This is a genomic window from Mesorhizobium sp. M1348, assembly GCF_040317925.1.
In the GTDB taxonomy this organism is placed as follows: domain Bacteria; phylum Pseudomonadota; class Alphaproteobacteria; order Rhizobiales; family Rhizobiaceae; genus Mesorhizobium.
Genome location: NZ_JAMYLH010000006.1, coordinates 1 through 108621, shown reverse-complemented (window position 1 = coordinate 108621; position 108621 = coordinate 1). Strand labels below are relative to the sequence as shown.

121 protein-coding genes and 3 pseudogenes (1 of these 124 only partly in view) are annotated in these 108621 nt (G+C 63.3%); 45 read left to right on the top strand and 79 right to left on the bottom strand.

What is annotated here, in order from left to right; translation table 11 throughout:
• Together gntR and NKH13_RS13075 are read right to left on the bottom strand one after the other, a co-directional pair.
• Positions 1 to 426 carry the 5' portion of an HTH-type transcriptional regulator GntR gene (gene gntR / locus NKH13_RS13080; RefSeq protein ID WP_352716938.1) on the bottom strand. Its footprint begins 603 nt before the window's first position, so 426 of the gene's 1029 nt are visible here — the first part of the coding sequence; it begins with the start codon at positions 424 to 426; its stop codon lies beyond the left edge, outside the window.
• A gap of 174 nt (positions 427 to 600) precedes the next feature.
• Entirely contained in the window at positions 601 to 1833 is a 1233-nt protein-coding gene (locus NKH13_RS13075) for an MFS transporter (RefSeq protein ID WP_352912704.1), read from the bottom strand.
• A 175-nt stretch (positions 1834 to 2008) separates the two neighbouring features.
• Here NKH13_RS13075 and NKH13_RS13070 point away from each other — a divergent pair, with 175 nt between their 5' ends.
• The 4 genes from NKH13_RS13070 (at position 2009) to mocR (ending at position 5205) form a co-directional block, all read left to right on the top strand.
• A complete protein-coding gene (locus NKH13_RS13070) occupies positions 2009 to 2296 on the top strand; it encodes a DUF3175 domain-containing protein (protein WP_023721237.1) in 288 nt (95 codons plus the stop codon).
• 119 nt (positions 2297 to 2415) lie between these two features.
• Positions 2416 to 3327, top strand: a complete 912-nt coding sequence (gene iolE, locus NKH13_RS13065) for a myo-inosose-2 dehydratase (RefSeq protein ID WP_352912703.1) — start codon at positions 2416 to 2418, stop codon at positions 3325 to 3327.
• Between the two features lie 200 nt (positions 3328 to 3527).
• Positions 3528 to 3734, top strand: a complete 207-nt coding sequence (locus NKH13_RS13060; protein WP_352912702.1) for a LacI family DNA-binding transcriptional regulator — start codon at positions 3528 to 3530, stop codon at positions 3732 to 3734.
• 4 nt (positions 3735 to 3738) lie between these two features.
• Positions 3739 to 5205, top strand: coding sequence for a rhizopine catabolism transcriptional regulator MocR (gene mocR / locus NKH13_RS13055; protein ID WP_352912701.1), 1467 nt, complete (start codon positions 3739 to 3741; stop codon positions 5203 to 5205).
• Positions 5206 to 5372: 167 nt separating this feature from the next.
• Here mocR and NKH13_RS13050 read toward each other — a convergent pair whose 3' ends face one another.
• Together NKH13_RS13050 and NKH13_RS13045 are read right to left on the bottom strand one after the other, a co-directional pair.
• Positions 5373 to 5816, bottom strand: a complete 444-nt coding sequence (locus tag NKH13_RS13050) for an SRPBCC family protein (RefSeq protein ID WP_352912700.1) — start codon at positions 5814 to 5816, stop codon at positions 5373 to 5375.
• Between the two features lie 169 nt (positions 5817 to 5985).
• Positions 5986 to 7230 carry a DegT/DnrJ/EryC1/StrS family aminotransferase gene (locus NKH13_RS13045; RefSeq protein WP_352912699.1) on the bottom strand — a complete coding sequence of 415 codons (1245 nt, stop codon included), beginning with the start codon at positions 7228 to 7230 and terminating at the stop codon, positions 5986 to 5988.
• Between the two features lie 363 nt (positions 7231 to 7593).
• On the opposite strand from NKH13_RS13045, the gene NKH13_RS13040 reads away from it, so the two are divergent.
• The 5 genes from NKH13_RS13040 to NKH13_RS13020 all read left to right on the top strand — a co-directional run bounded on the left by NKH13_RS13040 (position 7594) and on the right by NKH13_RS13020 (position 12834).
• Entirely contained in the window at positions 7594 to 8568 is a 975-nt protein-coding gene (locus NKH13_RS13040; protein WP_352912698.1) for a polysaccharide deacetylase family protein, read from the top strand.
• Positions 8569 to 8635: 67 nt separating this feature from the next.
• Positions 8636 to 9604: a rhizopine catabolism ABC transporter substrate-binding protein gene (locus NKH13_RS13035; RefSeq protein ID WP_352571758.1), complete on the top strand. Its 969-nt coding sequence runs from the start codon at positions 8636 to 8638 to the stop codon at positions 9602 to 9604.
• A 148-nt stretch (positions 9605 to 9752) separates the two neighbouring features.
• Positions 9753 to 10868, top strand: coding sequence for an ABC transporter permease (locus NKH13_RS13030; protein ID WP_352912838.1), 1116 nt, complete (start codon positions 9753 to 9755; stop codon positions 10866 to 10868).
• A 14-nt stretch (positions 10869 to 10882) separates the two neighbouring features.
• Positions 10883 to 11695, top strand: a complete 813-nt coding sequence (locus NKH13_RS13025; protein ID WP_352912837.1) for an ATP-binding cassette domain-containing protein — start codon at positions 10883 to 10885, stop codon at positions 11693 to 11695.
• A 32-nt stretch (positions 11696 to 11727) separates the two neighbouring features.
• On the top strand, positions 11728 to 12834 hold the full coding sequence (locus NKH13_RS13020; protein WP_352912697.1) for a Gfo/Idh/MocA family protein: 1107 nt from the start codon (positions 11728 to 11730) through the stop codon (positions 12832 to 12834).
• A gap of 21 nt (positions 12835 to 12855) precedes the next feature.
• On the opposite strand, the gene NKH13_RS13015 is transcribed toward NKH13_RS13020, so the two are convergent.
• The gene (locus NKH13_RS13015) at positions 12856 to 13629 is read right to left on the bottom strand and encodes a FadR/GntR family transcriptional regulator (RefSeq protein ID WP_352912696.1); all 774 of its coding nucleotides are present in this window, start codon (positions 13627 to 13629) and stop codon (positions 12856 to 12858) included.
• 30 nt (positions 13630 to 13659) lie between these two features.
• Positions 13660 to 14661, bottom strand: a complete 1002-nt coding sequence (locus tag NKH13_RS13010; protein WP_352912695.1) for a LysR family transcriptional regulator — start codon at positions 14659 to 14661, stop codon at positions 13660 to 13662.
• Positions 14662 to 14771: 110 nt separating this feature from the next.
• On the opposite strand from NKH13_RS13010, the gene NKH13_RS13005 reads away from it, so the two are divergent.
• Positions 14772 to 15386: a nitroreductase family protein gene (locus NKH13_RS13005; protein ID WP_352912694.1), complete on the top strand. Its 615-nt coding sequence runs from the start codon at positions 14772 to 14774 to the stop codon at positions 15384 to 15386.
• Positions 15383 to 16240, top strand: a complete 858-nt coding sequence (locus tag NKH13_RS13000) for an EamA family transporter (RefSeq protein WP_352912693.1) — start codon at positions 15383 to 15385, stop codon at positions 16238 to 16240. Before NKH13_RS13005 ends, NKH13_RS13000 begins: the two co-directional genes overlap by 4 nt.
• 17 nt (positions 16241 to 16257) lie before the next feature.
• Here NKH13_RS13000 and NKH13_RS12995 read toward each other — a convergent pair whose 3' ends face one another.
• The 3 genes and pseudogenes from NKH13_RS12995 to NKH13_RS12985 all read right to left on the bottom strand — a co-directional run bounded on the left by NKH13_RS12995 (position 16258) and on the right by NKH13_RS12985 (position 17308).
• Positions 16258 to 16554 (bottom strand): hypothetical protein, encoded by a 297-nt coding sequence (locus NKH13_RS12995; RefSeq protein ID WP_352912692.1) that lies wholly within the window; start codon positions 16552 to 16554, stop codon positions 16258 to 16260.
• A pseudogene (locus NKH13_RS12990) lies at positions 16551 to 16745 on the bottom strand (IS1 family transposase); the annotation flags it as partial. The pseudogene NKH13_RS12990 and the gene NKH13_RS12995, both read right to left, overlap by 4 nt.
• Before the next feature lie 170 nt (positions 16746 to 16915).
• On the bottom strand, positions 16916 to 17308 hold the full coding sequence (locus NKH13_RS12985) for a hypothetical protein (RefSeq protein ID WP_352912690.1): 393 nt from the start codon (positions 17306 to 17308) through the stop codon (positions 16916 to 16918).
• A 148-nt stretch (positions 17309 to 17456) separates the two neighbouring features.
• Here NKH13_RS12985 and NKH13_RS12980 point away from each other — a divergent pair, with 148 nt between their 5' ends.
• Positions 17457 to 17945, top strand: a complete 489-nt coding sequence (locus NKH13_RS12980; RefSeq protein WP_352912689.1) for a nucleoside deaminase — start codon at positions 17457 to 17459, stop codon at positions 17943 to 17945.
• A 50-nt stretch (positions 17946 to 17995) separates the two neighbouring features.
• Here the strand turns inward: NKH13_RS12980 and NKH13_RS12975 are convergent.
• Positions 17996 to 18124: pseudogene (locus NKH13_RS12975) on the bottom strand (IS5/IS1182 family transposase); the annotation flags it as partial.
• A gap of 490 nt (positions 18125 to 18614) precedes the next feature.
• Positions 18615 to 19097: a MarR family winged helix-turn-helix transcriptional regulator gene (locus tag NKH13_RS12970; protein ID WP_352912688.1), complete on the bottom strand. Its 483-nt coding sequence runs from the start codon at positions 19095 to 19097 to the stop codon at positions 18615 to 18617.
• A gap of 108 nt (positions 19098 to 19205) precedes the next feature.
• Here NKH13_RS12970 and NKH13_RS12965 point away from each other — a divergent pair, with 108 nt between their 5' ends.
• A complete protein-coding gene (locus NKH13_RS12965; protein WP_292658994.1) occupies positions 19206 to 19610 on the top strand; it encodes a VOC family protein in 405 nt (134 codons plus the stop codon).
• A 100-nt stretch (positions 19611 to 19710) separates the two neighbouring features.
• Here the strand turns inward: NKH13_RS12965 and NKH13_RS12960 are convergent, their stop codons facing one another.
• On the bottom strand, positions 19711 to 20607 hold the full coding sequence (locus tag NKH13_RS12960) for an NAD-dependent epimerase/dehydratase family protein (RefSeq protein ID WP_352912687.1): 897 nt from the start codon (positions 20605 to 20607) through the stop codon (positions 19711 to 19713).
• A gap of 146 nt (positions 20608 to 20753) precedes the next feature.
• On the opposite strand from NKH13_RS12960, the gene NKH13_RS12955 reads away from it, so the two are divergent.
• A complete protein-coding gene (locus NKH13_RS12955; protein ID WP_352912686.1) occupies positions 20754 to 21692 on the top strand; it encodes an NAD(P)-dependent oxidoreductase in 939 nt (312 codons plus the stop codon).
• Positions 21693 to 22558: 866 nt separating this feature from the next.
• Here the strand turns inward: NKH13_RS12955 and NKH13_RS12950 are convergent.
• Complete coding sequence (locus NKH13_RS12950; RefSeq protein ID WP_352564321.1) at positions 22559 to 23338, bottom strand: FadR/GntR family transcriptional regulator; 780 nt, start codon at positions 23336 to 23338, stop codon at positions 22559 to 22561.
• 146 nt (positions 23339 to 23484) lie between these two features.
• The gene (locus NKH13_RS12945) at positions 23485 to 24474 is read right to left on the bottom strand and encodes a sugar-binding protein (RefSeq protein ID WP_352912685.1); all 990 of its coding nucleotides are present in this window, start codon (positions 24472 to 24474) and stop codon (positions 23485 to 23487) included.
• Between the two features lie 428 nt (positions 24475 to 24902).
• On the opposite strand from NKH13_RS12945, the gene NKH13_RS12940 reads away from it, so the two are divergent.
• From NKH13_RS12940 to NKH13_RS12890, 11 genes are all read left to right on the top strand, one after another.
• Positions 24903 to 25643, top strand: coding sequence for an ATP-binding cassette domain-containing protein (locus tag NKH13_RS12940; protein WP_023675804.1), 741 nt, complete (start codon positions 24903 to 24905; stop codon positions 25641 to 25643).
• Between the two features lie 34 nt (positions 25644 to 25677).
• Positions 25678 to 26676, top strand: a complete 999-nt coding sequence (locus NKH13_RS12935) for an ABC transporter permease (protein ID WP_352912684.1) — start codon at positions 25678 to 25680, stop codon at positions 26674 to 26676.
• Positions 26677 to 26952: 276 nt separating this feature from the next.
• Positions 26953 to 27780, top strand: a complete 828-nt coding sequence (locus NKH13_RS12930) for a helix-turn-helix domain-containing protein (protein WP_352912683.1) — start codon at positions 26953 to 26955, stop codon at positions 27778 to 27780.
• Positions 27781 to 27887: 107 nt separating this feature from the next.
• Positions 27888 to 28340: an SRPBCC family protein gene (locus NKH13_RS12925; RefSeq protein WP_352912682.1), complete on the top strand. Its 453-nt coding sequence runs from the start codon at positions 27888 to 27890 to the stop codon at positions 28338 to 28340.
• Between the two features lie 21 nt (positions 28341 to 28361).
• Positions 28362 to 29156 (top strand): FAD binding domain-containing protein, encoded by a 795-nt coding sequence (locus NKH13_RS12920; protein ID WP_352912681.1) that lies wholly within the window; start codon positions 28362 to 28364, stop codon positions 29154 to 29156.
• 49 nt (positions 29157 to 29205) lie between these two features.
• Positions 29206 to 29688 (top strand): (2Fe-2S)-binding protein, encoded by a 483-nt coding sequence (locus tag NKH13_RS12915; protein WP_352716983.1) that lies wholly within the window; start codon positions 29206 to 29208, stop codon positions 29686 to 29688.
• Between the two features lie 14 nt (positions 29689 to 29702).
• Positions 29703 to 31070, top strand: coding sequence for a xanthine dehydrogenase family protein molybdopterin-binding subunit (locus NKH13_RS12910; protein WP_352716985.1), 1368 nt, complete (start codon positions 29703 to 29705; stop codon positions 31068 to 31070).
• A 1-nt stretch (position 31071) separates the two neighbouring features.
• Positions 31072 to 32076, top strand: a complete 1005-nt coding sequence (locus NKH13_RS12905; protein ID WP_352912680.1) for a xanthine dehydrogenase family protein molybdopterin-binding subunit — start codon at positions 31072 to 31074, stop codon at positions 32074 to 32076.
• A gap of 9 nt (positions 32077 to 32085) precedes the next feature.
• A complete protein-coding gene (locus NKH13_RS12900) occupies positions 32086 to 32967 on the top strand; it encodes an AAA family ATPase (protein WP_352912679.1) in 882 nt (293 codons plus the stop codon).
• A gap of 146 nt (positions 32968 to 33113) precedes the next feature.
• A complete protein-coding gene (locus NKH13_RS12895; protein WP_352912678.1) occupies positions 33114 to 34232 on the top strand; it encodes a vWA domain-containing protein in 1119 nt (372 codons plus the stop codon).
• Positions 34232 to 35119 carry an amidohydrolase family protein gene (locus NKH13_RS12890; protein WP_352912677.1) on the top strand — a complete coding sequence of 296 codons (888 nt, stop codon included), beginning with the start codon at positions 34232 to 34234 and terminating at the stop codon, positions 35117 to 35119. The genes NKH13_RS12895 and NKH13_RS12890 overlap by 1 nt, the downstream gene beginning before the upstream one ends.
• Before the next feature lie 45 nt (positions 35120 to 35164).
• Here NKH13_RS12890 and NKH13_RS12885 read toward each other — a convergent pair whose 3' ends face one another.
• The 21 genes from NKH13_RS12885 to NKH13_RS12785 form a co-directional block, all read right to left on the bottom strand.
• Positions 35165 to 35572, bottom strand: a complete 408-nt coding sequence (locus tag NKH13_RS12885) for a carboxymuconolactone decarboxylase family protein (protein WP_352465276.1) — start codon at positions 35570 to 35572, stop codon at positions 35165 to 35167.
• Between the two features lie 358 nt (positions 35573 to 35930).
• Entirely contained in the window at positions 35931 to 37427 is a 1497-nt protein-coding gene (locus NKH13_RS12880) for a sugar ABC transporter ATP-binding protein (RefSeq protein WP_352912676.1), read from the bottom strand.
• The gene (locus NKH13_RS12875) at positions 37427 to 38485 is read right to left on the bottom strand and encodes an SMP-30/gluconolactonase/LRE family protein (protein WP_352912675.1); all 1059 of its coding nucleotides are present in this window, start codon (positions 38483 to 38485) and stop codon (positions 37427 to 37429) included. The genes NKH13_RS12880 and NKH13_RS12875 overlap by 1 nt, the downstream gene beginning before the upstream one ends.
• Complete coding sequence (locus NKH13_RS12870) at positions 38482 to 40605, bottom strand: ABC transporter permease (protein ID WP_352912674.1); 2124 nt, start codon at positions 40603 to 40605, stop codon at positions 38482 to 38484. Before NKH13_RS12870 ends, NKH13_RS12875 begins: the two co-directional genes overlap by 4 nt.
• Before the next feature lie 83 nt (positions 40606 to 40688).
• Entirely contained in the window at positions 40689 to 41714 is a 1026-nt protein-coding gene (locus NKH13_RS12865) for a sugar ABC transporter substrate-binding protein (RefSeq protein ID WP_023721271.1), read from the bottom strand.
• Between the two features lie 59 nt (positions 41715 to 41773).
• Positions 41774 to 42760: an ABC transporter permease gene (locus NKH13_RS12860; protein ID WP_352716998.1), complete on the bottom strand. Its 987-nt coding sequence runs from the start codon at positions 42758 to 42760 to the stop codon at positions 41774 to 41776.
• A gap of 280 nt (positions 42761 to 43040) precedes the next feature.
• A complete protein-coding gene (locus NKH13_RS12855; RefSeq protein ID WP_352912673.1) occupies positions 43041 to 44483 on the bottom strand; it encodes a DHA2 family efflux MFS transporter permease subunit in 1443 nt (480 codons plus the stop codon).
• 225 nt (positions 44484 to 44708) lie between these two features.
• On the bottom strand, positions 44709 to 45509 hold the full coding sequence (locus NKH13_RS12850; RefSeq protein WP_352912672.1) for a 3-methyl-2-oxobutanoate hydroxymethyltransferase: 801 nt from the start codon (positions 45507 to 45509) through the stop codon (positions 44709 to 44711).
• Positions 45510 to 45546: 37 nt separating this feature from the next.
• On the bottom strand, positions 45547 to 45861 hold the full coding sequence (locus tag NKH13_RS12845; RefSeq protein ID WP_352912671.1) for a MocE family 2Fe-2S type ferredoxin: 315 nt from the start codon (positions 45859 to 45861) through the stop codon (positions 45547 to 45549).
• Positions 45862 to 45890: 29 nt separating this feature from the next.
• Positions 45891 to 46979 carry a fatty acid desaturase family protein gene (locus NKH13_RS12840; protein ID WP_352912670.1) on the bottom strand — a complete coding sequence of 363 codons (1089 nt, stop codon included), beginning with the start codon at positions 46977 to 46979 and terminating at the stop codon, positions 45891 to 45893.
• Between the two features lie 91 nt (positions 46980 to 47070).
• Positions 47071 to 48252: an aldose 1-epimerase family protein gene (locus NKH13_RS12835; protein WP_352912669.1), complete on the bottom strand. Its 1182-nt coding sequence runs from the start codon at positions 48250 to 48252 to the stop codon at positions 47071 to 47073.
• Between the two features lie 34 nt (positions 48253 to 48286).
• Positions 48287 to 49069: an ATP-binding cassette domain-containing protein gene (locus tag NKH13_RS12830; RefSeq protein WP_254820537.1), complete on the bottom strand. Its 783-nt coding sequence runs from the start codon at positions 49067 to 49069 to the stop codon at positions 48287 to 48289.
• Positions 49066 to 50070 carry an ABC transporter permease gene (locus NKH13_RS12825; protein ID WP_352912668.1) on the bottom strand — a complete coding sequence of 335 codons (1005 nt, stop codon included), beginning with the start codon at positions 50068 to 50070 and terminating at the stop codon, positions 49066 to 49068. Before NKH13_RS12825 ends, NKH13_RS12830 begins: the two co-directional genes overlap by 4 nt.
• Positions 50071 to 50131: 61 nt before the next feature.
• A complete protein-coding gene (locus NKH13_RS12820) occupies positions 50132 to 51073 on the bottom strand; it encodes a sugar ABC transporter substrate-binding protein (protein WP_352717007.1) in 942 nt (313 codons plus the stop codon).
• A gap of 37 nt (positions 51074 to 51110) precedes the next feature.
• Positions 51111 to 52025: a sugar phosphate isomerase/epimerase family protein gene (locus tag NKH13_RS12815; protein WP_352717008.1), complete on the bottom strand. Its 915-nt coding sequence runs from the start codon at positions 52023 to 52025 to the stop codon at positions 51111 to 51113.
• Positions 52026 to 52051: 26 nt separating this feature from the next.
• A complete protein-coding gene (locus tag NKH13_RS12810) occupies positions 52052 to 53140 on the bottom strand; it encodes a Gfo/Idh/MocA family protein (protein WP_352912667.1) in 1089 nt (362 codons plus the stop codon).
• A 35-nt stretch (positions 53141 to 53175) separates the two neighbouring features.
• Complete coding sequence (locus NKH13_RS12805; RefSeq protein WP_352717011.1) at positions 53176 to 54237, bottom strand: ABC transporter ATP-binding protein; 1062 nt, start codon at positions 54235 to 54237, stop codon at positions 53176 to 53178.
• 1 nt (position 54238) lies between these two features.
• The gene (locus NKH13_RS12800) at positions 54239 to 55330 is read right to left on the bottom strand and encodes an ABC transporter ATP-binding protein (RefSeq protein ID WP_352717012.1); all 1092 of its coding nucleotides are present in this window, start codon (positions 55328 to 55330) and stop codon (positions 54239 to 54241) included.
• Entirely contained in the window at positions 55327 to 56286 is a 960-nt protein-coding gene (locus tag NKH13_RS12795) for a carbohydrate ABC transporter permease (protein WP_352717013.1), read from the bottom strand. The genes NKH13_RS12800 and NKH13_RS12795 overlap by 4 nt, the downstream gene beginning before the upstream one ends.
• Positions 56283 to 57143, bottom strand: a complete 861-nt coding sequence (locus tag NKH13_RS12790; RefSeq protein ID WP_292661980.1) for a carbohydrate ABC transporter permease — start codon at positions 57141 to 57143, stop codon at positions 56283 to 56285. The genes NKH13_RS12795 and NKH13_RS12790 overlap by 4 nt, the downstream gene beginning before the upstream one ends.
• A 79-nt stretch (positions 57144 to 57222) precedes the next feature.
• Complete coding sequence (locus tag NKH13_RS12785) at positions 57223 to 58836, bottom strand: extracellular solute-binding protein (protein ID WP_352717015.1); 1614 nt, start codon at positions 58834 to 58836, stop codon at positions 57223 to 57225.
• Between the two features lie 373 nt (positions 58837 to 59209).
• On the opposite strand from NKH13_RS12785, the gene NKH13_RS12780 reads away from it, so the two are divergent.
• Positions 59210 to 60241 (top strand): LacI family DNA-binding transcriptional regulator, encoded by a 1032-nt coding sequence (locus NKH13_RS12780; RefSeq protein WP_352912666.1) that lies wholly within the window; start codon positions 59210 to 59212, stop codon positions 60239 to 60241.
• A gap of 65 nt (positions 60242 to 60306) precedes the next feature.
• On the opposite strand, the gene NKH13_RS12775 is transcribed toward NKH13_RS12780, so the two are convergent.
• Genes NKH13_RS12775 through NKH13_RS12750 form a run of 6 tightly spaced genes read right to left on the bottom strand, consistent with a single transcriptional unit; the run spans position 60307 to position 65720 of the window.
• Entirely contained in the window at positions 60307 to 61326 is a 1020-nt protein-coding gene (locus tag NKH13_RS12775; RefSeq protein WP_352912665.1) for an aliphatic sulfonate ABC transporter substrate-binding protein, read from the bottom strand.
• Positions 61327 to 61363: 37 nt separating this feature from the next.
• A complete protein-coding gene (locus NKH13_RS12770) occupies positions 61364 to 62272 on the bottom strand; it encodes an ABC transporter permease (protein ID WP_352912664.1) in 909 nt (302 codons plus the stop codon).
• 13 nt (positions 62273 to 62285) lie between these two features.
• Positions 62286 to 63122 (bottom strand): ABC transporter ATP-binding protein, encoded by an 837-nt coding sequence (locus tag NKH13_RS12765; protein ID WP_352912663.1) that lies wholly within the window; start codon positions 63120 to 63122, stop codon positions 62286 to 62288.
• Positions 63123 to 63139: 17 nt separating this feature from the next.
• On the bottom strand, positions 63140 to 63463 hold the full coding sequence (locus tag NKH13_RS12760; RefSeq protein WP_352912662.1) for a 4Fe-4S dicluster domain-containing protein: 324 nt from the start codon (positions 63461 to 63463) through the stop codon (positions 63140 to 63142).
• Positions 63460 to 65094: an FAD-binding protein gene (locus NKH13_RS12755; protein WP_352912661.1), complete on the bottom strand. Its 1635-nt coding sequence runs from the start codon at positions 65092 to 65094 to the stop codon at positions 63460 to 63462. The genes NKH13_RS12760 and NKH13_RS12755 overlap by 4 nt, the downstream gene beginning before the upstream one ends.
• Positions 65095 to 65132: 38 nt before the next feature.
• Complete coding sequence (locus NKH13_RS12750; RefSeq protein WP_352912660.1) at positions 65133 to 65720, bottom strand: thioredoxin family protein; 588 nt, start codon at positions 65718 to 65720, stop codon at positions 65133 to 65135.
• A gap of 224 nt (positions 65721 to 65944) precedes the next feature.
• On the opposite strand from NKH13_RS12750, the gene NKH13_RS12745 reads away from it, so the two are divergent.
• Positions 65945 to 66241, top strand: coding sequence for an SIP domain-containing protein (locus NKH13_RS12745; RefSeq protein WP_352717026.1), 297 nt, complete (start codon positions 65945 to 65947; stop codon positions 66239 to 66241).
• Here NKH13_RS12745 and NKH13_RS12740 read toward each other — a convergent pair.
• The 10 genes from NKH13_RS12740 to NKH13_RS12695 all read right to left on the bottom strand — a co-directional run bounded on the left by NKH13_RS12740 (position 66238) and on the right by NKH13_RS12695 (position 75069).
• Positions 66238 to 66660: an aconitase X swivel domain-containing protein gene (locus NKH13_RS12740; protein ID WP_352717027.1), complete on the bottom strand. Its 423-nt coding sequence runs from the start codon at positions 66658 to 66660 to the stop codon at positions 66238 to 66240. The genes NKH13_RS12745 and NKH13_RS12740 overlap by 4 nt on opposite strands.
• On the bottom strand, positions 66657 to 67907 hold the full coding sequence (locus tag NKH13_RS12735; RefSeq protein ID WP_352912659.1) for an aconitase X: 1251 nt from the start codon (positions 67905 to 67907) through the stop codon (positions 66657 to 66659). Before NKH13_RS12735 ends, NKH13_RS12740 begins: the two co-directional genes overlap by 4 nt.
• A gap of 79 nt (positions 67908 to 67986) precedes the next feature.
• Positions 67987 to 69054 carry an ABC transporter ATP-binding protein gene (locus NKH13_RS12730; RefSeq protein WP_352912658.1) on the bottom strand — a complete coding sequence of 356 codons (1068 nt, stop codon included), beginning with the start codon at positions 69052 to 69054 and terminating at the stop codon, positions 67987 to 67989.
• The gene (locus NKH13_RS12725; RefSeq protein ID WP_352912657.1) at positions 69054 to 69842 is read right to left on the bottom strand and encodes an ABC transporter permease; all 789 of its coding nucleotides are present in this window, start codon (positions 69840 to 69842) and stop codon (positions 69054 to 69056) included. The genes NKH13_RS12730 and NKH13_RS12725 overlap by 1 nt, the downstream gene beginning before the upstream one ends.
• Positions 69842 to 70711, bottom strand: coding sequence for an ABC transporter permease (locus tag NKH13_RS12720; RefSeq protein WP_352912656.1), 870 nt, complete (start codon positions 70709 to 70711; stop codon positions 69842 to 69844). Before NKH13_RS12720 ends, NKH13_RS12725 begins: the two co-directional genes overlap by 1 nt.
• Before the next feature lie 66 nt (positions 70712 to 70777).
• The gene (locus NKH13_RS12715; protein ID WP_352912655.1) at positions 70778 to 71839 is read right to left on the bottom strand and encodes an ABC transporter substrate-binding protein; all 1062 of its coding nucleotides are present in this window, start codon (positions 71837 to 71839) and stop codon (positions 70778 to 70780) included.
• A gap of 39 nt (positions 71840 to 71878) precedes the next feature.
• Positions 71879 to 72865: a PfkB family carbohydrate kinase gene (locus tag NKH13_RS12710; protein WP_352717035.1), complete on the bottom strand. Its 987-nt coding sequence runs from the start codon at positions 72863 to 72865 to the stop codon at positions 71879 to 71881.
• Positions 72862 to 73917: an ADP-ribosylglycohydrolase family protein gene (locus NKH13_RS12705; RefSeq protein ID WP_352912654.1), complete on the bottom strand. Its 1056-nt coding sequence runs from the start codon at positions 73915 to 73917 to the stop codon at positions 72862 to 72864. Before NKH13_RS12705 ends, NKH13_RS12710 begins: the two co-directional genes overlap by 4 nt.
• A gap of 3 nt (positions 73918 to 73920) precedes the next feature.
• Complete coding sequence (locus NKH13_RS12700; protein WP_352912836.1) at positions 73921 to 74646, bottom strand: GntR family transcriptional regulator; 726 nt, start codon at positions 74644 to 74646, stop codon at positions 73921 to 73923.
• Between the two features lie 168 nt (positions 74647 to 74814).
• Entirely contained in the window at positions 74815 to 75069 is a 255-nt protein-coding gene (locus NKH13_RS12695; RefSeq protein WP_352912653.1) for a hypothetical protein, read from the bottom strand.
• A 274-nt stretch (positions 75070 to 75343) separates the two neighbouring features.
• On the opposite strand from NKH13_RS12695, the gene NKH13_RS12690 reads away from it, so the two are divergent.
• Positions 75344 to 75676, top strand: coding sequence for a hypothetical protein (locus NKH13_RS12690; protein WP_352912652.1), 333 nt, complete (start codon positions 75344 to 75346; stop codon positions 75674 to 75676).
• 145 nt (positions 75677 to 75821) lie between these two features.
• Here NKH13_RS12690 and NKH13_RS12685 read toward each other — a convergent pair whose 3' ends face one another.
• Complete coding sequence (locus NKH13_RS12685) at positions 75822 to 76490, bottom strand: hypothetical protein (RefSeq protein WP_352912651.1); 669 nt, start codon at positions 76488 to 76490, stop codon at positions 75822 to 75824.
• Between the two features lie 440 nt (positions 76491 to 76930).
• On the opposite strand from NKH13_RS12685, the gene NKH13_RS12680 reads away from it, so the two are divergent.
• On the top strand, positions 76931 to 77242 hold the full coding sequence (locus tag NKH13_RS12680) for a hypothetical protein (RefSeq protein ID WP_352912650.1): 312 nt from the start codon (positions 76931 to 76933) through the stop codon (positions 77240 to 77242).
• Between the two features lie 159 nt (positions 77243 to 77401).
• Here the strand turns inward: NKH13_RS12680 and NKH13_RS12675 are convergent, their stop codons facing one another.
• The 4 genes from NKH13_RS12675 to NKH13_RS12660 form a co-directional block, all read right to left on the bottom strand.
• On the bottom strand, positions 77402 to 77632 hold the full coding sequence (locus NKH13_RS12675) for a DUF2934 domain-containing protein (RefSeq protein WP_352717044.1): 231 nt from the start codon (positions 77630 to 77632) through the stop codon (positions 77402 to 77404).
• A gap of 86 nt (positions 77633 to 77718) precedes the next feature.
• A complete protein-coding gene (locus NKH13_RS12670; protein WP_352452715.1) occupies positions 77719 to 77931 on the bottom strand; it encodes a hypothetical protein in 213 nt (70 codons plus the stop codon).
• Positions 77932 to 78053: 122 nt separating this feature from the next.
• Positions 78054 to 78359 carry a DUF1236 domain-containing protein gene (locus NKH13_RS12665; RefSeq protein WP_352717046.1) on the bottom strand — a complete coding sequence of 102 codons (306 nt, stop codon included), beginning with the start codon at positions 78357 to 78359 and terminating at the stop codon, positions 78054 to 78056.
• 377 nt (positions 78360 to 78736) lie between these two features.
• Positions 78737 to 79033, bottom strand: coding sequence for a hypothetical protein (locus NKH13_RS12660; protein WP_352912649.1), 297 nt, complete (start codon positions 79031 to 79033; stop codon positions 78737 to 78739).
• 167 nt (positions 79034 to 79200) lie between these two features.
• Between NKH13_RS12660 and NKH13_RS12655 the strand changes: the two genes are divergently transcribed.
• Complete coding sequence (locus tag NKH13_RS12655) at positions 79201 to 79476, top strand: hypothetical protein (protein WP_352912648.1); 276 nt, start codon at positions 79201 to 79203, stop codon at positions 79474 to 79476.
• Between the two features lie 50 nt (positions 79477 to 79526).
• Here the strand turns inward: NKH13_RS12655 and NKH13_RS12650 are convergent, their stop codons facing one another.
• The 3 genes from NKH13_RS12650 to NKH13_RS12640 all read right to left on the bottom strand — a co-directional run bounded on the left by NKH13_RS12650 (position 79527) and on the right by NKH13_RS12640 (position 80900).
• On the bottom strand, positions 79527 to 79826 hold the full coding sequence (locus tag NKH13_RS12650; RefSeq protein ID WP_352465306.1) for a hypothetical protein: 300 nt from the start codon (positions 79824 to 79826) through the stop codon (positions 79527 to 79529).
• A gap of 258 nt (positions 79827 to 80084) precedes the next feature.
• On the bottom strand, positions 80085 to 80489 hold the full coding sequence (locus tag NKH13_RS12645; protein ID WP_352717050.1) for a hypothetical protein: 405 nt from the start codon (positions 80487 to 80489) through the stop codon (positions 80085 to 80087).
• Between the two features lie 3 nt (positions 80490 to 80492).
• The gene (locus tag NKH13_RS12640) at positions 80493 to 80900 is read right to left on the bottom strand and encodes a hypothetical protein (RefSeq protein ID WP_352717051.1); all 408 of its coding nucleotides are present in this window, start codon (positions 80898 to 80900) and stop codon (positions 80493 to 80495) included.
• A gap of 376 nt (positions 80901 to 81276) precedes the next feature.
• On the opposite strand from NKH13_RS12640, the gene NKH13_RS12635 reads away from it, so the two are divergent.
• Together NKH13_RS12635 and NKH13_RS12630 are read left to right on the top strand one after the other, a co-directional pair.
• On the top strand, positions 81277 to 82095 hold the full coding sequence (locus tag NKH13_RS12635; protein WP_352717053.1) for a class I SAM-dependent methyltransferase: 819 nt from the start codon (positions 81277 to 81279) through the stop codon (positions 82093 to 82095).
• A gap of 235 nt (positions 82096 to 82330) precedes the next feature.
• Positions 82331 to 82636 (top strand): hypothetical protein, encoded by a 306-nt coding sequence (locus tag NKH13_RS12630; RefSeq protein WP_023675713.1) that lies wholly within the window; start codon positions 82331 to 82333, stop codon positions 82634 to 82636.
• 76 nt (positions 82637 to 82712) lie between these two features.
• Here the strand turns inward: NKH13_RS12630 and NKH13_RS12625 are convergent, their stop codons facing one another.
• The 3 genes from NKH13_RS12625 to NKH13_RS12615 all read right to left on the bottom strand — a co-directional run bounded on the left by NKH13_RS12625 (position 82713) and on the right by NKH13_RS12615 (position 84824).
• Positions 82713 to 83066 carry a hypothetical protein gene (locus tag NKH13_RS12625; protein WP_352516633.1) on the bottom strand — a complete coding sequence of 118 codons (354 nt, stop codon included), beginning with the start codon at positions 83064 to 83066 and terminating at the stop codon, positions 82713 to 82715.
• A 298-nt stretch (positions 83067 to 83364) separates the two neighbouring features.
• Positions 83365 to 83796, bottom strand: coding sequence for a DoxX family protein (locus tag NKH13_RS12620; RefSeq protein ID WP_352912647.1), 432 nt, complete (start codon positions 83794 to 83796; stop codon positions 83365 to 83367).
• 275 nt (positions 83797 to 84071) lie between these two features.
• The gene (locus NKH13_RS12615) at positions 84072 to 84824 is read right to left on the bottom strand and encodes a tryptophan 2,3-dioxygenase family protein (RefSeq protein ID WP_352717055.1); all 753 of its coding nucleotides are present in this window, start codon (positions 84822 to 84824) and stop codon (positions 84072 to 84074) included.
• A gap of 157 nt (positions 84825 to 84981) precedes the next feature.
• On the opposite strand from NKH13_RS12615, the gene NKH13_RS12610 reads away from it, so the two are divergent.
• On the top strand, positions 84982 to 85458 hold the full coding sequence (locus NKH13_RS12610) for an Lrp/AsnC family transcriptional regulator (RefSeq protein ID WP_245274655.1): 477 nt from the start codon (positions 84982 to 84984) through the stop codon (positions 85456 to 85458).
• 5 nt (positions 85459 to 85463) lie between these two features.
• Here NKH13_RS12610 and NKH13_RS12605 read toward each other — a convergent pair whose 3' ends face one another.
• Positions 85464 to 85937 carry an Lrp/AsnC family transcriptional regulator gene (locus tag NKH13_RS12605; RefSeq protein ID WP_352717056.1) on the bottom strand — a complete coding sequence of 158 codons (474 nt, stop codon included), beginning with the start codon at positions 85935 to 85937 and terminating at the stop codon, positions 85464 to 85466.
• 111 nt (positions 85938 to 86048) lie between these two features.
• On the opposite strand from NKH13_RS12605, the gene NKH13_RS12600 reads away from it, so the two are divergent.
• Positions 86049 to 86615 carry an RBBP9/YdeN family alpha/beta hydrolase gene (locus tag NKH13_RS12600; RefSeq protein ID WP_352717057.1) on the top strand — a complete coding sequence of 189 codons (567 nt, stop codon included), beginning with the start codon at positions 86049 to 86051 and terminating at the stop codon, positions 86613 to 86615.
• A 60-nt stretch (positions 86616 to 86675) separates the two neighbouring features.
• Here the strand turns inward: NKH13_RS12600 and NKH13_RS12595 are convergent, their stop codons facing one another.
• Both NKH13_RS12595 and NKH13_RS12590 read right to left on the bottom strand, forming a co-directional pair.
• Positions 86676 to 87635, bottom strand: coding sequence for a prohibitin family protein (locus NKH13_RS12595; RefSeq protein WP_352912646.1), 960 nt, complete (start codon positions 87633 to 87635; stop codon positions 86676 to 86678).
• Between the two features lie 122 nt (positions 87636 to 87757).
• Positions 87758 to 87928, bottom strand: a complete 171-nt coding sequence (locus NKH13_RS12590; protein ID WP_352912645.1) for a hypothetical protein — start codon at positions 87926 to 87928, stop codon at positions 87758 to 87760.
• Between the two features lie 122 nt (positions 87929 to 88050).
• On the opposite strand from NKH13_RS12590, the gene NKH13_RS12585 reads away from it, so the two are divergent.
• The 5 genes and pseudogenes from NKH13_RS12585 to NKH13_RS12565 all read left to right on the top strand — a co-directional run bounded on the left by NKH13_RS12585 (position 88051) and on the right by NKH13_RS12565 (position 89859).
• Entirely contained in the window at positions 88051 to 88305 is a 255-nt protein-coding gene (locus NKH13_RS12585) for a hypothetical protein (protein WP_352717063.1), read from the top strand.
• Positions 88302 to 88609, top strand: a pseudogene (locus NKH13_RS12580) (hypothetical protein). Before NKH13_RS12585 ends, NKH13_RS12580 begins: the two are co-directional and overlap by 4 nt.
• Before the next feature lie 11 nt (positions 88610 to 88620).
• Positions 88621 to 88803 (top strand): DUF3606 domain-containing protein, encoded by a 183-nt coding sequence (locus tag NKH13_RS12575; RefSeq protein WP_023675702.1) that lies wholly within the window; start codon positions 88621 to 88623, stop codon positions 88801 to 88803.
• 201 nt (positions 88804 to 89004) lie between these two features.
• Positions 89005 to 89202 (top strand): hypothetical protein, encoded by a 198-nt coding sequence (locus NKH13_RS12570; protein ID WP_031211486.1) that lies wholly within the window; start codon positions 89005 to 89007, stop codon positions 89200 to 89202.
• A 45-nt stretch (positions 89203 to 89247) separates the two neighbouring features.
• Entirely contained in the window at positions 89248 to 89859 is a 612-nt protein-coding gene (locus NKH13_RS12565) for a hypothetical protein (RefSeq protein ID WP_352717064.1), read from the top strand.
• 15 nt (positions 89860 to 89874) lie between these two features.
• Here the strand turns inward: NKH13_RS12565 and NKH13_RS12560 are convergent, their stop codons facing one another.
• Positions 89875 to 90780: a S1C family serine protease gene (locus tag NKH13_RS12560; protein WP_352465364.1), complete on the bottom strand. Its 906-nt coding sequence runs from the start codon at positions 90778 to 90780 to the stop codon at positions 89875 to 89877.
• A gap of 259 nt (positions 90781 to 91039) precedes the next feature.
• On the opposite strand from NKH13_RS12560, the gene yghU reads away from it, so the two are divergent.
• Positions 91040 to 91927 (top strand): glutathione-dependent disulfide-bond oxidoreductase, encoded by an 888-nt coding sequence (yghU, locus tag NKH13_RS12555; protein ID WP_352717067.1) that lies wholly within the window; start codon positions 91040 to 91042, stop codon positions 91925 to 91927.
• On the opposite strand, the gene NKH13_RS12550 is transcribed toward yghU, so the two are convergent.
• The 4 genes from NKH13_RS12550 to NKH13_RS12535 all read right to left on the bottom strand — a co-directional run bounded on the left by NKH13_RS12550 (position 91924) and on the right by NKH13_RS12535 (position 94990).
• Positions 91924 to 92727: a hypothetical protein gene (locus NKH13_RS12550; RefSeq protein ID WP_352912644.1), complete on the bottom strand. Its 804-nt coding sequence runs from the start codon at positions 92725 to 92727 to the stop codon at positions 91924 to 91926. The genes yghU and NKH13_RS12550 overlap by 4 nt on opposite strands.
• Before the next feature lie 329 nt (positions 92728 to 93056).
• The gene (locus NKH13_RS12545) at positions 93057 to 93311 is read right to left on the bottom strand and encodes an exopolysaccharide production repressor protein (RefSeq protein WP_352717071.1); all 255 of its coding nucleotides are present in this window, start codon (positions 93309 to 93311) and stop codon (positions 93057 to 93059) included.
• Between the two features lie 150 nt (positions 93312 to 93461).
• The gene (locus tag NKH13_RS12540; protein WP_352717107.1) at positions 93462 to 94607 is read right to left on the bottom strand and encodes a KamA family radical SAM protein; all 1146 of its coding nucleotides are present in this window, start codon (positions 94605 to 94607) and stop codon (positions 93462 to 93464) included.
• Between the two features lie 218 nt (positions 94608 to 94825).
• Entirely contained in the window at positions 94826 to 94990 is a 165-nt protein-coding gene (locus NKH13_RS12535; RefSeq protein ID WP_352912643.1) for a hypothetical protein, read from the bottom strand.
• A gap of 124 nt (positions 94991 to 95114) precedes the next feature.
• On the opposite strand from NKH13_RS12535, the gene NKH13_RS12530 reads away from it, so the two are divergent.
• Positions 95115 to 95546: an SAM-dependent methyltransferase gene (locus tag NKH13_RS12530; protein ID WP_352717075.1), complete on the top strand. Its 432-nt coding sequence runs from the start codon at positions 95115 to 95117 to the stop codon at positions 95544 to 95546.
• A 63-nt stretch (positions 95547 to 95609) separates the two neighbouring features.
• On the opposite strand, the gene NKH13_RS12525 is transcribed toward NKH13_RS12530, so the two are convergent.
• From NKH13_RS12525 to NKH13_RS12515, 3 genes are all read right to left on the bottom strand, one after another.
• A complete protein-coding gene (locus NKH13_RS12525) occupies positions 95610 to 97232 on the bottom strand; it encodes an ABC-F family ATP-binding cassette domain-containing protein (protein ID WP_352717076.1) in 1623 nt (540 codons plus the stop codon).
• A 162-nt stretch (positions 97233 to 97394) separates the two neighbouring features.
• A complete protein-coding gene (locus tag NKH13_RS12520) occupies positions 97395 to 97946 on the bottom strand; it encodes an isochorismatase family protein (protein WP_352912642.1) in 552 nt (183 codons plus the stop codon).
• Between the two features lie 160 nt (positions 97947 to 98106).
• Entirely contained in the window at positions 98107 to 99012 is a 906-nt protein-coding gene (locus tag NKH13_RS12515) for a LysR family transcriptional regulator (protein WP_352912835.1), read from the bottom strand.
• A 100-nt stretch (positions 99013 to 99112) separates the two neighbouring features.
• On the opposite strand from NKH13_RS12515, the gene NKH13_RS12510 reads away from it, so the two are divergent.
• From NKH13_RS12510 to NKH13_RS12500, 3 genes are all read left to right on the top strand, one after another.
• Positions 99113 to 99853 carry an SDR family oxidoreductase gene (locus NKH13_RS12510; protein WP_352912641.1) on the top strand — a complete coding sequence of 247 codons (741 nt, stop codon included), beginning with the start codon at positions 99113 to 99115 and terminating at the stop codon, positions 99851 to 99853.
• A 34-nt stretch (positions 99854 to 99887) separates the two neighbouring features.
• A complete protein-coding gene (locus NKH13_RS12505) occupies positions 99888 to 100091 on the top strand; it encodes a tautomerase family protein (RefSeq protein ID WP_352912640.1) in 204 nt (67 codons plus the stop codon).
• A 96-nt stretch (positions 100092 to 100187) separates the two neighbouring features.
• Positions 100188 to 100652 carry a GFA family protein gene (locus NKH13_RS12500; RefSeq protein ID WP_352912639.1) on the top strand — a complete coding sequence of 155 codons (465 nt, stop codon included), beginning with the start codon at positions 100188 to 100190 and terminating at the stop codon, positions 100650 to 100652.
• A gap of 39 nt (positions 100653 to 100691) precedes the next feature.
• On the opposite strand, the gene NKH13_RS12495 is transcribed toward NKH13_RS12500, so the two are convergent.
• The 6 genes from NKH13_RS12495 to NKH13_RS12470 all read right to left on the bottom strand — a co-directional run bounded on the left by NKH13_RS12495 (position 100692) and on the right by NKH13_RS12470 (position 107435).
• The gene (locus NKH13_RS12495) at positions 100692 to 101462 is read right to left on the bottom strand and encodes an exodeoxyribonuclease III (protein ID WP_352912638.1); all 771 of its coding nucleotides are present in this window, start codon (positions 101460 to 101462) and stop codon (positions 100692 to 100694) included.
• A 9-nt stretch (positions 101463 to 101471) separates the two neighbouring features.
• The gene (locus NKH13_RS12490; protein WP_352912637.1) at positions 101472 to 102116 is read right to left on the bottom strand and encodes an alpha/beta hydrolase family protein; all 645 of its coding nucleotides are present in this window, start codon (positions 102114 to 102116) and stop codon (positions 101472 to 101474) included.
• A 216-nt stretch (positions 102117 to 102332) separates the two neighbouring features.
• Positions 102333 to 103364, bottom strand: coding sequence for a tetratricopeptide repeat protein (locus NKH13_RS12485; protein WP_352912834.1), 1032 nt, complete (start codon positions 103362 to 103364; stop codon positions 102333 to 102335).
• Between the two features lie 59 nt (positions 103365 to 103423).
• The gene (gene ku, locus NKH13_RS12480) at positions 103424 to 104335 is read right to left on the bottom strand and encodes a non-homologous end joining protein Ku (protein WP_352912636.1); all 912 of its coding nucleotides are present in this window, start codon (positions 104333 to 104335) and stop codon (positions 103424 to 103426) included.
• 221 nt (positions 104336 to 104556) lie between these two features.
• On the bottom strand, positions 104557 to 107055 hold the full coding sequence (gene ligD / locus NKH13_RS12475) for a DNA ligase D (protein ID WP_352912635.1): 2499 nt from the start codon (positions 107053 to 107055) through the stop codon (positions 104557 to 104559).
• Positions 107056 to 107210: 155 nt separating this feature from the next.
• Positions 107211 to 107435, bottom strand: a complete 225-nt coding sequence (locus NKH13_RS12470; protein WP_352799302.1) for a hypothetical protein — start codon at positions 107433 to 107435, stop codon at positions 107211 to 107213.
• A 304-nt stretch (positions 107436 to 107739) separates the two neighbouring features.
• On the opposite strand from NKH13_RS12470, the gene NKH13_RS12465 reads away from it, so the two are divergent.
• The coding region (locus NKH13_RS12465) for a hypothetical protein (protein ID WP_352912634.1) at positions 107740 to 108621 on the top strand (882 nt) is incomplete at its 3' end.

The window sequence follows — 108621 nt, the reverse complement described above, 5'->3', positions numbered from 1 at the left end:
TCGCGACGCCGGCGTCTGGTCGATGCCGGCCACGATCAGCGCCGCCGGGCGTTGCGGCCCAAACACCTGCAGCAGCCGCTCTTCCTCGAGGCCGGAATAGTGGGTGTTTCCGAGCTGGATGCGGAAGGGGCCGTTCGACAGGCTGTCGTAGATGCCGCGCACCACTTCGGCAAAGACGTTGTTGGTAAGCGACGGCACCAGGACGCCAAAGACCTCGGCGCGCGCCGAAGCCAGCGCCCGCGCATTCGGGTCGGGCACATAGCCGAGCTCATTCACGGCGGACTCGATCTGGCGGCGCAGATCTTCCGAGACACGCCCCGGCTCGCGCAAGGCGCGCGAGACGGTAATGGCGCCGACGCCGGCCTTGCGCGCGACATCGGCGATGGTCGGGCGGCCGCCGCCGCGGCGCGAGCGCGGCTTGATCACCGTACTGGTCCCGACACCGGGCAACCGCCCAGACGCGACCGTGAAACGATGTTCAGCGTTTTTGCCACTGCTGCCATGCCAACCTGGCCCGTTGCCACACCTTGTCTGGCGTCGCGCAGCCTTCGGCTATTGTCAAGCGACGGCCGGGAGAGACTGTACCCGTACCGCCGTGCTTCAGGCCGTCACGGCAGCGCTGCTCCGGGCCTTCCACAGCAGCAGCACCATGGCCGAAATGTTCAGCAGGTTCCAGGCGATGCCGTTGAGGAACGCGGCGGCATAGGAACCGGTCAAATCGTAGATCCAGCCCGACATCCAGCCACCGATCGCCATGCCGAAGATGGTCGCCATCATGACGATGCCGACGCGCTGGCCAGCCTCCTTGGCTGGCATATATTCGCGCACGATGATCGCATAACAGGGGACGATGCCGCCTTGCGACAGGCCGAAGACCAGCGAGACGACATAGAGCGAGGCAAGCCCGTCGAACGGGATATAGAACAACAGCGACAGGCATTGCAGCACCGAGCCGATCAGCAGGGTTTTCACGCCACCGATGCGATCGGCAAGGAAGCCCGAGCCTAGCCGGCTGACGACGCCCGCCGCCAGCATGATCGACAGCATATCGGCGCCATGTGCCACACCGTAGCCGAGATCCATGCAGTAGGCGACGATATGGACTTGCGGCATCGACATCGCCACGCAGCAGCCGAGCCCGGCGACGATGAGCAGCGCCTGCAAGGCCGCCGGCGACAGTGAGATCGGCTGGACCACGCGGCTGCCCGGCGATCCCGGAGCCGCCTGGGGCGGTGCGCCGCGCCGGAGCAGCAGGATCAAGGGCACCATGGTGACCAGGCAGACGACGCCGATCGCGGCATAGGTGAAGCGCCAGCCTTCGGTCTGCATGACATAGGGCATCGCCGTCGGCCAGATCGCTCCGCCGAGATAGTTGCCGGATGCGGCAGCCGTCACCGCGACGCCGCGGCGCCGGTTGAACCAGTGCGAGATATCGGCGATCAAAGGGCCGAAGATCGCCGACGAGCCGACGCCGATCAACAGGCCCTGGACGAGGGTGAACTGCAGGATCGAACTGGTCAGCGACGCCAGCAGGAAACCGGCGCCAAGTGTAATCGCGGCAATCAGCGCCGGAACCCAGTACCCAATGCGGTCGATGGCGCGGCCGAACAGCACATTGCCGGCGGCAAAGCCGACCATGGTCGCGGTGTAGGGCATCGAGGCAGCGGCGCGATCGACGCCGAATTCTGCCTGCACGGCAGGCAGCACCACGACCACCGCCCACATGCCGACCCCGCCGATCGTTGCCAGCAGCATCGAGATGCCCAGCCGTATCCAGGCATAGGCACTGTCGATGCCGGAACTTCCTGCCTGGCTTGAGACGATTGGGGTCAAGAGCGTTTCCTGTCCGCAGTTCTTGAATCGGCGGTTCTGACCACTATCGGCGCATTCGCATAGCCGAGCAGCGCCACGACAGGCAAATCCGTGGCTCCAGGGATTCGGGCCGAAGTGGAACAGCGGTGCGCCATAAGGCGTTTTCCCGGCAACGACCTAGTGGAAGGAGTTTGCCATGACCGCGCAACGGAAATGGTCCGCCGACGTCACCGAGCATAGCGACGCGCTGGACCTCGAGGAACACATCTTCGAATCCCACGATCCAAGGAAAATCGCCGCCTCGTTGAAGCGATCGGCCGAGCACAGCGATCGACGCAAGGCAGGGCCGTTTCAATCCGCCATGTCGATGCTGAATTTCTACATCAACCGAGCCGGCAAGAACCTGCCGGCGGCGCAAAAGAAAGTGCTGGAGGACGCAAAGGACGAACTGCGCGTCCTTTTTGGCCGCCCAAAGGAAGACTAGAATCGGTCACCATTGATTGGTTCTGCCAAATGCGGCTGAACTGGACCTAGTGACGGGTCCTCTTTGCCGCCAGTCTGCAGGCTCGGCTTGTATTCCCAAGCCTGCAAAAGTCTGGCGCCATGACGGTCAAGATCGGCATCAATCCCATCACCTGGAGCAATGACGATGTTCCCGCACTTGGCGGCGATACGCCCCTGGAGACCTGCCTGTCGGAAACCGCACAGGCCGGCTATCGCGGCACCGAGCTCGGCGGGAAATTTCCGCGCCAGGCTGAAGTGCTTGGCCCGATCCTGTCCTCCTATGGCCTGGAACTCGTCTCCGGCTGGTATGATGGCCGCATTCTCGACCGTACAGTCGACGAGGAATTCGCGGCGATCACCCCACATCTGCAGCTGTTGCGCGACCTTGGCGCCAAGATCGTCGTCTACGCCGACACCTCGCGCGGTCGCCATGACGGCATTTTTGCACCGATCTCCGAGCGTCCGCGCCTCGCCGACAGCGACTGGCCGTCCTATGGCGAGAAACTGACCGCCCTCGCCGACCGCATGGTCGCATTCGGGGTCGGCATGGCCTTCCACCACCACATGGGCACCATCGTCGAGACGGACGATGAAGTCGACAGGCTGATGGCGGCGACGGGCCGAAGCGTCGGCCTTTTGTTCGATACGGGCCACTGCCTGTTTTCGGGCGGCGACCCGCAATCGCTGTTGCAACGGCATCTCGACCGTATCGTGCATTTCCATTGCAAGGACGTTCGCAGGCCGGTGCTGGAAAGGGCACGCCGCGAGGACATGAGCTTCATGGCGGCGGTAATGGACGGCATTTTTACCGTGCCCGGCGACGGCTCGGTCGATTTCCTGTCATTGCTGAAACCCCTCGCGGCGCGCGGCTATGAAGGCTGGATCGTTGTCGAGGCCGAGCAGGATCCGGCCAAGGCGCATCCGCTGACCTATGCCAGCAAAGGCTATTTCTCGCTGCTTGCCACCGCCCGCGAGGCCGGCTTCGAAGTGGCGACGCGGCAGGCAGACTGACCGGCCCGCATTGCGAGCCGGAGGAACATAATGGGCGCGCGCCTCGATGGGGTTAGCGACGCGAAAGCGCCCGGCGATCCGCGCCGTCTTGCTCCCTGCGCGGCGCGGATCGCAGAATCCCTGCTCTGGATTTCAAACCCCGACTTTCAAGCTTGAGGCCGGCCGGAAGCCGTGCCTTGATGCAACCGAGGAGGAGCGACATGGCTTTCGAAGCTGCGCTTGGCATGGAACGGCTTTGCACCATCCGGGAGATCGCCGAGAAGGCAGAACTTGGCGCCGCCACCGTGCATCGCGCGCTGAAGAACAGTCGCGAGATCCGCCCCGAAACAAAGCAGCTAGTGCTCGACACCGTCTGCCGGCTCAACGAGGAAAAGATCGCCCGCGCCGCCCGGTTCGTCGGGGGATAGTGCCTTGGCCGACCACATGCGCCTTTCCCTCGACATCATGTCGGTCGACCGCGCTTCGGAAGAACCGATGCATCGTCAGATCTACGGCGCCTTGCGACGCTTCATCCTTGACGGCCAAATCCCGCAGAACACGCTGCTGCCGTCGACGCGCTCGCTGGCCGAGGATCTGAAGGTCGGGCGCAACACGGTCATCGCCGCCTATGACCAGCTCCTTGCCGAAGGTTTTATCGAGGCGCGCGCCGGATCGGGCACCTGGGTGGCGCCGATCCAGCAGAACCGCCCTTTGGCATCCCTGCGCGCCGGACTGGCAGCGCCGCAAAAGCTGTCGCGGCGCGGCCAGACCATCGTCAACGGCCCGCAACCGCCGCGCAATGCCGGCGTTATCAATTTCCATCCGGGCGTGCCCGAAACGGCGTCGTTTCCGTTCACCATCTGGTCAAGTCTTCTGGTGCGCAATGCACGCAGCCGCGACGAGAGCCTGCTTGGTTATCTCTCCTTTGCCGGCCACCCCGGCCTGCGTCAGGCCATTGCCTCGACCATCGGCCTGTCGCGCGGCATCAGCTGCACCGCCGACCAGGTGATCATCGTCACCGGTGCGCAAGCAGCGCTCGATCTCGTCTCGCGCGTGCTGATGGACGAAGGCGACCATGTCTGGATGGAAGAGCCCGGCTATCTCGGCGCCAAGAGCGCCTTTCTCGCCAGCGGCGCCAAATTAGCACCGTTGAAGGTCGACAGGCGCGGCTGGCATCTTGCCGATCCGGAGCTGCCGCCGCCGCGGCTGATCTATGTGACGCCATCCTGCCAATGGCCGTTCGGCACCATCATGCGCATCGAGGAGCGGTTGCAGCTGCTCGACATCGCCGAACGCAACGGCGCCTGGATCGTCGAGGATGACTATGACGGCGAATACCGGTTTCGCGGCCGGCCGGTGCCGGCGCTACGCGGGCTCGATCATGCCGATCGCGTCGTGTATATCGGCAGCTTCGGCAAGACGCTGATCCCGGCGCTGCGCATCGGCTATCTGATCGTGCCGCGCGAATTGTCGGTGCCGTTCGACCGGGCGGTGAGCATCACCGGCCAGTTCGCGCCGCTGATCCTGCAGGCAACGGTCAACGACTTCATCACGCAGGGCTATTTCGCCACGCACCTCAAGCGCATGCGCCGGCTCTATGCGCGCCGGCAGGCGAACTTCGTCAAGCTGTGCCAGGAGCATCTGGCCGAATGGCTGACCGTCACGGAAAACGATTCCGGCATGCAGCTGCTGGCGAGCTTCCTCAGGCCCTATAAGGACAGTGACGTGGTCGCCGCCGCCCTCAAGGAGGGGCTCGACGTCCAGGGCATCTCGATCAACTACCATTCCACAGAACCCGAGCACGGCCTGCTGCTCGGCTATGCGGCGATGGACGAACGCCAGATCCTGCGCGCAGTGCTGGCGCTGCGCGCCGCGTTCCTAAGGTTGGATAGAAGCTAGGGCAAGCTTCGCCATCCGGGCTTTCCGGCGCCGGCGCATGTTGCCTGGGAAGACCGGGAATTCCTTGGAACCCGGCTAGGGACGCCGATGCAGCCAAGGCAGCGCCCGCTTCGCTCTCTCGGTGCGACGAGATCGCCCCCATGGATCAGCCACGCGCGCGCTTTACCCTACTGCTTGATCTCGGGTTCAACGAGCTTCGCCAGATTTCGCAGCGACTCCTGCCAGCCGAGATAGCAGGCCTCAACTGGGATGACGTCTGGAATACCGGCCTGCGTGATATTCACTTCGGTGCCGACCGATACTTTCTTCAATGTCACGGTCACCTCGATCTCGCCGGGCAGGTTGGGGCCGTCGAACCGGTCGGTGTAGCGCAGTTGCTCATTGGGCACGAGCTCGACATATTCGCCGCCGAACGAGTGGCTGTCGCCGGTGGTGAAGTTGCGGAAGGACATTTTGAACGTACCGCCGACTTTCGCCTCGAAGTGATGAACCGTGCAGGTGAAGCCATTCGGCGGAAGCCATTTCGCAAGTGCATCCGCTTCGAGGAACGCGCGGTAGACTTTCTCCGGGGTTGTTGTCAGAACGCGGTGCAGCCGTACGGTGCCGGGCATATCGTTAATCCTCCGTGTTGGTGATCGATGCCCCCTAGGACGAGCGGAGCCCGGCCTATCCGACACGGGCCTGCGGATTTTTTGACGACCGGTTATGCCGGCCGGAATCCTCGCCCGGCTGCCGGACATGGAACTCGGCCGCAGGGTAGCAAACCGCGTCGGAACTGGTCTAGTTCACACTGTCGAACTTCTGCAGATCAACCGGTGCCGCCTTGCGCAATTCGACATCATCGAGCGAAGCATTCTCCAGCGCCACCCGCGCCGCCGCGTCGATGTTGTGGATCATGTCCTGAATATCGGTATCGCTGTGCGCCGGGTTCATGGCGACCATCACGGTGCGGTTGAGGATGTCGAGCGAGCGCTTGCCGAGGTCGTCGGAATAATCCAGCCGCAGGCCCTGGTTCTCGGGCAGTGCGTAAGGATTGAGCGCCGGATGATGCGCGCCTTCATGCATCAGCACCTGGTCCCACTGGGTGAAATTGTGGCGGCCGGTCTTACCGGCAACGACACTGGGAATGGTCTTCGAAAACGTCTGCGCCGCCTGCTCGCTCGGCAGCAGATACATCACCTGAGCGGCGCAATCGTCGTCCGGGCTGTTCATCGGCGACGGCGTCAGACCAAGATTGCCGAGGTGGCGGGTGCCGGCCAGCACCTTCTTCTTCTCGGCCCGCATCGCCTCGATGATGCCGTCCAGCCGGTCGAGCTGGACGTTGAGCATCGCCCCCATCAGTTCGGAAGCACGCGCGCCGATGCCGGCGAAGGGTTTGATGCTGTCGCTCCTGCCCTGCCAGTAGAAATGGCAAGGGTCGATGGCGCAGCGCGCCCGCTCCGCTACCTTCGGGTCGCTGGTGGCGATGCCGCCGCCCTCGCCCGATGTCATATTCTTGAAGTAGTTGAACGAATAGGCGCCGGCATGGCCGATCGAGCCGAGCTTGCGGCCCTCATAGCCGCCGCCGATTCCCTGGCAGACATCCTCCAGCACCAGCAAACCGCGCTTGGCCGCAATGTCCATGATTGCATTCATGTTGCAGGCGGCGCCCCACATATGCACCGGGATCACCGCCCTGGTGCGCGGCCCGATGGCATCGCGCAAGGCGATGGGATCGATGGTCAGGCTCTCGTCGATGTCGATGATGACGGGAATGGCCCCGACCGAAAGCACCGCGGTCGCGGTCGCCATATAGGTGTGCGCAGGCACCAGCACTTCGTCCCCCGGGCCGATGCCGAGGCCGATCAGGCCGGCGGCGAGCCCATAGGTGCCGCTGGCGGCAAGCGCGAAATGCTCGACGCCGAGGTGCTGCGCATAGCGGGCCTCGAAGCGGTCGCATTCGCTGTCCTTGCCGTAACGAAACAGCGCGCCCGAGCGGATCACCCTGGCAATGGCTTCGATTTCCTCTTCGCCGGCGGTGTACATGACAGGCCTCCAAGTTACTTGGTAGTTTGGGTCACTTGATAATGTGGTCGCTTGATGGTGTGGACAGCTGTAGGCTTGTCGGCACAGTTTGAAAGAACCACTCCGCCGCTATTCGACCAAGCCATCTGCGCCCGGAAGACGGTTCCTATGACTGGTTTTGAACCCTGATTGGGGAAATCGGCAGCTAAGTGTCTCAGCCGGCAGGCAAATTGTACCCATCCGAATTCGCCAAAGTGGCCCTGTCGGAAAGGCAGGTTTCGGCGTTCCATTCCGGCCAGTTGGGCAAACGGTTGGTTCCATGAAAGACGGGACACACTTTGGAAGACCCCCGAAGCCGGTATGCCGGCGGGAAGGCGGCCATTCGTGAACGCCGCCGGCTCCAGCAAACGGATCGTGCTCCACGAGGACGATGTCGGCATGTGCCACGGCGCCAACAGCGCCTTCCTTGAATTGAGCGGGCTGGGTGTCTGCAGTTCCGGCGCGGTGATGGTGCCATGCCCCTGGTTCCTCGAAATGGCCGAAAACGCCGTCGCCAACCCTGGCCTCGACCTCGGCGTCCACCTGACGCTGAACAGCGAGAAACAGCATTACAAGTGGCGGCCGTTGACCGCGCCGTCGCGGGCGGCCGGCCTGACCGACGAGTTCGGCTTCTTATGGCCCGATGTGGCGACCACGCGCCGCAAGGCGGTGCCGCAGGCGGTCGAGGCCGAGCTTCGCGCCCAGATCGACACCGCCTATCGCGCCGGCATCGACGTCACCCACCTCGACGCGCATATGGGCGCGGCATTGTCGCCGGAATTCTGCGACATCTACATCAAGCTCGGGCTGGAATATCAGTTGCCCGTGCTGCTGACCAAGACCCTGTCCGCCTATTCCCCCAACGACAATCTGGTCGGCGTCACCGAGGAGGCGTTCCAGCGTGGCGTGGCACTGGGCCGTGCCGGCGGCTTTGCCATTTTCGACGCCGCCATCCAGACGACCTGGGGCCGGCCGCGTTCCAGGCCGATCGAGCCCGCTTACAAAGCGCTCATCGAGGGTGTGCGCGAGGGCTTGACCTTCTTTTGCCTGCATTGCAACGCGCCCGGTGAACTCGAGCTGATCGAGCCGCGCTCCGCCTATATCCGCACCGAAGAGTACGAGCTGTTCCGCGACCAGGGCTTTCGCGACTGGCTCGCCGCACAGCCGATCGACATCATCGGCATGAAGCCGTTGCGCGAGGAGCTTCGCGCGACGCTCTCGGCCGGGCGATCAACAACAACGGCCCGCGGCGACACCGCGGGCGAACAGCGGTTGGCGTCGGCAAAGGCCCGCAAAGCGGCCACCCGATCCGCGACGTGAGCCGATCGTCGCGGCCGGAAAACGGCGCCAGAGGGATTGGAACTGCAACGACAAATGGGAGAATAAGATGAAAACTCTTCTGAAAGTGGCATTGGGCGCCTTCGTCTCGGCGGGCCTGATGACAGGCATTGCGTATGCCGCGGGCCTCAAGGATCCGAAGGACGTCCGCATCACCTTCGTGGTGCACGGGTCGGCGTCCGATCCCTATTGGTCGGTGGTCAAGCGCGGCGTCGATGACGCGGCCGCCCTCACCGGCGCCAAGGTCGAATATTACGCGCCGCAGGTTTTCGACGTGGTCGAGCAGGCCCGGCTTCTGGACGCCGCCATTGCCACCAAGCCGGACGGTATCGCCGTCTCCATCGCCGACGCCAATGCGCTCGGCAAATCGGTCAAATCCGGGCTTGCCGCCAATATTCCGATGGTGGTTCTGGATTCCGGCGAAAAGGAAGGCGCCGAGCTCGGCACGACGCTCTATGTCGGCACCGTTTCCGAATATGATTCCGGCAAGAAGGCCGGCGAGCGGCTGGCCAAGGAAGGCACGCTCAAGGTCGTCTGCATCAACCACGAGGTCGGCAATGTCAGCCTCGACCAGCGCTGCCAAGGCCTCAATGACGGGCTGAAGCCCTCCGGCGGCGGCACCGAGGTTCTGGCCGTGGCGCCGGATCCGGCCGACATCCAGCGCCGCACCGAAGCCTATCTGTCGGCGCATCCCGACACGCAGGCCGTCTTTGCGCTCGGCGCCACCGCCGCCAACCCGCTGATCCCGATGTTCCGCGACAAGGAACTGTTCGGCAAGCTCAAGCTCTACACCTTCGACATCAGCCCGGAGGTTCTCGACTCGGTCGTAGCCGGCGAAATGGGCTTCGGCATGGACGCCCAGCAATATCTGATGGGCTATCTGCCGGTGATCTATCTGGTCGAACAGGCGACGCACGGCTTCTGGCCACAGAACAACGCCTATACCGGACCGCTGTTCATCGACTCGCCCGAAAAAGCCAAGGCGATCCTGGCCCTCGCCAAAGAGGGCATCCGCTAGGCAAGCGCTCCGACGGAACGGGAGAATGCGCCAAGCGCTCTCCCGATCCGTTCGAAGATTGCGAATTGAGCGATTGGGGAGCCTAATGGCGGTCGTGGAAGACAACGCAGCACCTCCAGCCGAGCTGAAGGCGACCGACCGCTTCGGCATGACGTCGAAGCGCGCCGCCGGCGCCGACGAACGGTTGGCCAGCACCGGCAAGCTGACCCAGTGGCTGCGCCGGCCGGAAGCCGGTGCCGCCGGCGGGCTGCTTGCGACGATCATCATCTTTGCGCTGCTGCCGGGCGCGGCGAATCTCTATTCGCTGCAGGGATCGATGACATTCCTGACGCTGTCGGCGGAGCTCGGCATCGTCGCCACCGCAGCAGCGCTCCTCATCATCGCCGGCGAGTTCGATCTTTCGGTCGGCTCCATGGTCGGCTTCGCCGGTGTCGTCATCGGGCTGACGGTGAAGTACTGGGGACTGCCGCTATGGGGCGGCATCGCCTGCGCCTTCGCCGTTGCCATCCTCACCGGCTATCTCAACGGCCTGATTGTGGTGAAGACGCGCCTGCCCTCCTTCATCGTCACGCTCGCCACGCTCTATATCCTGCGCGGACTGTCGATCGGCATCACCCGCGCCGTCACCGGCCGCACCCAGATCCCCTACATCCTCGAAGGCGCACCGGACCCAGCAACGGCCGGCATTTTCAACGGTCATCTGCTCACCGGCCTGTTCCACTGGATGGGCGCGCAAGGCTGGATCGCCACCCGCAGCGACGGCATTCCCTTCGTCGCCGGCGTTCCGATGTCGATCGTCTGGTGGCTCGGCCTGACGGCGCTGGCCGGTTACGTGCTCACCCAGACGAAATACGGCAACTGGATCTTCGCCACCGGCGGCGACCTGATCGCAGCCCGCAACGTCGGCGTGCCGGTCGATCGCGTCAAGATCAGCCTGTTCGTCTACACAGCCTGCGCGGCGACGCTGCTTGCCACCATCCAGGTGATGGAGGCGGGCTCCGCCGACACCACGCGCGGCCTGCTCAAGGAATTCGAGGCGATCATCGCCGCCGTCATCGGCGGCGTGCTGCTCACCGGCGGCTACGGCACCGTCTATGGCGTCTTGTTCGGCGCGCTGATCTTCGGGCTGGTGCAGATGGGTATCTTCTACACCGGCATCGACACCGACTGGTTCAAGGTCTTCCTCGGCATCGTCATCCTGATGGCCGTGCTGGTCAACAACTACATCAGGCTGAAGGCGCTCGGCCGCGGAGGTGGCAAATGACTGCGCCAGCCCAAATGAGCGAACCGGCTATGGAACTGCGCGGCGTCAGCGTCAATTTCGGCTCGGTGCGCGCGCTCCAGGACATCGACATCAAGGTCTATCCGGGCGAGGTCCACTGCCTGCTCGGCGACAACGGCGCCGGCAAGTCGACGCTGATCAAGGTTCTGTCGGGCGTCTACCGGCCGAGCAAGGGCGAAATCCTGGTCGACGGCAAGCCGGTCACCTTCCGCAGCCCGCGCGACGCGCAGGAGCTCGGCGTGGCAACGGTGTTCCAGGACCTCGGCATGATCTCGCTGATGTCGATCACCCGTAACTTCTTTCTCGGCCGCGAGCCGACCAAAAGCAGCCTGCCCTTCTCGCGCATCGATAAGGAACGCGCCAACACCATCGCCAGGCAGGCGATGGCCGATATCGGCATCGACGTGCGCGACCCGACGCAGGCCGTCGGCACGCTGTCGGGCGGCGAGCGCCAGTCGGTGGCAATCGCCCGCGCCGTGCATTTTGGCGCGCGCGTGCTGATCCTCGACGAGCCGACCTCCGCACTCGGCGTCCACCAGGCGGCGATGGTGCTGAAGTTCATCATCGAAGCGCGCATGCGGGGTCTGGCCGTGATCTTCATCAGCCACAACATCCACCATGCCTATCCGGTCGGCGACACCTTCACGCTGCTCAACCGCGGTCGCAATCGCGGCACCTATGCCAAGTCGGAAATCTCGCGCGACGAGGTCATCTCGATCATGTCGGGCGGCGAGGATCTGAAAGCGGTCGAGGCGGAGATTGCCGGCCTGCTCGCCCAGATCGACAACCGGCCGCCTGCGGCGCCTTGAGCTGACATCAGGACATTGCGGGGAATGATTGCATGAGCAGGTTACGCGTCGGGGTCGTCGGCGCCGGCATGGTCTCGCAAGTCGAGCATATCCCCAATCTGCTGCGCCTCGGCGAATTGTTCGAGCTGGTCGGGGTCGCCGATCCCTCCAGGATTTCGCGGCAGTTCGTCACCGACACCCATGGCATTGCCAATTTCGAAACGATCGACCAGCTCTTCGACCAGCGCCTCGACGCGGTGGTGATCGGCTCGCCGGACCCGCTGCATCACGAACAGGTGCTGGCGGCGCTGGCGCGCGGCCTGCATGTCTTTTGCGAAAAGCCGCTCTGCTATTCGCTGGCGGAAATCGCCGAGATCGTCGCCGCGCGCGACGCCGCCAGGAAGATTGTTCAGGTCGGCTATATGAAGCGCTTCGATCCGAGCTACCGGCTGGCGCTCGCTTCGCTGCCGGGCACATCAAGCACGCTGCGCTCGGTCTCGGTGGAAGTGAACGATCCCGACGCCTGGCCGTTCATTGCCCATCAGCCCTACAGGCGCGGCACCGATATCCCCGAGGACATGATCGCCGCCGTCGCCGCCAAGCAGAAGCGCCAGGTCGAATACGCCATCGGTGTTCCCGTGACCAAGCTCGCTTTCCGTGGGTTTACCGGCGCTTACAGCTCGGCTTTGATTCACGACGTCAACGCCGTCCACGGCCTGCTCGACGCGCTCGGCGTGCCGGACGGCGAGGTCGTCGGCGCGCAGATCTTTGCCAATGGCGACGGCGGCCAGGGCGCCGTCAAGCTTTTGGACGGGCAGGCGCTGTGGACCATGACCCATCTCACCGTACCCAAGCTCGCCGACTACAAGGAGCGGATCACGCTGTTCTTCGACGATGCCAGCCTGGAGCTCGAATTCCCCTCGCCCTGGCTCAACCATCATCCGACGCGGCTGACGGTGACGACCTCGCACGGTCACATACTGTCGAAGAAAGATTTGCGCGCCGGCTACGCAGAAGCCTTCGTCGAGGAGATGCGTGGCTTCTGGGCGGCGATCGTCAATGGCGACCCCGTCGTCAACCCGCCCGAACACGCCGCCCGCGACCAACAGCTGCTCCTCGGCCTGACCCGGCGGCATCTCGCGACCGCACCCTTCGACTGAGTGCCTGTAGCCGAACGGCGGCTACCTGGACTTGATGACGCTGTCGGTATTGGCCAGCAGCTTGCGCACCGCATTGCGCGCCGCGTCCGGCCGCTGCAGGCGGATGCTCTTCTCGATTGCCTCATGCAGCCTCTGCGCATGCTGCAAATCGTCGAGTTCCCGCGTCGTAAAAGCGAACAGATGATCGAACGCCGATTCGATCAGCACGCCGAGCGGCACCAGCAGGTCGTTGCCCGAGGCGCGCAGGATGGCGAGATGAAACCGCGTGTCGGCGCGCGTGCGCTCCTGCAGGTTGGTTGCCTCGCCCATCTCGCGACAGGCCTGGCTGATCTCGGCCATCTGCTCGTCGGTGCGCCGCATCGCGGCGAAGGCGCTGGCCTCCGGCTCGATGATGTGGCGGAATTCCTGCACCGTCCTGAGGAACACCTCGCGGTCCGGCGAGGTCGCATACCAGGCCAGCACGTCTCGATCGAGCAGGTTCCAGCGCTCCTTCGGCTCGACCCAGCTGCCGATTTTGGGACGTGACGACAAAAGACTCTTCGCCATCAGCATTTTGATGGCTTCGCGTACCGCCGAGCGGCTGACGTCGAAGGTCTCCGACCATTTGGCTTCGTTGGGCAGGATGGTTCCCGGCGGATAGTCGCCGCGCACGATCCTCAGCCCGATTTCGTTGGCCAGCGAGGCGTGCACGCTCGATCCCGGCATGCGTGCCGCATCGGCCCGGCGAACACCGCTCGTGCGTTCGGCGAACGCCTCGGCCGCTGTCTTTCCCTTATTCGGCTTCGCGTCCCGCATGGCTCCACAAAGTCCGGATTTGGAGGCGTGTCAAGGAGATGAAATCGACGGCAATATCTCAGTTTGGTTTTCCGCCTCGGTCCCCTCGCCGACATCGCGCTTTGCCGAACGCTCACGCCGGAGCGGCACGAACGGCTTCTGTTTGTCCCGACTGAATTCCTCGATCAGGAAATCAAGGAAGACGCGGATTTTCGGGGCAAGATGCTGGCGTGCCGGATAGACCGCGTAGAGCGTGGTTTCGACCTTTTCCCAGTCATCCAGAGCCGATTGCAGCCGGCCTGCTGTCAGATCGCTCTCGACATAGGGATAGGGGATCAGGCTGACGCCGAAACCGGCGCGCAGCGCATCGCGCACGGCAAGGCTTGACGACACCGAATATCGTCCCTCGATGGCGATCCGCTCGCTGCGGCCGTCCTTGCGGAACTCCCATATGTCCGCATGCCCCGAGAGGCTGAACCGGATGCAATTGGCCGCCTTCAAATCGGCAGGCGTTTTGGGCCGGCCATGCTTCTCGAAATAGGACGGAGCTGCGCAAAGCACGTGCGGCATGACCGCAAGCTTTCTCGCGACCAGGCTGGAATCCTCGAGATTGTCGCTGCCGCGAATGGCTAGGTCAAATCCCTCCCGCACGATATCGACGCGCCTGTCATCAAGATGCAGGTCGAGTTTCAAATCGGGATAGCGCGATAGAAACGCGGGAATGCCAGCCGAAAGCCGCGTCAACGTGACGGTCATCGGCGCGCTGACCCGCAACGTCCCGCTCGGCGCCGTCTTGATGGGACCCAGGACCTGGTCGGCCCTGGCCAGCGCATCGAGCCCCTGCGTGACATGCTCCAGATAGATCCTGCCCTCTTCGGTAAGCGCCATGCGCCGCGTCGTCCGGTTGATGAGCCGCACGTCCAGATGCGCCTCCAGCTCGGCGATGTTCTTGCTGATCGCCGGAGGCGAGAGGCCGAGCCGCCGTCCGGCTTCGGCAAAGCTGTTCAGTTCCGCCACGTGGCGGAAAACCTGCAGCGCCGTCAGGCGATCCATCGCACCATTCTCTTCCAGTAAATAATGTCTTTCAATTGTCGCATATTATCGCTCGTTGGTAAATTCTCTATCTGCTTCCCGAACGGCTTGCTCAATTTCGGAATGACATGATGACCAACCCCACAATCTCCCTTATCGAGCGACGCATGTCGGCCAATCGGTTCGATGTCTCGCACGCATTGACGGATGCCGAGGTCGAGGAACTGGCACGCCTCGCAACGCGCGCACCAACCGCCTACAACCTTCAGAATTGGCGGTTCATCGCCGTGCGGACGCCGGAAGCAAAGGCGCGGTTGCGTAGCGTGGCCCATGGCCAGGCCAAGGTGCAGGAAGCAGCGGTCACCTTCATCGTCTGCGGCGTACTGCCCGACCACGCTGCCCTCAATGCAAGGCTGCTTCCTTTCGTCGAAGCCGGCTTCATGCCGGCGGATATGGCTTCGGGCTGGCAGGAAGGCGCCCGCACCCAATATGCCGATCCTCGAGCGGCCCGCGACGAAGCCGTGCGCTCGGCAACGCTTGGCGCTGCAACGCTGATTTTTGCAGCCGAAGCGCTGGGGCTCGTCGCTGGTCCTATGGGAGGCTTCGATGCCGAAGGCGTGGCCCGCGAGTTTGGCCTTGGAACGAATGAAGTGCCGGTGATGCTCATCGCGGTCGGCCGCGCCGCGCCCGGCAACTGGCCGCAAAAGCCCCGCCGCCCACTTGCCGAAGTACTGGAAATCTTATGAAAACGCACCGTTCCGATCTGTTGCTGACGGCCATTGCACCCGCAATATGGGGCAGCACCTATATCGTCACCACGCAGTTCCTGCCGAACTTTTCGCCGATGACGGTCGCAATGCTGCGAGCCCTGCCCGCCGGCTTGCTGCTGCTGGCGATCGTTCGGCAACTGCCAACGGGAATCTGGTGGCTGCGCAGTTTCGTCCTCGGAGCCCTCAACATCTCGATCTTCCTGAGCATGTTGTTTGTCGCCGCCTACCGGCTTCCGGGCGGGGTCGCCGCGACGGTCCTGTCGGTCCAGCCGTTGATCGTGATTTTCCTTGCCTCTGCCCTGCTTGGCAGCCCTGTCCGCCGGCTGTCGATCCTCGCCGCCCTTGTCGGGATCGCAGGTGTCGCGTTGCTGGTGCTGACCCCGAACGCGACGCTCGATGCGGTCGGCGTTGCCGCCGGCGTCGCCGGGGCGGCCTCCATGGCCTTCGGAAGCGTATTGTCGCGTAAGTGGCAACCGCCAGTATCGCTGCTTACCTTCACGGCATGGCAGCTGACCGCTGGCGGTCTGCTTCTCGTTCCGGTGGCGCTGCTTTTCGAGCCTTCCATGCCGCTCCCGACCGGGGCCAACCTGCTTGGACTGGCGTGGCTCGGGCTGATCGGCGCGGCGCTGACCTATGTCCTCTGGTTCCGGGGCATTGCGCGGCTGGAATCTTCGGTGGTGTCGTCGCTGCTTTTCCTCAGCCCGGTGACCGCCGTGCTGCTTGGATGGGTACTCCTGGACCAGACGCTGACCTTGCCTCAAATCGCCGGCGTCGTTTTCGTCATCGGCAGCATCTGGCTGGCTCAACGCCCTAGTCGCAACGAATCATGAGCCTGGGCGGTAGTGGGTCAGTTTGAAACCAACCGCCAGATCGTCCAATAGTAGACTGCCACATGCGCCGCTTCGAATGCTGCCAGTGTAGCTGCAAAGGCTCCGACCAAAGCGACGGAAGGATGCCGATCGAGCCATGACGGTGGCTGGTCGCCATCGCTCTCTTTAAGAGCTACGAAAATCGGTCTCCAGGTAGCGATGGCGCGAAGCCCCGTCCAGACAGCGGCCCAGATCAAAACAAATTCAAGGGGGAAGCCCAGAGCGGCGAAATAAATCGGACCGATTACAGACACCAATGGAACAAGAATGTTCATTTAGGGGGGCGCTTCTTGTAAGGGCCACGCTTCATCGGCTTTTCTGCCTCTTTCGCTTCGACTAACGCAACGATGTCGCAAATCTCCCATAGCTTGCCGGTTACGCCAGCGGCCATTGCCGGGGTCATGCGAAGCGAAGCATGGATGCGGACGAAGTTGTAATACATGAAGTGCAGAGCCACGGCGTTGGCCTTCCGGGTAATGGTGCGGATAGCTTGGCCCTCGACCAGCAGGTGAAGGATTTTGGAACGGTCGCGGTGCGAGGTTGTTCATGCCTTCACTCTGGCAGAGTGAGGCTTTAGTCAAGCGCTAGGCCGTCAACTCATAATCGCGAAATGACCGAGGTTGTGGAATTAGTCTCCTAGTTCCGTTGAGGAACAAGGCCATCAAGTCCCTCTGAAATCCGTTCAAGGGCTGCGACTAGCGACCCATTTTCGAATGGCTCGATCAAAGCTCCGTCCATGAACCGGTCGTCGGCGTGATTTTCTTGTAAACGCCAGTAGACCTCCCTGACGTCCATCGAAGCGAGATCGTTGGGGTCAAGTGGGAGCCAACGAGCCCGCCCAGTTCGCTTCTTTTCTAGAAACGGCTTCAACCATCTCATGTCGAACGTAAAGGCGTTGTATAGGGCAAAAAGATCCTGCTCTACGTCATTGTAGAGACGGTTTTGTTCATCAAAGAATTCTGCCCGTGTCAGGGATCGCAGCTTATCGACCATTAGCGCAATACGAGTACGCCACTCCGCTGTGTCCATGTCTTACAACTCCTTCGACATCAAACTCGTCGCAATCCGCATCTGGCTACGCGGTAATGAGTCTACGTCTTAGGGTCACTTTCCCTGGCCCGCCAACTTGTTTCGGCGGATCGTTCGGCACTATGGTCAAGCGGCGGAGGATCTGCCGATGCCACAACGCCCTTATGATGAGCGCCTACTCCGTCAGGCGTTCGAGATCGCGCGCAAGGCCCGCGATGCCGGCGAACATCCCTTTGGTTCGCTCCTCGCCGACAAGGACGGCAATGTGTTGCGCGAGCAGCCCAACGCTTACAAAGCCGGCGGGGGCGACCGCACCGCTCATGCCGAAAGGCTGCTGGCCTCGTGGGCGGGGATGAATATCAGTCTCGAACAGCTGGCCTCCTGCACACTCTACACTTCGGCCGAACCTTGCGCGATGTGCTCCGGGACAATCTATTGGGCGGGCATCGGACGGGTCGTCTTTGGGCAGAGCGAACACGACCTCAAGGAGTTGACGGGCGCACATGTCGAGAATCCCACACTCGACCTGCCCTGCAGGATCGTCTTCGAAGCTGGGCAGCGTCCGACTGAAGTCGTCGGCCCGCTGCTTGCCGATGAAGCGGCGCAACTCCAGGCCGAATTCTGGAAAGACAAGTAGGGTTCAGGACTCGTTGATGCAGAGGCAGAGGCGACTGCTGACGTGGACTACGACCTAGGACGTAGACTCATGCCGTTTAGCACCCGCCGATCATCGACGCGCGGCATCCCTCGCGGCTTGTTGGGCAACAGCGGCTCGATCACGCGCCATCCGAAGTCGGTCAGATCATATCGGCTCATGCAGAGCGTGAATCAGATTCCTCCGCAATATGAAAGTCCCGGTCGGAAAACGACCCCATTGCGGACCTACGCCCAACAAGGATATGTTGCCGCCGCGCGCGTAGGCATCCCGCTTCACCATCGCGCATGTTCCATGAAAGCAAAGAATAGATTCGACTCGCTCATGCACGCGGTCTGCTGGTCATGGGTATTGTGGAGGAATGCACGGCGACAAGTTCATGCATGTCACCGATTTTATTCCTCAATCCGGTGATGTTACAGCGGACCAATTCGTGGAATGGGTATTTCTAGCTGAATATGAGAATGAAAGTGAACGAATGTCTCCCAGGTGGGATCGGCATCGCCAGAGGATACGAGACTTTTTCGTTGAGCATATGGGATCAGACGTCGTCGATGCCAGCCAACTAAAATGGGGCGTGAAGGGCTAAGCCAACCCCTTTGCTCTGCTTCCCACCCATCGCGGTTATACCGCATTTATGAGTTCACGTGCCTAGAGGCCGGTGAGCAATTTCTTAAGCAGAGCGTTAAGAGTTTCCTGCTCCGCCAGCGTCAGCACGGAGATTAATTGCTCTTCCAGCGCCACCATTGGACCGATCAAATCGTCTATCGCGCGCTTGCCGCCAGTCGTCAGCGCAATTTGCTTGCCGCGCCGGTCGTTGGGATCGGGGCGTCGTTCAACCAGCCCGGCGCGCTCCAGCCGGTCCAGGCGGCTCGTCATGCCGCCCGAGGAGATCATTGCCGATTCGTAGAGCTGAGTAGGTGAGAGCATATAGGGTTCACCGGCGCGCCTGAGCGGCGTGAGCACATCGAACTCACCTACATTCAGGCCTGCTTCTTTGAGCAACGGGTTCATGTGATCGCGGATAACCCGCGCGGCGGCATCGAGCAGGCGACCTACCGTTTCAACAGGCAACAAGGGAAGATCGGGGCGCTCGCGAGCCCATTCCTTAGCTGCGGCCTCGGCGCGATCCATGTCAAATATTCCCTTGCCAAAATGTATCTTGCAATCAAGATACATTGCATCTACTAACATTGCAGCAAGATAATAGCGCAGCGCGCATCCCTGGAGAAAGCGAAATCGATGCCCAAAATGATTTTCGTGAACCTGCCTGTCCGTGACCTGTCAGCGTCGACGGCGTTCTACGTGGCGCTAGGCGGCACTGTGAACCCACAGTTTTCGGGCGAGAAATCCACCTCGCTCATGTTCTCGGACACGATCGGGGTGATGCTGCTGACCCATGACCACTACCGCGAATTCACTACACGCCCAATCGGCGACGCACGGCGCGACAGCCAGGCAATGATCGTCCTCACTGTCGATAACCGCGACGCCGTCGATTCAACACTAACCAGCGCGGTTGCGGCGGGCGGTCGCGCCGATCCCAACCCGGCACAGGATCTTGGCTTCATGTACAACCGCCACATTGAAGACCCAGATGGCTACGTTTGGGAAATCGTGTGGATGAACCAGACGGCGAACGCCTGAACGTAGGGTGTGGGCGCATCGGTCGTAGCGGGTCCTGAGCCTAGCCTCATGACGAGAAATTCGGTGCTGCCCAGTGCCGGTTTCGCGTCAGGTACGCCCGTCAGGTCGTCTTGACATATTTCCGCCAGCTGTGCTCCGGCCGGAAGCCGAGTATGTCCCGTGCCTTGCGGTTGGAGAGCAGCGTCTCGTATTCGCCAAGTTCGCCCTTAACCGGCACATCGGGGTAAAACCGCTTCAGGAGTTCGGCTGTCGGCAGGTCGGACGAGGTGTCGTCATTGGCGGCGTTGAACACCTGATAGCCGAGCCCGTCCTTCTCGATGGCGCGCAGCGTGATCTGGCCGAGGTCGCGCGCGTCGATATAGCTCCAGGCGATGCGCTTGCGGAAACCCGGATCGGCGAACCATTTCGGAAACAGCGAGTATTCATGCGGCTCGATGACGTTGCCGATGCGCAGGGCGTAAATGTCGGTGCCATCGCGTTGTGCAAACGCCCGCGCGGTCTTCTCGTTGACGACCTTGGACAGCGCGTAGCTGTCCATCGGATCGACGTCGTACTCCTCGTCGAGCGGGAAATGCGTCGGATCGCGCGGTTCGTTGGCGAAGACCAGGCCGTAGGTCGTCTCGCTGGAGGCGATCACCACCTTGCGGATGCCGAGCTTCACCGCAGCCTCGATCACGTTGTAGGTGCCGAGCGCGTTGATGCGGAACACCTCATTGTCGGGCGTGATCATGATGCGCGGGATCGCCGCGAAATGCACCACGGCATCGACCGGCTGCGTGCGCAGCGACGGGTCGAATTCATGCAGGCCCATATAGCTCGACAGCGCATTGAACACCTGCCCGCTATCGGTGATGTCGGTGATCAGCGTGCGCACCTTGGGATTGTCGAGCGGCTTGGTGTCGATGTTGAGCACCTGGCAGCCCTGCTCGACCAGATACTGCACGACGTGGCGCCCGGCCTTGCCGCTGCCGCCGGTGAACATGATCCGCTTCGTCATTTTGCTCTCCCTGGAATTCATGTGTATTGTCAGACAATATCGAACTCTGCAATCGCCTGCCATGGCATGCGGCAAAAACCCGCTTCAACAATTCGCCGGCAAGGTGCAGCGCCGTCATCCATCATTGCAAAATAGGACGAAACGACATGAACACGACCGCCGCGAGCGAAAAGATCGGCTTCATCGGGCTTGGCCTGATGGGGCACGGCATAGCGAAGAACATCGTCGACAAGGGCTATCCGCTGACGTTTCTCGGCCGCAAGAACCGCACGCCGGCGGAAGACCTGCTCGGCCGGGGCGCCAGGGAAGCGGCGACCTCGCGCGACGTCGCGGCGGCATCCGATATCGTGTTCATATGCGTCACCGGCTCGCGCGAGGTCGAAGCCATCATCCGCGGCCCCGGCGGCCTCAAGGAAGGCCTGAAGCAGGGATCGGTTGTCGTCGACTGCTCGACCTCGGATCCTGTCTCGACGGTGGCGCTGGCCGCCGAGCTCAAGGCGCTCGGCGTCGATTATGTCGATGCCCCGCTCAGCCGCACCCCGAAGGAGGCCTGGGAAGGCACGCTCGACGCCATGGTCGGCGCGCCCGACGCGGTCTTTGCCCGGCTGAAGCCGGTGCTCGAAACCTGGGCCGGGCGCATCGTCCACATCGGCGACACCGGTGACGGCCATCGCATGAAGCTGCTCAACAACTTCATTTCGCTCGGCTACGCCGCGATCTATTCCGAAGCGCTGGCGTTGGCGCAGAAGGTCGGCATCTCGCCGCCGCGCTTCGACAGCGTCATCCGCAACGGCCGCATGGATTGCGGCTTCTACCAGACCTTCATGCGCTGGACGCTGGAAGGCGACCGCGAAGCGCACAAATTCACCATAGCCAACGCCTTCAAGGACCTTACTTATCTGGAATCGATGGCGGGTGCTGCCGGCATCGCCAACCCGCTCGGCAACGCCACCAAGAACGCCTTCGCCGGTGCCTTCGCGGCCGGCCCCGCCGACCAGTATGTGCCGATGCTGGCCACGCATATCGGCAAGGTCAACGGCGTCGACCTCATGCCGACCAGGGATGGCAAGAAGCAGACGATCTGAGAACGTTGGGATTAACGTCTGGGAGTGTCGCAAAACACCAACATTCGACTGCCGCAGGCTAGTTCGTTTGCACAGAGGATTTGGTTCTTCGATTGAGCCCGAAAGGAACTGTAGACGTTCGCTGCCGACCAGCTACAGCCGCCAATCTCCAACGCTGGCGATTAGCCACATGCCACCACACCTTCGTCATCCCAGGGCGGAGCAGGAGCGAAGCGACGTCGCGCAGACCCTGGGATCCATGCCGTGACATCCGCCGAAGAATGCAGCGGCTCAGAGCGGCGCTTGCATCCGCCATTGCGCTCGTTGCCGTTCCACCATGACCGCGAGCCAGAAGCTGCTGAAGCACTGGCTCCACCAATGGGAGACCGAATTGATCGAGACGACCAGTCCCAGAGTGCTTCGAGCTTTTTCGTAGGACAGGGGTGGCAGCGTTTGGTTCTGGTCCGCTGGAGCACTGCCGCAAGGTAAACGGCATGGATCCCAGGGTCTGCGCCGCGTCGCTTCGCTCCTTGCTCCGCCCAGGGATGACGAAGGGAGGATTTCGGCTAATCTCCTAAATTTGCGATTTGCCACCGACAGGAATGATCGACCTTCGTTGCCGGTTGACCCGACTTACACGCTATTGGCCGAGAAACGATCGAATTAGCGCCTAGACCGGCCGATAACGTCATCTGTATTCGCGAGAAGTCTGTGCACCGCAGCACGCACAACTTCCGATCGGAAGACGCCAGAAACAAAAAACCCGCCTCGGGAGGCGGGTCGTTGGAGCCAATTAGCACCATACCCAAGTTACTAGCATAGCTGCCGGCACAAAGCAAGAACAAAATACGCCGCGGCGGTAAAAAATCCACAGCCCGGTGCAATCATCACCGTCGTGACCGCCCGATAACATCGTCGGTGTTGGCGAGAAGCCTGTGCACCGCGGCACGGGCTGCGGCCGGCCGCTGCAGGCGGATGTTCTTCTCGATCGCCTCATGCAGCCTCTGCGCATGCTGCTGGTCGCTGGTTTCGCGCGTGACGAAAACAAACAGGTGATCGAGCGCCGATTCGATCAGCACGCCGAGCGGCACCAGCAGGTCGTTGCCCGAGGCGCGCAGGATGGCGAGGTGGAACCGCGTGTCGGCGCGCGTGCGCTCCTGCAGGTTGGTCGCTTCGCCCATCTCGCGGCAGGCCTGGCTGATCTCGGCCATCTGCTCGTCGGTGCGCCGCATGGCGGCAAAGGCGCTGGCCTCCGGCTCGATGATGTGGCGGAATTCCTGCACGGTTCTGAGGAACACCTCGCGGTCCGGCGAGGTCGCATACCAGGCCAGCACATCGCGATCGAGCAGGTTCCAGCGCTCCTTCGGCTCGACCCAGCTGCCGATCTTCGGGCGTGATGCCAAGAGGCTCTTGGCCATCAGCATCTTGATCGCCTCGCGCACCGCCGAGCGGCTGACGTCGAAAGTCTCGGACCATTTGGCTTCGTTGGGCAGGATGGTTCCCGGCGGATAGTCGCCGCGCACGATCCTCAGCCCGATTTCGTTGGCGAGCGACGCATGCACGCTCGAGCCGGGAAAGTGTGCGGCGTCGGCACGCCGAACGCCGGCCGGCCGCGCAGCCTCGGCCTTCAACTTGGCGGGTCGCTTTTTTGATGTCGCGTCCGGCATTCGTATTCCCCGGCAGCTGCTTGTCGAAACCTGAACTCAGGACACGACAAAGCAACGGCCTACGCTCCAAAGCAGCGTCGCCTCGTGCGTTTGTATGGACGATCTGTGACGGGGCGCCCGTCGAAGGGCGCCCCGAAACTGCGAACCTACTTCTGGATGCAGGTGTCGACGGTGTCCTTGGTGCATTCGTCGAGGCCGGTGAACACCGGATCGGCGACCGGCTTGCCGTCGACCAGGTCGATCATCACCGAAGGCGCCTTGTAGCCCATCTCGAACGGCCGCTGGCCAACCAGCGCGGTCACCAGCCCGTCACGGGCAATCGCCACCTCGTCGCCGATCGTGTCGGCGGCGCCGATGACGAAGGCGTTGCTGGCGATCTTGTCGGCCATCGGCTTGAACAGGTCGCGATAGGGCTGCGGAGCGCCGAACAGCGGCCAACCGCCCATGATACCGAAGGCGTCGAGATCGGGATTGGCAGCGAGGATGTCGGTCATCGCCTGCACGCCCTTGGCGCCGTCGTCATTGGTGAACACCGGGCAGCCGGCAACTTCCGTCCAGCCGCCTTCGCCCGCCAGCGCCGCGAGGCCTTCCTTGCCCGAAAGCGCGTCACGCATGCCCTGCGCGCGGCGCAGGATGTTGTCGGCGGCCGGATTGCCTTCGATGGTGCAGATCTTGCCGCCATTCGGCTTGGCCTTCTTGATGTATTCGCCGATCTTGTGACCCATCAGGTAATTGTCGGTGCCGAGATAGGTCTTGCGCAGCGCCGCGTCTTCCTTGCTGAGGTCGGCGTCGAGGGTCATGATCGGGATCGACGGATTGGCGCTTTTGATCGTCTGCGCGATCAGCGGCGCGTTCGACGGCGAAATCGCCATCGCCACCGTATCGGGCTTGCTCAGCATGTCCTGGACGATCTGGGCTTCACCGGCCTCGTCCGAGGTCGATGCCGGTCCGGTGTAGAAGCACTCATATTCCGCGCTGGCGTTTTCCTTGTTCCATTTCTCGCAACCCTGGTGGATGGCCTCGAAGAATGGATTGTCGAGACCCTTCACCACGATGACGAGCTGTTTCTTGGCCATGGCCGGCCCGGCACCCAACGCCATGACGGCGGCGGCAGCGAGCAATAGTGATTTCCTCATGTCAGTCCTCCCTTTTGAAACAAAACGGACACCACGTGCCCGCCACACACAGATCGACCCGGAGCAAGATGACAGAGGACGTCGCACTCGTGTCGCCAAGCCAGGTCGATAAGCATTTTCATCTTCAGTCTCAGACCGGCACCGACAGATACCGCTGGTTGCCAAATCCTTGACCGACAAACCCTCACCAATTCCTTCCGGCAACCCGGGGGATCGGCGCAAGCTCCTCCGACACTTAGCTAATATCGCCTTGTCACCGACGTCAATGCTATTTGTCCTACAAAACTGATTTTTCGAAAGAAGCCGTGGTTGACGCCAAGGTGGCTTATGCGTAAATGGGCAAAATCGCTGCTTCCGGGAGGAACTGGGGAGAGCGAAAGGCCGCGGCAGAACCGCAGGCCGCAAAGCACGGGGAGGCAAGAAGGCTGGTGGCGGTTCTCGAACTCACCAACATCTCGAAACATTTTGGCGCCATCCAGGCGGTCAACGACGTTTCGTTGTCGATCGAGGCCGGACAGGTTGTCGGCCTGATGGGCGACAACGGCGCCGGCAAGTCGACGCTGGTCAAGATGATCGCCGGCAATTTCCCGCCGAGCCATGGCACGATGCAGATGGACGGCAAGGAGCTGATCCTGCACAAGCCGGTCGAGGCGCGCCAGCACGGCATCGAAATCGTCCATCAGGACCTGGCACTGTGCAACAATCTGACGGCCGCCGCCAACGTCTATCTCGGCCGTGAATTGCGCCGCGGCCTCGGGCCGCTTCGCATTCTCGACTATGCCGCAATGTACAAGCGTGCCGGCCAGATCTTCGCTGAGCTGAAATCCGAAACGCGCCCGCGCGACCTGGTCAAACAAATGTCGGGCGGCCAGCGGCAAGCGGTGGCGATCGCGCGTACCATGCTTTCGCAGGCCAAGATCGTGCTGATGGACGAGCCGACGGCGGCGATCTCGGTGCGCCAGGTCGCCGAGGTGCTGAACCTGATCCGCCATTTGCGCGACCAGGGCATCGCCGTCGTGCTGATCAGCCACCGCATGCCCGACGTCTTTGACGTCGCCGACCGCGTCATCGTCATGCGGCGCGGCCGCAAGGTCGCCGACAAGACGATCGCATCGAGTTCGCCGGAAGAAGTCACCGGACTCATCACCGGCGCCATCGAACAGGTATGATTGACGCCTCAACCATGAGTAAAAAAGGTCGATAATGGCTGTCACCCTTGATCAGACGATCGCGCACAAGCAGCACACCTTGCTGAGCAAGGTGTTTGCCAGCCAGACCTTCTGGGTCGTGATCGCGGTCATCCTCGCCTGCCTGTTCCTGTCGGTGGCCACGGATTCCTTCGCCACGACCAAGAACCTCTACAACATCACCCGCAACATCACCTTCGTCGCCATCGTGGCGCTCGGCATGACCTTCGTCATCATCACCGGCGGTATCGACCTGTCGGTCGGCTCCGTGCTTTGCCTGTGCTCGATGGTGCTGGCCGTCACCATGCATGCCGGCTACGGCATCGAGATCGGCATTGGCGCTGCGATCGCGACGGCGCTGATCATCGGCGCCTTCAACGGCATCTTGATCGCCTATCTCGGGTTTCCGCCCTTCGTGGTGACGCTCGGCATGCTGTCGATTGCGCGCAGCCTTGCCATGGTCGCCTCCAACAACACCGTCGTCTTCCAGTTCGGGCCGGACCACGACAAGCTGCTGGCGCTTGGCGGCGGCGCCTGGGTGTTCGGCATCGCCAATCCGGTGCTCTACATGATCGTGCTGGCGATGATCACCGGCTTCGTGCTGCGCTGGACGAAATTCGGCCGGCACATCTTCGCCATCGGCGGCAACGAGCATGCGGCGACGCTGACCGGCGTTCCGGTGCGCCAGATCAAGGTTGTCGTCTACATGATCTCGGCACTGGCGGCGGGCCTTGCCGGCATCATCCAGACCGGCTGGCTGGGCGCGGTCACAACAAATCTCGGCAACGGCATGGAGCTTCAGGTGATCGCCGCCACCGTCATCGGTGGCGCCAACCTGGCCGGCGGCATGGGAACAGCCTTCGGCGCGGTCGTTGGCGCGGCGCTGATCGAGGTCATCCGCAACAGCCTCGGCCTGCTCGGCATCAATGCCTTTTGGCAAGGCGTGTTCATCGGCGGCGCCATCCTGCTCGCTGTGCTGTTCGACCGCATCCGCAATTTCAGGCGCAACGACTAGATCTCGGCCGGATCTCGGCGCTGAATCATAGATCGTTCGCCGGTTGAATTGCCGGCCTCGAGGCCTCGATAGCGCTGGCCGCCGGCCTACCGCGTCGATTAGCCGTACCGGCCTGGAACGCTCGCCTTCCTCCTATCGCCGAGTCTGAAAATCCGCCGGTGCGGCGCATGGCCGGCGCCCGGACGTGCACATGCGTCTTGACGCAAGCCCAAACTGAGCCGCACAATCGCTCACAGCAGGCGAAGGGAGGCCAGTCGCCTGCGGGAGGATATACCCATGACGGAAGCGATCAGGCTCTACTGGGGCCGGTTCGGACATGTTTCTGTCCTGAACGTCGCCAGCGACTTCGTCACCCATGCCCATGTAGAGGCGCATATCATCATCTGGCTGGAAGGCACGGCCGGTGAGATGACCATCGGCCGCGATACGGTGCGGCTTGGACCGGGCACCGCCGCCGGCATCAATTCCTTCCAGCCGCACAGCCACGCTCTGTCCCGCGACGGCACGCCCGGCCTGTTCCTCGCCTTCTACATCGATCCGGACTGGGCTCGAAGGCGCCGCGAGCTGCCTTCCGCCGCGCCGCTGTTCTCGAGCCCGGCAATCACGCTCGAGCCTTGGCTGCACAAGGCAGCGGCTAACCTTCTCGACCATCTCAGCGACAATGAGAGCATCGACGACATCGCCAATTACGAGATCGAGCGCTTCATCGACAGCGTGCTCGATGCCGCCGACGCGTCCACACCGCCGACGGTGCGCGCCCGCGTCAACACCATGCCGGATTTCCGCGTCCGCAAGGCGATCCAGCTGATGAAAGCCAATGTCTGCGAGCGTATCTGCTTCGACGACGTGGCGCGCAGCGTCGGCCTGTCGCGGCCGCATTTCTTTGCGCTGTTCAAGGAACAGACCAATCTGACGCCCAACGTCTACTGGAACACGCTGCGCATGGAGGAGGCGGTGCGGCAATTGCAGTGGTCGCAGGAGCCGCTGATCTCGGTCGCCTGCAATCTCGGCTTCACCACCCAAGGCAATTTCTCGCGCTTCTTCCGCGACCATGTCGGCGTCCCGCCGACGCTTTACCGCGAGGCGGCGCGGGCGATCAGCTGAGCGCCCGTTTTTCAGACTATTTGATAGGCGTTCAAGACGCATTGATAAGCGTTGCCGAGCCTGCCGCCTTACCCTCCCAAGCAGCTGATTTGCAAGGGAATGATCATATGGCGAAAGTCACCATCTCCAGCGTCATCGACGCACCGGTCGAAAAGGTCTGGGCGCGCGTACGCGACTTCAACGGTCTGCCGACCTGGCACCCACGCATGGTCGAAAGCCATATCGAGGACGGCAAGGATGCCGGCACGATCGGCTGCGTGCGCAATTTCCAGCTCGCCAGCGGCGCCCGCCTGCGCGAAAAGCTGCTCGATTTTTCCGACGACAATTTCCTCGTCAGCTACTCCATCCTGGAGACGCCGCAACCGCTCACCAACCACAAGGCGACGCTGCAGTTGCGGCGGGTGACCGACGGCGACCGCACGTATGCCGAATGGACCGCCAGCTTCGATGCGCCCCCAGAGGAAGCCGACAAGCTGGCCGAAGGCATGGGCGCAAACGTCTTCCAGGGCGGCTTCAACGCCCTGAAGGCGCATTTCGCGGGCAAGGTTGAGCTGAATTGAGCTGACAAACAGGAGCGTTCCATGGCGCTTGCACTGCAGACTTTCCCGACGGTGAAGGACGCCGGCGCGGCGCTGAAAGCCGCTGGCACCCGCTATCTCGGTGGCGGCACGCTGGTCGTGCGCGCCGTCAATGAAGGCTACGTGTCGATCTCCGGTTTCGTCAGGTCGACCGAACCGGCGCTGTCGGTCATCCGCATTTCCGGCGGCACGGTCGGCATTGGCGCTTCGGTGACCATGGCGGCGATCGCCCGTCACCCGGATCTCGCTCCGCTGGCCAGCGCCGCGCGCGCCGTCGGGGGACCGGCGATCCGCAATATGGCGAGCGTCGGCGGCAATCTTTTCGCGCCGACGCCTTACGGCGATTTCACCGTTGCGCTGCTGGCTCTGGACGCAACCGTCAGCACCGGCGACGGCGAGCTGCCGATCGAAACCTTTCTGGCAAGGCGCGATAACAATCGCGCAATCGTCACCGCGGTCGGCTTCACGCTTCCGAAGGAAGGCGGCTTTCGCTTCCTGAAAGTGTCGCGGGTCAAGCCAAAGGGCGCCTCGGTGCTGAGTATCGCCACGGTGCTGGAACACGCACCGGACGGCACTGTCACGTCAGCGCGGATCGCGCTCGGCTGCATGGCCGACCGGCCGATCCGTGCCAGGGCGGCGGAGAAGGCCTTGATTGGCCGGAAACTCACCAGCGAAGGCATCGCACCGGCACTGGCTGTTGCCCGCGACGGCACTTCGCCGCCAACCGATCCGATCGCCAGCGCCTGGTATCGCAACGAAATCCTGCCGGTCCATCTCGGCCGGCTGCTGCTCGCCTGAAAGCCCATGGCGCGGATGTCCGCCTGGCCGCGGCGCAAGGAGTAAAAAGATGGCAATGGTCCCGGTTCAGTTCACGCTCAATGGTGCCGAAAAGGCCGAATTCATCGACAGCGGCACGACGCTGCTTCATGCGCTGCGCGACAAGATCGGCGACACCTCGCCGAAGGGCGGCTGCCATCAAGGCACCTGCGGCGCCTGCTCGGTCGTCATCGATGGCGAACTCCGGCTCTCCTGCCTGACGCTGGCAGAGGCCTGCAACGGTGCGACTATCACCACAACGTCAGGGCTTTCGGTAGGCGGCGTGCTGCATCCGCTGCAACGCGCTTTCCTCGACGCTTTCGCCACGCAATGCGGTTTCTGCACGCCGGGTATGATCATGGCCGCCAAGGTGCTGCTCGACCACACGCCGAACCCCAGCCGTGACGAGGTGGTCGAGGCGCTGTCGGGCAACATCTGCCGCTGCACCGGCTACGAGCCGATCATCCAGGCGGTGCTGACTGCCGCACGGTCCAATTCGCAGCACGCGGCTTGAGGGGAGTAAAAGAGATGGAACTCCGCAAGAGCTATTTCGCCGACCAGCGCAAGGACGATCTCCACGAGATCGGCCAGCCCCGGCCGCGCTCCGATTCACCCGGTCATGTCACCGGCAAGACCGCCTATTTCGCCGACCGCAATTTTCCCGGCATGCTGCACCTGAAGATGGTGCGCAGCCCGCACCACCATGCCCGCATCCGCAGCATCGACATATCAGCGGCCGAGAAGCACCCGGGCGTGGTGAAAATCCTGACCGCCAAGGATGTGCCGCACAATGTCTACACCATCCTGATCCTGATCCAGATCGGGCCGGAAGACGAGACGGTGCTTGCCGACGGCAAGGTGCGCTGGAAGGGCGAAGCCGTGGTTGCGGTGCTAGCCGAGACCGAACGTGCCGCGCAGGAAGCGGCGGCCAAGGTCAAAGTCGATTACGAGGTGCTGCCGGCCGTCTTCGACATGGAGGAAGCGCTGAAGCCCGGTGCACCGATAGTGAACGAATATCACGGCCAGAATTATTACCTCTATGACAGCGGCGAATGCCGCAAGGTGCGCTTCGGCGATATCGAGGCCGGTTTCGCCGGGGCCGACCACGTGCTCGAACAGACCTACCAATCCTCGCCGATTGAACACGCGCCGACCGAGACGACCGGCTGCATCGTCGCGCCAGAGGGCAACGACCGCTTCACCTGCTACACCAACACGCAGGCGATGTTCTTCACCCTCGACAATGCCTCGATCATCCTGCAGGTGCCAGGCAACAAGCTGCATTTCGTCGGCGGCACTGTCGGCGGCGGTTTTGGCGGCAAGGTCGACGTCATCGTCGAGCCGATCGCCATCCTCGGCGCCAAGCTGACCGGGCGTCCGGTCTCCTTCATCTACAGCCGCGAGGAGGAGATGCAGATCTCCTCGCCGCGCGCAGCGGAAAAGGTCGTCATCAAGGACGGCGTCATGAAGGACGGCCGCATCGTCGCGCGCAAGGTCACCGGCTATACCGATGCCGGCGCCTATTCGCGCCACTCACCCTATGGCGCACAGAAGGGCGCCGGCCACTATCCCGGCCCTTACACGATCCCGAATGTCTGGATCGACACCTACTGCGTCTACACCAACCGCACGCCCTCCTCCGCCATGCGCGGCTTCGGCGTGACCATTGGCGATTTCGCGCTTGAGGTGCAGATGGACAAGCTCGCCCGGCTGATCGGCATGGACCCGCTCGAGTTCCGCTTCATCAACGCCTACCGCGACGGCGATATGAAGGCGCATCGCCAGCCGACCGAAGGCGCTGCGCTGATCGAGTGCATGCAGGAAGCCTCGCGCGCCGCCAACTGGCCGGTGGCGGAAAAGTACCTCTCCATGTCGTCCTACACGAAGGGAGCTTGAGATGGCGATCAGGCGCGGACGCGGCGTCGCCGCAATCAATTATCCGACCGGCATGAACCTCGGCGGCGACCCGACGCAGGCGCTGGTGCATTCGACACCGACCGGCAATTTCATGGTGACGCTGTCATCAGTCGATCTCGGCCAGGGCATGAAGCAGATCATGGCGCAGATCTGCGCCGAGACGATCGGCGTGCCGACCGACCGCGTCGTCGTCGACACCGCCGACACCGACACCGGCCCGCACTGCATGGGCACCTTCGCCTCGCGCGGCACGCACCGCGCCGGCAACGCCGTCATCCAGGCGGCCAGGGAAGCCCGCCAGGTGATGCTGGAAGTGGCGGCCGAGGAGCTGGAAGTGAATGCCTCGGACCTCGAGACCGACGGCCAGGGTAACATCCTGGTCAAGGGCGCGCCGCAGAGATCGATCTCAATCTTCGATGTCGCGCTGTCAGCGCATTTCAAGCGCGGCCGCTCGATTTCCGGCCGCGGCATGTTCCTCATCCCCCGCTCGTACCCCGAAAAAGAGACCGGCGCGATGAAGCCGTCGACCTGTTATGCCCATGCCTGCACGGTGGCGGAGGTCGAGGTCGATGATGAGACCGGCGAAGTCACCGTGCTGACCGTGAAGAACGTTTTTGAGATCGGCCGCGCGCTGAATCCGAAAATGGTCGAACAGCAACTGGTCGGCGGCTCGTGGATGGGCATCAGTCATGCGCTCTACGAGACGACCGAACCCTATTATCCCAATCGCGATCATGGCGGCACCGACTTCAACCAGTACCTGATGCCGGGACCGGGCGATCTTGCGCAAACCGAGATCATCGTGCTGGAACGGCCGTCGGCCGACGGGCCCTATGGCGCCAAGGGGCCAGGCGAAATGTGCGCCAACCCGCAAATCCCGGCGGTCGCCAATGCCGTCTTCGACGCCGTCGGCGTGCGCATCGACACGCTGCCGATCACGCCGGAGCGCATCCTGCGGGCGCTGAAAGCGCAAGCCCCGAACTGAGTGCTGAAAATGCTCAAGAGAAGAGCCGAGACAGTCGCGACCTCGCCGGAGGCGGTGGCGTCGCGCCTCGCCGCCTCCCGCTATCTCGCCGATGAAAGCCTGGCCACCGCCATCTTCCTGGCGATCCGGCTGGGTAAGCCGCTGCTGCTCGAAGGCGCGCCCGGCGTCGGCAAGACCGAAGCGGCGAAGGCGATTGCCGACGTACTCGGGCGCGACCTGGTGCGGCTGCAATGCTACGAGGGCATCGACGCAGCACATGCGCTCTACGAATGGAACTACCAGCGCCAGCTGCTCGCCATCCGCCATGCCGGCGAGCATGAGGTCGACATCTATGACGACCGCTTTCTGATCGCGCGGCCGCTGCTGCAGGTGCTTAAGGCGCCGGAAAAACGCGTGCTGCTGGTCGACGAGATCGACCGTTCCGACCATGAATTCGAAGCGCTGCTCTTGGAATTCCTGTCCGATTTCCAGATCAGCATTCCCGAGCGCGGCACCATTCGCGCGACGGCGCAGCCGATCGTCATCCTGACCTCGAACCGCACCCGTGAGCTTGCCGAAGCGCTGCGGCGGCGCTGCGTCTACCACTGGATCAGCTATCCCGGCGCCGAGCGCGAGGCCGAGATCATCATGCTGCGCGCCGGCGACGTCGCCGAGGCCACGGCGCGCGCCGTGGCTTCCGCCGTGCGCGACATCCGCGCGCGTCCGCTGGCCAAGCCGCCAGGCATCGCCGAGGCAGTCGAATGGGCCAACGCCGCGACCATCCTCGAAAAGGGCGGCAGCCCGTGGCCGGAAGCGTTTCGCCGCGCCATCGGCGTGCTGATCAAGGACGAGGAGGACCTTTCCTGCATCGCGCCCGAGCTCGGAAAGATTGTCGAGGAGGCGCTGGCGTGACGCGCGACTTCAATGACCCCTTCTCCCCGTTCACGGGGAGAAGGTGCCCCAAAGGGGCGGATGAGGGGCAGCGTCAACCGCGAACGTCGACGCCGCCCCTCACCTGCCTGCCGGCATCCTCTCCCCGTGAACGGGGAGAGGAGAGCTTGCCCCGCGCCGCAGCACCCTTGCTCGGCTTCGGCCGGCTGCTGCGCCGCTACGGCTTTACGGTGGCGCCCGAGCAGGTGTCCGGTTTCATGCAGGCGGTGACGCTGCTCGGCCCGCGCTCGATGAGCGACATCCGCGAAGCGGCCCTCGCTACGCTGGCGCCGCCGCCCGACCGCCGCGACGAATTCGAGGCGCATTTTCAGAGCCATTTCTATGGCAGCACTGCTGCCGTGGTCGAAGGCGACAGCGACGAGCAAACCCGCATCAAGGATGACGGCGGCACTAATGATGAAGAGAGCGAAGTGGTCCGCCAGGAGCAAGGCGGCGAACTGTCTTCGGCCAGCGAACAGTTGAGCGTCCGCGAATTCAGCCGCGATAGCGACGGGCTTGCCGCCTTCCGCCGCAAGCTCGCCACCGCTTTGCCCGCCCGCCGCTCCTTCCGCACCGTGCTCACGCATGCGCGCGGCAAGCTCGACCTGCGCCGCTCGCTGCGCGAAATCGTCAGTGCCGACGGCGATATCCCCTCGCCGCTGCTGCGCCGGCGGCAGACAGTACCGCGCAAGCTTCTCATCCTGATCGACGTGTCCGGCTCGATGAAGCTCTACACATCGGACTATCTCAAGCTGGCGCATGCGGCGGTGCAAGGCGCCGACCGGGCGGAGGTCTTCACCTTCGGCACACGGCTGACCCGTATCACCTCGGCGCTGCGCATTCGCGACCGCGACCAGGCGCTGGCCCGCGCCGCTGCCCAGGTCGACGACTGGGACGGCGGAACCCGCATGGGGCCGACGCTGCTCGCGTTTCTATCGGTGCCGCGCTTCTCCGCCTTTGCACGCGGGGCGGCGATCGTCATCCTGTCGGACGCGCTGGAGCGCGGCGACCATGCCGAGCTGGAAATGGCGATGCGCCGGCTGAGCGCCCGCGCCTTTCGGCTTTCGCTGGCGACGCCGCTGGCCGGCGATCCACGCTTCCGCCCGGTCACGGCAGCGCTCCGCGCCATCCTGCCGGTGCTCGACGATCTGGTCGATGGCTCCTCTATCGCCGGTCTCAGCGAGTTCATCCTGTCGCTCGCCCGCCCAGCTCCGGCGGCCGCGGCAATCTGGAAAAGGGTTTTGTGATGCGGAAGGCGATCGACGCGCATTTCCACATCTGGCGCCAAAAGGACCAGCCCTGGCTCGTCGGACCGATGGTGCCACGCATCTTTGGCCCTTACGAGCCGATCCGCCGCGATTATCCGATCGAGGAATTCCTCGCGGACCAGCAAGGCTCGGGCGTCGAGAAGGCGGTCTATGTCCAGACCAACTGGGCCAAGGAAGATTTCGAAAAAGAGGTCGCTTTCCTGCAGAAGACCGCGGAAGAAACCGGTTGGCCGCACGCCATCGTCGGCTATGCCGACATGACGGTGGACGATGTGCGTCCCCAGATCGACCGGCTGAAAAAATATCCGCTGTTGCGCGGCGTGCGTATGCAGCTGCACTGGCACCAAACGCCGGCCTTCCGCTTCGCCGCCTCGGCCGATCAGGTCATCGATCCGAAGGTGCGGGCCAATGTCGCCCGGCTGAAGGATTACGGCCTGTCCTTCGACCTGCAGCTTTTCCCCGCCCAGATGAAGGATGGGCTGACGCTTGTCGGCGAGAACCCCGAGACGAATTTCGTTCTCACCCATGCCGGCATGCTGACCGACATGGAACCGGAGACCACCGAGGCGTGGAAGACCGGCCTGCGCACGCTGTCAGCGGCACCAAACCTCTATGCAAAGCTGTCCGGCCTCGGCACCTTCGTCCACCGCAACGACCCGGCGCTGATCAGCTATATCGTCGACGCCGCCATCGACATCCTCGGCAGCGACCATTTGATGTTCGGCTCGAACTTCCCGATCGAGAAGCTGTGGACCAGCCACGTCGAGCTGATCAGGGCGCACCGGGAAGCGGTGGCGAAGCACGGCGCGGCTGCAGAGGCGGATATCTTCTGGAACACGGCGGAGAAGGTATATCGGCCGGCGTAGCGCATCCCTTCTCCCCCTGTGGGAGAAGGGAAGGCGCCCCGCCCCTCACCTCACCTCGAACTCCGGATCGACCGGGATCTGCATCGCCGTGACCATCTGGTTGGTCTGCCCCGCCAGTCCGATGATCGACACCAGCTCGCCATGCTGCGCGTCGGTCATGCCTTTGGCCCGCGCTGCCGCGGTGTGCGAGTGGACGCAATAGGAGCAGCCATTGGCTGTGGAGACGGCGATGTAGATCATCTCCTTGGTCAGCGGGTCGATGGCGCTGTCAGCGACCATCACCGCCTTGAGCTGCTCCCACACCCGCTTCAGCGAGACCGGATCATTGGCCAGCCCGCGCCAGAAATTGTTGACGAAGTCGGATTTGCGCGTCGCGCGGATGTCGTCGAACACGGCCTTCACGGCGGGAATCGCCTCGACCTCGGCATCGGTCAGCAGTCTTGTGGTGGCCATGGGCAGGCTCCTTTTGTTTGAATCGATGAGAGAGGTCGTTGAATCGGCTTGGTAGCGAATGCGGCTAACTTGCTCGGGTGATTCAGTTTTTGCGGGCCGGCCCAGAACCTTGGACATGCACAGCCCCTCAACATCGTCATCCCTGGGCGGAGCAGGAGCGAAGCGACGTCGCGGAGACCCTGGGATCCATGCCGTGACCTCAGCCGAAGGGTGCAGCGGAGCAGAATTCCGCACCGCGGCCGCGCTCTGTGGTCGCGGCATGGATCCTGGGGTCTGCGCCGCGTCGCTGCGCTCCTTGCTTCGCCCCAGGATGACGAATGGACTGGCGACACGGCCAATTGTCGAAGTACGCATCGCCCTAGTGAACCGCCGCATACATGATCTTCTCCTCCGTCGCCTCGGCCGGCGAGAACTCCTCGACGATGCGGCCTTGCCGGCAGACCAGGATGCGGTCGGACAGGTTCATGATCTCCGGCAGGTAGGACGAGATGACGACGACGGCCAGGCCCTCGTCGGCCAGCCGGTTGATGATCTGGTGGATTTCGGCGATCGCGCCGACATCGACGCCGCGCGTCGGCTCGTCGAAGATGACGATGCGCGGTTTCTGCACCAGCCCCTTGCCAATCACCACCTTCTGCTGATTGCCTCCGGAAAGTTCGACCACCCGGGCATTGTCGTTGATCGCCTTGACGTTCAGCGTCTTCGTCCATTCGGCCGACAGCGCCCGCATCTCTTGCGCATTGATCACCCAGCCCTTTTCCCGTCCAGCCGCCAGGAAGCCGCCGAACAGGTTCGCGGCAACGTCCATCGTCTCGAAAATCCCCTCGCTCTTGCGGTCTTCGGTGACATAGACGATGCCGTCCGCCACCGCCTCGCTGGGCACGAGGTAGCGCACCGGCCGGTCGTCCAGCTCGACGGTGCCGCCGCGCAGGAAGTCGCGCTTGTAGATGCCGGAGACGATCTTGAACGTCTCGGTGCGGCCCGAACCGATCAGCCCGAAGACGCCGGTGATCTGGCCCTCGAAGATCGAGAAGGAATTGTTGCGCACGACATTGCTCATCGAGATGTCCTGCACCGACAGTACCTTCTTGCCGGCCCTGCGCAGCCTGGCCTCGTCGCGCTGGCTATAGAGCTGCCCCGACAGCGTGCGCCCGACCATGGCGGCGACGATCCTGTCGCGATCGAAAGCGGCGGTATCGTCGGTGATCACCAGTTCGCCGTCGCGCAGGATGGTGATGCGGTCGGCGATATCGAGCGCCTCTTCGAGCGCATGGCTGATGAAGACGATCGACACACCCCTTGCCTTGAGCCGGCGGATCAGTGCGAAGAAGTGCCGCTTTTCCTCCGGCGTCAGCGTCGCCGTCGGCTCGTCGAAGATGATGATCTCGGCATTGTGGTGGACGGCGCGAGCGATCTCGACCATCTGCCGCTTGGCCGCGCCCAGCGTCGCCACCATGGCGTTCGGGTCGACCGGAAAGTTCAACGACTGCAGGAACTGCTGCGCCGAGATGTAGGTGCCGCGCAGCCGGTTGAGAAAGCTCTCGGTGCCGAGATAGAGGTTCTGCGCCACCGTCATCGACGGCACCAGGCTGGTCTCCTGGAACACCATGGCGATGCCGGCTTCAAGGGCAGCGTGCGGCGAGGCGTAGGCGATCTCCTGCCCCTTGTGGAACATCTTTCCCGATGTCGCATCGACGACGCCGGCGATGATCTTGGTCAGCGTCGATTTCCCCGCGCCATTCTCGCCGAGCAGCGCGTGGATCTCGCCCTTGCGCAGCTCGAAGCTGACATTCTTCACCGCGGGCACGCCGCGATAGGTCTTGGTCACGTTCTCCAGGCGGACGATCGGTTCCATCAGCGATGCCCTTTTGGTGCCAGATCGACGGCCAGCAGGCAATCGCCGCCTTTCGAGGCAATGAACAGGCGACTGTCTTTCTCCGCCACGCTGCAAATGCCATGACGCGTGCCGTTGGCGCGGCTGTGCAGGCTATACTGCGGCCGCATCTCCCGATCGAGCCTGACCACCAGCCCGTAGGAGCGGCTCGGCGACCATGGCTTGTGGATGCCCATGGTGCGGATGCCGCCACATTGCAGCGGCTCGAGGAAGCTGCGGTTGGAGGCGAGCGCCGGCGCGATCCAGTGCTGCGGCGGCACTTGCGCCAGCATGTCGTTCCGATAGTGCGTTTCCTGCAGCACGAATTCGATCAGCCGGTTGCGGGGCGCAAACAACGTCAGCCAGGCGCCACCTTCGGCGGCAGTCGACAGGCGCGAGGGATAGCCGGGCAGATGCGCCAGCACCGTCGAGTGGCTGCCTGTCGCGCCGTCGAAGCGGACAAGTTGGTGCCGCCAGCTCTCGCTGACCAACACATCCTTGCCGGTTGGATGCAGCCCATAGGGAAAGGCGATATCACCGGCGACCTTGCGGAATTCGCTGCCTGCCGGATCGCGCTTCCACAGCGAACCCGACGCACCCTTCTTCATCAGATCGGCGGCCCATTGCGAGGGCGCGTGTTCGGCCGAGCCATTGGCCAGCCAAAGCGTGCCATCTTCTGCGTAGGCGAGTGCTGTTATGCAGCGGATCCCGGCCGGTAGGGCGGCCTCCTTGCCTGCAATCAACAACCTGCCGCTTTCGAGCCCGACCGTCAGTTCGCCGGCGGGCGAGCGCGCGAGCGCGGTGACTGCGGCCGGAAATGTCTCGACCATCGTTGGCACGGCGCCGGCGGTGACCGCGTAGACGGCATTGCCGCTGGAGGCCAGCAGCCGGCCGCCAGCGATCAGCAGATTGTCAGGCTCCGGCAGTTCAGCAAAAGCCGGAGCATCGTCCAGCAGCGTATTCGGCCTGAAGGCACCGTCCAGCGGCGGGATGGTCACCGCCTTGCCGCGAAAGATGTCGAGGATAGGATCCAGCATCATGGCTTCGCTCCCCAATAGGAAGCAGGGCTGGTCCAGTTCGGGTCCGCGCCGGCAATCCGGTAGCGGCCGATCCGGTTGTTGAGGATACCGCCGACGAACAGAAAACCCTTGTGCTCGCGCATCGAAGTCACCATCGGATGCGCGGCGCCAGACAGGTCGCCCATCGCTTCGACGATGCCGCCCTTCTCGTTGAATTTCACCACACCGCCGGTGTTGATGTTGGGGAACAGCCATTCGTCCTGCGGCAGCCGCCGCGTCATGCGCTTGCGCATGTCGGGATGCCGCAGCGACAGGTCGAAGCTCGGCGTGCGCATGCCGAGCCAGGCCATCCAGTAGTTGCCGTCGGAGGCACGGTTGATGTTGTCGGGGTAGCCCGGCATGTCGCGGATGACGCATTCGGCGGTGCCTGATTTCGGCCCTTCCAGCCAGTAGCGGTGCACGCGGCAGGCCCAGCTTTCGGCGAAGAACAGCGACTTGCCGTCATGCGCCATGCACACGCCGTTGGTATAGCGGTAGCCGTCGAGCAATGTCTTGGTCGAACCGTCCTTTGGGTCATAGACGAGCAGCCGCCCGGTGGCGCGGTTCTCGATCGAGTCCAGCGCCCAATCGTGCGCGTCATAGCGCTTGGTGGAATCGGTGAAGTAGATGCGGCCGTCCGGCGCGATGTCACAGTCATTGGGATCGCGTAGCCGCGCATCGTCGACGATCGAAGTCCAGGAGCGCGACGTTTCCGCCGAGAGCCGCCTCACCTCCCGGTCCGGCGAGACCGAATAGAGGCCCATGGCGCCGACGCAGCTGATCAGATTGCCTGTTTTGTCAAAGGCCAGGCCGAGCGGAAAGCCGCCTATATGGGCAAAGACCTCCGAGCGTTTGTAGTCCGGCGCGAAGAAACGGACGATCTCGCCATGCCTCGTGCCGCAATAGAGATGGTCGTCGCGGTCGAGGATGACGTCTTCCGGCCCTTCCAGCTCGCCGAGCCCGATATGGTCGGCCTCAGATAGCCGGTTGTCGAGTTCGTAAGGGGTGCCCAAGCCCGGTGCGGCCGACTGCGTTGCGCCCATCTTCAAATAAACCGGTGCGACATAGACCTCGTCCAGAACCTTGTGGCGGTTCTTCAGCCAGCGAATGTCGATGGTGACGGCGACGGCCAGCATGATACCCAGCACCATCTGGTTGGTGCCGGTGCCATAGCCCAGCCGGATCAGCCCGTTGGTCATGGTCAGCACGATGATCGCGCCCATCAGCCCCTTGATCACCGAGCCGCGGCCGCCGCCCAAGCTGACGCCGCCGACGACCGCCGCTGTCAGTGCCATGACCTCGAGGTTGAGGCCTGTGCCCGGCCCTGCCCCGCTCAGCCGGCAGGCGATGAGGAAGCCGCCGAGCGAGGCGCAGAAGCCGGAGAACACATAGGTCATGAAGACGGTGCGGCGCACGCGGATGCCGGCATTGTGAGCCGATCGCCGCGACCCGCCCACCGCCTGCACATGCCAGCCGGGCCGCGAGCGCGTCAGCGCGACATGGGTAATGACGGCCAGGATTATCGCCGCCCACACCGCAACCGAGAGGCCCCAGAAGGTATCGTCGCCGATGAAGTCCAGCACATCCGATGTGGCATCGGAAAGCTGGACGTCGGCGGCATAGGTGGTGACCAATATGTCGAACAGCGCCCGCCCGAAGATGAAGGTGACCAGTGTCGTCAGGAAAGCGCGCAGCCTGAAATAGCCGATCAGATAGCCATTGATCGCGCCGAACAGCAGCCCGGTGGCGATCGAGGCGGCCAGCGCCAGCCATACCGATTGTTCGAGGATGAAAAAGACGAACACGGCGGAAAAGCAGGACAGCGCGAAGATCGAGCCGACCGAAAGGTCGATGCCGCCGCCAAGCATGACCACCGTCATGCCGGTGACGACCAGCGAGAACTCGCCGAGCTGGCGGGTCGATTCCTGCAGCGACATCGGCTTGAAGAAGCCGGGGATGATCGAACCGAACACGCCGAGCGTCGCCACCAGCGCCAGGAACGGAATGGCATTGTCGGTCCAGCGTTTGCTCAGTATCTCGCCGACGAGATGGTCGGGCACGAGATTGTAGCGCCAGGACTGGAGGCGTTCGCGAAAGGACATCGGTTGCTGCTGCCACTCAAGAGAGAAAGAGGCGGCCGAACCAGGTCCGGCCACCTCGTCGATGCTTGCAACGGACCCGCGGTTTACTTGGCCGCAGCTTGGGCTTGCAGTGCTTTCAAGTCCCAGCAGCTGTCCGGCTTGAGGTCGGCCTTGGTCGTCGCCTTCTCCAGCGTGTAGATGTAGGTGTGCGAGGTGCCGGCTGGCTGGCCACTCTGCAACAGGAACTTTATGACGGCGTTCATGTCACCCGACTGGCGGGCAAGGTCGGTCATCACCACCGCGCCATAGGTGCCGTCCTGCAGCTTGTCGCAGTCGGCGGTTTTCTCGCCGCCACCGGTGGTGACCAGGAACACCTTGCCCTCGAGCTTGGCATCGCGGATCGCAGCAGATGCGCCGGTCGCGTCGCCGTCCCAGAAATCGATAATGGCGCAGATGTCGGGGTTCTGCTGCAGCATCGTCGTCGTCACGTTGCGCGAGGTCGTCGCATCCCAGTTGGAGTCCGGCTTGGCCACGACCTTGAAGTCGGGGTTCTTGTCCAGCACCTTCATGATGCCGGCATACTGGTAGAGGCTCGACGAGTTGGCCTGGTCGCCCTGCACCAGCCCGATCTTCTTGGAAGAATTCGGCCCACAACCCTTGATCGCCGCTTCGGCTTCCAGCTGGCCGAGCCGATCCCAGTCGCTGCCGACAAAGGCATCGGCCGGGAAGTTCGCCGGATTGTCGACCAGCAGGACATAGGTGCCGGCAGCCTGCGCCTTCTTCATCAGCTTGGCATAGGAGTTGAGGTCCGGCGAATGGATGATCAGCACGTCCGGCCTGGTGTCCGACGAGATTGCGTCGGTGATCGCCTGCGCGCCGGCATCGACCACCCAGTTCGGGTCACGTGTCTCGAACACGCCGCCCCAGGCCTCGACCTCCGTCTTCAGGTAATGCGCCCAGCCCTGTGCCAGGTCGAAGCCCATCGCCATCGGCACCAGCATCACACGCTTGCCCTTCAGCGCTTGCGAATAGGCGCCCGGACCCGGATCTTCGGCGGCGAAGCTTGGCGCCACGAAGGCGGAGACGGCAAGCGCTGCCGCGGCGGCCATAAACGTCCTGATGATTTTCATGTCACATCCTCTGGTTTGGTCGTTGTCGTTCGCGGCCGGCCCCAACCGTTCGCGTCAGTCTAGATGTCGCCTTGCTGCGCGGTCTGCTCGTCGCGCGGATTGATGAACCCATCGACGATGATCGCCGCCAGCAGGATCGCGGCCTTGATCAGGTTCTGATAGAGCAGCGGAATGTCGATGATGGTCATCGCGTTGAGCAGGATGCCGATCAACGCGGCACCCACCAGCACGTTGCGCACCCCGCCCCGCCCGCCCGACAGACCGATGCCGCCGATCACCGCCACCAGCACGATGTCGTAGAGCAGCGTGGAATTGACGATGCGGGTGTTGATCGAATGCAGGCTGGCCGCAGTGAGCAAGCCGGCCACCAGCGAGACCAGGGCCGACAGCACGTAGCGCAGCACCAGCATCGGGCGCACTGGAATGCCGATATTGCGCGCGGCGACCGGGTTGTCGCCGGCGAAATAGACGTAGCGGCCCCATTTGGTGTAGCGCAGGAACAGGAAGAAGGCGAAAGCTAGCCCGGCGAAGACAAACACCTCGACCGGAATGTCGAGGAGGCGCAGCCCGCCCAGAAGCTCGACCCAATGGCCGGGCGGCACCGGCACGGCGTCCTGCGTGATCAGTTGTGAACGCACATAGCCGAAGACGAAGGACGCAGTCGCCAGCGTCACGAAGATCGCCGGAACCTCGGCGTAGGCGACCAGGATTCCGTTCAACAGCCCGATTGCGAGAACGCCGGCGAGCACATAGGCGAAGGCCAGCCCGTCGGATGTTCCCGAATTCAGCAGTTGCAGATACCAGGCGACCGACATCGCCATGATCGCCACCGCCGACAGGTCGATGCCTCTGCCTATTATGACGACCGCCATGCCGAGCGCCAATATGCCCAGCACCGAGACCGAGCGTACGATGGCAACGAGATTGTTCGAGTTGATAAACCCGGGCAGTCCGATCGCGGCGGCAATGAACAGCACAACCGCGATGGCAAAGACAATGCCCTCCTGGTTCAGGCTTCTCCAGTTCAGCCAGCCGGTCGCGTTCATTGCCCGCTTTCACCCGCGATGGCTACGCCCTGCTCCCTCTGCGGCCATCGGAACGAAAGCTAATCGGCTCAAGACCAATTCGTCAAATGAATCCGTGCATTGCAGGCCGGCTTGCGAGGAAATTCTGCGGTTGGACGCACCGATTGGCGAGGCTGGCGCAATGCCTGGAACTCAAGCACTTTTGCAATTGATCGCGCTGATCGAACCGCTGGCGAAGGTTCGCTTCAGGGCGAGCGGAGCAGGCAGAATTTATGTCCGCGCTCGCCGCGCAGGTCCTGCATCAAATCCGCAAAACATGGCCCGAGACCTCGGCGCCGGCGGCCTTCGGCAACGCCAGAAAGCGAAACGAGGCGACGAGCCCGATTGCGCCGATCACCAGGAAGGCAAGGCGGAAGTCGACGAGATCAAGCGCCGCCACGCCCCTGGCTATCTGCGACAGGTTGAGCAACGCCGCCGCGACCGCTACGCCGAACAGCATCGCCACCTGCTGCAGCATGCTGGACAACGTCGCCGCCGAGCTGCGCTGCTGTGAGGCCACATCGGCGAAAGCCAGCGTGTTGAGCGCGGTGAACTGCATCGAACGCGAAAGGCCGGCGATCAGCATCAGCATCACCACCAATGCTTGCGGCGTCTCCGGCGAAAGCGCCGCGCAGGCCACGATCGACAAAGAGGCGATCACCCCGTTGACGATCAGCACCGAACGGAAGCCGAAGCGCCTCAGCGTCGGCGTCGTCACCGCCTTCATGCCGAGATTACCGAGAAAATAGGCCAGGATCATCATGCCCGCATCGACCGGGCTCAGGCCGAAGCCGACCTGGAACAAAAGCGGCAGCAGAAATGGCGTGGCGTTGATGGCGATCCGGAAAATCGTGCCGGCCGACAGCGTCGAGATGGCAAAGGTCTGCACCTTGAAAGCTGTGAGATCGAGCAGAGGATGGTTGGCGCGTCGCAGATGCCGCACCGCAAGCCAGCCGACCAAAATGCCCGTGCCGAGCAGTGCCACGGTCGGCAACACACCCTCTTGCGGATGTGCGATGCGCTCGAGGCCGTAGAGCATCGCGGCGAGCCCCACCGAGGTCAGCAGGAAGCCGGGCCAGTCGAGCGGCTTGGCTCCGGCTTCGCGGTCGCCGGGAATGTAGCGGGCGACCAGCGCCAAACCAGCAAGCCCAAGCGGAATGTTGATGAAGAAATTCCAGTGCCAGGAGAGATAGGTGGTGATGAAGCCGCCAAGCACTGGCCCGACCACCGGCGCAAACAGCGCCGGCCAGGTGATCAGCGCCGTGGCGTTGAGAAGCTCGGATTTCGGCGCATTGCGCAGCACCAGGATGCGGCCGACCGGCGTCATCAGCGCGCTGCCCAGACCCTGCACCGCGCGCGCGGCAACGAACTCGGCCAGGTTCTGCGAGACGCCGCAAACGAGCGAGGCCAACGTAAACAGGGCAATCGCCACAAGGAAGATGTTGCGCGCGCCGAAACGGTCCGCGAGCCAGCCGGACAGCGGCACGAACACCGCCATGGTCAGCATATAGACGGTTATGCCGATACTCATCGCCACCGCCGGCACGCCGAAGGATTCTCCCATCTGCGGCAGCGAGGTCGAGATGATGGTCGAATCCAGAAGCTGCATGAAGAAGGCGACGGCGATGATCAGCGCCACCCGCCGGGCTTGCCGCGCCGCCGTCGCGGTTTCGGGCAAGGCTTCGTTTTCGGAAATGGCGGTCATGCGCAGAACTATCCGAAGGGAATTTTCACCCGCTCCATCGGCAACCGCACAATTGTCAGGCAAACCGATGACGCACCGGTTTCAACAGCATCTGGCCGGTGCCGTCCAGACATGGACCAACAAACTTTCGTGTAGCATCGCAGCCGGCTACGCGATGACCTGGCCCTGCCGCCGAACCGGCCTTTTACGATCCGCGATGGCGCTTCGCGCTGTTGCCGGCGTGTCTCATGCGGCTTCGATCTTTTCCAGGAACAGACCAAGCTGGTCCGGGTCCATGTGCACGACGTGCCTGTCTTCGGGATAGGCCAGGCTGTTCACATCGGCGACATATTCGGAAAAGGCGGCGATGCGTTCGGCCTGCAGGCGATCGTATTCGGCGGCGAAATTGCGATAGACCTTGGAATGGCGCGGCATGTGGCCACGGTTCTGGCCGAGGATGTCGTCGGCGAACAGGTATTGCGCATCGCAGCCGGTGCCCGCCCCCATCGACAACATGATCAGCGAAGTGCGTTCCGAAATCGCCTTGGCCACCTCGACCGGCACCACTTCGATCTCGGCGCCGATCGCACCGGCAGCCTCCAGTTGCTTCACCGCCTCGAACACCTGCATGGCGGTATCGGCGGTCTTGCCGACGGCCTTGAAGCCGCCGGTCCAGGTGGCACGTGACGGGATGAGGCCGACATGGCCGATCACCGGAATGGCGTCGTCGGCCATCCGCTTGATGGTGGCATAGCCGGCGCTGCAATAGACCGCATCGGCGCTGGCCTTGTAGAGCCGGAACGCCCAGCGGACGAAATCGTCGGCCGTGCCGATCTCGAAGAAATTCTCGCCCGGCATGGTGAACAGGCTGGGTGCCGCATCGCGGTATTGCGGATTGAGCACCAGCTCCGGCGGCACCGAGACGATGTCGACGCCGGCGCGTTCGGCGGCCTCGGCCTCGTCCATCGTCAGCACGCGCAGCATCGTCAGCTGCCGCTTGCCCTTCATGGCACGCAGGTCTGCGACGGTCGGTCTTTTCCGGCTCATGGATTATGGTCCCCTTTGCTACGTGACAGAAGGCCCGTCAGCCAATCTGGATCATCACCTTGCCAGCTTCGACCTTGACTGGATAGGTCGCGAGATTGACGCAGACGGGAGCGCCCTTGGCCTGGCCGGTCTTGTAATTGAAGCGGCCATTGTGCTTGGGGCATTCGATGATGTCGTCCATGACCAGCCCGTCGGCCAGATGCGCCTTCTCATGCGTGCAAAAACCGTCGGTGGCGAAGAATTCATCGTCCGGCGAACGGTAGATTGCGAAGGTGCGGCCGTCATGGTCGAAGCGGATGACATCTTCCTCTTCGACATCGTCCACGGCGCACGCTTCGACCCAATCGGCCATTTCTATCTCTCCCGAAATTCCTGCGGTGCCTACTCAGCCGCTGCCGACATGTTCACTTCGTGGAACTCGCCACGATAGGGCCGTGCCGTCGGTGGCAGTTCGCGCTTGAGGAAATAATCCTCGTATTTGAGCTGCCTGAGCAGGACCGGCCAGACCTCGCGATAGGCATGCCATATCGACGGGTTCGGCTCAGGCAAATCGTGCTTGATCAATTCATGCAGCCTGGGCAGCGCGTGATACGGCACCATCGGGAACATGTGGTGTTCGACGTGGTAGTTCATGTTCCAGTAGATGAACCGGCTGATCGGGTTCATGTACACGGTACGGGTGTTGAGCCGGTGGTCGACGACATTGTCGGCCAGGCCGATATGCTGCAGCAGGCCAGTCAGCACCATGTGCCAGGTGCCGTAGAGGCGCGGCACGCCGATGAGCACCACCGGTATCCACGACCGCATGAAAACGGCGAGCGCGATCGTCGCGATGTAGATGACGATATGCCAGCGCGCCGCGATGACGGCCTGGCGCTGTTCCATCTCGGGAACGTAGCTTTTCTCGTCGGGCGTCAGCTTGCCGAACGCCTGGCGTACCAGTGCCGGAAGCGAATAGCGGAAATCGAGGATGCCGGTGAAAGCCAGCGCGGCGCGCAACAGGTCCGGCGGTCGCATCACGGCGATCTCTGCGTCGCGGCCGACGATGATCGTGTCGGTGTGGTGGCGGGCATGGCTCCAGCGCCAGGTCACCGGGTTGCGCATCAGCATGAAGCTGGCGATCTGGTAGACGACATCGCTCATCCAGCGCGTGCGGAAGGCAGTGCCATGGCCGCATTCGTGCCAGCGCGAGTCGCTGGACGAGCCGTAGAGCACGCCGTAGACGAAGAAGAACGGCAAGCACCACCAGGTGCCCCAGAAATAGATGGCGCCGGCGGCGGAGCCGAGGATGGCGACGATCCAGATGATCGTGTCACGGATCGCCGGCGCGTCTGAGCGCTGCATCAACTCCTTGATCGCCTTGCGGGGGACATCCGTGTGGTACCACTCCGCCGAGGCCAGTCCCGTCTCGATCGCGATCCGCGTGCTTTCGCCGACCAGGCTGTAATCGCGCTTTACCGTGCCAGCCATTGTGACCTCCAATTCCTGATCGGCCGCGAGCCCTCCCCGCTCCGGCCGGAGCCAGCCTCCCAACTGGTGTCCCGTATCGTCCTCGCCCTTATCACGACCTGCCTCCAAGAACAGGAAAATGGCCCGACGGCCGCGGGTAGTCCTCTCGCGGTTGTCTGGCAATCGCCGCGATCCGGCTTTCGGCTGCGGCGATCTCGCCGGCGCCGTCGAGGACCCGGAACACTGCATCGTAGGGGCGACTCTCGCCGTGCTCCAGCCAGATCATCTCGCCGCGTTCGCGCGCGGCAAGATTTCCCAGCACATGATGCGTCGACGGCTCAATCCCAAGCGCGTACTGCCCAGCCTGGAAATTCTGCCATTGGTAGGCGCAGGGCAATTGGTCCTTGCGCGTGACCACCTCGAAGCCGAGGCCGAGCCTGTCGTTGACCACCGCCACCGGGACCTCCCCGGTGCTGCCAGCGCCGAGTTCGTGCTGCCAGACCTGTTCCTTGAATCCCAGTTGCGGCGCCGGCACCGTGCGGTAGCCGACCTTCTGCGCTTCATAGTGCTCGCCGGCATGCCCGGCCCAGACGACGTCGCGGATCGGCGCCAGGTAGCGCGAACCCTCGTCGAGCACCGGATGGCTGACATTGATGTGGTAGAAATACATATGCGGCGTCCGGTTGAAACCGTGATTGACGACACGGTCCGAAAGCCGGATCTCGTTGCCGCCGACATCGGCCTCGATCCGCCGCAGCAGGTACAGATCCTCGCCGAAGACGGTCGATTGCTGGACGATGCCTTCGGCCCACAACACGCAGCGGTCGCCGTCCCAGGTCTCGCCATAGCCGGTCAGCCGCGCCGGGATGGTGCTGATACGGCCATGCAGCGAGTGGCGCACCGTCTTCTTGGGCGGGTAGTTGTAGGTGTCGGCCGGTACCTCGTTCATGAACAATATATGGTCGAGGCCGCAGGTCAGCAGAAGGCCGGAAAACGACCGCGCCCAGGCCAGCCCCTCCTCGCCTTCATACTCGTGCAGGCCGGGATGGCGAAAGCCGCTCGGCGAATGCCAGCCGATCGCCTGGCCCCTGAAGTCGCAATCGGCGATATCGAGCGCCCGGTCGACCAGCGCGGTGAAGCGCAGGCCCGAGCCGGTGCGGAATTCGAGCATGCGGATGCCGCGCTCGATGCCGTCACCAAGCGTCATCAGCCTCACGCCGGCGAATTGCGACAGCATGCCCGAGCGTTCCGAGACCTGCCGGCGCGACAGCGTCTTGCCGTAAAGCTCTACCATGTGACGGCCAGTTCTTTCACTTTGCTCCCGTCCTTCACTTGGCTCTCGTCTCCTTGAGCAGGGCCGACATGTCGGCGCCGGTGATGATGCTTTCCACGGTCAGCAGATCGGTGTCGGCGACCGTCTGCTCGGCGACGATCTCGCCGCGGCGCATGACGATAATGCGGTCAGCGACCTGGAAGACGTGATGGATGTTGTGGGTGATCAAAAGCACCGAGTGACCGGCGTCGCGCACTTCCTTGACGAAGCGCAGCACGCCGTGCGTTTCCTCGACGCCGAGATTGTTGGTCGGCTCGTCGAGGATGATGACCTTGGCGGCGAACTGCATGGCGCGGGAAATGGCGATCGACTGGCGCTCGCCGCCCGACAGCGTGCTGACCAGCGCATCGGCGTCGAGCTTCTTCGAGATGCCGACGCGCTTCAAAAGTGCCGAGGCAGCATCGCGCAATTGGGCGAGATCGAGCGGCGCGAACACACCCAGCCATTTGAGGTTGACCGGCTCGCGGCCGAGGAAAAGATTGCGCGCGATGCTGAGGTCCGGTGCCAGCGAGGTGTCCTGGTGGATGGTCTCGATGCCGAGATCCATCGCATCTCGCGTCGAGCGGATGGAGACCTTCTGACCGCGCACATAGATGTCGCCGCGATCGACGGGAAAGACCCCGGAGATCGCTTTGATCAATGTCGATTTGCCGGCGCCGTTGTCGCCGAGCAAGGCCACCACTTCGCCCTCGTTGAGCGTGAAGGAGGCGCTCTTCAGGGCGCGGACGCTGCCGAAGGATTTTTGCAGGTTCTGCAGCCGAAGCACTTCCATGATCAGCTCCTGGCGGCGTTCTTCTGCAGCAAAGCGTGCAGGATGAGCATGGCAAGTATGATGACGCCGACGAAGATGTTGTAAGCGAGCCCAGGCACGCCGATCAGCACGATGCCGTTGCGGATGCTGCGCAGCATCAGCGCGCCGACGATGGTGCCTAAAATGGTGCCTCGCCCACCGGTCAGCGCGGTGCCGCCGACCACCACCATGGCGATCACTTCGAGCTCGTAGCCGGTGCCGGCCACCGGCGAGGCGGCAGAGATGCGGAAGGCGCTGATCATGCCGGCGAGACCGGCCAGCGCCGAGGTCAGGATGAACAGCCAGATCTTGACCGCATCGGCCGGCACGCCACGCGCCACAGCAGCGTTACGGTTCGAGCCGATAGCGCTGATCCAGTTGCCGAGCTTGGCGTAGCGCAGCACATAGATCGCCAGCAGCGACAGGCCGATGAACCACCACAGCGAGGTATAGAAACGGAACGTTCCGATACTAAAGCTGCCGGCCAGCAGCGTCACGAAGAAGCCCGGCTGGTCCCAGGATTTCAGCGGAAACCCTTGGGTGATGTAAAGCGCTGCCCCACGCACCACCAGCAGCATCGACAGCGTCACCAGGAAAGACGAGATGCCGATCTTGGTGACGATCAGCCCGTTGATCGCACCGATCGCTATGCAGAGCAGCAAGCCGGCCAGCAACGCCACGCCAATATCAACCCCGCCGTTCTGGACCAGCAGCATGACCACGACCGGCGCCAGCCCGAACACGGCGCCAACTGAAAGGTCGAACTCGCCCGCCGTCAGAAGCAGCGTCATGCCGAGCGCGATGATGCCGAGCTCGGGCAGAAACGCCATCATGTTGGAGATGTTGAGCGGCGACAGGAAGTTCGCGTCGGCGATCGCAAACACCGCCAGCAGGACGATCAGGATGACGAGCGACGAGAACTGCGGCGAGCGCATCAGGCTCGACCTGCGTTTGGCACGCGGCATTTCCTCTTCTGCGGCAATTGTCATGACAGCTTGGACCATATCTCAGGGTGACGCACGCCGCCTGCGCGGCGGGCGTCAATTTCAATCACTTGTTGTAGAGTTTCAGGATCGGTTCGACGCTCGAGGCGTCGTAGAGGCTGAACGTGTGGATGTCGTAGCCGATCGGTTCGCCAGCGGCGGCCAACCCGAGCAGCGCCACCGGCATGAAGCCCTGCGCCGACGGGAACTGCCAGGCAGCCGCGTTGACGAAACCGGCCTTGACGGACTCGGCCGTTTCCTTCGAATTGCCCCAGCCGACGACCGGAATCTTGCCGGCCGGCACGCCGGCGCCGTCGAACACCCGCTTGACGCTGGCCGCTACGGAATCGCCGAGCGCGATGATTGCCGGCGGGTTGTTGGCGACCATGTAGTCGGTCATCTTGGCGATGATGCCGGCCGGATCGGTGCCGCAATCGACCACGTCATATTTGATGCCGAGCGGATCGAAGACGCTGGCAATGCCTTCGGTCTCGAGCTGCTGGTAGCTGGCGCCCGGCACTTCGACCGGCAGGAACACCTTGTCGCCCTGCTTCACCATCTTGTGGTCGACCAGATATTTCGCCCAGATGACACCGGCTTCCTTGAGATCGGCGCCGACATAGGCTTGCCGGCCGGTTGCCGGATCGTCGGTATTGAAGAACACGATCGGGATGCCGGCCGCCTTCGCTGCCTTGACCTCCTCGGTCCACAGGCCGGGCTGCGCCGAGGTGGTGGCGATGCCGTCCGGCTTAGCGGCAAGGGCCGAATTGAAGGCCTCCTTCTGCGCCGCCATGTCGCCGCCGCTGAACGAGATCTTGCAGGTCACCTTGAGCTGGTCGCAGGCCTTGGTCGCGCCGGCATTCCAGTCGATCCAGAAGGCGTCCGACGGGCCGCCATGCGACAACAGGTAAAACGTCTTCTGAGCGTCCTGCGCCAGCGCCGGCGTACCCAGCGCCACACCGGCAAGAACCGTCGCCGCAGCCGCGATTTTCAACGCGAGTTTCAACATTTCTCTTCCTCCCTTGTTTCGTAACCGAGCCGCGCCATCACAGTCCGTTGGCGCGGAATTTTCCGTCGAGGAATTTCTTCGCGCGCGGCACGTCGTCTTCCGAAAGATGCTCGATGATGACCGGGATGTTCGGGTGCTTTTCGGCCAGCCGCTTGAGATAGAGGTCATAATTCAGCGAACCGAGGCCGGGCGCCGGCAGCTCGATCTCGCCGACGCCGCGGAAAGTGTGGCTCTCCAGCGCGTCCTCGTCGCCGATGTCTGCGTGCTTTTCCGACTTGTCGCCGCCGGAGCGCTTGACGTCCTTGGCGTGGGCTATCTTGATCTTGTCGGTCAGCGTGTCGAACACCTGGTTCAGGATCTGGTCCATCCTGTCGATGTTGTGGGTTTCGAAATAGTTGGTCGGGTCCATCAACAGGCCGAGGCCTGGGTGGTCGACCTGCGCGAACATCCTCACCGTCTCTTCGACCGAGCCGACGACATTGTTGACATAGGTTTCGAGGAGGAAGACCGCGCCATGGTCATAGGCGGTCTGGGCAAGGTCGGCGATGACCTTGCGGCATTCCTCAAAACCTTCCTCGGTCTTGTTCTTCGGATGATGCACCCAGTCGGACTCGGTGTTGTAGGTACCGGTTTCCGAGATCACGTAAGGGGCGCCGAAATGGCGTGCGTTGCGGATGATCTCCTTCAAATAGCCGACGCGCCTCTCGCGCTCGCCCATATCCGGATGGATGATGTTGGTGTAGCCCGACACGCAGCAGATCGGCAGATTCTCGTCGCGGAACGTATCGCGGACGGTCTTGGCCTTGTCCCTGGTGATCTGCCCGGCCGACAGATCTATGTCCTTGAAATGCAGGTCGAGCTGCACGGTGTTGAAATCGAGCGCACGGATCTTCTGCGCGGTTTCCTTGAGGCCATACGGGAAATAACCCGTGAAGATACCTGCCTGCATCATGGTGTGAAGTCCTCCCTGTAAGTGACTCAGTCAGTTGATATTTCGGAAAGCTTGACCGTCCGGCCCATGTCGATCGAGCGGTAGCCCGCTTCGACCAGCGCCATGGTCTTGACGTTGTCGGCGATCGAGAGCGCCGGCGGCTCGCCCATCTTAACCGCGTGCTGGAGCTGCTCCATGACGCCGATGAAGGCATGCGGGAACCACATCGTGTCCCAGCTGGGCGTCACCCATTCACCACCGGTGGTCTCGGTCGAGGCATAGGTCAGCGTCGACGCAGCGCCTGTCGGCCAGCCGATGGTGCCCTTGGCGACGCCCTTGGTGCCGTCGACGCGCCAGTTGATGTGCTGGTCGTCCTTGTAGCCCTCCTGGCGCGGACCGGACCAGACATCCTCCAGCGATACGGCAAGCACGCCGGACGGGAACTTGATCGTCGACACGGTGATGCCGTCCGAATGGTCGAAGCGGGTGCGCGGGTCCTTGCGGGTCAGGGTGGTGATCTCCAGGGGATCGCCGAACAGGAAGCGCAGTACGTCGAGATGGTGGACGCTCATATTGGCGAGCGTCAGGCGGTCATAGTCCTCGAGGAAGCTCTGCCAGTGCGGGATCGCATGCATGTCGATCTGGGCGAAGACAATGTCGCCGAGCGCGCCGCTGTCGATGATCTGCTTCAAGACGCGCATCGACTGGTCGTAGCGCATGTTCTGGTTGACCGAGAGGATCTTGCCTGCCTTGGCCGCCTCGTCGCGCAGCTTGATTGCCTCGTCGAGGGACAGCGCCAATGGCTTCTGCGCCAGGATAGCCTTGATATGCTCCTGCTTGAGCGCATGACGGATCAGCGCCGGCTGCTGGTCCGGCGGAAAGGCAAGGTCGATGATCTCGACGTTTTTGTCCTCGATAAGCTGTTCCGGCGTATCGTGGACGGTCGGGATGTCCCAGCGTTTGGCGACCTTCTCGGCGCTGGCCTTGGTCCGCGAGGCAATCGCCACCACGGGGAAACCGGCTTCCTTGTAGGCGGCAAGGTGACATTCGGCCATGATCATGCCGGCGCCGACGCAGCCGATCCTGTATTCCCTGGTGCGGACTTCAACGTCCGGCTCGAAGCCGTTGCTTGCCATATGTTCCTCCCGAAGCTCGTTTCTTGCAGCCACCGTCATCTTGCCAGCGCTCCCCCGCTTTGCCCGAAATAATGCACCCTGCCCGGCTCGCAGGATATCGCCACCATCGCGTCCGGCCTGATGTCCGGCTGGCCGCGTAACAGCGCCCGCAGACGCGCCTGCCCGGCGGCGAGCGTCACTACGGTGTAGCCGCCGAGCGGCTCGACCTCGAACACTCGCGCCGGGCGGCCCGCGCCCCCCTCCGACCAAGCCTTGACCTTGATGTCTTCCGGCCTGAGTCCAATTTCGACGGCATCGGCCGGCGCCGCCTTATCCGCGATGCGGATCGTGCCTTCCGCCGCCTCCACGCCTTCAGCGCCGTGCACCGACTTCAATATATTCATCATCGGCGAGCCGAGCAGCCGCGCCACATAGGTGCTGGCCGGCCGGTCATAGATCTCGGCAGGCGCGCCGATCTGCCTGATCTTGCCGCTCTCCAGTATGGCCATGCGGTCGGCGACCGACATCGCCTCTTCCTGGTCGTGCGTGACATAGATCAGCGTCTTGCCGAGCTCGCGCTGGATGCGCTTGAGCTCGACGCGCGTCTCCTCGCGCAGCCGGGCGTCGAGCGCCGAGATCGGATCATCCATTAGATACGCGACAGGATCACGCACCAGCGCACGGGCGATTGCCACACGCTGCCGCTCGCCGCCGGAAAGCTGCGCCGGCGGTTTGTGCAGGATATGTCCGATATGCAGCTTAGCCGCGACCTCGGCGACGCGTTTTTCGATCTCGGCTTCTGTCACCTTCCGCTCGACCAGCGGAAAGCGGATATTGTCGCGCGCGCTCATATGCGGAAACAGCGCCAGGTTCTGGAACACCATGGCGACATTGCGCTCCGCCGGCGACACTGCGTTGACCGGCCTGCCGCCGATCAGGATCTCGCCTGTGTCCGGGGTTTCCAGCCCGAGCACCAGACGGAGTATCGTCGACTTGCCCGACAGCGGCGGGCCAAAGAAACAGAAGAATTCGTTGTCGTCGACCGTGAACGAGGCGTCGTCGACGGCCAGCGTGCCACCATAGTGTTTCGTCACATTGCGGAAAACGATATCAGCCATCTCAACCTGCTCTCAACGCAAGGCCGGAAGCGGCGTCGAAGACGCGCACCGCCTCCGCCGCAGGCGCGACGACAGCTGTCTGCCCGATCGCCAGCCCGACATCATTGTCGAACACCGCCTTCACCGCAGTCTCGCCGTCGCCAAGGTGGATGATGGTGCGCGCGCCGATCCGCTCGACGAAACTCACCGGCATGGACAGGCCACGGCCGCCTTCAGCCAGCGTCACCTGCTCCGGTCGAAAGCCATAAAACACTTCGCCGCGCATCCGGCGTGCGGCATCGGCGATCTCGACCGGCAGCGGCGGCGTCGCCCCGAGTGGGCCGAGATCGACGACCAGGCCACGGTCGCTTTCCGCCGGCCTGCCCCTGAGCAGGTTCATGCCCGGCGCGCCGATGAAGCGGGCGACGAAGACATTGGCCGGATTGTTGTAGACCTCGAGTGGCGTGCCGACCTGCTGCAGCACGCCGTGATCCATCACCGCGATGCGGTCGGCCATCGTCATGGCTTCGAGCTGGTCGTGGGTGACGTAGACCATGGTCTGCCGGAACTGCCGCTGCAACTGCTTCAGTTCGGTCCGCATCACTGCCCGGAAGGCGGCGTCGACATTGGAAAGCGGCTCGTCGAGCAGGAAGATCGCCGGCTCCATGATCGCCGAACGGCCGATCGCGACCCGCTGCAATATGTTGACCGACAGCCTGTCCGCCCTGCGGTCGAGCAGCGGCGTCAGTTGCAGCATCTCGGCAATGGCGCCGACACGGCGGTCGATCTCGGCCTTTGGTGCGCCGCGCATTTTCGGCCCGTAGGCGAGGTTCTGCCGCACGCTCATATGAGTGAAGATCGCATAGTTCTGGAAGACGAAGCCGACGCCGCGCCGCCCCATCGGCACGCCGGCCATGTCGCGCTCGCCAAACAGGATCTTGCCGCTGGTCGGCTCTTCCATGCCGGCGATCATGTTCATCGTCGTCGACTTGCCGCAGCCCGACGGTCCGAGCAGCGCCATGAACTCGCCGTCGGCGATGGCCAGATCCATCGTCTTCAGCGCGGTGAAGTCGCCGAATTTCTTGACCAGGTTCTGCAGGTGGATGGTGCTCATGCCGCCACCTCGCGTACCCGGGCCATACGTTTCATGGCAAACACCGCGGCGATGGACAGCACGATCAATATGGCCAGCGCGATTGCCGCCACATAGCCCCAGATCAGGTCCTGGGTAGTGAGCTTGTAGATGTAGACGGAGATGGTTTCGGTAGCGACGCCGGGACCGCCGCCGGTCATGATGTAAAGCGTGTCGAAGATCTTGAAGTTCTCGATCACCCTGATCGCCAGAGCGATGATGATGATCGTTTTCATCTTCGGCAGCACGATGGTGACGAAGCGCTGCCACGGGTTGGCGCCGAGCAGCCTCGCCGCCTTGATCTGGTCCTCGGGCACGCCGACCAGACCGGCAAGCAGGATCAGGAACATCAGCGGCGTCCACTGCCAGATGTCGGCGATCATGACGGCGATGAGAGCCAGCGTCGGGTCCGACAGCCAGGCAATGGTGACGGGAACGCCTGACATCGCCGACAGGATGTCGTTGACCGGGCCGCCCGACTGAAACAGCATGAAGAACATGTAGCCGGCCACCGCCGGCACCACCATCATCGGCATCAAGAGGATTGAGTAGAAGATCCGCTTGCCGGGAAACTCGTCGGCAAACAGCGTCGCGAGCGCCAAGCCGAGCAGGAACTCCGCCGGCACGCAGACGATCATGACGATGGTCGTGCGCTTCAGCGCACTCCAGAAGCGCGCGTCCGCGGCAAGGTCGGTGTAATTGGCGAAGCTATTCCACATCGACCAGGCATTCCACCAGCCGGTGCCCGACAGCGGCGACCAGTCGGTGAGGCTGATATAGAGCTGCATCAGGAGCGGGAAGACGGCGATGAACAGCACCAGGATCTGCGCCGGCAGGGTCAACCGGAAGCCGAGCCGTGCGCCCTCGTCCGGCAACACCGATGCCGCCTTAGAGGCTTGCATGTCGCCCTCCGAAATCGTGGCTGTCACCGCGCTCATTGCTTGAGCGCCCCGAAGGTCAGCCCGCGCACTAGATGGCGCTGGATGGCGATCCCCATGATCACCGGCGGCACCGCGGCGATCAGGCCGAGAGCTGCCTTGGCGCCATAGAGCTGTCCGGTCATCGAGGAGGACAGCGAGGCCATGTAGACGGGGACCGTCACCCATTCGCGCGTCGTCAGAAGCAGCGCAATCAGATAGTCTGACCAGTTGAGGATGAAGACGAACAGCGCGGCACTGGCCAGCGGCGCGCGCATCATCGGCAGCGTGATGCGGGTGAAGACGCGCCATCGCGAACAGCCCTCGACCAGCGCCGCCTCCTCGATCTCGCGCGGCATGTCGTCGAAGAAGGTCTTCATCAGCCAGAAGGCGAAAGGCAGCGTGACGATGCCGTAGATCAACGACAGCCCCCACCAGCTGTCAGTGAAGTTGAGAAAGGCCCACATGATCATCACCGGGGTCATGACCGCCATCGGCGGAAACAGGCGAAGCTGGATCAGCGCCAGCGGCAGGTTCTGGCCCGAGCCGAAGCGCGACAGCCCGTAGGCCGCCGCGGTGCCCGCCGACATGGCGATTGCCGTGCCAAATGTGGCCGACAGCAGCGACGACAGGATCGGCTTCAAAGCCGTGCGGTCGAGCGCGACGATCAGATTGTTGGTCGATTCACCGAAGACGAAGCGGAAATTGCTGAGTGTCGGGTTCTTCGGCCACCAAGTCAGGTCGGCGCCGGTCGCCGACCATTCGGCGATCGGCTTGAACGCCATAGACACCATCCACAGGATCGGCACCAGCGTCACCGCCATCGCCGCAAAGATTGCGGCATAGCGGAATATCTCGAAAGGAACTGAACGCTTCATCTTGCGGCTTCGCTGGAGTCTTTCGTTGCCGAGGGGAAGAGCGACCGCTCCTCCCCTCCTTGGTAGGATCCTGGAAGGATCAGGCGATTGGATCGAGGACGGTGGGCCAGGCCTCCTTGTTGGTCTTGATGGCTTCGAGAAGCTTCTCCTCGCCGGTACGGCGGGCAATCTTCTTCCACTCGGCCTCGGTGTCGGCCATCGCCTGCTCGGCCGTCTTGGCCTTGGTCAGCGCGGCGACGAGGTTCTCGTCTAGCGCGTTGTGGAAGGCGGTGGCGCCGGGATAGTTGATGGTGGGCACGGTGCGGGCGACCGTCTCGCGCACCACGTCCATGTGGTAGGCATGATAGGTCTGGCGAACCAGCGGATCCGAGAAATCCGATAGCCGGAACGGATCGAAGTAGCCGCCCGGATTGGCGGTCATCCAGGCGTAGATGCGGCTTGAACCCAGCCACTGTAGGAACAGGTAGCAGGCCTCCGGGTTCTTGGCTTGCGAGGAAACCGACGCCGACAAATTGAGCCACAGCACCGACCGGCTGACCAGCTTGCCGTCGATCTCGCGGCCCGGTGGCAGCATCGAGCCGATCTTGCCGGTGACAGCTGAATCCTTGTTGCCGGCATTGTCGAGGAATTTCGGCAGATTGGAGAAGGCGCAGGTCATGGCCGCACCGCCCTTTGCGAAATTGCCGTACTGCTCCGGCCAGCCCCAGGAGATCGCATCCGGCGAATGATGCGAAAGCGAAGCAATGTACTCGTTGGTCGCCGCGATACCTTGCTCCGAATTGATCAGCGGCTTGCCGGTATCGTCGAACAGGAACTGATTGGGCGAAGCCATTGAGACATAACGCTGATACCAGTTGGTGTAGCCCCAACCCTGGTTGCGCAGATCGGTCGAGCCGAACAGGCCCTTGTCCGGGCGCTGGAAGAAGGCCGCGATCTCGTCATGCTGCTTCCAGGTCTTCGGCGCCGCCAGTTCATACCCGTATTTGTCGGAGAAGGCCTTCCTCTCGTTTGCGTCGCCGAACAGATCGGTACGGTAGACCCATGTCTGGAAGTCGCCATCCAGCGACACGCCATAGGTCGAGCCGCGATACTGGTTGAGCAGCGACACGCCCTTGGCACCATTGACGTAACCACGCTCGGGATCGTCCCATTCCGGCTTGTACTGCGCGACGAAGTCGTCGAGCTTGAGGATGCCGCCGGTTTCGGCGAGGTCGCCAAGACGGTTCCATTCGACCGCGTAGATGTCATACGCCCCACCCTTGGTGGAGATGTCCTGCATCGTTTTGGTGAATTCCTGGCCGTTGGGCACACCGACGATCTCAAGCGGAATGCCGGTTTCCTTCTCCCAGAGATCTTTGATCGACGGCGCGCCGGCCGGAAACGGCTGGGTCAGCTGGCCGATCGAGCCGTCGGACAGGCCAAGTACGATCTTGGCCGGCGCCTTGCCGGCGCCCTTCATCGCCTTGGCCGCCTCGATGGCGCGACCCTCGGGCGTGTCGGCGCCATATTGATAGCGCTCCGAGCCGTCGAAGCCCGTCGGGCCACCGATCATGCCGGGCGCCAGGGCATCGGCCGCATAGGCCCGGCTTGGGCGAATGAATTTCGGTGCAATACCTGCGGCGGCAACAAGGACCGCCGCCTTTCCACCGGATGCCAGCAAACGGCGCCGCGACACGCGGATCAAATTCGACATTGGAACTCCTCCCTCAGGGCCTTGTTCCTCCATGGCCCTTATGATGGATATTGACGGCACTATACGAAGGCTGTCAACATCATAAATAATCAAGACACCTCATAACATCTCATGGGAGGGGAAGGATGGCGTTTATCAAGGCTCTCACACTGAAGCCGGTGCTTGAATTTGAGGGAGCCCGGCTACCCACCTCCCCGCGTTGGTCCGCTTCGGCATTTTGGTGTAGCGCGGCAGCTTGCGCATCGGCCAAGGCTGGTTACATCATTTCCCATCAGAATCGCGGCTGGCGATGAAGCCGCCGCTTCGACAACGGACCCATGAAATGCGTGATCTCGATGCGCCCCTGGCACATTTTGGAATGAGGTGATCTACAGTGCGGTCCACCCTGACAGACATAGCCCGGGAAGCCGGCGTTTCCGCCGCCACGGTCGACCGTGTGCTCAACAACCGCGCCGGGGTCAGGGCGCGCACTCGCGAGGTCGTGCTTGAAACGGCACAGCGGCTTGGCTATATCGCTGAAAATTCGAATAATCCGAGCTCGCTCAACGCGCTGCGCGGTGAGGTCATACGGCTCGATTTCGCCCTGCCCGCCGGCACCAATTCCTTCATCAAGATGCTGCACCGCCAGATCGAGGCGCAGGCGCAGGCGCGGCCGGACCTCGACGTCCGCGTCGCCACCATCGAGGGCTTCAATCCGGACCGGCTCGCCCGTCTGCTGCAGGAACTGCACGGGCAGACGCAGGGCGTCGGTGTGATCGCGCTCGACCATCCAACGGTGCGCGAGGCGATCCGCTCGCTTTCTGCCAGCGGCGTCAAGGTCGTCACCATGGCTTCCGACATCCTGCATGTGCCGAGGGTCGCCTATATCGGCATCGACAACCGCGCCGCCGGCCGGCTCGCCGGCTACCTTCTCAACCGCTTCATGGGCGCCGGGCGTCCGGGCAAGGTCGCGCTGTTCGCCGGTTCGCTCTCCTACCGCGGCCACGAAGAGCGCGAGATGGGCTTCCGCCACATTCTGGCGGAAGAATCGCCCAATCTGCAGATCGTCGAGATGCGCGAAATGCTCGACGATCGGGAGAAAGCCTATTCGGAGGCTTCCGCCCTGCTGGACCGGCACCCGGACCTGGCCGCCATCTACAATGTCGGCGCCGGCAACACCGGCATCGCCCGCGCACTCAAGGAGCGCGGGCGCGCGCTGTCGACGGTCTTTCTCGGCCATGAGGTAACGGAAGGCACCAAGGAGCTTCTGCTCGACGGCACGCTCGACGCGGTCATCGACCAGAACCCGCGCGTCGAGGCCCGCGAGGCGCTCAACACCTTGACCCACGCGGTCAGGGGGTTGCCTTACGAACTGCACCAGCCACGGCTGCAAGTGATCTTCAGAGAGAGCATTCCGGAGATCTGAACGGAACCTTTAGGGATGAGAAGGGCCGCGCCGACTGGCGCAGCCCGCAACATCGTCAAGCAACTCTACTGGACGGCGGCGACTTCCGTATAAGCGCCGTCGACAAAGCTCTTGTCGACCCATTTGCCATAGTCGATCGACCCCTTCAGCAGCCCGGCGCCGGCCATGAACTTCTCCTCGCCCTTGAGCGCGGTGATCGCATCGTCGGTTAGCTTCGGGTCCTGGTAGAACAGGCCCTGGCTGTACGTCTTGCGCACGGATTTTTCCGACGACTTGGTTGCCTCGACGAAGGTCTTGATCGTCTCATCGGGGTGGGCGTCGGCCCAGCGCGAAATCTCGATGTCGACCTTCAGCAGCCGCTTGATCAGATCCGGGTATTTCGCCGCGAAGGCGCCGTTGACGGAGATGACGTTCGGCACGTTCCATTCCGGATGGGTGCCGGTGTCGTAGAGCACGCGGGCCTCGCCGGTGTCGACCAGCTTGGCCGCCGTCGAGTCGGTCTCGACGATGGCATCGATGTCACCGCGCAGCAGTGCCGGCCCTGACGCCTCGAAGGGCAGGTTCAGCCCTTCGACGTCGCTCGTCGTCAGGCCGACGCTGTTCAGTGCCTTGCTGAAATTCGAATGCCGTACGGTGCCGGTGAGATAGGCGACCTTCTTGCCCCTGAGATCCTGCAACGTCCTTAGTGGCGAGTCGGCCTTGACGATGATGGAGGAGCCGCCAGCCTTCACATAGCTCGACAGGCCGATCAGCTTGACGTCGGCCCCAGAGGCCGCGACGCGCAGCGCTGGATTGTTGCCGGTATAGGTGACCTCGATCGCCCCGGTCGCCAGCGCTGTCGTCGCCTCGGAACCGCCATTGAAGGTCACCAATTCGACCTTGATGCCGTCCTTGGCGAATTCCTTCTCCCACCAGCCGTCCTGCTGGGCGAGGATGAATTTGAGGTGCCCGGGCGCTGTGCTGCCGATCCGGATGACCTCGGGCTTGTCCTGCGCAAAGGCGGGGACGCCACCGAGCCCGACGATCACGGCGATGGCGCCCTGCAAGAGCAACCTGCGAATTGCATCGAACGGTATTCTGGACATCTGAAATTCCTTCCGATTGGGATGAATGGCTGGCTTATTAAATGAGAGAGCTCTCCGACTGGCCCTTCCAGGCAGTTGCCCAGCGCTCGAACCAGACGAGCAGGTAGTTGACGGCAAGGCCGATGACGGTGAGGGTCAGGATGCCGGCATACATATCGGCCGTTTCCATCATCAGTTGCGAGTTTTGGATGAGGAAGCCGAGGCCGGATTTGGCGGCCAGCATCTCGGCGCCGATCACCGCGAACAACGAGGATTTCACGCCGAGCCGCGCGCCGGCGACGATCGAGGGAATACTGGCCGGCAGGATGATTTTCCGGAACAGGTCGAAGTCGGACGTGCCCATCGAGCGCGCCGCCTTGATCAGCAGCGGATCGACCGACTTAACGCCGCTGATCGTGTTTACGAGGAGGAAAAACACCGAGGAATAGAAGGTGATCGCCACCTTCGATTCCTCACCGATACCGAGCAGAAGGATGAACACCGGCAGCAGCGCGAACTGCGAGGTGTTGCGCAGCGTCTGCACCAAAAGGTCGGAGACCTTCTCGAACAGCGAATAGCGCCCCATCAGCAGGCCGAGCGGGATGGCCACGACCACGCCAAGCGCGAAGCCTATGGCCGCGCGCTGCAGGCTGATGCCGATATGCTCGACCAGCACGCCCGAGGCGAGCATATTCCACCACGCGACCAGCACCTCACTCAGCGGCGGGAAGAAGATGCGGTTCAGCCAGCCGAGCCGCGGCGCGATTTCCCAGGCGAGGAAGAACAGACCGAGCAGCGGCAGGCCATAGATGAAGGTGCCGAAGCTTGCTCCTCGCCTGCGCCTGACGGCGGGTGTAGCGCTTCGGGCCTTGATTGCCGGAACCCTGGCGGCTACCACCGCCTCACCGGCTCCGGCAAACGGATGAACGCCGCCGGCGGGGCCGAACTTTTCGGTCAGATAGGCCATGCCAAAAACTCCCTCAGTGGCTGAACGCCGGCGACAGCGTCCAATCCTTCTGCGCCTTGTTGACTTCGTCGCGCAGCACGTCCCAGACACGGGCGCGGTGATTGTTGAAGGCAGCACTGGCGCGGATGTCGCCGTCGCGCGGCCGCGGCAGGTCGATGTCGATGATCTCCTTCACCGTGCCCGGACGCGCGGTCATCACCACCACCCGGTCGGCCAGGAAAATCGCCTCGTCTATCGAATGAGTGACGAAGATCACCGTCGTCTTGATCTTACCCCAGATCCTGAGCAGTTCGCCTTGCAGGATTTCGCGGGTCTGCTGGTCGAGGGCAGCGAACGGCTCGTCCATCAGCAGCACTTCGGGATTGCTGGCCAGCGCCCGTGCGATCGCCACGCGCTGCTGCATGCCGCCGGAAAGCTGGTTGGGGAAGCGGTCCTCGAAACCGGCAAGGCCGAACAGCGCCAGAAGATGGCGGGCCGTGGCGGTGCGTTCGGCTTTGGCGACGCCACGCACTTCCAGCGCATATTCGATGTTGGCCAGCGCCGTGCGCCAGGGAAACAGCGCATATTGCTGGAACACGTAGCCGGTCTTGGGGTCGGGTCGGGTAATCCGGCTGCCGTCGAGCTGGACGCCGCCGCTGGTCACCTGCGTCAGCCCGCCGATAATGTCGAGCAGCACCGACTTGCCCGACCCGCTCGGCCCGACCAGAGTGATGAACTCGCCCGTGCGGATGGCGAGATCGACGCCGTCTAGCACGGTAACGCGGTCGGTCGCCTCGCCGTCGACGGTGACGAACTGTCCCGGCTTGAGCTGAAAGGTCTTCCTGATGTCGTTGACGACGATGCGGTCCATGCCTGTCTCCGATCGCTTTATTGCGCCACGCGGATGCGGTGCGTCGGGTCGAACTCGGAGCCGCCGGCCTTGCCGCGCTGCCAGCCGAGCGCGCGGGCATAGCTGCCGAACAGATGGCGCGCTTCGACCTCCATCTCGCTGATGCCGGTCGGCCCTTCGGCGACCTCGGCCACATAGAGCGCGTCGGTCGGGCAGTAGATCTCGCAGAGGAAACAGGTCTGGCAGTCCTCTTGGCGGGCGATTATCGGCGCGCCGTCTGTCGCGTCGAAGACATTGGCCGGGCAGACCTTGACGCAGATGTCGCATTCGACGCAGCGCGTGGCCGAGACGATCTCGATCATGACGCCAGCTCCGCCAGCCGCTCGGGCGCCCCGGCGACGCGGAAATCATCGACGCCGGTGATGACCAGCCGGTGCGCGAAGGCCGGGTTCTTGCCCGGACGATCCGTGCGGCGATGCATGCCGCGGCTCTCGCTGCGATGCAGCGCAGCCGCCACCGACCAGCGCCCGGCAGCAGCGATAGACGCCGCCTCGCGGGTGCGTATCCGCTCCAGCCCCTCGCCTTGCAGATGGTCGCGCACGTCGCGCCAAACGCTCTGCAGCCGCTCGCCGCTTTTTTCGAGACCTGCACTGCTGCGGAAGAAATTCTTGTCCAACGGCACGACTTCCGCGCGCACCGTCTCGATGATCTCGTTGGTGTCGATATCGGCACGCGGCGAAGCCGCCGGCCGCAGGCCGGCTTGGCCGAGCGGCTGGACCTCGCTGCGGAACGCCTTGCCGGCGCGGCGCCTGGCATGGGTCGAAGCGCCTTTGCCGGCCCACCAGCCGCTGGCCAGCGCCCAGGACGAATTGACGGCGCCGCCGCCCGAAACCGCGCCGGTCATGATCTCGCGGCTGGCGGCGTCGCCGGCGGCGTAAAGACCAGGCACGCCGGTGGCGCAGTCGTCGGACACGATGTCAATGCCGCCAGTACCACGCACAGTGCCTTCGGCGCGCAGCGTGACGCGGAACAAATCGTTGAAGGGGTCGATACCGGCGCGGTCATAGGGCATGAAGCAGTTCGGCTGGCCTTGGCGCAGCCAGCCTTGCAGCGCGAGCTCGGCCTGGTCGAGCCGCGCATAGACCGGCCCCTCGATCAGCGCGCGCGCCACTTCCTCCTCGCGGTCGCCGATGCCGTTGCGCAGCGGCTCGCCGGTCGGGCCGAGGATCGGCGAACCGTCCTCGCGGTGGAACGACGCCCAGCGGAACGGCAGGCCCTTGTTCAGCGACGAGCCATGCGGTGCCAGCGTGTACTTGCCGGTGAACTCCATGCCCGACAGGCTGGCGCCGGCTTCCGCCGCCATCAGATAGCCGTCACCGGTCAGCCCGGTCGAGCCGAGGATGCGTTCGCGGAAGGCGCAGCCGCCGGTCGCCAGCACGATCGCCTTGGCATTGACCCGCCAGTCGCGCTCGACCTGGCGGCCGACGCCGGCAGCACCGACGACCGCATCGCCGTCCGACAGAAGTTCGAGCGCAGGATGATGGTCGAGCACGGTGACGCCGGCCAGAAGCACCCGGCGGCGCATGAAGCGCATATAGTCCGGCCCGCGCAGATTGGCGATGTAGAGCCGCCCGTCATCCTCGCTCGGAAACGGATAGCCCCATTCGGAAAGTTGCAGCAGGTTGCGGTAGGCGGTGTCGACGCAGCGCAGCATCCAGCGCTGGTCGGCGAGTTCGCCGGTACGCTGCCAGCGGCGCTCGACCACCGCATGCCTGTTGTCGCCCGGCGGCACGCACCAGGTGCCGGTATTCGACGGTGCGGTAGCGCCGCTGGTGCCGAGATAACCCTTGTCGGCCAGCACCACGCTCGCGCCGTTTTCAGCCGCCGCGACGGCCGCCCAGGCGGCTGACGGACCACCTCCCAGCACCAGCACATCGGCATTGAGGTGCAGCGTTTCGGGCGCGGCGCGGACGGCTGTGACAATCTTCGGCATGAGCACTCGCGGAAAGGGGAATTAGCAGCTGCGACGGGTCAGGCCGCCTTGGAGAACCACACCGGCTCATTGCCGGCGCTCCACTTGATATTGCAGCCGATCGACGGCACCTGCTCGGCGGCCGGCGCCTCGCCCTTCAGCACCGTGTCGACCGCGGCGCGCAGATCCACCCCCGTCACCGGCCTGCCGTTGCCCGGCCGGGCATCGTCGAACTGGCCGTGATAGGCCAGCCGCCGATCGGCGCCGAACAGGAAGAAATCGGGCGTGCAAGCCGCGCCATAGGCTTTCGCCGTCTGCTGCGAAGCGTCCTTGAGATAGGGGAAGGTATAGCCGAATTCTTCGGCCTGCTCGCCGATGCGGGCCAGCGTCTCCTCGGGATGTGCTTCATGGTTGTTGGCGTTGATCGCCACCACCTGCAGGCCCTTGTCGGCATAGTCCCTGGCGAAGTCGGCGAACGCCCCGCGGATCAGCACCACGAACGGGCAACGGTTGGAGATGAAGGCGACCAGCAACGCCGGCTTGGCATCGAGATCGGCAAGCTTGTGCAACACGCCTTGCGCGTCGGGCAACAGGAAATCGGCGGCCTTGGTTCCGAGGTCGATCGGGTTGGATTCGGTTTTCGGCATCGACGCGCTCCCTTTGTGCCTTGGTTCTCTCGCAGTCCAGCCGCAAACGTCAACGCGTTTGCAGTTAGTCTATGAATTTAGTAGAATTATAGGCTGAAGACGCCGTTCGCGGTCAAGCTGGCGGGATAGAATATCGTGCCAATGTTTGTGCCGGTCCGGCAACTTTGTTTGGCCGGAAAGCGCCTCTGAGAAAAGAGCGCGCCGGCCGGGTAAGGGCAATCGGCGTGGCCTTCGTCGAGATCGCCGACGATGGCGAACGGCAGGTCATCGACAACGCGACCGGTATTGAGCTGCACTGGCTGCCGAGAAATGGCATGCAGGCCGGCATCGACGACAGGCTGGCGCGCGCCATCCAGTCGGTCGCATGGCCGACCGGTTCGGCATTCGGCTGGTTCGCGGCCGAAGCAGCCGCCGCCAGGACGGTGCGCGAACACTGGCGCGGTACACTGGCGCTCGGCCGCAACGAGACACTGGCGGCAGCCGACTGGCGGCGGGGCGCGGCGGGACTGATGGCCGGCTAGAGCTTGCTCACCATCGCTTGCGCATCTTCGCCCAGACCGATTGCAATCCGGTCGCCGGAGACAATGCCTGACATGCCGCAGACGACCAGCGGCATGCTGATTTCGTAGAGGAATTCGGCAACGATGGCGCCGACGGCAAGGATCGGGTCCGGCCGCGCCAGGATAATGCCGGCCGGCGCCGTGCCTCTGCGGATCGCTTCGGCCAGAACCGAAGACGAGGACGACGACCCTCGCCCGCTCGGCATTATCAGGATCTTGCCAGCGATATTGCCGCCCAGGTCCGGATGCGAATGGTCGATGATGTCGCCCGTTTCGACGTCGATCCCGCCCCAGAAGCTGAGCGCCTGCGAAAGCACCAGCGCCGGGCCTTGTGCCGAGCCGGAAAGGTGGAATGTACCGGTTCTGGCCGGCGCCTTCATGGCGCGGCTCGCACGACGCGGCCGGCCGCAGCCGAGCGGACGCAGTCCTCCATGTCACCGAAGGCCACCGACACACCGATAATGCCAGGTGCGTAATGCGCCCATTTGCCCGAATTGGTCATCACCACGCCGTCGAGACGCTCGAGGATCGACGTGACATAGGTGCAAGTGTCGGTGACCGGAACGAGGCCGAAGGCTTCCATGCCGGCCAGTGCGCCTTCGTCCTGCAGCCGCGTCAGCGTCGCGCGCCCTGTGTTGACATAGATTGGGACGCCCTTGCCTGGACCGACTTCGCGCAGCAGCGGCAACAGGCGCATCCACTCGTCATAGGAGAAATGCGGCGTGCCTAACGACACGGCCGCCAAAGGCGCACCGTCAGCTACGCTCGACAACCTAGCCAGCGCATCGTCGAGGTCGGCACGCGTGATGCGGATTGTTTCCTCTGGCCCCATGCCATGAAACGCCTCTTCAAGCGTGTTCGCTTCCGGCGTGATACCAACCGCATGGAACAGCGCAACGGCCCCGGTCGTCGCGGCGGCGGCGCCTAGCGCTTTCAGCTGATCCTCATCGCGCGGTCTTGGCAGGCCCGAGATCACGGGGATGCGATCGCTGCTTGCTTGCCCGATGATAAGCCCGACGGCAACGAACAGGCTGTCGCTCGGTTCTGGGTCAGAACCGACCAGCTCGAACAGAACCTGGCCGCGCCGGTTTTCGCTCAAGTGCAGCCCCCAAGCCGGCGCGCGCCCGGTGATGGCGCAGCACAAATCGATGAAATCGCCATAGCGGTTGGTCCGCGCTCCGATCACCGAATTGGCAAAGACGATGGCGTTGGACTCACCCCAGGCGATCTGCTCGCCGAACCCTGGCCGGAACCGAGTCTGATAGGGTGCGCAGGTGAAGGTCGCCTGGCAGCCGAGTTCCAGATGGGCCTTCATTAGACGGCGCCCCGGTACTTCTTCGGCGGCCGGCATCTTCACCAATCCGGGATGGATCAGATCGAACGAGCCGACATTGAGCGTCGTCGGCACCCGAACGCGACCGCCGCCCTCGATCAGCCTTTCGACGAAATCGAGGCTGGCCTGGCCGTGATAGAGGCAGCCGTCGATATGGGCACCGGCAATATCCAACAATTTGTGCGCGCCGACCGCTTTCGAAAAGGCAACCAGGATCTTCATCGCAGCGGCCACGGCCGGACCCTGCTCGCCCTGCAGCATCGACTGGTCGCCCGCATTCAATTCAAGCGACATCGAGTATTCCGCTCACGCTTTGCCCGACCATGCTTTCCCCGATTGCGGACCGCCTGGCAAGACTGAAGGATTGGATCTGCTAGCTCGCGTCGATCAGCACCGTACTCTCCGACGACCAGCGCAGCACCACCTGTTGTCCTTCCGCCAGCTTTTCGATGCCGGTGTTCTGCACGATGACCTTGATTGTCTGGCCATCGCGATCGACAAAATACGTGCTGTTGTTGCCGGCGAAGATACGCTTGGAGACCCGCCCCGTGAGCATGTTGGCATGGGCTCGGTCCGGAACGCCGGCATTGGTGGCGATGCGGATCCGTTCGGGCCGCACGGCGCAGCTCGCCTTCATGCCGGCGACAAGCGTAGCCCCCGCGCCTGCGGCAATCCCTGTTCCGTCAGGCAGCCGGATGCCCGTACCAGTGGCGTTGCCGCGAAGGATGTTGGCGTCGCCCAGGAAGGTGGCGGCAAACTCACTCTTCGGCCGATCGTAGATCTCCTCGGGCGGACCTTCCTGCACCAGCTTGCCGTCGCGCAGAATGCCGATACGGTCGCTCATCGTCAGCGCTTCTTCTTGGTCGTGGGTGACGAAGATGGTGGTGATGCCGATCTCGCGCTGGATGCGCTTGAGCTCGATCTGCATGTCGACGCGCAGCGCCTTATCCAGCGCGCCGAGTGGCTCGTCGAGCAACAGCACGCGCGGGCGGATGACGATCGCGCGAGCGAGCGCCACCCGTTGGCGCTGGCCGCCGGACAGCTGGTGCGGCCGGCGGCCGCCGAGCCTGCTGAGCTGCACGAGGTCGAGTGCGCGCTGCACCTCGCTGGCAATCACCGCCTTGGGCTCGCCGCGCACCGACAAGCCGAAGGCGACATTGTCGGAGACGCTCATATTGGGAAACAGCGCGTAGTTCTGGAACACCATGCCGATGCGCCGCTTCTCCACCGGCACCCGCTCGACACTTTCGCCGCCTATGGAGATGCGGCCAGAGTCGGGAAAGTCGAAGCCGGCGATCTGGCGCAGCAGCGTGGTCTTGCCGCTGCCGGAAGGACCGAGCAGGGCGTAGAACCCGCCGTCGGGGAAATCGATCGAGACATCGTCCAGCGCCTTATGCGTGCCAAAACTGCGCGATACATTCGATACCTGCACGCCCGCCATTATTTCTCTCCGCCGAATTTGAAGAAACGCGCCGTCAGCAGCATCAGCGCCATCGACACGACAATGATGATCGTTGAGACAGCATTGATCTCGGGCGTGAAACCCTTGCGGATCGCGGCGTAGATTTCGACTGGCAGCGTCGTTTGGCCGGGCGTCGACAGAAAGTAGGAGACGACGAACTGGTCGAAGGACACGGCGAAGGCGAACAGCCCACCGGCAATGACGCCCGGCATGATCCAGGGCAGCGTGACGCGGTTCGTCACCTGCCATTGATTGGCGCCGAGCGAGCGCGCCGCCTCTTCCAACTCGGGCGCGAAGGTCTGCAGCCGGGCCGATACGACGACGATGACATAGGGCAGTGCAAGCGCGACGTGGCCGAGCAGGATGGCGAACAGGCCGCGCCCAATGCCGACGCCGAAGAAGAAGATCAACATCGCCGTGCCGGTGATCAGCCACGGAATGGCGATTGGCGGAAACAGCAGCACCTGCAGGAATTTCTTGCCGCGAAACTCATACCGGTAGAGCGCCAGTGACGCCGCCGAACCAAGCAAGACGCAGATGATGGTGGTGATGACTGCGATTTCGACGCTGTTCCAAGTGGCTGCGATAAGCTCGTCGTTCTGCCACAACGAGGCGTACCATTCCGTCGTCCATGCGAACGGCAGCTGGTAGAAGGGCGAAACGTTGAAAGACATCAGCGCCATGATGATGATGGGCACATAGAGGAAGGCGAGCAACAGCCAGATGTACAGTCGGCCGAGCCATTCGAGGACACGTGTCGTCGCCATCACGTAGCCCTACGCAGCACCGGCGAGGCAACCGCCAGGATGACGAGCACGACGGCCAACAGGATAAAGGAGAGCGCAGCACCCAGCGGCCAGTTGAACACAGCGACGAACTGGTCCTCGATGACAGTGCCATAAAAGGTGCCGGTACGGCCGCCGAGGATGCGCGGTTCCATGAACGAGCCAACGACCGGCACGAAGATGAGTGCTGCGCCCGCCACTAGGCCCGGCATCGACAGCGGAATGATGACCCGCTTCAGCACCTGCAGCCGCGAGGCGCCGAGCGAGCGCCCGGCCTCGATCAGCGAGTCATCGATGGCCTGCAGGGTCAGATAGCAGGTCAGCACCATGTAAGGCACGTAGGAGTGCACCAGCCCGATGATGACGGCCGGATAGGAATACATGAGATCAATGTTGATCTTGAATGGCAGCACGGCGTTGAGCGCGGTGTCGAGAATGCCCCCTTCACGCAGCACCATCGCCCAGGAGAAGATGCGCACCAGCCCGTTCGACCAGAACGGCAGGATGACAAGCAGGAAAATCGCCTCGCGGCTTCGCCCTTTCAGCACCTTGGCCAGCACATAAGCGGCGGGATAACCGATGACGATGCACCACAGCGTCACCTCGAGGCCGAGGCGCAGTGAGGCCACAAGCAATGTCAGGTAAAGGCTTTGTGAAAAGAAGGCGGCATAGTTTTCGAGCGTGAATGCCCACGGCTTTCCCGACAGCGGCAGGTCGGTCATGAAGGAAAAGAACACCATTGCAGAGAGCGGCAGGAAAATTGCAACCGTCAGCCAGAGATAGGCAGGCGCCAGCAGCGGCAGGGCCGATCTCAGCTCGTTGCGCGACGCGGCTGCAACCTGTACTGCCATGACAATCTCCTCCCAGGACGGGAAGGATCAGCCGACACGATGGTCGGCTGATCGCGGCTTTTGCTGTTACTTCACGTCGACCTTGAGCTGCTGCCAGAGCGACAGATAGGCTTCGCGCTGGGCGTCTGTGATCGGCGCCTGGAACTGGATGCGCTTGGCGACTGCCGGGTCACCCATCACCTTGCGGTTGAACGCATCCGAGGGAAGTGCTTCCACAGCCTTGGTGTTGGCGGATACGGGGGCTCCGACCTTGGTGACCCATTCGACATAGAACTTCGGGTCGATCATGTAGTTGATGAAGGCCTCGGCGCCGGCGACATTCTTGGATCCGACCGGAATGGAGAAGGCGTCGAGCCAGGCGACGGCGCCCTCCTGCGGGATCACGAGCGCGACCGGCAGCTTGAAATGGGTCTTGGCGCGGTCGGCCGAGCCGCTCCAATAGGTGCCGATGTCGATCTGGTTAGAGGCAGCCATCTGGTTCCAGTCGTTCTCCGAGCTCCAGAACGTCTTGATCTGCGGCATCAGCGAAGTGAGCTTCGCCTTGACCGCCTCCATATCCTTGATGTCGTTGATGTTCTGGCCGGTGGCAATGGCGCCGAACTGCACCGCCTCGACGGCATCATCACGGATGGTGACGCGGCCCTTGTGATCGGGATCCCACATTTCGGCGATGCTGGTCGGCGGCTTGTCGAAGGATTTTTCGTTGATGGCGAGCGCCGTCAGTCCCCAGACCCAAGGTACCCCATAGACCTTGCCGTCATGGACGAGCATCGGCGAACTCGCCTTGTCCTTGCTGATGTCGGCATAGTTCGGCAGCTTGGATGTGTCGATCGGCTGGATCAGCTTTTCCGCCATTGCCTGGTCGTTGAAGGCGGCGTTGATCATAACGACGTCGTAGAGGCCGGGATTGGTCCTGAGCTTGGTCAGCATTTCCTGTTCGGAATTGAAGAAGTCGTTGACGACCTTGTTGCCGGTCGCCTTCTCGAACGCCTCGACGGCCCACGGCTCGTCGGCGCCGTAGCCCTTCCAGTTGAGTACGTGCACCTCGTCGGCCTTGGCGGCAAATGCGAGTGCGGAGGTGAAGACGGCGGCCGCCGTCAGCAGGGCAGTCAAGTGGGGCATGCGCATGTTCGTTCCTCTCTGTGTTTGCCCGCTTCCCGGGCTTTGTCAGGCTGTCGGGCGTTTGGCCTCTTGCTTCCGGCCATGGAGGCCGATCGGCGGACCGCCGGCATGGCTTAGGAATGTCCGGATGTCGCAGTCGGTCGGCGCTGATGAACCACCGTGGCGGGTGACGGAAATGGCCGCCGCCGCATTGGCGTAGCGCGCTGCCTCAAAAGGCGGCATGCCGCGCGCCAGCGCGCTGACGAAGGCGCCGATATGGGTATCCCCGGCGCCGTTGGTGTCGATGGCATCGACCTGGAAGCCGGCAATCGTTTTCGCCGAGCCATCGGCCAGCCGCACGTGGCAGCCTTTCGCCCCGGCGCGAATGACGACGCCGACGGCCTTCGGGGAGTGGTCTCTTAGAAGCCGTGACGCGAGTGTCTCGACACCGCCCGGACCGGCAATCGCGGTCGCTTCCGTCGTGTTGCAGCTCAACCAGGTGGTGCGGGCGAGTATCCGCGACAGGATATGGCGAGGAATGTCGGTGATAACAGGTGTTGGGTCGAGGACAAGCGGTGTGTCGGCCGGAAGTGCCTCGATCCAGTCAACAATCGCGTCTCGGCTTCCCGGGTAGCTAAGCGTATAGCCGGAGGTGAACACCCAATCCCCCGGTGCGACCGAGACGGGCGCCATCATGTCAAGGCTCAGCACACTCTCCGCACCAGGCCATGAGACGAAGGTGCGCTCGGCATCGCTGCTGATCATGGCGACGCAATTGCCACTGTCCATAACCGACGATGGCGGCGTGAGTGTCTCGATTCCCTCAGTTGCTAAGGCCGTGCGCAGGAAGTCGCCATTGGGTCCGCTGCCGAGCTGGCCGCCGAACACCACCTTCATGCCGGTGCGGCTGGCTGCGACCATCATGTTGAAGCCGCCGCCGGCGACTTGTGCATAGCTCGACGCGGTCTTCTCCGTGCCCGGTGCCGGCAAGGCATCGATATGGTAGACATAGTCGACCACCGCGCTGCCGACATGGACGAGACGCCCCTTCATGCCGCCGCATCCTTGCCGGTGCTGGTCTTGTCCGCACGGCCCCTAGACGTCCGCGCCGCAACAAGGTCGGCGGCGAGCGCGCTAACCTCCGTCATGTCGATACCCTTGAGGTCTGCAATGCGGTTCTGAGGCAATCGGGAAAGGCCGGTGCAGGCACCGGCCATGCCGGCCGCGATGGCGCCGATCGTGTCGGTGTCGCCACCGAGATTGGCGCTGATGACTGCCGCCTGCCAGGGATCGCCACGGGCGACTTCCAGCACCGCGAATGCAGCCGGAACGGATTCCTGACTGGCGACACCGGTGCCGACCAGATCGGTGATCAGCCGGATCGCGTCCTTCGTCGCCTTGCCGCGTACGAGCTCCTGCGCCCACCCAATACGCGCGGCGATGTCACCGCCGGTCACCCAATTGCCGAGCGTCGCTCCTCGTCTCGCTGCCGCGATGGCGCTGTCGGAAGCGGCGCGCCAGTCACCGCCAGCGATGCCGCGACTGATGGCGGCAGCGACCGCTGCCGCCGAAGCGATTGCGATTGACGTGTTGTGCGTCGCCCTGCAAGTTTCGGCCACTTTGCCGACCAGTGCGTCAAGCGGCTCTGGCGGCATCATGATGCCGACTGGCGCGATGCGCATGGCTGCACCATTTGTGTCGCCGCTGCGTCCCGCTTCCTCGGCTGGCATACCGTTATTGATGGCGTCGATGGCGCGTTTGGTCGATGGTCCCAGCAGATCGTAGCTGCCGCGCGCCTTGACATCGCGTTCCCAGTCGAGCAGCGCGTTGACCCACCGCGCATGGTCGAACCGATTACCGGATTCGACCAGGATACGGCCAAGCAGAAGTGCCTGTTCTGTGTCGTCGGTGATCGTTCCGGCCGGGAGTCCCTTCGACACCGGATGGTCGGCGAAAGGAGCAATGAAGTCCTCGACATGACCGTAGAGTTCGGCAATCCGCGCCGGCGACAAAAGCTGCGTCGGCATTCCCAGCGCATCTCCCAGTGCCCCGCCCACAAGCGCTCCCATGGCCCGATCGGTTATGCTCCCGGTGTCGTCCGGCATCACTCAGAACCTCATATGCAGCGCAAAATGCGCCGGGTTGAGCAGGCTGGTCACATATTCGATCGGCCGGTCATCGGCGGCGCGGGTCAACCGACGACCGCGCAGGAACGGCGTGCCTTGCGGGCAGCCGAGGATTGCGGCGTCCTCTGGGTTGAGCATTTCGATGCCGACCCATTCCTCGCCATGGTCGGGAATGAGGCCGGCGCCGCGAAGCGTCTGGTGCAGGGAACCTTCGCGCAGGCCGCGCAACGGCACGTCCTCCAGTTCGGGTGACAATGGCAGGCGGCTGCGCTCGATTGAGATAGCGTGGCCGTCGCTGGCATTGGTTCGCACCCGATCGACAGCGATGAAAAACGGGTTTTCTATTCCAAGCAGTGCGGCAAGATCGGGGTCCTCGATCACCTCGAGCCGCAGTGTCCGCGTTTCGGCATTGGCGCCGGCGTTGGCGAGCGCCCGCGACCAGCCGATTGAGTCATCAACGGGCTTGCCATCGAAGGTGACGAAAGAGCCGATGCCGACCTTGGTGGTGATCAGCCCGCGGCTGGAAAGTTCCTCGAGGCCCTTGCGGACGGTGTTGCGGCTGACGGAGAAACGCTGGACGAGCTCGTTCTCGCTTTGCAGCCGGTCGCCGAAGCCGAGGACACCGGAGCGGATTTCCTGTTCGAGAACGGTGGCGATCTGTTCGGGCTTGCCCGTGCCGGGAGACGATGGAACCACGCGGCGGACCATAGGCATACCTGTTCATTGCACCTGTATAGTCCTGTGCAATGTATCTGCAAAGCCAGCTCTGTCAACCGACGGCGGAGGGGCCACACAGATAAACCAAGCTGCTTGATGATACCCTGTGGCCGTGAAGGCCATGCGAGGTGCGGCGGGCGAACGGGGTCGCTGGAGATGTCACTGTTCGCTGCTGGAAGACCCCTCGACTACCCCGTCACCATCTGCAGAATGGGGCAGAATGCCGAAGTCGCGCGACTTGGTCCCATGCGCCGCCGTCAGGAAACCATCGGCTGTGAGACCTCGCCTCAAAAGCTCACGTACCGCGGCCGACCGGCTCGGCATGCGCTTGTCGAAGCGCCAGTTCTCCAACGCCGCCAGTTCATCGACGGTCAGCATGATCTGCAATCGTTCCGGGCGTTCCAGTTCGGACATCTCGGCCTCCAGTCATACCAGCCTAAATGCAGCTGAGTTAGTATGTTCCTAATTTTCTGTAGAATTAGGTACGTGAGCAGAATACGTCAAGACCTTCAGATGTGTGAGTCATGCAGAAGTCCGATGAAGCGGATCAAGTATCAAATGGGCAATCAACAAAATACGCTAACTATTTGATATAAAATGGTTTTTTAAGGATTTCGCTTGCCAATCGCGAGCCTTGGGCGCATGGTAGAACCCAAGGGACAAACCGCTCCTGAAGGGAAGGTTTTCCATGCGCTACGGATTTTCGGTTCGCCTGCACGAAGACGTCAGTTCCCGAGTTCGAGCTACATTGCGGTCCGGGATTGCCATCAATCTGACTGCTGTCGCCGAAGCCGTGCGACTGCAGAACCTCGCCGAGAATGTTGCGCGCGAAGACATTGAATGGCTCGTCATGCAAGCCGCCCAACTCCAAGGCGCAGCTATCGAGTTCGACGGCTTCGCGGAAGCCGATCTGGCGGAGTTTGCATGCACTCAGCTGATGCAAAGCAGCCCCGTAGTGGGCGGGGATGCCGTGGAAGACAGAGCGGCCGCTCCGCCGGATCTTGGCCGTCAGACGCATTGAGGCGCAAGCTCTTTCGAGCCCCGCCATGCTCCGCCACGTGCTCGGCAAAAAAGCCCGCCGCCGCAATGGCGGGCTTTGGACTGCTGGAGGTTTGGTGGACGAAGGCCTCTCGGCCCGGTCCGACATTTCATCCGATGTATTCGCCTTAGCGGCGAGCGATCAGCAGGCACAATTGGCGCAGATCGCTGTCGTAAGTGCCTTCGCTGCCGAGCACGTCAACGCAGCGCTTCTTCATCCTGGCCAACTTGTCGCCCGACATGTCGGCAACGACCTGGGGCAAGCTGGGATTGTTGGGGTTGCTGGGATTGGACGGGCTGCTCGGATTGCTTCCACCACCGATCCCGACACCGGCGCCGACATTGATGCCACTGCCGACCCTGACCCCGGCGCCAGCGTTAACGCCGCTGCCTACCGCGGCGCCCGCCGCGATGCCACTGGAACCGCCGATCGTCGCGCCGGCACCGGCGTTGATGCCGCTTCTGGCCCCGACCGATGCGCCGGCGCCCGCGGCGATGCCGCTGGAACCGCCAATCGTTGCGCCGGCACCGGTGTTAATGCCGCCGCTGCCGCCCACCGAGGCACCGAGGCGTGCCTTGATGCCGCCGCTGCCGCCAACCGCTGCGCCGGCACCGGCGGTGATGCCGCCGCGATCGCCAACCGTCGCGCCGGCACCGGCGTTGATGCCGCCGTTGCCGCCGATGGACGTTCCAACGCCAACGGCAATTCCGTTCGCGGCATTTACCGGCATCGAGAGCATGAAAAGCACTGCGCTGCCTGCCACCGCACCGGTGATTGTTTTGATCTTGATGGTCATAACATCCTCCTTGCTGTAGTTGCGCTGAGCAGCCCGCGAACTCGCCGGTTGCATTACGCCCTAAGTGCAAGGAAGAAGATCGGTTTCTTTGCCGATCCAATTATTGGCCTCATGGTAAATGTTCAAAGAACAGCCGCGTGAAATTTGTAGTGAAATTTTCCGAAAGTTTTGCTTCGGGATGGCCTCTACCGGTTGAAGCGATGCGAGTGTAAGCTGATGGGCGCCGGGACAGAAGAACGTCGCGCAACCGTCGGCAGCTAAAATAAGGCGAATTCCTAATCTGCAAACAACAACATCAAACCGACCAACGCTAATAGAACAACGGGCCGAGAAGATCCGCGCTGCGCGGGTTTGCTTCACCGTGCTGCGTCATTTTTGCCGGAACCTTTCCATCACCCGTGTTGCTTTCTCTGTAGTCGCCACATGATGATAACCGAACGATGGAGATCAACATGCTTACGAAAATCCTGACAGCCTCCATACTTGCAGCCGGTCTGGCGACCGCAGCGATGGCCCAGAATGCCGGCTCGGACAACAATGCGCCTGGCAGCGAGAAGAGCATCGTCGTCCAGCCCAAGCCGAACGGTATTGACCCTGGCACGACCAGCAGCACGATGGGGACGACGGGTGCCATGAACTCCAATGCGGATGAAAACTGCCCTGCAACCCCGCAAGGAGCTCAACCCGATGCGTCCAACAAGCCTGCCGGGACGGTTTCACCGACTGTCAACGACAACAATTGCGGTAAGTAGTTAGCCGCACCAATCGGGCCTACCATCGCGCGTGGGCTTGCGGCGGCGGGACCGGTCAGGACTGGTTCTGCTGCCGATCACGGAACGACGTGCACGAGCGCCAAGACGATGGGCCCGACCAACCGCGAGATCTAGCGTTGGAATCAAATCCGCTCGAGTTCACGCTTTGCGTGGTCGCGCCTTGGGTTTGGTTCCGTCCTTGGCGGCCGGCGCCGGCTTAGGCTGACGTGCTTTCGGCTTCGGCCGGCTGGCGGTCTCTGTCGTGGCGATTTCTGCGTCGATTTCGGCGGTAGCCTGATCCCAATGCTGCTGATGCGCCCCGTCGGGCCTGCCTGCCTGTTCCCAGATCGCGTGTGCCCGCTGGCGAATCCGTTCCTGCCTGTCCGTCACTGTTGCCTCCGTCGGCTCGGTTCATGCGTAAGCAACTTTGTTCTAGCTGAAATTTCGACCGGCGTCTTGAGCGCTAGGCAACAGCGTCATTGAACCTCTCTGTCACACAGGACGGCGACGCCGAGAAGCGCCGCCTTCTTGATGATCAGCCCTTCAAGGTCGGCGTCCGAGCGCTCGGTTCCGGTGCGTTCGCGCAACAGTGCAATCGCCGCCTTCATCGACAGCAGGCCATCGCCTCGTTCAGCAAGCAGTTTGTCGACGGCGGCGGCCACGTTGACCGGCTCGACATGCGGCAGCATGGGAATGGCTCCTTTCCTTGTTTCGAAACGACAGAGCTCCATCCCGATCGCTCAGGATGGAGCTCTGATTGGTTATTAGACCGTGACCTTTCCCAATCCGGTTCGCGGTTTGGGAACGCCGATCACTCGATGACCTGCACGATCTTGCGAGTGCCTGGGTCGACGAGCACTGTGCGATTGCCGACGACGACGTATCTGTACTGCACGTCGGGAACATCGATCGGTTGCAGCTCGACCGTATCGGGCAACGTGGAACCGATATTGAGCTCCACCCCCAGAAGACTGATCGACGCCAACGGGTGCTTGTGGACGTATTCGCGGATGACCGTCTGCTGTTCGGGCGTGACAATCACCTGGTCCGCGGTGGCCACGCCGACGCCGGCGAGCAACACCAATCCCGCCGCGGCAGGAACAAGGTGGATTTTCATCGTCTACTCCTGTTGTTGCGGGCCTCGCCTTTATGGTTGCGACACGGCATTCCGGTCGAAGCGGCGAACCCTCTACGCAAACGCCCACGCCACCTTGTTGTTCCGTAAGTGGCGGCTAATCGAATGGCGGTGAAGTGCCGTGCGGTGCGGCGAATGGACTGCGGATGAGCTGCGGTGGCCCGCGTCGCAAGACGCGGGCCGATCGGTCTCCCGATCAGCAGCGATACCGGAGGGGGTGATATCGGCTGCGTCTAAAACAACATTTAGGACAAGCTAATGTTCCTAGGCCACTGCAACAAACCTGCCGGCTCGAACGGCGCGGCGTTACCGCCCCGTCGCAGCGCCATGGACAGCCCCTGTGGCAGCAAATGAAGCGGCTACTGCTTGGGCGGCTGTGGCGGCACCTCGCCGGGCTTGATCACCGGGGTCTTGCCGTCATTCGGCGGTGGCGCCGCCATGCCCTGATCGCCCGTTGGCGGCGGCTTCAGCACCCCACCGCATGGCTCGAGCATATCGGACAAATTGTTGCCGGCCGGCTTCTGCTGCTGGCTGTTCTTGTCCGGCGGCTCGACCTTGCAGCGGTCGAATTGCGACTGTTCGCCCGGCTGCGCGGACGCCGGCACCGCCAGTACCAGCGCGCCTAGCATGTACGGCAAGAAAATGAGCGGTCTCATGTCGAGCTCCTTTCGCGCTGACTTGTGAAGCCAGGCAGTCGCGATTGGTTCCGTCGTGCGGCAATGCGCCCGGACCGCAGTGGCCCCGGGAACGGGAACCGGCCGCCAGACTTATGAGTTCAACCACTGAGCCAATTCAGGGCCGCTGACATTATGGAGAACCAGCGATGGAACCGCGCAGGAAAGAACGAACCGACGACGAGACGGAGAGCCCGACCATCCAGCAACAGGACTGGGATGCCATCCGGAGCGGGAGAATTCTCCCAGACGGCGTGCCGCAAAACGGCGACATCCGTTACGACGTCGAGGAAGACGGCGAACTGCCCGAGGAGGACGACGATAACGCTTACCAGGAAAGCGACGAGGCCTTGCTTGACGATACCGATGAACGCGTCATTTCGCGCGATCTCGCACGCGAAGGTGGTCCTTTCGACGAGGAGTGAGCCACCGCCTTTCGCACTCTGCGTCGGCGGCCGGATGAAAGCCCCTGCTTTCAATTCGGGAGATCGAAGACCGGCTCCTGGCAGCGATAGACCAGACATTGACCGTCACGCGTCTTGATATAAGCGGCGCCCGGCACCTGCGGCCAGTCGCATTCGTTGCCGAATTGGCGGACGTATCGGTCGTAGGTGTTCTGTCCGGTGGTCAGCACCACCGAGCGATGCCTCTGGATCAGAAGCTGTGTCTGTTCGCACGTCATCGCGCGGCTGTCCGGCCGGGCATGGGCCGTCGCGGCAAACAGAAGCGCCCCGACTGTCAGGACTGCCGCTTGTGTCAGGACTCTGGCAAGCATGACCACCATCTCCCGTGAAGCCTAACGCGCATCTTGGTCTGGCAAGCGCCGGATCGAGCCGCCCTGTCGCGAAGTAAAGATCGTACAGAATGCGAGGAAAAATGCAAAAAAGCCCGCCGCCCCTTTCGGCGCGGCGGGCTCCAGCTGAACGTCACTATTTCGTCGGGCTTGGGCGGCTTACTCCTCCTTCACCGGCCCGAACCGGCGCACGATCATTTCGAAGACGATGTCCGATAAGGCCGATAGGCGGCAAGCTGGTTAGTGCGGCGCCTCCGGTCCAACTCCGCCAGCAGGCTGAGATATTCCTTCCTTGCCGCCCGGCTGTGCGAGGCCTTTTGCGGGGCCCGGTCTTTCGAGAAACGGCCGGAGGACGGCTTCGAGGCCGCGGATGCGCTGCCTGATTTCGTCATCGCTCAATGCATCCAGATTGTTGATGTTGACACTAAGATCCTTGGGCAGCACCGACAGCACGAGCTTCAGGTACTGGTCGGGCTTTTCGGCGCGCACCTCGGCGATGACGCCGGCGCCATGGGCGCGGAAATCGGCGCGGATCGCTTCGAGGAAGCCGTCGGCCAGCGTCTTCTTCGCCCGCTTGGTTCGGCCGGACTTGCCGGGTGCCTGATCGTGCGGCAGCGGATCGCCGGCGGAAGGAGCCTTGGCCATGCCCTACTCCGCCGTCCCGGCGGAGATCGCCGGCTTCTTGTTGCCTGGCCGCACGATGCGCCTGCGCGGCTTCGCCTTCTTGCCGGCGCGTGCCGACTTCGGCTTCCGCAGCTGGCTTGCCGGTTTCGCATCAGTCGCCGTGCCAGGCCTCATCGCACCGGCGTCAGGCAAGGCACTCAGCCTTGCCCTGAGAATTGCCGCCGCCTTGCCGTCGAGTGCTCCCAACGGGAAGCCGAAGCCGCCGACCGCATCGACGGTACCGCCACGCACCATGCCGATCCGCACGCCGGCGGCAACCTGCTCGAAGCGGCCATGGCGTGCATAGGGTGCGGCGCCGGCGAACTCGCCAATGGCGCTGACGACCTCTCGGCCGTCATCGTCGGTGATGATGGTGGCGTAACGGTTGGGCATGGGGGCTTCTCTGGGATGGGCGAGCGCGTTGCGGGATTCATGGTTGGTGATTTCGCGGTTCCGACGATCGTCAGGTCGCGTTCCTTCGCGCCCCTCTCTGTCCTGCCGACTTCACAGAAGGCAGCTCACGTAACGTTTGGGTCGAAAGGGAGCCTGAAACAAAAAACCCGCCTTGGCGGGCGGGTCGTTGGAGCCAATTAGCACCATACCCAGATTAGTACCATAGCTGCCGGCACAAAGCAAGAACAAAATGTGGCATCGGCGGAAAAGAATGCACTGACGACCTCGCACCTCGTCGGTGAACGGCGCGAAAAGGCGGGGCATTGCGTGAGACTTGCGTTGATGGGATGGTGGTTGCGCTTGAGGGGAACGCGTCATGGGCAATGTCACCAGTCACTACGGCAGCGACGGCATCGTCGATCGCATATTGGCCGCGATCCCGGACGCCGACCCGGCCGAAAAACTCGCGGCCGCGCAACTCTATCCATTCGATCAGCTCCATGGCCGCGAACTGATCGCCACGCGGGAGCATGCGGCCCGTCTTGCTCCTTCGCCGACAGATCGGATCCTGGATATCGGCAGTGGCATTGGCGGGCCGGCAAGGTTTCTGGCCTCGACCTATGGCTGCCAGGTCGACGGCATCGACCTGACACCGGCCTTTGTCGCCGCATCGAGCCGACTGACCGCACTCAGCGGATTGTCTGACAAGGTTAGCTTCCATCAAGCCGACGCGACGAAACTGCCTTTTGGCGACAGCACCTTCGATGCGGCGATCTGCTTCTATGTCGGCATGAACATCGAGAACAAGGCCGCGGTCATCGACGAGGCCCGGCGTGTGCTGAAACCGCGAGGCAGGCTGATCTGGACCGAAGCCGTGCTCGCGGGTGGCGAGCCATACTATCCCATGCCCTGGGCGGTTTCGCCGGCGACCAGTCACCTCGCCGATCGGGAAAAATTGAAAGCCCTGTTTGTCGATGCCGGATTCCGCATCGACGAGATCGTCGACGAAACCGGCGAACATGTTGAGCTGGCGCTGAAGAGAGCCAATTCCGGCATCGTGCCCTCGCCGGCCCAGCAGCAGGCAAATGAAGTCGTCATGGGCACGGAATTCCTGCAGCGCCGCCGTAACTACATCCGAAGCCTGAGTGACGGAAAGCTCGCCTCGCTCGCCGTGATCGTCTCCAAACCGGCCTGAAACAAAAACCCCGCCTCGGCGGGCGGGTCGTTGGAGCCAATTAGCACCATACCCAAATTAGTAGCATAGCTGCCGGCACAAAGCAAGAACAAAATTCACCTGAGACGCGAAAAAATGTGAGAATACCCTCGCCTAAGCCACCGCCGCCCGACCGGTCCTAGACCTGCCTGCCGCCCCACATTGGATCGCAACGCGCGCTGACGCGTTTGAACCCTAGCCAATGGGAGCAAAAGCCATGAACGTCGCCAATCTGCAACTCGAAGGCCTGCTGATGGCCATCGCATCGATCAATCAGGTCCTGGTCCGCAAGGGCGTGCTCTCCGTCGAGGAGATAGACATCGCATTGCGCAAGGCCGAAGCCAGCGAGACCAACGAGGAAAGGTCCGAAGGCATGTCGGCGTCAAGCCGCGACGCCGTCAACTTCCCGATCCGACTGCTGGAGTTGGCCAATCAATGTCAGCCGGAGACGGACATGCCGTCTTTCTCGAAACTGGCGCGCATGGTCGGTCAGATCAAGGAACCTTACAACGACCAGATGTGACGCGGCGATCATAACTGACGCAGCGATCGGAGTTGACACAGCGATAACGGCTGCCGTGCCGGGCTGGCGGCGACTGCTAGCGGCCCTGCAGGATCTTGATCAACTTGCTGCTGTCGGCCCCCGGCGAGGAAAGCCTGCGGTAGTCCGCGTAAGTCAGCCTGCCATTTGCAACGGCATTAAAGAGCCGGTTACAAAAAGCGCTGTCGTATTTTGCGACACTGACATTCATGATTGCTGCGTAAGTCTTTCTTTCGTTGAGCGGCGTGGACCTCTCGCGTGCAATGCATTCGTTGATCGCCACGCGCTTGGTGACAGGGCTGCCTTCAAGCGTGGCATGCATTGTGTTGAATTCGCCTTCGGTCAACGTGGTGCAGCCGGCAAGCAGTGACGCGCCGATCATGGCGGCAGCAAAACGCGTGGCGATGTTCATGAATTCCCCCTCAAGACCCGTGTCTTGCTTAGCCCGCCGAAAGTTGGAAGTACAGAGGGAATGCAGGCGCATCTACAAAAAGCATAAACCTCGAACGCTCGTACTTTAGCTCTCGCTTTTATTTCACTCGACCTGCGATGCCTTGAATGACGGTATCCGGCCGTTCTCGATCGTCACGACGATGCTGGTACGGATTGTGCTGCCGATCTGGCCCTGGTCGCGGTCATAGACCCGACCGCCATTGTCGCAGCCACCCTTCTGAGCGCCTTTACGAGAACGCCGGATCCGAGATTGGGGATCACCCCCTGCCAAGCTTCAGCGCCAGGACGCTGCCCGGCCCGTGCACGGCGGCAAACAGCAGCCCGGCCAGGAAGGTGAAGTGATCGACGAAGAAGCCGAACTCCGCCTGGTTGCCGGCCCAGTGCGACGGCCCGTGGAAGGCGAAGCCCAGGAACAGCACATAGGCGCCGGCGACGAGTGCTGCCCATGAGAAGAAGGCGCCAGTCAGGAAGCATAGAACGAGGACGACCTCGAGCAGGGCTGCACACCAGGCCAAGAACAGCGGGAATGGAAAGCCGGCCGCCGCGATATAGCCGGCGGTGGCGCCGATATCGATAAATTTGAAGATCACGGCCATCAGGAAGACGGCGGCAAAGATCAGGCGGGCGATAAGGATTGCCGCGGTCTGCCACGGCGACTGAACGGTTGATTGAGCGGTTTCCAAGGTCATGATGTCCTCCCAAGAGTTGCGATGGTTGTGCCCCAAGGACGCACCACCAGCCGCAAGCCCGACATCATCCGCCAAAAAGCCTGCGAGATACAAGCGCGGGGCGAGAAGGCCTTACAGGACCAGGGTTCCTCGCCCTCACGAAGTGGGGGAGAGGTGGCGCGGCGAAGCCGCGACGGAGAGGGGGCCTTCGCCTGCAAGGAGGAAAAGCCCCTCTCCGGCCGCTCCGCGGCCACCTCTCCCCCCGCTGCGCGCGGGGCGAGGAACCAGGTTCAGGACTACCCCACCTTGGCCCCCGGCTGGCTGATCGGCTCCCGTACCGTTCCATACTGGCTGCCCCAGCGGTCGGTCATCGCCCAGCGTATGTCCCAGAGTTCCGGGAAGAAGCGGTGGCGGGCGCCGGCCTCCAGCAATTCGACCGGCCGGCCCTTCAGCGATTTCGCGCCGAGGCCGATCGTGCGGTGAATGAGGTAGAGGTGGTTGGCGCGGAATTTCTGGAACAGCTCGTCGAACTCGACCAGCGCTTCGGCAACGACATAGCTGTCGCCGTGATCGTAGCCGGTATCGTAGACGTCCTCGACCGAGAGACCGCGGCCGTCGAGGTATGACGCCTTGAAGGCCCGCCACAGATCGGGCGGCAGCCGCAACAGCTGCTTGAAGCCCGGTGATTCCTGGCCGCTGCCATTGCCGAGCTGCAGCCGGATCTGCTGGTACTCCTTGGGCGACATGGTTTCGAGCAGGTCGAGCTGCGCCGTCATCAGCCGCATCAGCCGGTGCACGCGCCCCATCAGCGTGACGATGCGATACGTGTCCTGCCTTTCCAGGAAATCGACGACATCGACCAGCGTGTAGGCGATGAGCTTCATCCACAGCTCCTCGACCTGGTGCACGATCTGGAACTGCAGCTCGTCGGCATTGACCATCTCGGCCAGCGGCTTCTGGCAGGCGAGCAGCCTGTCGCATTTGAGGTAGACGCCATAGTCGCGCATCTCAGGCGTTTCGATGCGGGCATAGTAGTCCTGCTTGTCCATGGCCATGCTCCTTGCCGCGGCCCGTCCGGGCGCGGGCGCTGTTGGGTCCCGATCCCCTGAGTCTAATCGCTTTCTTGCCGAACATTGTCCCCTTCTGTTATTCGATTAGCGGTAAACGAAGGACGAAAATTGTCTCTTAAGCAGATTGGAAGAACGAATGATGCTGGATGCGGTCGATCGGAAGATCGTCGCGGCGCTCGAACGCGAGGCCCGCATCTCCTTTGCCGCGCTCGCCGATGAGGTCGGCTTGAGCAAGACGCCGTGCTGGAAGCGGGTCAAGGCGCTTGAGGACGCCGGCGTCATCCGCGGCTACTCGACCCGCATTGACCCGGCAAAGCTCGGCTTCGGCATCGAGGCCTTCATCCAGGTGTCGATCGATTTCGAGCTGTCGGACGCCTTCGAGGCGGCGGTCAAAAAGCATCCGCTGATCCGCCGCTGCCACGCCACGACAGGCGAGGCCGACTATCTGCTGCAGATCGTCACCGTCGACATGATGGCGCTCGACAGGATGCTGCGCGAGGAGCTCAGCCGGCTGCCCGGCGTGCGGCGCACCATCACCTCGATGGCGATGCGCGAGATCAAGGGCGGCATCTCGTTCGCCAATGCCGTCGGGCATACGCAGACCAAGCGATAGACCGGTCAGGCCCTGGTCATCAATTCGCGTCCCAGCCGCTTCGGTTGCTCGGCGCGCAGAACCACATTTGTCGTCACCGTGCCGTAATGGCCGATGCTGTCGACGATGCTTTCAAGATCGGGCGGTGACGGGACCACGACCTTGACCAGAAAACAGTCCTCGCCGGTCACCCGCAGCACCTCGACCACCTCCGGCAACTGGGCGAACTTCTTCAGGCAGGCCTGGATATGCTCATGCGTGGTGCGCAGGCGGATGACCGCCATGGTGCCGAGCCCGAGCGCTGCCGAATCGATCACCGCCTTGTAGCCGGTGATGACGCCGCGCTCCTCCAGCCGCGTCACCCGTTCCGAGGTGGCGGGCTGGGACAGGCCGACGCGGCGGCCAAGCTCGGAGATGCCAATACGGCCATCCTCCTGCATGATCTCGATGATCGCCAGATCGGTGGGGTCGAGCCTTGGCCGATAATCGCCGTTCCGCATGATCGCCTTTAATCCATCGGATTTCTTCGCCGCTTTCCGATGATCTCTCATTCCGCCGCCCGGGAGAAGACCTAGAATTGCGCGCGTTGCATCAGGAGAGAAGGGCTTCGCATGACTGACCTCATCATTGTGCCGGGCATCGGCGGATCCGGCAAAGCCCACTGGCAGACGCATTGGCAGCAGGCAAGGCCCGCGATGCGGCGGTTCAACCCGGCGAGTTGGGACGCGCCGGACTTCGACGACTGGGTGGCTGCGCTGGACACCGCTGTATGCCTGGCAAAGATACCACCGGTGCTCGTCGCCCATAGCCTCGGCTGTCTGCTGGTCGTACACTGGCAGCGGATCTCCCCCCGCGAGATCAGCGGCGCGTTGCTGGTCGCGGTTCCGGACCCTGCGTCGCCGGCTTTCCCGTCCTCCGCCCGGGCCTTCGCCGACGCACCGCAACAACGGCTTCGCTTTCCATCGCTGATTGTCGCCAGCACCAACGATCCCTATGGCTCGCTGGACTATGTCAGGGCGAAATCCGAGCGCTGGGGCAGCGATCTCCATATCGCCGGGCCGCTTGGCCACATCAATGGCGACAGCGGGCTCGGCGACTGGCCGGCGGGAATGGAGCTGCTGACGGCTTTTCTCGGGCAAACGCAGGCAATCGCCCGAGGCGCTGTGCTTCAGCCGTGACAGCACTGGAACGGCTACCGCGCCGCCGCCCTGATCTGGTTTGCGCCGCGGCGCCGCGCCTCAGTTCGATGCTGTGGCAGGCGTGCTGAGTTCGAGGAACGGCACTGTCGAACCCGGGATCATCGACTTCGGCAATTCGCCGTTCCATCTCTCCGCCTTGGTCAGTTCGACCAGCAGCGGATTGTTGGCGATTGCGGCGGCGCGAGCCTTGATGGCGCCCGCGGTCGCATCGCCTTCGACCCTGGTCTTGTAGGCGCTGGCCTCGGCTTCGGCCTTGACGCTGTCGGCGCGGCCCTTGGCCTGGGTGACGGCGATGTCGGCCTTGATCTTTTCCTGCTGCAGGTTCTGTTCCTGCTTCTGCACCTCGACCTGCGCCGTCATCCTGGCTTCGACCGCCTGCTCGTAGGCGTCGGAGAAGTCGATGTTCTCGACCTGCACGCTGTCGATCATCACCGGGCCGTCGGTTACCGCCGCAATGGCGTCGGCGACGTCCTTGTTGAACTTCGCCCGGTTCTGGATCACCGACACCGCGTCGTACTGGCCGAACACCGTCTTGATCTCCTGCGGTGCTTTCCTGGCGATGACACGGTCGGCCAGTGCCTCGATCGATCCATAATTGGTGTAGACGTTGCTGACCTCGGCTGCCGGCACGTGGAAGTTGACGGTGACGCGCATGTCGGCCGGCTGCTGGTCGCGCGAATAGGCCTGCATGGCCGGCAGGCCGCTGCAATCGTTCTGGTTCTCGCAGCCCCATTTGAGCACCTGCTGGCGCAGGCTGATCTTCTCGACGCGCTGCAACCACGGCAGCTTGAAATGCAGTCCGGGATCGACGACCGAACTCAGCGCTCCGTTGGTCAAGAGCACGCCGCGGTCGCCCTGGTCGATCGTGTACCAGGATCCAAACAGCGCAAAGACGCCGAGCGCCACGATGAGGAGTGCGATCAGGCCGGAACCGATCGACCCCGATGCCGTCCCCGGCTTGCCCTGCGGACGGCCTGAACTGCCTTGCGTTTCGGTCATTGCCCCACCCCAACCTGATTGCCCGTGCTGCTTTTGCCCACAATAGTGGCGGCATTGCAATCCTCTGGACATGGAAGGACCTTCGCGCCGGCCTGTCGGACCGGCGGGGTGGTTCAGGCTGGCTAGCGGATTTCCCCTGCAGCCGCAGCGCCGGGTTGGTAGGCGTTGCCTGGCGTCTGCTTCTGCCGTTCGGCATCGCTTTTGCGCTTCGGGCAATCCTCGTAGTCGTGGTCGCGCCCGCCGCAGTAGGAGCAGCATTTTGCCGGCGCGTCGGAGCGAAGCATCGTTGGCATGCACAAGCATGCACGAAACCCGACAGATTGCGAAGGCTTGCGCACCGGCAACGTCGTTTTTCGCCACGGAACCGCTGCCGCCGCATGAAAGTTATCTGCTCATTGCAACCGGAGCACAGGACATGGCCGACGACCCGAACCGCTACGAGACCGGAGCGAGGAAATATCCGGCAAAGACGAGCCCCGACGCGGCCGACGAATTCTCGCAGGATGCGGCCGGCAACAAGCCACCTCCCGGCGGCATGGGATTGACTAGGCCGGCTGACGATTTCGACGACAAGACCCGGCATTCGGAGGGCCAGAACCCGCCGCGCGCAGCGATCCGGCCAGACGACAAAGCTACGGTCAAGAAGCCCGGCAAGGACGCAAGACGATGAACGTCGCCAATCTCCAGTCGAAGGACTGATGATGGCGATCGCGGCCGTCAACAACGCGCTGGTCCACAAGGGCCTGTTATCGGTCGACGAGGTCGACATGGCGTTGCGCCGGGCCGAGGCGGCGATGACCAGCGACGAGCGTCTCTATGAAGACATGTCGCCGTCCAACCGCGACGCCGTCTGCTTTCCGCTCAGGCTGCTGCAGGCGGCCAACAATGCCCGGGGTGAAACCGGCGTGCCATCCTTTGGCGAACTGGCCAGGATGGTCGGCCGGACCAAGGAGCCCTATAACGACCAGATGTGATGGAGGACGCCATGGCCGACGACAAATCCAAGACCAAGCAGGATCGCAAACTGGTCTCCGGCGAAGAGCCTTACGAGGTCGCTGCCTTTGCCCGCAAATACGGCATACCGCAAAGCGAGGCCGCAACCATCATCAAGCGGTACGGCCCCTCGAGGAGGAAGCTCGACGCGCATATGGCGAGCCGCAACGCCTGATCCACGTTTGGCGGCCGCCGCCGTTCAGAAGCGTCCCTGCCCTGCCGCCTTGTCGAGAGTATCTGCACCGTCGGTCGTGCCCTGTCGGGTTCGCCCTGCAGGATTCAACGCCTGGTTTTGACAGCCGCGGAATACTCTCGCGGCGCAACAACTCATTTACCTCGACGCTGTACCAGTCCGGTGAGCAAAGCCGGGGGTCGGATGCAGGAACAATTATTGCGCTACGAATGTGTCATGGAGCCGAACGGCCGATGGATGGTGTGGGACATCGTTCACGATCTGCCGGCGCAATTTTCGGAAATCGCGCTGATCGGCCTGAGCCGTCGTGAAGCGGTTTCGCTCTGCCGGCTGCTCAACGAGACGAGCCGTTCCGAGACGCGGCAGAGCCGGGCCTCCTGAGAAGCGCGTGCGTCTCAGGCCTGCCCAGGCTCAGGGGATTTTTACATGCGATCGACAATATTCGGTCTGATCCTGTTGCTGCCGGCCGCCGCCCTGGCGGAGCCGATCGAGACCCAGAAGATCATCACGGCGGCGACCGGCGACTGGAACGGCGATGGCGCCGCCGATCTGGCGATGATCGTCCAGACCGAGCCCGGCCATCCCATGGACCTGCATTTGTTCCTCAGGGATCGCGACGGCAATTTTCTCAGACCTGCCGGGGTCGTGCATGAACAGATCTACGGCGAATGGAAGGATTACGACCGGCCGGGCCCCGCCACATCCGACACCGAGCCCGAACTCACCGCGCTCCCCAACGGCTCGATCAAGCTCTATATTCCGGCGATGGAGATCGGCAGCGAGCGGACCAACAAGACGCTGACGCTCGCCTGGCGCAACGGCACGTTCGTCGTCGCCGGTTTCGCCTACGAGTATTGGGATTACATGGACGACAATGTTGCCGGCGACTGCGACTACAATGTGCTGACCGGCAAGGGCAAAAGCAGCAAGAAGCTGGCAGACGGCACCACCAGGCAAGCGACCGTATCGGTCGAAGGTAAGGTCATCCCATTCGCGGAATGGACCCCAGGCACTGGCTTCAGCGCTTGCGGAGAGTGAGGGGTTTCGGTTGCCTCACTGCAGCGGCGGCTTCCACAGCAGGCTGTTGCGATCGGCGGACTTGACGCGCAGCCAGGTTTCGCGGCCATCGCGCAGCACCCGGAGCGGGATCTCGGCACCCGCCGGGCCGCTCTTCCAAAGCTTGCGATAAAAATCGGCAAGCCCGTCGACCGCCGTGTCGCGGACATCCGAGATGACGTCGCCTTGGCGAAGGCCCGCCTGGGCGGCCGGACCGCCCTCGGCAACGCTCATCACCACGACCTTGCCGTCGCTCTCGGCCGAGAAGGCGCCGAGCCAGGGCCGCGGCGGCCTGGCGACCTGCCCGCGGGTCAGCAGATCGTCGAGGATGGGCGGCAGAAGATCGATCGGCACCACCATGTTGATGTCGGCGACCTCGCCGTTGCGGCTCATCTGCAGGCGCAGCGAACCGATGCCCAGCAGCCTGCCATCCGCGCCGATCAGGCCGGCGCCGCCCCATGAGGGGTGAGCCGGCGCCGTGAAGATCGCCTCGTCGAGCAGATATTCCCAATAGCCGGCGAATTCCTGCTTGGTGACGATCCGCGCCCGCACGGAGCGGCCGACGCCGTCGGCGAGCACGACGGGATCACCGATCTTCGCCCTGGACGCATCGCCGAGCGCAATGGCGGGAAGCCCGAGCGGCGCCAGCGCCTGCACCAGGCCGAAGCCCGATTCCTGGTCGTAGGCGAGCGCATGGGCGGGAACCACGCGCCCGTCCTGGTCGGCCAGCCAGACCTCCTCGGCCTCGGTGATGAGATAGCCGATGGTGAGCACCAGCCCGTCGCCGCGGATGACCACGCCGCTGCCTTCGCGGCGGGTGCCCAGCGCGTCTGCCGTGAAGGCGTCCTCCGGCACGGTGGCTCGGACGGCCACGATGGATCGCAAAAGGGGTTCGATATTCATGCTTTGGTTCCTGGCGATGTTCGCAGGCTGATATGGGCTATAGGTATGGCGCAGGTGATCAGGCGCAAGAGGCGGCGCCGGCTTTAGCGTGGACCGGCGCCGCGCCGTTCGCGCCGGGGTTTTGCAACTGCGCCGGCAGCCCTATCTGTACCTACGGCTATCCGAAGCTGCCCTATGCAAAGTTCCTCCGCCATTACCCAAGTTGATACCTGATATCCTCCCCAATCCTCCCAACCCAATCTTTCCAAAGGCCTCCCAAATGAACGACTACACAACGGACCAATACACGCCGCCAAAAGTCTGGACCTGGAACAAGGCAAACGGCGGCGCTTTCGCCAGCATCAACCGGCCGATCGCCGGCCCGACGCATGACAAGGAGCTGCCGGTCGGCAAGCATCCGCTGCAGCTTTATTCGCTGGCGACACCGAACGGCGTCAAGGTGACGATCATGCTGGAGGAGCTTCTGGCGCTCGGCCACAGCGGCGCCGAATACGACGCCTGGCTTATCAGGATCAACGACGGCGACCAGTTCGGCAGCGGCTTCGTCGAGGTCAACCCCAACTCCAAGATCCCGGCCATGATGGACCGCAGCGGGAAAAAGCCTGTCCGCATCTTCGAATCCGGTTCGATCCTGCTCTATCTCGCCGAAAAATTCAGCGAATTCCTGCCGACAGAGCAGCCGGCTCGCGCCGAGACCCTGTCATGGCTGTTCTGGCAGATGGGCTCGGCGCCCTATCTCGGCGGCGGCTTCGGCCATTTCTACGTCTATGCGCCAACGAAGATCGAATATGCCATCGACCGCTTCGCCATGGAGACCAAGCGGCAGATGGACGTGCTCGACCGGCGCTTGGCCGAAAGCGAGTATCTCGGCGGCAGCGACTACACGATTGCCGACATTGCGGTGTGGCCCTGGTATGGCGGGCTGGCCAAGGGCCGCATGTACGAAGATTCCGGCGAGTTCCTGCAGGTTGAGCAGTACAAGAACGTGCAGCGCTGGGCCGACGCCATCGACGCGCGCCCGGCGGTCAAGCGCGGCCGCATGGTCAACCGCACCTTCGGCGAGCCTTCGATGCAGCTGCACGAGCGCCATGACGCCAGCGATTTCGAGACGAAGACGCAGGACAAGCTCGAGGCGGCCAAAAGCTAAGCCGACGACGCGCCGATCTCCCGCCTTGTAGGGGAGATCGGCAGCTTCGGCCGACTGCTCAGGCTCGCCTCCACCGCCGCCATCCGCAGCCGGTCGATATTGGCCAGGAATTTCTCGTCGAGCTTGTCGAGGTGCTTCCAGTACATGCCGTCCTCGAAGAAATAGCCGAGTTCCTTCTCCATCCTGTCGGCCTCCTCCGCCCGATCGAGCCGCAGCCGGGCAAGCATCTCCGCCTTCATTTCCGAAAGTTGCGAGGAAGAAAGCGCGCCGAGTTCGTCGAGCGTCAGCCGCGGGAAGATCAGCCGGCTGCTCGGCAGATCGGATAGATTGACGCACAGGCAGCCGCGCCGGAGCGCATGGATGAGCAGGCGGGCCGACTTCGCCTCGAGGTTGCGCAGCGTCACGTCGTTGCGCAAAGGGTCGGCCCGGCCGACGCCGTAAAAATGCGTGTTGCCGGGCTGATCGTAGATCATGTCGCAGCCAAGGAATGCCAGCACGTCCGGCTTCTGGCTGTGGATCGTCCAGTAGGCCGCCGTCATCGACATGGTGCCGCCGGCATAGACGAAGCCGCCAAAGCTGTTTTGCGCCGGCACGTAATGCGAGGCGCTGAATATCTGCGCCTGCTGCAGGGGATCGCCTTGCGGCATCCGCTCCGCCGGGAAATCGCCGGCATGGACGAGGAAATCCCAGTCGGGGCGCACGCGCCAGGCATTGTTGATGGCGACAATCTTGCCGAAGGCCTGCTTGGGCCAGGCCGCGCAGCGCACCACATCGGGCGCGCTGCCGATCAGCAAAATCATGTTTGGCGTTCCGTCGGTGGCCATCATCCCCTCTTCGACCGGCCGACGCGCACCTCGATGCCGCACGGTTGAACAGCTTTATAGCCCTCAACGCCCCATCGAAAACACCAGCCGGATTCACAGGCCGACCAGCAAAGGACCGTTGCCCGCCGATTGTAAACTGTCGCCTCAGGCACAATCGTACAAGCGGCAGCCAGGTTTTCCCGCTAGCCCAAAACCGACGATATGAGTTGGGCGATATATATTAGTTGACTAAACTAGCGGAACGTCCAATGCACATTCCCAGAACCGAACATGTCCTGTCTAGACCATGATATCTATATGGGACATTACTGCCTAAGCTGAACGCGACCTCGACGGTTCGGCGGCACAGCCCTCAGACGCCGCGGCTTTGCCGCCGCGTTTTTCGCCCCGGATCCGTAGATCAACCGGACGACGAATAGGAAATATCCAACTTGCATGACGATCAAGGTCAAGATCGTCCAGGCCAGCGTCTTCCAGATTGAACCCGTCGCAAAGTAAGCCGAGATCGCAACGATGGACGATGTGGTGGTCAGCCCCACCAGGAACTGTGGAAAGTTCATGACTTTTCTGCGCCGCCCCGGAACTCGCAACAGCCGGGACGAACTCCCCTAACCCATTACCCCGAACCAACGTTTTCACCATTTTAGCAATTGCGCAAGCACCAAATAGAGCAGCAGTTAACGCATGCTTCCGTGATTAAGGGCCGCATGTCACGTCATCAAGGTGGGCTGGCTTGGACGGCGGCTGCGCGTCCCCTCCTCCCCAACCAGCTCTCCATACTCCCTCACCGCCCCATCAAGCCCACGTATTCGCCACGTCTCCCCTTCCCGCGCCTCAAGATGGGACGGGCCGAGCGGCACTTTCCCTCCGCCGTCCGGCAGGTCCAGCACGTAGACGGGATTGCAGATGCCCGACAGGCGCGCCCGCAAGGCGCTGGCCAGCGCCTGGCCCTCGGCGATCGTGGTGCGCCGGTGCGCCATGCCGCGCGCGAGGTCGCCGTGGTGCAGGTAATAGGGTTTGACGCCGAGGCGGTACATCAGCTCCCGGCACAGTTCCTCCAGCACCTCGACCGTATCGTTCACGTCTTTCAGCAGAACGCTCTGGTTCATCAGCACGAAGCCGCCCTGCCTTAAAGTACGGCAGGCCCGCTCGGTCGCCTCAGTGATCTCCCGCGGATGGTTGAAATGGGTGACGACCGTGACCATCAGCCGACCCTGCAGGGCTTGAACCAGCCCGCCGGTGACGCGCGACGGCAGCGCGACGGGCACGCGGGTATGAATGCGCAACAGCCGCACATGCTGGATCGCCTCGACTCGGGCTCGGATTTCCGCCAGCGCTTTGTCCGGCAGGGACAGCGGATCGCCGCCGGTCAGGATCACCTCGCGGATTTCCGGACGGGACTCGATATAGGCGAAGGCCGGCTCCAGCGCCTCGCGCGAAAAACCCCGGCCGATCGACGTCAGCGACTCCTTACGAAAGCAGAACCGGCAATAGACCGCGCATTGATAGGTCGGGAACAGCAGAACCCGGTCGGCATGGCGATGCGTCAATCGCGGTACCGGACTGAAGGCGTGGTCGGCGATCGGATCGTCGAGTTCGCCCTCCTGCTCCCCCAGTTCATCGGGCGACGGGATGACCTGAAGCCGTATCGGATCGGCGGGGTCGTTCCAGTCGATCAGGTCGAGATAGGCCTTGGGAATGCGAACCTTGTGGCGCGTGGCCGCGGCTTCGGCCGCCGCGCGCTCGGCTGGCGACAGCGGCAGCGAATCCAGATCGCCTATATGCCGCACGCCCTCGCGAACATCGTCCTGCCATGCGGCATCCGCCTCGCGTGCGCGCTCGTCATCGGCTGTCATGCCGGCCGCATCAACCGCCATGCCGGCGTCGGGGATGTCGGGATGTGAGGTCATCGAGGCTCCTTGAAGTTCGGGCCGGGGTACAGCATTGGAGCCTGGACGTGAAGGCAATAAGCGGTGCTGGGCCGGTTGGAGTGCGCGGCCAGGAGCGGCGGCCGTCCACTGATCAGAAACCAACGTCCCGCATCGCTGACGCAAAACATTAGCTTGCTCTTATATTAGCTTGAGCGTATACACATAAACGGCCGGTAATCTACCCCCCACCGGTTAGGCTCGGCGCCAGTTCCCTCCCTACCCCTCAGGTCAACGACGCCGGGCCGCTCGGGGTCCGCCCGGTCGCCCGCGGTCGAGACCGGATCGTCGACCTCTTCGATGTCGATCATTCCCCCCTCCTCAACCAGTACCCAAAACACCAGCTGAACACATCGGCAATGCCCGCGCCTCTCGGCCTTCCCGTCGCCGGCCGCGGTCGCTAATCTCGGATCGCGAAAAGCTGGAGAAGCGGAAATGGCGAACGATTTGTCGCCAAGGCTTTTGGCGATCATCAATGCGCTGCCCCTGCGGCCGGGCATGCGAGTGCTGGAGATCGGCTGCGGACCGGGTGCTGCAGCGCGCGAGATGGCGCGCCGGATCGGCGGCGGGCACGTGCTGGCGATCGACCGCTCGGCCAAGGCCATTGCGCAGGCCGGGGCCGCTTCGCGCGCCGAGATTGCGGCAGGCCGGCTGAGCCTTCGCCAGATCGCCATCGAGGATTTCGAGTTGGAGGCCGACGAGAAGCACTTCGACATTGCCGTTGCGGTGCGCGTCGGCGCGCTGGACGGGCGTCATCCCGAAGCAGGAAAAATTGCCCTGCAACGGCTCAAGGCGGCGTTGACCGCGCAAGGCCGGCTGTTCATCGATGGCGGCGATCCGCTGCGCGAAATTGCGATACACGGCTGAGCAGAGCTCGATCGAACGCCACGCGCTTTAGGCGACGGGGAGTGGCAGAGCCGAATCTGTGTCTCAGCTCCGCAGCCCCGGCGCCTCCTGCCCGGTGCGCTCGACATATTCGGTATAGCCGCCGCCATAGGTTTGGATGCCCTCGGGCGTCAGTTCCAGCACCCGGTTCGACAGCGCCGCCAGGAAATGGCGGTCATGCGAGACGAACAGCATGGTCCCCTCGTACTGCGACAGTGCCGTGATCAGCATCTCCTTGGTGGCGATGTCGAGGTGGTTGGTCGGCTCGTCCAGCACCAGCAAATTGGGCGGGTCGAACAGCATCAGCGCCATCACCAGCCGCGCCTTCTCGCCGCCCGACAGCACGCGGCATTTCTTCTCGATCTCGTCGCCGGAAAAGCCGAAGCAGCCGGCCAGCGCCCTAAGCGGCGCCTGGCCGGCCTGCGGAAACGCATCTTCCAGTGTCTGGAACACGGTGCGCTCGCCCTCCAGCACTTCCATGGCGTGCTGGGCGAAATAGCCCATCTTGACGCTCGGGCCGCGCGCCACCGTGCCATTGTCCGGCTCGGAAGCGCCAGCCACCAGCTTAAGCAGCGTCGACTTGCCGGCGCCGTTGACGCCCATGATGCACCAGCGCTCGCGGCGGCGCACCTGAAAATCCAATCCCTCGTAGACCGAGCGGCTGCCATAGCCCTTGTGCACGTTCTTCAGCGTCACCACGTCCTCGCCGCAGCGCGGCGCCGGCTGGAAATCGAACGACACCTTCTGGCGGCGCTTGGGCGGCTCGACACGGTCGATCTTGTCCAGCTTTTTCACCCGACTCTGCACCTGGGCGGCATGCGAGGCACGTGCCTTGAAGCGCTCGATGAAGGCGATCTCCTTGGCCAGCATCGCCTGCTGGCGCTCGAACTGCGCCTGCTGCTGCCGGTCGGCAATCGCCCGCTGCTGCTGGTAGAATTCGTAGTTGCCGGAGTAGGCAGTCAGCGAGCCGCCGTCGATCTCGACGACCTTGTTGACGATGCGGTTCATGAACTCGCGGTCGTGCGAGGTCATCAGCAGCGCACCGTCATAATTCTTCAGGAACTGCTCCAGCCAGATCAGGCTTTCCAGGTCGAGATGGTTGCTCGGTTCGTCGAGCAGCATGGCGTCGGGCCGCATCAAAAGGATCCTGGCCAGCGCCACGCGCATCTTCCAGCCGCCGGACAGCTTGCCGACGTCGCCGTCCATCATCTCCTGGCTGAAGCCAAGGCCGTCCAGCACCTCGCGAGCACGCCCATCCAGCGCATAGCCGTCGAGTTCCTCGAAGCGGTGCTGCGCCTCGCCGTAGCGGGCGATGATCTCGTCCATCTCACCGGCGCGATCGGGGTCGCCCATGGCGTGCTCGAGCTTGCGCATCTCGGCCGCCACTTCGCTCACCGGCCCGGCGCCGTCCATCACTTCGGCAACGGCGCTGCGGCCTTCCATGTCGCCGACATCCTGGCTGAAATAACCGATGGTGACGCCGCGATCGACCGAGACCTGGCCCTCGTCAGGCTGCTCCTCGCCGTTGATCATGCGAAACAGCGTCGTCTTGCCGGCGCCGTTAGGCCCGACCAGCCCGACCTTCTCGCCCTTCTGCAAGGCGGCGGAGGCTTCAATGAAGACAATCTGCCGGCCGTTCTGCTTGCTGATGCTTTCGAGACGAATCATGGTTTCCCGGGAAAGGCCAAAGGAGAGGTCCCGCGCCAATACGCGATAGGCCGCGCTTGCGGAAGCCCGCAAGTGGCGAGGCGCCGCGCGCCAAATTGTCTGAACCCGCCAGTTTCTTCCCGGCTGGATCAGGCTTTGACGGCGTAGGGATGAGCCGGCGAATCAGCTATCGGTAAGGGCCTTTATCGTCGCCAGCTTGACCCCGGCGGCGGCAAATGCCGCATTGTGCCGGGCGATGATCTCCGCGGCGGTCTCGCTGGTGGTGTCGAGCGTGCTGTGAGCGTCGGAAATCACGGTGACGCCCAGGCCCGCTGCAAAGGCGCCCTTCACCGTGGCCGCCACGCAAAAATCGGTCTGCGCGCCGATCAGAACGACCTCGCCGGCGCCCTGCCCGACCACCCATTCTGCAAGCGCGGCATTGCTGAACGCGTCGCCGACACGCTTGGCGAAAGTCGGCTCGTCCTCGGCCTGGCCGAGCGCCGGCCACACCGGCCAGCCCGGCTCACCCGGCGCCAGAGGATCGCCCTGCGGGCCGTCATGCCTGATGAAGGCGATCTTGCGCCCGCTGCGCCGTGCCCATTCGATCAGCGCGCGGGTGCGGGCAACCATGCCATCGGCATCATGGATCGGCGGTTCGGCGACACCGTCGAACATGCCGGTCTGAAGATCGATCACGATGAGCGGCGCAGTGGCCGCGGGGCTGGTCCCTGACATGGGTGCGAACATAGCGTGGGTGGTAGGCGGGTCAAGGATACTCGGCGCCGACGCTGAAGCCACCGATCTCCCCCCTTGTGGGGGAGATGTCCGGCAGGACAGAGGGGGGCGTGAAGGATCGCGGCCCTTCGCAAAGTAGCCGGCGGCCCCCGGCGCACGATCACACCCGGCCCGATGTCCCATCCTCGCCAAAAATCCCGGTCACCCAGTCGATGAACACGCGTACCCGTGGCGCGAGCTGGCGGTTCTGCGGGTAGAGCGCCGACAGCGGTGTCGGTGACGGCGGGTAATCCGGCAGCACTTCGACAAGCGTGCCGCGTGCGAAATCCCCGGCGAAGCGGTAATGCGGCGCCTGCACAAGGCCGAAGCCGAGACGCGCCAGCTCCGCCATCGTGTCGGAGCCGTTGACCGTCACCCGGTTGGGCAGGCTGACATAGCGCAACGCGCCGCCAACGGTGAATTCGAGCGGCATGACCTCGCCGGTCCGCGACGAGCGGAAGCCGACCATAAGATGGCCTTCGAGATCGTCGGGGGTTGCCGGCATGCCGTGCTTTTCGAGATAGGCGGGGCTGGCGCTGGTGACTTCGAGTAATGTTGCCACCCGCCGCACGATCATGCCGCTGTCGGCCTGTTCGCCGGAACGCAGCACGCAGTCGATGCCCTCGCGCACCAGATCGACCAGCCGGTCGCCGTCGCCGATATGCAAGTCGATCCCGGGGTAGCGGTCGAGGAATTCGGAGAGCCGCGGCAGGATGAAATGGCGGGCCATGAAGCCGTGCACGTCGATCCTCAAAAGGCCCTGCGGCTGCGCCGATTGAAAGCCGGCCTCGGCATCCTCGACATCGGCAAGGATGGCGAGGCAGCGCTGGTAATAGGCTTGGCCGTCCAATGTCGGGGTGACATGGCGCGTGGTGCGTTCGAGCAGCCTCACCCCCAGCCGCGCCTCGAGGTCCTTGATCGCGTCGGTGGCAGTCGATCGCGACATCGAGAGATCGGCGGCCGCCGCGGTGAAGCTGCCGCGCTCGATCACGCGGGCAAGCAGGCGCATCCGGTCGAGACTGTCCATCGCCATTGTTCGCCATATCCGAATGGTGTTGGCAAGTGCCGATCGATTATCCCGCAAGATTTATCGCCTATTTTCAGCCGACAAGAATTGGAGAGCTGACATGACTACGCGGAATGGAAAGGTGGCGCTGGTAACCGGCGCCTCGAAGGGCATCGGCGCCGAAATTGCCAGAAGGCTGGCACGCGACGGCTTTTCGGTCGTCGTCAATTATGCCAGGGGCGCTGAAGCCGCCGAAGGCGTGGTGCGCGGGATCGAGGCGGCGGGCGGCACGGCGATCGCCGTCCAGGCCGATGTCGGCGATCCCAAGGGCGTGGCGCATCTGTTCGACGCAGCCGAGCAGGCCTTTGGCGGCCTCGACGTGCTGGTCAACAATGCCGGCATCATGAAGCTCGCGCCGATCGCGCAGATGGACGACGCCGGTTTCGAGCAGCAGATCGCGGTGAATCTCGGTGGCGTCTTCCGCGGCATGCGCGAGGGCGCAAGAAGGCTGCGCGACGGCGGCCGCATCATCAGCTTCTCGTCCAGCGTGGTCGGGCTCTACCAGCCGACCTACGGCGTTTACGCTGCCACCAAGGCCGGCGTCGAGGCCATGACGCATGTGCTGGCCAAGGAACTCGGGCCGCGCGGCATCACCGTCAATGTCGTGGCGCCGGGGCCGGTGGCAACCGAGCTGTTCCTCGGCGGCAAGTCCGAGGCACTGGTCGAGACGATCACCAGGATGATCCCGCTCGGGCGGCTCGGCCAGCCCGCCGACATCGCCGGCGTGGTGTCGTTCCTCGCCGGACCGGACAGCGGCTGGGTCAACGGCCAGGTGCTGCGCGCCAATGGCGGCACGGTCTGACTTTACCTCCAACAACCAACAGGAAATCGACATCATGCCGTTTGCAAATTTCAAGGTGCCTGAGCGCGCGCTGTCCGCCGGACAGAAGGAGGACCTCGTCCACAAGACCACAGCCCTGTTCGTCGAGATGTTCGGCGAAGGCGTGCGCCCCTACACGATGGTGCTGATCGAGGAGGTCGCCGATGGCGGCTACGGCCGCGCCGACGTGGCGTTCACGATCCCTGAGAGAAGGACGTGAAGCTGCCGATCTCCCCCCTTCTGGGACCGTCAAGGGAGAGATTGCAGCTTGGCGGTCGCGCGCTAGATCGCTGGCAGAGCTAACGCGAGGCCAGCGATGGACGATTGGAAGCTACCTTGGGACGGCGGTTGCCTGTGCGGCGGAATACGCTTTCGCATCAGCGCGCCGCCCTTGCTGACGACGGCGTGTCACTGCACCGGCTGCCAGAAGCTGAGCGCCAGCGCGTATTCCCTGACCATCGCCGTGCCCAGCGACGGTTTTGCCATAACGCAAGGCGAGCCGGTGGTCGGCGGCCTGCACGGCCCGCACCGGCAGCTCTATTGCCCGCACTGCAAGAACTGGATGTTCACGCGTCCGCATGGCCTGGACTTTTTCGTCAATGTTCGTGCGACCATGCTGGACGAACATCATTGGTATGCGCCTTTCGTCGAAGTCTTCACGTCGGAAAAGCTGCCCTGGGCTTCGACCGCCGCTACCCACAGTTTCGCTACGCAGCCCGACCTTGAGGGATACGCCCCTTTGATCGAAGCGTTCGCCCGCGAAGCGGCGCGGCCAACCTGACTGGTTGCCGCCCGGAAAGGCGGCGCCAGCTTTCATGCTTCACCGCAACTCCACCCAGACCGGCGCGTGATCGCTGGCGCCGGTCTCGCCGCGCACGTCGCGGTCGATGCCCGCCGCTACCAGCCGGCGCGACAGCTTCTTGCTGAGCAAGATATGGTCGAGCCGCAGGCCGGCGTCGCGCGGCCAGCGATTGCGGCGATAGTCCCAGAATGTGTAGAGCGTCTCCGTCGGATGCTTCTTACGCAGCGCGTCAAGCCAGCCCTGGTCGAGCAGCCGCTGGAACGATGCGCGGCTTTCCGGCTGGACCAGCGCGTTGTCGTCATAGGAGCGGGTCGGGTAGATGTCGCGCGGCTCGGGCACGATGTTGTAGTCGCCGGCCAGCACCACGGGCAGGCCGGTGTCGAGCAACTGCGCCGCATGCGCCTCCAGCCTTTCGTGCCAGGCCAGCTTGTACTGGAACTTCGGGCCGGGCTGCGGGTTGCCGTTCGGCGCGTAGAGCGAGGCGACGACGATGCCGTTGACCGCCGCTTCGATGTAGCGCGCCTGCTGGTCGCTATCGTCGCCGGGCAGCGCGTCGCGGGTCAGAACGGGCTCCGAGCCACGCGAAAGGATGGCGACGCCGTTCCAGGTCGGCTGCCCGACCCACACCGCGCCATAGCCGGCCGCCGCCAGCGCCGTTCGCGGAAACTGCGTCTGCCTGGCCTTAAGCTCCTGCAGGCAGGCGATGTCGGGTTTGGCGGCGGCCAGCCATGCGAGCAGGTTCGGCAGCCGGCCGTTGATGTTGTTGACGTTGAAGGTGGCGATCTTCATCGGCCTGCTTCAGCGCACGATGCGTTCGGTCCACGCCTTCACCGCATCAGCGAGCGTCTTCAGATGATCGGCGGTGGAGAAGCCGGAGATGTTTTTGCGCGGCTTCAGATCATGGTCGCCGTCTTCCAGCCAGAAGATCTCGATTGCGTCGGACAGAGCATAGGTCGCGACCTCGTCTTTGGTCCCGAACTCGTCGCGCGTGCCCTGGAAGATCAATGTCGGCGTCTTGAGATCGGCGAGGTGTTTTGTCCGAAGCTGCGTCGGTTTGTCCGGCGGATGGAAGGGATAGCCGAGACACAGCAGCCCTGAAATCTCGCCCTTCGAAAACATCTGGTCGGCGATCATCGAAGCGACGCGTCCGCCCATCGACTTGCCGCCGATGATGAGCGGACCCGTCACGCCCTTCGCCCGGAGGTCGGCGATCGCCTTGACGTATTCCGGGTTAACCGTCTCGGCGCGCGGCGGCGGCTTGCGGTGGCCGTAGCGGCGGGCCGCCATGTAGTGGAATTCAAAGCGCGCGACGCGGAAGCCGGCCGCGGCGAGCGCTTTTGCCGTGGCGGTCATCGAGGGCGAGTCCATAGGAGCGCCTGCGCCATGCGCCAGCAGGATAGTGATGGCAGCGGTGTCGGGACCGTCGAAGAGGAAGGTGGTCATAGGGTGGCCCACTTATGGAGGCCGCGTTCCGTCCCACCCCCCTCTGGCCTGCCGGCCATCTCCCCCGCAAGGGGGGGAGATTGGATGTCGCCATCGCTTTCGCCAATCACCAACGTTGGAAGGCGGGCGGTAAGGAGAAGCTGCCGATCTCCCCCCTTGCGGGGGAGATGTCCGGCAGGACAGAGGGGGGTGTTCAAGCGCAGGCATTGGATTACCTCACCCTGCCGACATCCGCGCCAGCTGCAAATCGACGAACTGGACGCCCTTGGCCGCCATACGCGCCCATTCGGAGCTGGCGTCGAGTTCAAGATAGCGCACCCAGCTCCGCCGCGCCTCGGCGAGATTGCCGGCGTCGAACTCCAGCCTCGCAAGGTTGAACACCGCATCGGCGTACTTCGCATCCAGCGCGATCGCCTTGAGCAAATGGCGGCGCGCCGAGGCTACCCGCCCCTCTTCGCTCATCAGCCCGGCGAGATTGAACCAGGCCTCGACGAACCCGGGATCGAGCTTTATCGCGCGGGCATAGTCGTGCGCCGCCTCCGCCGCGTGGCCGGCGGCGCGCAGGCAGTTGGCGCGGTTGAAGGCGGCGATGGCGTCGCTCGGGTCTATGGCCAGGCAGCGCTGGTAGAGTGCCGCGGCCTGCTCGTGGTCGTCAGCCTCTTCCGCCGCCTCGGCATCGGCAAACAGCTCTTCCAGCGTATCGTCATCCTGCGTTCCCAGATCGAACAGCAACTGGCCGTCGAGCTCGCTCTGGCCGCCTTCGAGATAGATGGCGTCGGCCCGCCCATGCAGCGAGCCGACGGCGAGCGACTTGGCGGTGAGCGAGGCGACCGGGCCGGAGCGGTGCACCGAGCGCGCAATCGCACCCCATGAGGCGCCGCCGGCAACCAGGCCGGCATATTTGCGGGCGAGGATCAGGTCGCGAAAGGAGTAAGGTTCGGCGTCGTGCTCGAAGGCATCGAACAGCGACAAACGGTCGAGATCCGCGCCGGTCAGCCGCGATTGGTCGACCAGCGACTGCCGCGACAGCGCCGAAGCCTCCGGCGCCTTCATCAGCCCGAGCAGGCGCAGGAAGCCGTTCTCACTGACCAGCTTGCGCCCGGCCGCGCGCTCGGTGACGACGCGGCGCTCAATCTCGGCATCATCGGCCTTGGCGAGGAACGTCCGCCCGAACACGACATGGGTGGTCCGTCTGGTGACTCCGCGCCGCAATTGGCCCTGCCGGCGCGCGACCTCGCGCGCCGCCATGCGAAGCGGAAACGCCGCGAGCGCGCCGATAGTGCCGAAGATCGTGCTAGTGGGCGCCGTCACCCTTTGCTCTTACCGACGGCCTGCAGCAGATTGGCCTTGAGCGGGTTTTCCTTGGCGCCGCCCTTGGCGGACTTTGCTTTGGCTGCCGGTTTCGCCGCCTCGTCGGCCTTGCTCTTCGACTTGGCCGGCGGTTTGGCCGATTGGGACAGGCTCGCCTTCAACGCATCCATCAGGTTGATGACATTGCCGCGCTCAGGCGCCGCCGCGATGATAGGCTTGTGGCCCTTGAGCTTCTCTCGGATCATCGTCATCAGCGCGATCTCGTAGCGGTCCTCGTAATTCTTTGGATCGAAGGTGGTTTCCTTCTGCTTGATCAGCGCTTCGGCCAACTGCAGCATTTCGGGATCGGGGTTTCCGGCCGGGATATTGCCGAAATATTCAGCCGTGCCACGCACTTCGTTCGGATTTCTCAAGGTGCAGACGAACATGCCGTTCTCGCGCGCGCCGATCGTCACCACGCGCTCGCGGCTGGACAGCACCAGGCGGGCGATCGCCAGCTTGCCGGATTTGCGCATCGCTTCGCGCAGCACGGCGAAGGTCTCCTCGGCCATTGCGCCGTCCGGCGCCAGGTAGTAGGGCGCATCCTGATAGATGACGTCGACCGAATGCTCGTCGACAAAGGCCTCGATGTTCATCGTATGATTGGATTCGATACGCACCGCATCGAGATCGGCGTCCTCGATGATGATGTATTGCTTGTCCTCGTATTCGTAGCCCTTGACCAGGTCCGAGCGCTCGACCAGCCCGAGTTCGGGGTCGACCGGTTTCATGTTGATGCGGTTGTGCGTCTTCTTGTGCAGCTGGTTGAAGCTGATGCGCTCGCTGGCGCTGGTCGCCGGATAGAGCCGGACCGGACAGCTGACCAGACTGAGCTTGAGGTAACCTTTCCAACTTGCCCTGGGCGCCATGAAATACTCCTACGCGGACTTGTGCTGTCGAACTGTTCGCAGCGTTCATTCGTCCGGAGGACGAACGGGGCTGCCGAAATCCTACATTGCCCCTTACAATACCGGCAAATTCCTAGCGAAATCTTCCTCCGCTGAGAGCCGCCTGCAGGCAAGAGGTCCGTGGCGAAGAATAATTCAAATTTTCCGGAGCGTCGATGGAGTCTGGGGCCGCGCCCGCAGGACTACCTCGCGGTGCCTATCACCGGCAAATCCCGGGCGAAATCTTCCATGTCGGCCCAGGGATCGCCCGACGTCGCCAGAAGGCCCGGCAGCGAGGAATAATTCAGATCCTGCGGAGCGTCGATGGATTCCAGATCGCTCCAGCTCACCGGCGTCGAGGCCGGCAAGTTGGTGCGGGCGCGCAACGAATAGGGAGCCGCCGAGGTGTGGCCGCGCGCATTGCGGTGATAATCGATGAAGATACGCCGCTTGCGGTTGTCCTTGCCCATGGTGGTGGTGAAAGTGTCGGGCGCGGTGGCGGCAAGATGCGTGGAGACGGCGCTGGTCGCCTGGTGCAGTTTCTTCCAGTTCTGCTTTTGTGTCACCGGCACGGTGATGTGGATGCCGTGCCCGCCGGAGGTCTTGGCGAACGGCACCAGCCCTAGCGCTTCCAGCTCGCCCTTAATGTGCACCGCCGCCTCAACCACCTCGCGCCAGGCGATCCCTTCGCCCGGGTCGAGGTCGAAGACGATCAGGTCCGGCTTGTCGAGCCGCGTGCGATGGGTGCCCCAGGTGTGGAACTCGACGACGCCGAACTGCGCCAGCGCCAGATAGCCCTTGGCGTCTTCCACCGAGAGATAGGATTTGGTCTCGCCCTCCGAATTGGTCGCCTCGAAGGTCGCCACCGAGGACGGCATGCCGGTGAAGGCATGGCGCTGGAAGAAACAGTCCTGCGGTCTGCCGGTCGGGCAGCGCACCAGCGACACCGGCCGGCCAAGGATATGCGGCAGCATGAAATCGCCGACCAGCGCGTAATAGACGGCGATATCGAGCTTGGTCGGGCCGGTCTTGCCGAACAGCCGCCGCGTCGGGTTGGTCACCCAGATTGTGGCGAGGTCGGCCTCGGCGATCAGCCGCTTGCGCTTGGCCGAAACCGGCGTCGACAGCCCGACGTCACGCAGGCCGCGGAACACGGCATGACGCAGCGCATTGTCGGTGGTCCGGTTGGCGTAGTGGATATGCGCCGAAAGCAGCGGCCGCACCCAGTTCATCTCGCGCATGATTTCGCGGGGAACCCCTTCGGGCGCGGATGCACCGGCCCGCAATGGCTCCAGCCGCGCCAGCAATTCGCCTGCTGTCGCGGCATCGAAGCCGGTGCCGACCTTGCCGCGATAATGCAGTTCGCCGTCTTCGAATTCACCGAGGCCGAGTGCTGCCAACCCCTCTGCCGCATCGGAGACGGTGTAGCCGGCGATGACGAAGTCGCCGGTCTGGAGCGCCTTGGTCTTGGTCCAGGTCTTGGTGCGGCCGCTCTGGTAGACCGCCGTGGCGCGCTTGGAGACGACACCCTCGAGCCCCATCTCGGATGCCTGGTCATAGAGCGCCTGGCCGTCGCCTTCGACATGATCGCTGAGCTGGATGGCCGAATTGGCACCGAGACCGGACAGCAATTGCGAAAGCAGCGCCTTGCGCCGGCGGAGCGGCGCTTGTCTCAGGTCCCAGCCGTCGAGATACAGAAGATCGAAGGCGTAGAAATGGAGCTTGTTGCCGGCGCCTTCGGCCAGCGCGTCCTGCAAAAGGGCAAAGCGGCTGATGCCCTTGGCGTCGAGCGCGACGACCTCGCCATCGATGATCGCCTCGCGGCACGGCAGCCTGGCGAATGCAAGCGGAAGGTCGCCATAGCGCTTCGTCCAGTCGAGGCCGGCGCGGGTGATCAGCCTGACTGCGCCGTTAGCGAGATGCGCCATGGTGCGGTAGCCGTCGAATTTGATCTCGTGCAGCCAGACTTCGCCCGTTCGGGCCGCGGGGTCATCTCCGCCCGGCGGCTTCGGAACCTGCGTAGCCAGCTGCGGCTCGATCCGGGGAGGCGGCGGCGTCTTGACGGCGCCCGGCAAAGCGCCGGGTTTCAGCACCACCGGCCTGGCAGGTTTGGCGGCAGGCTTCGGCGCTGCCACCAGTTCCTCGATGAGGCGTCCGGATTTGACGCTTTCCGGGCGGGCTTCCAGTATGTCGAGCGTGGTGTCGGCGGCGAGATCACGCTCCTTGAACAGCAGCCAGTTCTTCTTGCCCTCATCCTCGCCGGGCTTCGGTTTCAGCCGCGTCAGCATCCAGCCGCCATTCAGCTTTTCGCCGGCCAGCCGGAACTTGAAGGAGCCGGTGCGCAGGCTCTTCTCGACATCGTCCATCGGCGCCCAGACGCCGGTATCCCAGACGATCATCGGCCCGCCGCCATATTCGCCTTCGGGAATGACACCTTCGAAGTCGATATATTCGAGCGGATGGTCCTCGGTCTCGACCGCCAGCCTTTTGTCGGCCGGGTTCAGCGACGGGCCGCGCGGCACCGCCCAGCTCTTCAGCACGTCGCCGACCTGCAGGCGCAGATCGTAGTGATCGGCGGTGGCGTGATGCTTGTGGACGACGAAACGATTGCCCTCACCGGCAACCAGACCGCCGGCCGGTTCCGGCGTCCTCGTGAACTCGCGCTTGGCGCGATAGGCCTTGAGCTTTGGTGGGGCGGTCATGGACTAGGCGCGGGTGGTGGGCAAAAGCAACGAGCGCAGCATCAAAATCCCATCGCAGCGGCGCTCCAATGTAACGGCATGGATCCCAGGGTCTCCGCGACGTCGCTTCGCTCCTGCACCGCCCTGGGATGACGAAGGATGGGAGGTCACGCCGCTCAATCGTCGGTGGCCGGCGTCAATTCGAGTTCGGCCGGCGACAGGCCCTGCTGCAGCTGGCTGAGCCGGAATTCGTCGACCCAATAGGCCTCGCCATCGACCAGCACGCGCGCGCTGTAGCTGCCGGCCGAAAAACGTTGCGCGGTGATGTAGACCTTGTGGCGGTCGAGCGCCTTGCGCACCGCGGCGCGCTTGGATTTTTGGCTGGTAGCGGAACTGGCCATGCAATTTGCTCATACACGCAGAGCCGCAAGACAAGACGGCCAGCTCAAGGATGGCTGAGACGGGGTGTCGTGTCAATTTCGGCGAGCGAGCGTCCCACGACCGCCGGCGCATAGTGCCCGACGTCCATATATCAGGACGTGACACTTCCCCGGACTGGATGAAGCATCCCTCGAATGGATGAAGCTAAAAGCTCGAATTTACTCGAATGGATGAAGCTAAAAGCTCGAATTTATGCGTAGGCTCGTGGTGCACGTCTTCCAATTGGCGTCGCGGGATAGCAAGCCCCCGACCGAGGTCGCTCTTTTGACGAACGGAAAACGGACAGACATTGGCCTCAAAGCTGCGGTTCCACCTGCAAGCGGCGCCGAGTTGCTGAAATCCAGGGGCTGGTTTCGTGTCAACTGGCAAAAAATACTCTTGGCTAGTATGTTGATCGTCGGCGCGACAATTACGCTCTCGACTGCGTCCGCAGTTGAGATCGAAAAGCTGCGGCAACAGGCGACCGCCGATCACACGGAGCTGGTGAGCGAAGCCGCCCAGGCGGCTTCGACGGATGCCGCCCCGCTCGATCGCCAGCTGGCCGAGCTCGCGGCTGAGATCGAAAAGCTGCGGCAGGACGCGACGATCGACCGCGCGACCATGGCGCAACTGCGGACGCAGGTGAGCGAAGCCGCCCGGGCGCCGCCACCGGATGCGGCTACGCTCGATCGCCAGCTGACCGAACTTTTGGGTCAGATCGAAAAATTGCAGCAGGTGGCGGCGGGCGACAGCACGAACCTCCCCCAGTTGGTCGAAAAGCTGCGGCAGGACGCGACCGCCGACCGCGCGGCAGTGGCGCAGCTGCGGACGCAGGTAAGAGAAGCCGCCCGGGCACCGCCACCGGATGCGGTTACGCTCGACCGCCAGCGGACTGAACTCGCGGCCGAGATCGAAAAGTTGCGGCAGGGGGCGACCGCCGACCGCGCGGAGCTGGCGCAGCTGCGGATGCAGGTGAGCGAAGCCGCCCGAGCGCCTCCGCCGGATGCGCTCGACCGCCAGCGGACCGAGCTCGCGGCCGAGATCGAAAAGCTGCGGCAGGACGCGACCGCCGACCGCGCGGAGCTGGCGCAGCTGCGGACGCAGGTAAGCGAAGCCGCCCGGGCGCCTCCGCCGGATGCGCTCGATCGCCAGCGGACCGAGCTCGTG

Excerpts from the sequence above, each read along its gene's own strand:
- NKH13_RS13070 (WP_023721237.1), top strand. The coding sequence starts at position 2,009 with ATGACCGCGCAACGGAAATGGTCCGCCGACGTCACCGAGCATAGCGAC.
- iolE (WP_352912703.1), top strand. The coding sequence starts at position 2,416 with ATGACGGTCAAGATCGGCATCAATCCCATCACCTGGAGCAATGACGAT.
- NKH13_RS13060 (WP_352912702.1), top strand. The coding sequence starts at position 3,528 with ATGGCTTTCGAAGCTGCGCTTGGCATGGAACGGCTTTGCACCATCCGG.
- NKH13_RS13050 (WP_352912700.1), bottom strand. The coding sequence starts at position 5,816 with ATGCCCGGCACCGTACGGCTGCACCGCGTTCTGACAACAACCCCGGAG.
- NKH13_RS13045 (WP_352912699.1), bottom strand. The coding sequence starts at position 7,230 with ATGTACACCGCCGGCGAAGAGGAAATCGAAGCCATTGCCAGGGTGATC.
- NKH13_RS13035 (WP_352571758.1), top strand. The coding sequence starts at position 8,636 with ATGAAAACTCTTCTGAAAGTGGCATTGGGCGCCTTCGTCTCGGCGGGC.
- NKH13_RS13030 (WP_352912838.1), top strand. The coding sequence starts at position 9,753 with ATGACGTCGAAGCGCGCCGCCGGCGCCGACGAACGGTTGGCCAGCACC.
- NKH13_RS13025 (WP_352912837.1), top strand. The coding sequence starts at position 10,883 with ATGAGCGAACCGGCTATGGAACTGCGCGGCGTCAGCGTCAATTTCGGC.
- NKH13_RS13020 (WP_352912697.1), top strand. The coding sequence starts at position 11,728 with ATGAGCAGGTTACGCGTCGGGGTCGTCGGCGCCGGCATGGTCTCGCAA.
- NKH13_RS13015 (WP_352912696.1), bottom strand. The coding sequence starts at position 13,629 with ATGCGGGACGCGAAGCCGAATAAGGGAAAGACAGCGGCCGAGGCGTTC.
- NKH13_RS13010 (WP_352912695.1), bottom strand. The coding sequence starts at position 14,661 with ATGGATCGCCTGACGGCGCTGCAGGTTTTCCGCCACGTGGCGGAACTG.
- NKH13_RS13005 (WP_352912694.1), top strand. The coding sequence starts at position 14,772 with ATGACCAACCCCACAATCTCCCTTATCGAGCGACGCATGTCGGCCAAT.
- NKH13_RS13000 (WP_352912693.1), top strand. The coding sequence starts at position 15,383 with ATGAAAACGCACCGTTCCGATCTGTTGCTGACGGCCATTGCACCCGCA.
- NKH13_RS12995 (WP_352912692.1), bottom strand. The coding sequence starts at position 16,554 with ATGAACATTCTTGTTCCATTGGTGTCTGTAATCGGTCCGATTTATTTC.
- NKH13_RS12985 (WP_352912690.1), bottom strand. The coding sequence starts at position 17,308 with ATGGACACAGCGGAGTGGCGTACTCGTATTGCGCTAATGGTCGATAAG.
- NKH13_RS12980 (WP_352912689.1), top strand. The coding sequence starts at position 17,457 with ATGCCACAACGCCCTTATGATGAGCGCCTACTCCGTCAGGCGTTCGAG.
- NKH13_RS12970 (WP_352912688.1), bottom strand. The coding sequence starts at position 19,097 with ATGGATCGCGCCGAGGCCGCAGCTAAGGAATGGGCTCGCGAGCGCCCC.
- NKH13_RS12965 (WP_292658994.1), top strand. The coding sequence starts at position 19,206 with ATGCCCAAAATGATTTTCGTGAACCTGCCTGTCCGTGACCTGTCAGCG.
- NKH13_RS12960 (WP_352912687.1), bottom strand. The coding sequence starts at position 20,607 with ATGACGAAGCGGATCATGTTCACCGGCGGCAGCGGCAAGGCCGGGCGC.
- NKH13_RS12955 (WP_352912686.1), top strand. The coding sequence starts at position 20,754 with ATGAACACGACCGCCGCGAGCGAAAAGATCGGCTTCATCGGGCTTGGC.
- NKH13_RS12950 (WP_352564321.1), bottom strand. The coding sequence starts at position 23,338 with ATGCCGGACGCGACATCAAAAAAGCGACCCGCCAAGTTGAAGGCCGAG.
- NKH13_RS12945 (WP_352912685.1), bottom strand. The coding sequence starts at position 24,474 with ATGAGGAAATCACTATTGCTCGCTGCCGCCGCCGTCATGGCGTTGGGT.
- NKH13_RS12935 (WP_352912684.1), top strand. The coding sequence starts at position 25,678 with ATGGCTGTCACCCTTGATCAGACGATCGCGCACAAGCAGCACACCTTG.
- NKH13_RS12930 (WP_352912683.1), top strand. The coding sequence starts at position 26,953 with ATGACGGAAGCGATCAGGCTCTACTGGGGCCGGTTCGGACATGTTTCT.
- NKH13_RS12925 (WP_352912682.1), top strand. The coding sequence starts at position 27,888 with ATGGCGAAAGTCACCATCTCCAGCGTCATCGACGCACCGGTCGAAAAG.
- NKH13_RS12920 (WP_352912681.1), top strand. The coding sequence starts at position 28,362 with ATGGCGCTTGCACTGCAGACTTTCCCGACGGTGAAGGACGCCGGCGCG.
- NKH13_RS12915 (WP_352716983.1), top strand. The coding sequence starts at position 29,206 with ATGGCAATGGTCCCGGTTCAGTTCACGCTCAATGGTGCCGAAAAGGCC.
- NKH13_RS12910 (WP_352716985.1), top strand. The coding sequence starts at position 29,703 with ATGGAACTCCGCAAGAGCTATTTCGCCGACCAGCGCAAGGACGATCTC.
- NKH13_RS12905 (WP_352912680.1), top strand. The coding sequence starts at position 31,072 with ATGGCGATCAGGCGCGGACGCGGCGTCGCCGCAATCAATTATCCGACC.
- NKH13_RS12900 (WP_352912679.1), top strand. The coding sequence starts at position 32,086 with ATGCTCAAGAGAAGAGCCGAGACAGTCGCGACCTCGCCGGAGGCGGTG.
- NKH13_RS12890 (WP_352912677.1), top strand. The coding sequence starts at position 34,232 with ATGCGGAAGGCGATCGACGCGCATTTCCACATCTGGCGCCAAAAGGAC.
- NKH13_RS12885 (WP_352465276.1), bottom strand. The coding sequence starts at position 35,572 with ATGGCCACCACAAGACTGCTGACCGATGCCGAGGTCGAGGCGATTCCC.
- NKH13_RS12880 (WP_352912676.1), bottom strand. The coding sequence starts at position 37,427 with ATGGAACCGATCGTCCGCCTGGAGAACGTGACCAAGACCTATCGCGGC.
- NKH13_RS12875 (WP_352912675.1), bottom strand. The coding sequence starts at position 38,485 with ATGATGCTGGATCCTATCCTCGACATCTTTCGCGGCAAGGCGGTGACC.
- NKH13_RS12870 (WP_352912674.1), bottom strand. The coding sequence starts at position 40,605 with ATGTCCTTTCGCGAACGCCTCCAGTCCTGGCGCTACAATCTCGTGCCC.
- NKH13_RS12865 (WP_023721271.1), bottom strand. The coding sequence starts at position 41,714 with ATGAAAATCATCAGGACGTTTATGGCCGCCGCGGCAGCGCTTGCCGTC.
- NKH13_RS12860 (WP_352716998.1), bottom strand. The coding sequence starts at position 42,760 with ATGAACGCGACCGGCTGGCTGAACTGGAGAAGCCTGAACCAGGAGGGC.
- NKH13_RS12855 (WP_352912673.1), bottom strand. The coding sequence starts at position 44,483 with ATGACCGCCATTTCCGAAAACGAAGCCTTGCCCGAAACCGCGACGGCG.
- NKH13_RS12850 (WP_352912672.1), bottom strand. The coding sequence starts at position 45,509 with ATGAGCCGGAAAAGACCGACCGTCGCAGACCTGCGTGCCATGAAGGGC.
- NKH13_RS12845 (WP_352912671.1), bottom strand. The coding sequence starts at position 45,861 with ATGGCCGATTGGGTCGAAGCGTGCGCCGTGGACGATGTCGAAGAGGAA.
- NKH13_RS12840 (WP_352912670.1), bottom strand. The coding sequence starts at position 46,979 with ATGGCTGGCACGGTAAAGCGCGATTACAGCCTGGTCGGCGAAAGCACG.
- NKH13_RS12835 (WP_352912669.1), bottom strand. The coding sequence starts at position 48,252 with ATGGTAGAGCTTTACGGCAAGACGCTGTCGCGCCGGCAGGTCTCGGAA.
- NKH13_RS12825 (WP_352912668.1), bottom strand. The coding sequence starts at position 50,070 with ATGACAATTGCCGCAGAAGAGGAAATGCCGCGTGCCAAACGCAGGTCG.
- NKH13_RS12820 (WP_352717007.1), bottom strand. The coding sequence starts at position 51,073 with ATGTTGAAACTCGCGTTGAAAATCGCGGCTGCGGCGACGGTTCTTGCC.
- NKH13_RS12815 (WP_352717008.1), bottom strand. The coding sequence starts at position 52,025 with ATGATGCAGGCAGGTATCTTCACGGGTTATTTCCCGTATGGCCTCAAG.
- NKH13_RS12810 (WP_352912667.1), bottom strand. The coding sequence starts at position 53,140 with ATGGCAAGCAACGGCTTCGAGCCGGACGTTGAAGTCCGCACCAGGGAA.
- NKH13_RS12805 (WP_352717011.1), bottom strand. The coding sequence starts at position 54,237 with ATGGCTGATATCGTTTTCCGCAATGTGACGAAACACTATGGTGGCACG.
- NKH13_RS12800 (WP_352717012.1), bottom strand. The coding sequence starts at position 55,330 with ATGAGCACCATCCACCTGCAGAACCTGGTCAAGAAATTCGGCGACTTC.
- NKH13_RS12795 (WP_352717013.1), bottom strand. The coding sequence starts at position 56,286 with ATGAGCGCGGTGACAGCCACGATTTCGGAGGGCGACATGCAAGCCTCT.
- NKH13_RS12790 (WP_292661980.1), bottom strand. The coding sequence starts at position 57,143 with ATGAAGCGTTCAGTTCCTTTCGAGATATTCCGCTATGCCGCAATCTTT.
- NKH13_RS12785 (WP_352717015.1), bottom strand. The coding sequence starts at position 58,836 with ATGTCGAATTTGATCCGCGTGTCGCGGCGCCGTTTGCTGGCATCCGGT.
- NKH13_RS12775 (WP_352912665.1), bottom strand. The coding sequence starts at position 61,326 with ATGTCCAGAATACCGTTCGATGCAATTCGCAGGTTGCTCTTGCAGGGC.
- NKH13_RS12770 (WP_352912664.1), bottom strand. The coding sequence starts at position 62,272 with ATGGCCTATCTGACCGAAAAGTTCGGCCCCGCCGGCGGCGTTCATCCG.
- NKH13_RS12765 (WP_352912663.1), bottom strand. The coding sequence starts at position 63,122 with ATGGACCGCATCGTCGTCAACGACATCAGGAAGACCTTTCAGCTCAAG.
- NKH13_RS12760 (WP_352912662.1), bottom strand. The coding sequence starts at position 63,463 with ATGATCGAGATCGTCTCGGCCACGCGCTGCGTCGAATGCGACATCTGC.
- NKH13_RS12755 (WP_352912661.1), bottom strand. The coding sequence starts at position 65,094 with ATGCCGAAGATTGTCACAGCCGTCCGCGCCGCGCCCGAAACGCTGCAC.
- NKH13_RS12750 (WP_352912660.1), bottom strand. The coding sequence starts at position 65,720 with ATGCCGAAAACCGAATCCAACCCGATCGACCTCGGAACCAAGGCCGCC.
- NKH13_RS12740 (WP_352717027.1), bottom strand. The coding sequence starts at position 66,660 with ATGAAGGCGCCGGCCAGAACCGGTACATTCCACCTTTCCGGCTCGGCA.
- NKH13_RS12735 (WP_352912659.1), bottom strand. The coding sequence starts at position 67,907 with ATGTCGCTTGAATTGAATGCGGGCGACCAGTCGATGCTGCAGGGCGAG.
- NKH13_RS12730 (WP_352912658.1), bottom strand. The coding sequence starts at position 69,054 with ATGGCGGGCGTGCAGGTATCGAATGTATCGCGCAGTTTTGGCACGCAT.
- NKH13_RS12725 (WP_352912657.1), bottom strand. The coding sequence starts at position 69,842 with ATGGCGACGACACGTGTCCTCGAATGGCTCGGCCGACTGTACATCTGG.
- NKH13_RS12720 (WP_352912656.1), bottom strand. The coding sequence starts at position 70,711 with ATGGCAGTACAGGTTGCAGCCGCGTCGCGCAACGAGCTGAGATCGGCC.
- NKH13_RS12715 (WP_352912655.1), bottom strand. The coding sequence starts at position 71,839 with ATGCGCATGCCCCACTTGACTGCCCTGCTGACGGCGGCCGCCGTCTTC.
- NKH13_RS12710 (WP_352717035.1), bottom strand. The coding sequence starts at position 72,865 with ATGAAGGGGCGTCTCGTCCATGTCGGCAGCGCGGTGGTCGACTATGTC.
- NKH13_RS12705 (WP_352912654.1), bottom strand. The coding sequence starts at position 73,917 with ATGCCGGACGACACCGGGAGCATAACCGATCGGGCCATGGGAGCGCTT.
- NKH13_RS12700 (WP_352912836.1), bottom strand. The coding sequence starts at position 74,646 with ATGGTCCGCCGCGTGGTTCCATCGTCTCCCGGCACGGGCAAGCCCGAA.
- NKH13_RS12695 (WP_352912653.1), bottom strand. The coding sequence starts at position 75,069 with ATGTCCGAACTGGAACGCCCGGAACGATTGCAGATCATGCTGACCGTC.
- NKH13_RS12690 (WP_352912652.1), top strand. The coding sequence starts at position 75,344 with ATGCGCTACGGATTTTCGGTTCGCCTGCACGAAGACGTCAGTTCCCGA.
- NKH13_RS12685 (WP_352912651.1), bottom strand. The coding sequence starts at position 76,490 with ATGACCATCAAGATCAAAACAATCACCGGTGCGGTGGCAGGCAGCGCA.
- NKH13_RS12680 (WP_352912650.1), top strand. The coding sequence starts at position 76,931 with ATGGAGATCAACATGCTTACGAAAATCCTGACAGCCTCCATACTTGCA.
- NKH13_RS12670 (WP_352452715.1), bottom strand. The coding sequence starts at position 77,931 with ATGCTGCCGCATGTCGAGCCGGTCAACGTGGCCGCCGCCGTCGACAAA.
- NKH13_RS12665 (WP_352717046.1), bottom strand. The coding sequence starts at position 78,359 with ATGAAAATCCACCTTGTTCCTGCCGCGGCGGGATTGGTGTTGCTCGCC.
- NKH13_RS12660 (WP_352912649.1), bottom strand. The coding sequence starts at position 79,033 with ATGAGACCGCTCATTTTCTTGCCGTACATGCTAGGCGCGCTGGTACTG.
- NKH13_RS12655 (WP_352912648.1), top strand. The coding sequence starts at position 79,201 with ATGGAACCGCGCAGGAAAGAACGAACCGACGACGAGACGGAGAGCCCG.
- NKH13_RS12650 (WP_352465306.1), bottom strand. The coding sequence starts at position 79,826 with ATGCTTGCCAGAGTCCTGACACAAGCGGCAGTCCTGACAGTCGGGGCG.
- NKH13_RS12645 (WP_352717050.1), bottom strand. The coding sequence starts at position 80,489 with ATGGCCAAGGCTCCTTCCGCCGGCGATCCGCTGCCGCACGATCAGGCA.
- NKH13_RS12640 (WP_352717051.1), bottom strand. The coding sequence starts at position 80,900 with ATGCCCAACCGTTACGCCACCATCATCACCGACGATGACGGCCGAGAG.
- NKH13_RS12635 (WP_352717053.1), top strand. The coding sequence starts at position 81,277 with ATGGGCAATGTCACCAGTCACTACGGCAGCGACGGCATCGTCGATCGC.
- NKH13_RS12630 (WP_023675713.1), top strand. The coding sequence starts at position 82,331 with ATGAACGTCGCCAATCTGCAACTCGAAGGCCTGCTGATGGCCATCGCA.
- NKH13_RS12625 (WP_352516633.1), bottom strand. The coding sequence starts at position 83,066 with ATGAACATCGCCACGCGTTTTGCTGCCGCCATGATCGGCGCGTCACTG.
- NKH13_RS12620 (WP_352912647.1), bottom strand. The coding sequence starts at position 83,796 with ATGACCTTGGAAACCGCTCAATCAACCGTTCAGTCGCCGTGGCAGACC.
- NKH13_RS12615 (WP_352717055.1), bottom strand. The coding sequence starts at position 84,824 with ATGGACAAGCAGGACTACTATGCCCGCATCGAAACGCCTGAGATGCGC.
- NKH13_RS12610 (WP_245274655.1), top strand. The coding sequence starts at position 84,982 with ATGATGCTGGATGCGGTCGATCGGAAGATCGTCGCGGCGCTCGAACGC.
- NKH13_RS12605 (WP_352717056.1), bottom strand. The coding sequence starts at position 85,937 with ATGCGGAACGGCGATTATCGGCCAAGGCTCGACCCCACCGATCTGGCG.
- NKH13_RS12600 (WP_352717057.1), top strand. The coding sequence starts at position 86,049 with ATGACTGACCTCATCATTGTGCCGGGCATCGGCGGATCCGGCAAAGCC.
- NKH13_RS12595 (WP_352912646.1), bottom strand. The coding sequence starts at position 87,635 with ATGACCGAAACGCAAGGCAGTTCAGGCCGTCCGCAGGGCAAGCCGGGG.
- NKH13_RS12590 (WP_352912645.1), bottom strand. The coding sequence starts at position 87,928 with ATGCCAACGATGCTTCGCTCCGACGCGCCGGCAAAATGCTGCTCCTAC.
- NKH13_RS12585 (WP_352717063.1), top strand. The coding sequence starts at position 88,051 with ATGGCCGACGACCCGAACCGCTACGAGACCGGAGCGAGGAAATATCCG.
- NKH13_RS12575 (WP_023675702.1), top strand. The coding sequence starts at position 88,621 with ATGGCCGACGACAAATCCAAGACCAAGCAGGATCGCAAACTGGTCTCC.
- NKH13_RS12570 (WP_031211486.1), top strand. The coding sequence starts at position 89,005 with ATGCAGGAACAATTATTGCGCTACGAATGTGTCATGGAGCCGAACGGC.
- NKH13_RS12565 (WP_352717064.1), top strand. The coding sequence starts at position 89,248 with ATGCGATCGACAATATTCGGTCTGATCCTGTTGCTGCCGGCCGCCGCC.
- NKH13_RS12560 (WP_352465364.1), bottom strand. The coding sequence starts at position 90,780 with ATGAATATCGAACCCCTTTTGCGATCCATCGTGGCCGTCCGAGCCACC.
- yghU (WP_352717067.1), top strand. The coding sequence starts at position 91,040 with ATGAACGACTACACAACGGACCAATACACGCCGCCAAAAGTCTGGACC.
- NKH13_RS12550 (WP_352912644.1), bottom strand. The coding sequence starts at position 92,727 with ATGATTTTGCTGATCGGCAGCGCGCCCGATGTGGTGCGCTGCGCGGCC.
- NKH13_RS12545 (WP_352717071.1), bottom strand. The coding sequence starts at position 93,311 with ATGAACTTTCCACAGTTCCTGGTGGGGCTGACCACCACATCGTCCATC.
- NKH13_RS12540 (WP_352717107.1), bottom strand. The coding sequence starts at position 94,607 with ATGACAGCCGATGACGAGCGCGCACGCGAGGCGGATGCCGCATGGCAG.
- NKH13_RS12535 (WP_352912643.1), bottom strand. The coding sequence starts at position 94,990 with ATGATCGACATCGAAGAGGTCGACGATCCGGTCTCGACCGCGGGCGAC.
- NKH13_RS12530 (WP_352717075.1), top strand. The coding sequence starts at position 95,115 with ATGGCGAACGATTTGTCGCCAAGGCTTTTGGCGATCATCAATGCGCTG.
- NKH13_RS12525 (WP_352717076.1), bottom strand. The coding sequence starts at position 97,232 with ATGATTCGTCTCGAAAGCATCAGCAAGCAGAACGGCCGGCAGATTGTC.
- NKH13_RS12520 (WP_352912642.1), bottom strand. The coding sequence starts at position 97,946 with ATGTCAGGGACCAGCCCCGCGGCCACTGCGCCGCTCATCGTGATCGAT.
- NKH13_RS12515 (WP_352912835.1), bottom strand. The coding sequence starts at position 99,012 with ATGGACAGTCTCGACCGGATGCGCCTGCTTGCCCGCGTGATCGAGCGC.
- NKH13_RS12510 (WP_352912641.1), top strand. The coding sequence starts at position 99,113 with ATGACTACGCGGAATGGAAAGGTGGCGCTGGTAACCGGCGCCTCGAAG.
- NKH13_RS12505 (WP_352912640.1), top strand. The coding sequence starts at position 99,888 with ATGCCGTTTGCAAATTTCAAGGTGCCTGAGCGCGCGCTGTCCGCCGGA.
- NKH13_RS12500 (WP_352912639.1), top strand. The coding sequence starts at position 100,188 with ATGGACGATTGGAAGCTACCTTGGGACGGCGGTTGCCTGTGCGGCGGA.
- NKH13_RS12495 (WP_352912638.1), bottom strand. The coding sequence starts at position 101,462 with ATGAAGATCGCCACCTTCAACGTCAACAACATCAACGGCCGGCTGCCG.
- NKH13_RS12490 (WP_352912637.1), bottom strand. The coding sequence starts at position 102,116 with ATGACCACCTTCCTCTTCGACGGTCCCGACACCGCTGCCATCACTATC.
- NKH13_RS12485 (WP_352912834.1), bottom strand. The coding sequence starts at position 103,364 with ATGGCGGCGCGCGAGGTCGCGCGCCGGCAGGGCCAATTGCGGCGCGGA.
- ku (WP_352912636.1), bottom strand. The coding sequence starts at position 104,335 with ATGGCGCCCAGGGCAAGTTGGAAAGGTTACCTCAAGCTCAGTCTGGTC.
- ligD (WP_352912635.1), bottom strand. The coding sequence starts at position 107,055 with ATGACCGCCCCACCAAAGCTCAAGGCCTATCGCGCCAAGCGCGAGTTC.
- NKH13_RS12470 (WP_352799302.1), bottom strand. The coding sequence starts at position 107,435 with ATGGCCAGTTCCGCTACCAGCCAAAAATCCAAGCGCGCCGCGGTGCGC.